Here is a 114,458-nt window from a genome sequence, read left to right as displayed (position 1 = left end):
TGGCCTTGGCATTGAGCGCGTCCGCCACGTCCGCCAGCTTGGTGCCGCCGTCGTACATGCGGTACTCGCCGTCGGACGGGGTGTCGAACTGCTCGGAGGCGTCCTGGATCAGGGTGTACTCGACGCCCATCACATCAAGGATGCGCTTCAGCTCGCGGTTGTTGCCGACGCAGAAGCCATCGAAGCCCGGAATGATGTTGATCTTGCCGTTGGCGACGCGGGTCTTGCCCTTCCAGAAGTGGTCGAGGACGCCCTTCACCGCCACGTCATAGCCATCGACGTGGCTGCCGACGAAAGCCGGGGTGTGGGCGAACGGCACGGAGAAGTCCTGCGGCACCGAGCCCTTCTGGCGCGCGGTTTCGATGAAGGCGTGCAAATCGTCGCCGATCACTTCCGCCATGCAGGTGGTGGAGACCGCCAGCATCTTCGGCTGATAGAGCTTGTAGGCGTTGGCTAGGCCGTCGATCATGTTGTTGAGGCCGCCGAACACCGCCGCGTCCTCGGTCATTGAGGTGGACACCGCCGAGCACGGCTCCTTGAAGTGACGCGACAGGTGCGAGCGATAGTAGGAGACGCAGCCCTGCGAACCATGCACGACGGACAGCGTGCCCTCGAAGCCGGCGGCAGCGAACACCGCGCCCAGCGGCTGGCAGGCCTTGGCCGGGTTGATCACCGCCGCTTCACGGGCGAGGTTCTTCTCCCGGTATTCCCAGCTCTTCAGGTATGCGGTCTGCTCGGCGACGGCGTCGGCGGAGTTCGGGCACTCGAACTGCTCGCGCTTGCGGGCGAACATCTCCTGATATTCGGGCTCGTGGAATAGCTTTGCGTGGTCGAGCACCTTTTCGGCGGACTGCGGCATGGTCGTGATCCTTGTCTCGGCGGCCGCGCCAAACGGCGGCCCGCGTCGATTGAATTACTTCGGTGTCCGGGCCGGCTGCGGGAGCGAGCGATCCCGCGCCGGCCACTGACGCCAGTTGAGGGGTCGCCGATTACTCGGCGGCCTCGAGGTATTTCTCGTCCGACTTCTTCCACGGCGGGGTGAACAGGCCCCACACCGGGTTGTTGATGGCGAGATCCATGTCGCGGGCGAAGATCGCGAAGCCGTCATAGCCGTGGTACGGGCCGGAATAGTCCCACGAGTGCATCTGGCGGAACGGAATGCCCATCTTTTGGACCGGGTACTTCTCCTTGATGCCGGAGCCGACCAGGTCGGGACGGATCTTCTCGACGAACTTCTCCAGCTCGTAGCCGGTGACGTCGTCATAGATCAGCGTGCCGGCCTTCACGTAATGCCCGGTGCGCTGGTAATCGTCGTTGTGAGCGAATTCATAGCCCGTACCGACGATCTCCATGCCGAGATCGGTGTAGGCATCGACGACGTGGCGCGGGCGCAGGCCGCCGACGTACAGCATCACCGACTTGCCTTCGAGCCGCGGCTTGAACTTGGCGAGCAGCGCGTCGACCATCGGCTGGTACTTGGCGATGACCTTTTCCGCGTTCGCCTCGATTTCGGGGCCGAACTCCTTGGCGATCTTGCGCAAGGAGGCCGCGATCTGGCTCGGGCCGAAGAAGTTGTATTCCAGCCAGTGGACGCCGTGCTTCTCCTCCATGTGCCGGCAGATGTAGTTCATCGACCGGTAGCAGTGGATGAGGTTGAGCTTGGCCTTCGGCGCGCGCTCCATCTCGGCGAGGGTGGCATCGCCCGACCACATGCCGATGACGCGGAGGCCGATCTCCTCGAGCAGACGGCGCGAGGCCCAGGCGTCGCCGCCGATGTTGTAGTCGCCGATGATGTTGACGTCGTAGGGCGTGCCCTCGAACTCGATCGGCTTCTTGTCGAACACCCAGTCGCGGATGGTGTCGTTGGCGATGTGGTGGCCGAGCGACTGCGACACGCCGCGGAAGCCCTCGCACCGCACCGGGATGATCGTCTTGTTGATTTCCTTGTTCTTCTTCTTGGCCACCGCCTCGATGTCGTCGCCGATCAGGCCAACCGGGCATTCCGACTGGATGGTGATGCCGCGGGAGAGCGGAAACATCACTTCCAGCTCGTCGATGATCTTTTCGAGCTTCTTGTCACCGCCGAACACGATGTCGCGTTCCTGGAAGTCGGAGGTGACGTGCAGGGTGACGAAGGCGTCAACGCCGGTGGTGCCGTTGTAGTAGTTGCGGCGCTGGGACCCGGAATAATGGCCGCAGCCGACCGGGCCGTGGCTGATATGGACCAGATCCTTCACCGGGCCCCACACCACGCCCTTGGAACCGGCGTAGGCGCAGCCGCGGATGGTCATCACGCCCGGAATGGACTTGATGTTCGATTTGACGTCGCATTCGCTCAGCGCGCTCTCGCCGTCGGGCGCAGCTTCGGTCGGCGACTTTGAGACCGCGAGATGCTTGCGGCGGCGCTTGGCGAACTTGTCGGGGTAGGCGGACAGCACGTCCTCGATCAGCTTCTCTTTCGAGGCGGCGTCGGTTTCTATGTCGCGGCTCATGTCATTCCCCTCTCGGGATGTCGGCAGGTGCCGGGCCGGCGGAGGCGGCCCGGCAGCGATCGCGTCAGCCGGCAGCGGCGGCCTTGGCGGCTTCCTTGGCCGCGAGTTCGGCGAGCTGCTGCTCCTCGGTCTTCATGATGCCGAAGTCGAGCAGCATCTGCTCCAGTTCGTCCATCGACACCGGGGTCGGGATGGTGCCCTTGCCGCAATTGTCGTGGATCTTCTGCGCGAGGGTGCGGTACTCCTGCGCCTGCTGGGACTGCGGGGCGTACTCGATCACGGTCTGGCGGCGCAGCTCGGCGTGCTGCACGATGTTGGCGCGCGGCACGAAGTGGATCAGCTTGGTGTTGAGCTTCTTGGCCAGGGCCTCGGACAGGTCGATCTCGCGGTCGGTCTGGCGCTCATTGCAGATGAGCCCGCCGAGCCGCACGCCGCCGGAATGGGCGTACTTCAGGATGCCCTTGGAGATGTTGTTGGCGGCGTAGAGCGCCATCATCTCGCCGGACATCACGATGTAGATTTCCTGCGCCTTGTTCTCGCGGATCGGCATGGCGAAGCCGCCGCACACCACGTCGCCGAGCACGTCGTAGGAGACGTAGTCGACGTCGTCATAGGCGCCGTTCTCCTCGAGGAAGTTGATGGCGGTGATGACGCCGCGACCGGCGCAGCCGACGCCGGGCTCAGGACCACCGGCCTCGGTGCACTTGATGCCCTTGTAGCCGATCTTCATCACGTCTTCGAGTTCGAGGTCCTCGACCGAGCCGGCCTCGGCGGCGAGGCTCAGCACCGTGTCCTGCATCTTGGTGTTGAGGATCAGGCGGGTCGAATCCGCCTTGGGATCGCAGCCGACGATCAGGATCTTCTGACCCATCTCGACCAGTGCCGCGAGGGTGTTCTGAGAAGTGGTCGACTTGCCGATGCCACCCTTGCCGTAGAACGCGATCTGTCGAAGTCCCATGGAGACCCCCGTGTCCTTCCTTGTGGCGAGCCAGCGCGTCGCCGTTGAACCTGACGGCCCGATGCCGCCTCGGCGATCCTCGTTACAAGCGCCGTGCCAACTGCGGCCAGCGATCGCGCCAGCGGGGGAAACCACGTGAAATCAACGGTTTCGCGGGCCGTTGCGACAAACGCCCGGCGAACCAAGACGCTGTCGGGTGTCCGACAAATGCGACACGGCTGTCGGGCGCAGGCGGCTGAGGTCGCGATGTCCGACACCGTACACGGCGGAACAACGACAGTGTGTCGGTGGCCCGGGCCTTGCTTGCGGCAGTGTCGCGCGTGGCCGTCACGTCACGCGGCACGGACATCAACACAGGGGACTTCTTGATGCCCAATGTCACGTTTTCATCGCCTAGCCTTCACAAGGACGTCACCATCTATGCAGTCGCCGGCGATCGCGGCACCATCCTGGCGCTCGCCCAAAAGCACAGCATCCCAATCCCGTTCGACTGTCAGAACGGCGAATGCGCGTCCTGCCTGATCGAGGTGGTGCCGCTGTCGGGCAAAGTCATGGGCATGGACCTCACCGAAAAGGAGAAGACCGTACTGAAGTCGCTCGGCAAGATCTCGGCGGAGGAGATCAAGCGCGCCGAGAACGACGACATCCCGCCGCGCTATCGTCTGGCCTGCCAGACCATCATTCGCGACGAGGATATCCTGGTGCGCTTCTCCGGCGAACCCGGCGGCGCGTAAGGCCACGCGGGTCTCGCCGACGCTCGCCCGGGATGACGAAGAGGAAAGATCGTCATCCCGGGCAAACGGCGAAGCCGCGCGGGACATGACCTCAACCTGTCGCCCCGGCCAAGCGAAGCGCGAGCCGGGGCCGTTTGCAGGAAGGGCTGTCTTTTCCTGCAGACGATCCCGGCTCGGCGCTTGGCGCCGTCCGCGATGACAAAGCACGAAGAAGCGGGAAGTTGCCCGCACCGGGGACGCCGTCCTCTCAAGCCAGCGCCGCCAGGGCATCCGCAAGCGGTGCGTCGATCAGGGCGATCGACTGCTCGGCCAGGAACGCGCGTTCGTTGCGGGTGAGGGAGGAGTCCTCGGCGACCCAGATGTGCGGTCCGGCCGAGCGTTTGGCGATCTGGCGGGCGAAGATACGCAGCATCTGGTCGTCGAACCGGCAGCCCAGGAACACAAAGCCGAGCTTCGCGCGGCGCGCCTTCACCACGGCGGGGATCGGCGTCTGGATGTCGATCTCGGTCAGAACCTCGACATAGTCGGAATCCGACACCAGCACGGTGCCGCGCGTGCCGACCGCGCCGTGCGGCTTGTAGAGCACGGTGGTGACGCCGTCGGCGGCCGCTGGGTCGATCTCGTTCCCGGCCGGGTCGAAGGCTCTCGTCCAGATGTCACCGTTCTCGCCGGCGCGGGTGATGCCCTGGATTTCGCACCAGTCGGTGCGGCCGGCCTCGATCAGCGCGGTGCGCATCGCGCTATCGTACCAGGTGTCGACCACCAGCGGCAGCGGCAGCCGTGCAAGGTACCGGTGCAGCGGCAGCGCGGCGATCTCCGGCCGAAAGATCTCGGCCATCAACGCGCTCAGTGTCTTGCGGTGGCGGCGGCTTTCGATGAATTGCGCGGTCTGCCACAGATTGTCGCGAATGCGACCCGACACCGCAACCTTGGCATTGAGCGCGTGAGAGAGCGCGAGCGGCGTGGTCGGCACCGCGCAGTCCGGCCCGAACACGCCGGCGCCGAGATAGGGTGCCAGCCGCCCATCGGCGAAGCCGGCGCGGATGTCGGCGAAGCTCGGCGGAAGCGGGATTTGGGTCATGGCTGGTCTTGTTTCCTTCTGCAGGCGATCCCGGCTCGGCGCGGGATGCTGCGCATCCGGCGCCGTCCGGGATGACGAGACTTCGCCGTCACCTCGTCGTTCCGGCGAGGCACCCAAGTGCGCAAGCTGGAACCGTCAGCAGAACCCGCGCCATTTCGGCGCCAACCGTTCGCTGGCTGCGCGAAACGTTCCGCGTCAGCCGAACTTGAACAACACGCCGTAACCGCCGCGGGGATAGCCCCACTCGATGGCACCGGACGGTTCGGCGATCACCCGGCAGGTGCCGCATTCCATGCAGCCGTCCGGCGTCACCTCGACCTGGCCCTTGGCGTTGAGCTCGTAGCAGCGCGCCGGACAGATCTTGATCAAGGCGAGCAGCTCGGGTGAGGGCTCGAGGTGCGCCTTGATCTTGACGTGCGGGCGGCCGGCATCGACCAAATAGCGGTTCTGGAACAGCTTGTCCTCGACCCGCGGCTCGTCGACTTTCGGGGGTTCCACCATGGTCGGTTCTCCGAGTTCTATGCCGTGGTCCCGGCTATGTCGGTCGCGCTGGCGGGCGCGACCCCGGTTCCCACGTTTGCTGAAAACGCTTTAGCGCCAAGCGCGCGCGAAACGGAAGGCGTCGCCGAGCAAGCCGGTGAGCGAGCGGCCGGCGATGAACGACTTCACCGTCGCCTTTTCCTTCTCGATCTTCGGCACGCCGTCGACGCGGACGTAGGTCTGCATCGCCTTCGCGATCAGCTCCGGATAGGTCAGGAAGAAGTTCCTGGACGAGGTGTGCAGCAGCGCCGGCATGTCCTTGTACTTCTTCAGATCCTTGATGACGAAGGAGTCATCCAGCATCTTCTTGTAGAGCTTGAGGTTGTCGGCGGTGAACGGATCCTTGCGCGATTTGATCTGGAAGATCGCCTCGCCGGCGATTCGCCCGGAGGTCATCGCGAGGTTGGAGCCCTCGCGGTGAACGGCGTTGTTAAGCTGGGCTGCGTCGCCCACCACCACCCAGCCGTCGCCAAAGAGCTGCGGGATGGCGTTGAAGCCGCCTTCCGGGATCAGGTGCGCGGCGTATTCCTTGACTTCGGAACCTTCGATCAGCGGCGCCACCGAGGGGTGGCGCTTGAACGCCTCAAGCAGGCCGTACGGGGTCTGGCCGGAGGTCTTGAGATCGCTGACCAGGCAGCCGAGGCCGATCGAGATGCTCTCCTTGTTGGTGTAGATGAAGCCGACGCCGGTCATGCCCTTGGAGATGGTACCGGCGGCCTCGATCACCACGCCTTCGTCACCGTTGAGGTTGAAGCGCGCCTCGATGGTCTCGCGCGGCAGGAAGTGCATCTCCTTCACCGCCAGCGCCACGTTCTCGGGCTTGGGCACCTCGCGCAGGCCGGCACGCGAGCCGAGCAGGCCGTTGACGCCCTCGGCCAGCACCACCACGTCGGCGTGGATCTCGCCGCCCTTGCGGTCGGTGCGCACGCCCATCACCTTGCCCTGCGGGTTTTGCACCAGCTCGATGGCGGTGGTCTCGCACAGCACCAGGGCGCCGGCCTTCTGGACCTCCTTGGAGAACCACTTGTCGAACTGCGCCCGCACGATGGTGTAGCGGTTCGGCTTCTCCTCGTTGAAGTCGTCGGAGCGATACTGCAGGCCGACGTGCGAGGTGTCGTTCATCATCCAGAAGCGCTGCTCGACGATGTGGCGCTCGAGCGGGGCTTCCTCGCGGAACTCCGGCACCAGCTTCTCCAGCATGTCGGCGTAGAGGATGGCGCCCTGCACGTTCTTGGAGCCGGGATATTCACCACGCTCGAGCTGCAGCACCTTCATTCCGCGCTTGGCCATGGTGAGAGCGGCGGCGTTGCCGGCCATGCCGGCGCCGACGACGATCGCGTCGAACTTTTCTTCGATCATGGCTCTTTCCTTCAGCCGGCAAGCTTGTCGCTGATGTGCGGCGACAGCCGCTTGCGGAATGCCTCGGTAAGCAGGGGCAACAGACGAATCGCATCGGCAACGATGCCGACATGGGCGAAATCGAAGATCGGCGCGTTCTTGTCGGTGTTGATCGCGACGATCAGGTCGGCGCCTTCGACCCCGACGCGATGCTGGATCGCGCCCGAAATGCCGGCGGCGATGTAGAGCTTGGGCCGGATGGTCTTGCCGGTCTGGCCGATCTGGCGGTCGGTCGCCGCCCACCCCTTTTGCACCAGGGGTCGCGAGCAGCCGTATTCGGCGCCGAGCACGTTGGCGAGTTGCTTGACCAGTTGGAAGTTCTCCGCCGAGCCGAGGCCAAGCCCGCCGGACACCACCACGTCGGCAAAGGCGAGGTTCGACTTGGCCGAGTCGCGATCGGGAATGTAGGACAGCACCTTGGTGACGATGTCGTCCTCGACCATGCCGAGCGGGTGGGTGACGATCTTGCCGATCGGCTTCTGCACCCGGTCGGGCATCGGCATCACGCGCGGACGCACCGTCGCCATCTGCGGCCGGAAGTTCAGCGTGTAGATGGTGCACAAAAGCGAGCCGCCGAAGGTCGGGCGGGTTGCGGCAAGCGAGCCGTCGGCGTCGACCTCGAGCTCGGTGCAGTCGGCGGTCAGGCCGGTCAGCAGGGTGGTCGCCACCGAGCCGGCGAGGTCGCGGCCCAGCGTGGTGGCGCCGAGCAGCAGGATCTCGGGCTTGTAGGTGTTGACGAGGTCGGTCAGCGCCTTCGAATACGGCTCGTTGCGGTAGTTCTCCAGCACCGGGTCGGTGACGGTATAGACGACATCGGCGCCGTAGCAGAACGTCTCGGCGACGGCGTGGTCGGTGGCCTCGCCGGGGCCGCCCAGCACCACGCCGGCGAGTTCGACGCCGAGCTTGTCGGCGAGGCGGCGGCCGGCGCCCATCAACTCGAACGACACCGGGTGAACGTGGCCGCGCTCCTGCTCGATGAACACCCAGACGTGCTTGTACGCCTTGAAGTGCTCGGGCAGGTCCTTCTTGGCGGCGGCGCGGCTGTTCGCCGGGGCGGGGGTGGCGGGGTTTTCTGCCATGTGACGTGCTCCCGTTCGGCGTTCAGTATCCGCGCGACAGCTCGGCCAGTTCGGCTTCGAGCTTGGGCGCGCGCTTGAAGATGGCGTTGATCAGGGCATCCGCCGGCGGCTCGCCGGCGGGGTCGACGAATTGCGCTTTCTCGGCGCGCGGGGTCGGCGCGAACACCCGCTTGACGACGGTGGGCGAGCCCCTGAGGCCGCACTTGGTAACGTCGGGAATGCCGGCGTCCTTGGCGCTCCAGCTCACCACATCGGCACGGGCGGCGCGCAGCGCATCCATCATCGAGCCGCGGCGGATCTCGTTGGTGCCCTCCAGCATGGTGATCAGGCACGGCAGCGGCGACTTCAGCACCTGCACGCCGCCTTCGGCTCTACGGTGCACCTCGATCGAGCGGCCGTCGAGATCGAGCTCGGCGACCTTGGCGACGTAGGTGAGCTGGGTGAGGCCGAGACGCTTGGCGATGCCGGGGCCGACCTGGGCGGTGTCGCCGTCGATGGTCTGCTTGCCGGTAAACACGATGTCGACCGCGCCGAACACCTCGCCGATCCTGGTGATGGCCGAGGACAGCGCGAACGAGGTCGCCAGCGTGTCAGAGCCGGCGAAGAAGCGGTCGGTGAGCAGCACTGCGCGGTCGGCGCCGAAAGTCAGCGCCTTGCGCAGCGAATCCGCCGCCATCGGCGGGCCCATGGTGAGGATGGTGACCTCGCCGCCGAACTTGTCGCGCAGCCGGAGGGCCTCCTCCACCGCGAACAGGTCGTACGGATTGATGATGGTGGGCACGCCCTGCCGCATGATGGTGTTGGTGACCGGGTGGACGCGGATCTGCGCCGAATCCGGAACCTGCTTGATGCAGACCACGATATGCATCGTGTCGCTCTCCTCATGAATTCGCTGTGAACGAAGCAAGCGGCGTACCAGTTTCGGTTGCGGCGCCGATTCTATCGATAATATAATTGGTTATCAGGATATCGCGGGCTTGGGCTTATGTTCGGCCGGGCGAATGCGACACGATGCTGTCGGGAACGCGACATCAGGCGACAGAGGGTGAAAGGGGTGGAGGAGGAGTGAAGCACTCTGTCGCGTCCGTCACCGCGGTCGTCCCCGGCGAGCACCGCGAAGCGGGGCGAGGGAAGGGGACCCAGGGACCACGACATCAAATGATAGGCTCCGCTGAGCCAGGACGGGCCGCAGTGTCGACGGTGCATTTGTCTCGATGGGCGTGGTGTTCCATGGGCCCTCTTCCCTCGCATGGCTTCGCCACGCTCGCCGAGGGCGGCAGGTCGAGGTTCACGCGCATCCCGGACGGCGTCGGTGTGCCTCCGGTAACGGCAGGGAACATTGCCTCGATCTTTGTACGAAACAGAACGCCGGCCCGAGGGCCGGCGCCGGCGACCGTCACGATAGAGGTCTGGTTCACCGCCCGGTGCGCAGATCTGCCTCAATCTTGAGCGCCGAGCGGCCGGAGAAGCGCACACGGTAGACCTGCAGGTTCTCCAGGACCCGCTGGACGTAGTTGCGGGTTTCGAAGAACGGGATCATCTCCACCCAGTCGACCGGATCGACCTTGGGATCGCGCGGGTCGCCGAACCGGCCGACCCAATCGCGCACCCGGCCGCGCCCGGCGTTGTAGCCGGCGAACGCCAGGATCATGTTGTTGTCGTAGTCTTGAACCAAGTCGCCGATCTCGGCGGCCCCGACCTGCATATTGTAGACCGGGTCGGACAATAGCCGCTTTTCGTCGAACGGCAGTCCGAACTTCCGGGTGACGTAGCGCCCGGCCTCCGGCGTCACCTGCATGTAGCCGAGCGCGTTCGCGCTCGACACCGTGCGCGGGTTGAAGGCGCTCTCCTGGCGGGCGATGGCGTAGACCACCGGGATTTCCGCGGACGGCCCGACCGGCGGGAACGCCGGCAGCCCGATCGCCGGGAACGCCGCCGCCTCGAACGGCAGGCCCTGGTTAACGGCGCCGCGGCCGACCAGCAGCATGGCACGGGCGTCCTTGCGCTGGGCGGCGAGCTCCGCCAGCGCCGCCAGCTGGTCGGGGTCGCGCATGGTCTCGCCGAGTTCGGCGTACATCGGCACGGTCAGGTCGGTGCGGTTGATGTCGTAAAGCAGCCGCAGCGACCGCCCGAGGTCGGAGGCCTGGAACGCGGCGCGTCCTTGCGGCGATGGCTGCGGCAGCCCCGGGATCGGCAGGTCGGTGAGGCCGAGCTTGGCGCGCGACAGCTGGCCGTAATAGGCGGATACGACGTGGGCGCCGCGCTCATAGGCGGCGCGGGCGCCGGCGCGGTCGCCCGCCGCCTCGGCGGCGCGGCCGAGCCAGTAGTGGCCACGGGCCTGGCTGGTCGGGTTGCCGGTGATCTGCATGATGCGGGAGAAATGGCTGCGGGCGGTGCCAGGGTCGCGCAGGAACCGCAGCGCCACCCAGCCGGCCATGAACTCCCGCTCGATCTTGTAGTTTTCCTTGTCGGGCACGGCGGCGCCGGCGGCCATGCGGTAGGCGGCGCGGGGGTCGCCTTCCTCGATCAGGCGGCGGACCAGCAGCCGGCGCTCGATCCACCACTGGTCGGTGTCGACCAGCGCGCGGGCGTCGTTCGGCGCCCGGAACACCCACTCGGCGGCAAGCTTGCCGTTTTCGTCGCGCCGGTAGAACTGGGAACGGGCATAGATGTAGTTCGGCTCGCTGCGGGCGGCGGGCGGCACCGCCTCGAGCAGCTTTGCCAGCGCCTTGTCCTTCCTGATGGCGGCAATGCGGGCCCGCGCGACCGCCACCATGTCGGGGCCGACCCGAGCGGCATTGCGCATCGCATCCTCGGCGTCCTCGGCATAGAGGAACATGTCGGTACGCGCCTTGTGGTCGGCCCGGCCGAGCAGCGGCCCGAACATCTGCAGCACGTCGTCCTCGCCGTCTCTTGAGAACGGCTCGGTGCGCCAGGCATCGCGCACCAGCGCCTGCGCATTGGCGCGGTCGCCGGCTTCCAGGAAGGTGCGGGCGAGCGCCAGCTTGCCCTTGCCGGAGGTCGGGCGCGAATTGGCGAAGAAGGCGCGGATGGTGGCGCTCGGCGCCCGGTCTTCCCACAGCGCGCCCTCGGCGCGCTTGCGGATCAGGCGCGCACCCGGCCAATAAGGATTTTCACGGACAAAGGCGGCAAAGCGATCGAAGCCGACACCGGTGGTATCGCGGCGAAGGCGCATCCACTCGACGGTCTTGCGGGCGGCCGGATCGCGCAGGCCCGCGGCGATCTGGTCGGATTCCGCACCCCGTCCGCGCTCGATCAGCGAGATCGCCTGGGCGGCGGCGGAAGCCTCGTTGCTGACGGTCGGGGAACCGAGGCCGCCGAACAGGCGGGAGGCTGCGTTAGTAACGACCAACTCATCGTCGCCGGCAACGGCAGGAACGCTCGCAAAGGCAACGATCGCGGCAGTGGCGAGGGTGGCGGCTGTTCGCATAGCTTGCTCCGGATAAGCCACCTTCCGGCGATCTCCTTTAGGAAGTGTTGACCAATTGCGGCGACGACCGGGCCTTTCCGAGGATGCCGGCGGCGACCATGACGGCGCGGTACGGCGAAACAAGGGCGCCGAAAGGCCTTCCTCCGACGTCGGATCACCATTATTTAGGACGGTTACCGGGGGCGTCAGCCCGCACGCCGACCGCGAGGGACTATTGTCATGACGGCCAAGAGCAATTTCCGCGGATCCTTCACCGCCCTCGTGACCCCGTTCAAGAACGGCAAGGTCGACGAGGCGGCGTTCCGGGCGCACGCCGCCTGGCAGGTCGACGAGGGCACCAACGGGCTGGTGCCGATGGGCACCACCGGCGAGTGCCCGACGCTCAGCCACCACGAGCACAAGCAGGTGGTGGAATGGTGCATCCAGGAGGCTGGCGGCAAGGTGCCGGTGATTGCCGGCGCCGGCTCCAACTCCACCTCCGAGGCCATTGAACTGGCCCGCCACGCCGAGCAGGCCGGCGCCGACGGGGTGCTGGTGGTGACGCCCTATTACAACAAGCCGACCCAGGAAGGGCTCTACCAGCACTTCAAGGCGGTCAACGACGCCATCGGCATCCCGATCATCATCTACAACATCCCGGCGCGCTCGGTGATCGACATGTCGGTCGACACCATGAAGCGGTTGTTCGAGTTGCCGAACATCACCGGGGTCAAGGACGCCACTGCCAACGTCGTGCGGGCGTCGTTGCAGCGTCAGGTGCTGGGCCCTGACTTCAACCAGTTGTCCGGCGAGGATGCCACGGCGCTCGGCTTCATGGCCCATGGCGGCCATGGCTGCATCTCGGTCACCTCCAACGTGGCGCCGCGGCTGTGCGCGGCGTTCCAGGCGGCGTGCCTGGCCGGCGACTACGCCAAGGCGCTGGAACTGCAGGACCGCCTGATGCCGCTCCACACCGCGCTGTTCCTGGAGACCAACCCCTCGCCGGCGAAGTATGCGCTGTCGCTGCTCGGCCGCATGTCCGACGATGTCCGCCTGCCGCTGGTGCCGACCTTCGAGCCGACGCGGCGCGCGGTGCGCGAGGCGATGTCCCACGCCGGTCTGCTCAACTAGAGCATTCTCCGCAAAAGTGGGAACCGGTTTTGCGCAAGAGAATGCGACAACTCAAAGACTTAGAGCGTCGGCTTGTTTCAATCAGATCGGCGGGCGCTCTAGCGCAACCGGCGCTCCGATCGAACATGGTGGATTATCTAAGCGTCTGAACTATCGCATTTTATTCCGAAAAACGAGTTCCCACTGTTGCGGAAAATGCTCTAAGATTGGCGTTCGGCCGGGCCGCAGGCGGCTCGGCGACACCTCGCAATCGAACAACAATCTGGAAGATCCGGGCCGGCATCGCCGGAGCCGGATCGTGCTCAAGAGGGGCGGCCCTGGCGGATCATGGTGAAGGGGAAGGATGAGAATACCGGCAAAGTGGTCGCCGACAACCGCAAGGCGCGCTACAATTTCGAGATCGGCGAGACCTTTGAAACCGGCATCGTTCTCACCGGCACAGAGGTGAAGTCGCTGCGCGGCGGCAAGGCCAGCATCGGCGAGAGCTACGCCGACGCCAAGAACGGCGAAATCTGGCTGGTCAACGCCAACATCCCCGAATACCTCGAAGCCAACCGCTTCAACCACGAGCCCAAACGGCCGCGCAAGCTGCTGCTGCACAAGCGGCAGGTGTTCAAGCTGATGAGCGCGGTCGAGCGCGAGGGCATGACGCTGGTGCCTCTCAAAGTGTATTTCAACGACAAGGGCCGCGCCAAGGTGCTGCTCGCGCTGGCCAAGGGCAAGAAGGCCCATGACAAGCGCGAAACCGCCAAGACCCGCGACTGGCAGCGTGAAAAGGGCCGCCTGCTGCGCGACAAGGGGTAACGCAACCCCGGCCGATCAGGTCGGAGCTTGGCGGTCCGGTCGCAAACCCGTTCGGATCAAGGATTTTCGGCGAGTTGAGCCGCGCGGCTAAAGCCGCGCTGCTTGCAGAGCGTGGGCAGCGCGAGTATCGGCGTCATAGACGCCCGGACCGATCGGCCCGAAATCGCCGCGCACCGCCTTTAGGGCGTAGCGTTCGGTATCGATTTCCGCCACCGTGCGAAAGCCCAGCCGCCGCAACACCGGCAGTGGCGGGCACCAGCCCTGTACCGCGTGCTGGAACAGAAAGCCGCCGACCATCAGCGGGAGCACCAGCCAGCCGGTTCGCCGCGTCACTCCCAGCGCTACGCCGGTGACGGTGAGCACGGCGGCGTTGGCTTCCAGCACCCGCTCGATGTCCCACTCACGGTCAAGCTTGGCTAGACGCTGGCCGATGCGCTCGGGGTGCGCGGCGTGGTAGCGTACGCTCCATTCGATGCGACGGGCAATGGCGCGATTGGCGCTCACGCTGGTGTGGAGCGGAACGCGGTCGGACGTGGCGGGCAGCCGTGATCTGGTCAGCATGGAAATCCTCCGACGACAGAACGCGGCGGCGATGGATCGGTTCGGTTGCAGGCAATGGTTGAGACATAGCGAGCGGAAATTGGTGCCGTGAGCCCGATACCGAACCGGGCGTTTGCGGCGCGCCGGTGCTGGCCTGCGGGAACGTAACGTGGGAAAACGTTGGAATCCTTTGCTTTATGGCAGGCGCAATTGGACTCGATTCATCAAACTTTAGCGGTAACGGCGACAATCGCGCCGCTCGCCGCGGTTGAGCTTGCGATTCTTCGCGTCCATAACTTTTCGTAAATCGGCCGGATCTCATGTTGGTCGTGCCCCCGGGTAGCGTGGTGAAACATGCGTTCTGCGTTACGTCCCGCCGATGAAGCCCAGCGTCTTGAGGCTTTGCGGCGCTATGACATTCTGGACTCTGCGCCCGAGGAGTCCTTCGATCGCCTCGTGGGCCTGGTGACGACGTTGGTCGGCGCGTCCGCGGCGGCGATCGGGTTCGTCGATGCCGAGCGCCATTGGCTCAAGGCGCGGATCGGCATTGCGCAGCAGGAGTTCCCGCGCGACGTTGCGTTCTGCGCTCACACCATTCTTGGCCTCGACCCGTTGGTGGTTGAGGACGCGGCGACCGACCCCCGTTTCTTCGATCACCCCGCGGTGTGCGGGCAGATGGGGCTGCGCTTCTACGCCGGTACGCCGATCCGCACCCATGACGGCTTCAGTATCGGCGTGCTGTGTGCGCTGGACCAGCAGCCGCGGCGCGAGCCGCTGTCCGCGGCCCAGATCGCCGGCCTGACCGAACTGGCCGCGCTGGTTGCCGACGAACTCGAACTGCGGCGCACGGTCAATCGCCTCAACGACGAACTCGCTCGCCGCGCCGAAGCCGAGGCGGCACGCGCCCTCAGTGAGCAGCGGCTGAAGGACTATCTCGACACCGCGACCGACTGGCTTTGGGAGACCGACGACCAGCACCGCTTCGTGTTCGATACCAGTTGCGGCGCTGAGCGCTGGGGCCTGCCCGAGGCGATCGGCACCACCCGGATCGAGCGTGCCGGTGGCAATCTCCGCGATCCGGTTTGGGCCGCCCATCTCGACGATCTCAAGGAACGCCGGCCGTTCCGTTCATTCCGCTACGCCATCAGGGCGGCGGACGGCTGCCTGGTCCACATGTCGGTGAGCGGCAAGCCGATCTTCGACGCCGACGGCGTCTTTCGCGGTTATCGCGGCACCGGCCAGGACGTGTCGGCGCGCGTCGAGGTGGAGACCGCGCTTCGCGACATGAACGCCCGATTGTCGCTGCTCTACACGTCCGGCGTCATCGGCGTGGTGACATGGCAAGGCAACCGGCTGGTCGAGGCCAATGACGAGTTTCTACGGATCATCGGCTACGATCGCCTCGACGTTGCGAATGGCCTGATGTGGTCGATGCTGCGGCCGGACGATCAGGCCAAGCTGGATGCCGAAGTGCTCGCCGAGATGCGCGCCAGCGGGCGCAGCCGCCTGTTCGAGACCGAGTGCCTCACCAGGACCGGCCAGCGTGTGCCGGTGTCGATGAGCGCGGTCTCGGTCGATCCCACCCAGAACCTCTGGATGGCGCTGGTGCAGGACATCAGCGAACGCAAGGCGGCCGAGGCGCAGATCCGCGATCTGGCGTTCCGCGACACCCTCACCGGGCTGCTCAATCGGCGCTCGTTCAACGACGAGCTGGGCCGGCGGCTGGCGATCTGCGACGCGCGCTGCTCGACCGGGGCGCTGCTGTTCATCGACCTCGACCACTTCAAGGACGTCAACGACACCATCGGCCATGACGCCGGCGACGCGCTGCTGCAGGAGATCGCCCGCCGCCTCCAGGCCGGCGTGCGGCGTCAGGATCTGGTGGCGCGGCTCGGCGGCGACGAGTTCGCGGTGGTGCTCGGCGAGGTGAGCAGTGCCGAGGATGTGGCGCGGAAGGCGAACAGCCTGCTCGACGCCTGCCGCCAGCCGGTGCGCCACGCCGGGCATATGCTGCACACCAGCGCCTCGATCGGCGTCACCATGTTTCCGACCGACGGGGTTGAGCCGGCGCAATTGCTGAAGAATGCCGACGTCGCGCTCTACCGTTCGAAGTCGGGCGGCCGGCGCACCGTGTCGTTCTTCAACTCGGCGATGATGGCCGAGACGGTGGCGCGCATGGAGCTGATCGCCGAGCTGCGCAAGGCCATCGAGGACCAGCAGTTCCGGCTTGCCTACCAGCCGATCGTCGATATTTCCGGCCGCCGCCGGCTGGCCGGGTTCGAGGCGCTGGTACGCTGGCAGCATCCGACCCGCGGCGTGCTAGGCCCGAGCACATTCCTCAATGTCGCCACCTCCGCCGGCCTCGACGGCGAGCTGTGCGCCTTCACCATCGGCGCCGCCACCCGGCAGATGCGGGCTTGGCTCGACGACGGGCTCGATCCCGGTTATGTCGCGGTCAATCTCTCCGCCACCGAGTTGCGCGATGCCTCGGTGCCGGCGCGGGTGGTGGCGGCGCTGGCGGCCAACCGGCTGCTGCCGCGGCACCTCGAGATCGAGATCACCGAGAACGTCGTGATTTCGCAGGATCCCAAGATCGAGTCGAACCTGGAAGCGCTGCACCGCCTCGGCGTTCGCATCGCGCTCGACGATTTCGGCACGGGCTATTCCTCGCTCGCCCACCTCAAGCGCTTTCCGGTCGATGTGCTCAAGATCGACCAGTCGTTCGTGCGCGACATGGACACCGATCCGGAAGACGCCGTGATCGCCCGCACCATCATCCGCCTTGCTCACAGTCTCGATCTGACGGTGGTGGCGGAGGGTATCGAGACAGAAGTCCAGTTCGCTCACCTGCGGCGGATGGGCTGCGACCGCGGCCAGGGCTTTCTGATCGCCAAGCCGGCGATGGCGGACCAGGCCACCGAGTGGCTGGAATCCCGGCAACGCCGCGTCCAAGGCGCGATGTAGGCCCGGCTCGGGCCTGAGCGTTGCTCACTCGAACGGTCCGGCGTGGATCAGGTTCGCCGAGTGCAGCGCTGCCTCGTTGATCTCGCCCACCGGGGCGACCGGGGCGATGCGCTCGAGCACCGCCTTGAGGCGCGCGGCGTGGTCGCGGGCGCGCTGTTCCGCCGCTGCAACGTCCAACGCGGCGAAACGCACGCTGTCGCCCGGGCGCAGCCGGCCGGCCGCGGCGAGATCCGACGACACCACCGTGGCGATCTTCGGATAGCCGCCGGTGGTCTGGCGGTCGGCCAGAAGGACGATCGGCAGGCCCGAGCCTGGCACCTGGATGGAGCCCGGTGCGATAGCATCGGACACGATGTCGAACGAACCGGCGTGGTCCAGCCTGGCGCCGGCCAGGCGCAGCCCCATGCGGTCGGCGTCGTGGGTCACGGTGTAGCGACCCGACAGGAAGGTCGCGACCGCCGCGGGGGTGAGGGCGTCGGCCTGGGGGCCAAGCACCACGTGCAGCACCTCGGGCCTGACCGGCAGCGCCGAGGCCGGCAGGGCGCGGTCCGGTTCGCGCGGCACGCTGCCGGTGGCGAGCGGCAGGCGATCGCCCGGCTGCAACGCGCGGCCGAGAAATCCGCCGAACCGGCCACGCAGGAAGGTCGAGCGGCTGCCGAGCACGGCCGGCACGTCGATGCCGCCCCGGATTGCGAGATAGGCGGTCGCTCCCGCTTGCGGCGCGGTGACCTCGATCAGATCGCCGCGCATGACCCGCACGCTGCGGCCGGGTGGAATGGTTCGGCCGCAGACCTGCAGCGCCGCGCCGACCGCCGCGACCACCGCGCTGTCGGCATCGAGTTCGAGCGCAGGTCCGGTGAGGCGGATCTCCAGCGCCGCGGCGTCCGGCGGATTGCCGGCCAACTCGTTGGCGATGGCATGGGAGTCGCGATCCAGCGCGCCGGACGGCGGCACACCGATTGCCAGGAACCCGAACCGGCCGCGGTCCTGTACCGTGGTCGCGAGACCTGGGCGATGGACGATGAGGGCGCTCACGCCATCCGCTCCGGTTCCAGCCGGAAGCGGCCGGCCGCGACGGCGTCGGCGATGGCGCCGCAGTCGTCACGGCTGATGGCGGTGAAGCGCACAGCGTCACCCGGCGCCAGCAGCGCCGGCGGGTCGGCCGCGATGTCGAACATCTTCACCGGGGTGTGGCCGATCAGGTGCCAGCCGCCGGGGCTCTCGACCGGGTAGATCGCGGTCATCGCTTGGGCGATCGCCACCGAGCCGGTCGGCAGGCGGGTGCGGGGCGTCGCCCGGCGCGGCAGCCGCAGCGCCGGGTCCAGGTCACCGAGGTAGGCAAATCCGGGTAGAAAACCGAGCATGTAGACGTGGTAGGTCGCGCCGGTGTGGCGTCGCACCACCTCGCTTTCGCTCAATCGTGACGATTTTGCTACCTCTGCGAGATCCGGCGCGCACTCTGCTGCGTAGCAAACTGGCAAGGTCCATCGCCGCGGCGGCTGCGCCGGGGCGGGATCGGACAGGGCCAGCGCCTCGATGTCGGAGATCAGGCGGGCCTGGCAGGTCGCGAGCGGGTCGTAGCAGACCAGAAACGAGCGGAAGGTCGGCACCACCTCGGTGATGCCGTCGAGGTGTTGCGCCGCAACCACGGTGGCGAAGCGCGCCACCCGGATGCCGACGGCAGCATCGATGGCGTCGCCGAGTTCCACCACCAGGGCGCTATCGCCGGCGGGCAGGAAACGCATCTGGCTTGGCTCTCCGTGAATTGACGGGGGCTGCCGGCGGCAGAGATTACCAAATTGTGAAGCTAATATTTCGAATATCCATTTAATTATGGAATTTCTCGAGTAAGGGCGAGCTTAAACATAATCCAAAGCTCGCTGCAATGGAGGGGCTTGGTGGCCGGACGGATCAATCTCAATGCCGACATCGGCGAGGGGTTTGGACTTTACGAGATCGGCAATGACGAGGCGATGATGGAGATTGTCGCCTCCGTCAACGTTGCGTGCGGCATGCATGCCGGCGATCCGACGGTGATGCATCGCGTGGTGGTCAAGGCCAAGGAGCGCGGTGTGTCGATCGGCGCCCATCCCGGTTTCAGTGATTTGGTGGGATTCGGGCGCCGCCGTATCGATATGGCGGCGGCCGATCTTGAGTACCTCATCGCCTACCAGATCGGCGCGCTGTCCGCCGTTGCGGCCTACGCCGGCCTCAAGGTGACGCATGTCAAGCCGCACGGCGCCCTTCACGCTATGGCGGCCGCCAATCCCGATTACGCCATGGCCATCGGCCGCGCCATCAGGGCGGTCGATCGCGACGCGATCTATCTGGTGACGGCGGGGTCGGAGATGGAGGCCGCGGCGCAGCGCCTGGACCTGCCGCTGGCGCGCGAAGCGTTCGTCGACCGCGTGTACGACGACGATGGCGCTCTGCAATCGCGCGCCGTCGCGGGTGCCGTGATCACCGACGCCAAGGTGGCCGCCGAGCGCTGTGTGCGACTGGTCGAAACCGGCGAGATCGTTTCGGCAGGAGGCAAGCGGATCCCGCTTCGTTTCGACTCGTTGTGCGTTCACGGCGACGAGCCGACCGCGGTTGCGGTCGCCGGCGCGTGCCGTAGCGCGCTGGAAGCCGCCGGCATCGCCGTCGTTGCGCTGCCCGACATGCTGTCCTGAGTGGACGCGATATCGCCATGGCGGCGCGCCTCTCTAGCGTTGAGGATTAGATTATGATCAAGCCGGTCGTCATCATCCCGCTCAAGTCGGCGGCTGCGGCGCTGACGCGGCTGTCCGACCGGTTCGACCTCAGGCGGCGCCGCGGCCTGCAGCGGGCCATGGCGCACGACGTGGTGGCGGCGGTACGCTCGCTCCGCCCAGTTCCCGACGTCGCCCTGCTCGCCGAAGACCCACTGTCGGCACGACGGCTGGCGGGCCGGCGCGGGCTGGTGGTGGAGGCGGCGCTCGGCGCCGGCCTCAATCTCCATCTCGCCTGCGCCATCCCCGTGCTCGGGGTCCATCGTCCGGGCGCTACCGCGCTGGTGCTGCCGGCCGACATTCCGCAGGTGCAGCCGCGCGACATCGTGCGCCTGCTCAAGGCGGTGGACGAGCACGATCTGGTGGTGGTGCCGGATCGGCACGGCCGCGATGCCAACGCGCTGGCGTTCAGGCTCGACAAGCCGCCGGCATTCGCGTTTGGCGCCGACAGTTGCCTGCATCACCTCGAAAATGCCGAACGCGCCGGCATGACCGCGCGTGTGCTCGAACTCGCGTCGTTCGCGCTCGACGTCGACACCGCCGCGGACCTTGACCTCGTGCTCGCCGGCTCGGGTGCGCCGCGCACGCGCGCGTTTGTGTGCGGCCCGAACGGTGGCGAGGAGGGCTCGGACGACGACGGCCTGGAGGCTGCGGAATAGGGGTGGGGTACCACCAACTGGCGGCCGTTCGGGCCTGATCGGCCGGATGTCGGATCAGGCTCCGAAGCGATCGCGCCACGCCGGCAGCGCGCCCTCGAACGGCAGCGCGGTGGCCGCGAACACCGCGCGGGCCGAGGCCCGCGCCAGCGCGAGCGCCGCCGCAGAACCGAGCCGGGCGAGGCCGTAGACCGGGTCGCTGAGCGCCCGCCGGCCGGTGGCGGCGGCGAACACGGTGTCGCCGTCAAGCGGGGTATGGATGGGAAAGAGCGCCCGCGCCAGCCCGTCCTGCGCCATCACCGCGAGGTGGCGCGCCTCGGACTTGGTCAGCATGGCATCGGTCGCCACCACGGCGATGGTGGTGTTGGCGCCCGGCGGCGCACCCTTCATCTTCAACCGGTTGGCGTCGGCCGGCCACGGCGCCGGCAGGCCACGCCCTCCGAACTCGCCATTCAACTCGAATGGCGCGGCCCAGAAGTGGCCGCTCGCGCCGATGGTGGCGCTGCCGACCGCGTTGACGGCAACGATGGCGCCGACGATGTCGCCGCTTTCGGTGACGGCGCTGGCGGAGCCGAGGCCGCCTTTGAGGTCGGCGGTGGTGGCACCGTAGCCGGCGCCAACGGTGCCGAGCGCGACGTCGCAGCCGGCCGCGGCCGCCGCGGCATAGCCGAGCTCGCGATAGGGCGGAAAGCGGCCCCACGCCTTGTCGCCGCCATTGATGAGGTCGAACAGCACCGCGCCGGCTACGATCGGCACCCGCGCGGCGCCGATGGCGAACCCGCGGCCCTGTTCGGCCAGCCAGGCCTGCACGCCGGCGGCAGCGTCGAGGCCGAAGGCGGAGCCGCCCGACAGCACCACCGCGTCGATGGCGGCGACAGTTTTCTCCGGCAACAGCAAGTCGGTCTCGCGGGTGCCCGGCCCGCCGCCGCGCACATCGACCGAGGCGACGGCAGGCTGATCGAAAATGACCGCGGTGACGCCGGAGGCGAGGGCGGCGTCACTGGCCTGGCCAATGCGAAGGCCGGGAACGTCGGTGATGAGGTTGCGCATGGCGGAAGTGGAAACCGCCGATGCCACGTCGTCAACCGCAACTCGCCGCGCCGTTGATGACGAATTGCGCTCAGCGCTTCCCGGTCGTTCAGCCGCGCGCCGGCGACAGCCGCAGCAAGGCGCCGTCATCCTCGTCGGTCAGCACCACCACGCGACCGTCGGCGGTTTGGCGGACGTCGCGGATGCGGTGGCCGAGCGGTATGCGCTCCTCGCCGGTTACCCGCTCGCCGTCGAACGTGACCCGCACCACGCCCTTGGCGACCAGACCGCCGATCAGCAGGCTGCCGCGCCAGCGCGGAAAGGCATCGCCGGTGTAGAACGCCATCCCGGACGGCGCGATCACCGGCGTCCATTGATGAATGGCATCGGTGAAATCCGGCCGGGTCGGCGGCTTGGGGATCGGGCTGCCATCGTAATGGGTGCCCCAGCTCACCTCCGGCCAGCCGTAATTCTTGCCGGCCTCGACCACATTGATCTCGTCGCCGCCCTTGGGGCCCATCTCGACCACCCACAGTTTGCCGCTCACCGGGTTGAGCGCGGCGGCCTGGATGTTGCGGTGGCCGACCGAATAGATTTCCGGCCTGGCGCCGCGGCGCCCGACGAACGGATTGTCGTCCGGCACTGCGCCGTCAAGCTTCAGGCGAACCACCTTGCCGAGATGACTGTCAAGATCCTGCGCCGGCTGGAATTTGAAGCGCTCGGCGAGCGCCAGGAACAGCGTGCCGTCGGGGGCGAACACGATGCGCGAGCCGAAATGGTTCGGCCCGGACACCTTGGGCTGCTGGCGGAAGATCACCTCGGTTCCGGTCAAGGCCGAGGCGTCGTCGCTGAGGCGGCCGCGGGCGAGGGCGGTCGAGGCGCCGCCCGGGCCCGGCTCGGCGAAGGTGAAATAGACCAGGCGGCTTTTGGCGAAATCGGGGGCGAGCGCGATATCCAGCAAGCCACCTTGGCCTTGGGCGAACACCTCCGGCACGCCGGCCAACGGCGGCGACAGCTTGCCGTCGGCTGTGACGAGGCGCAGCCGGCCGGGGCGCTCGGTGACAAGGAAGCGGCCATCCGGCAGTTCCGCAACGCCCCAGGGGTGTTCGAGGCCGCGGGCGATGGTCTCGACCCGCACGCGCTCGCCGCCCACCGAGAGGGTCTGGGCGGCGGCGGGGCTGCACAGCGCGGCAATGATGCCGAGCACGGCACAGAGCCGGCGGCGGCGGGCGGCGAACGCCGCGATCATTCTGGAGCCAATCCCGAACATATCCAATTGCGACCTGCCGCGTCGTTGTCAGCGCAAGACGTCAAGGCGAACCTCGGCGAGCGTCTGAGGGCCGGGCGGCTTGAGCGCCACCGCGACGATACCGGTCAACGGCGATGGCGGGGAGGGGTTCCACCGCATTCGCTCGCGCGGCAGAAGCATACCGGCACCGGTAGGGGGCGCTGCGGATGGCCGCGGTCCAGGTTCCCATGTCCGCATAAAATGCTCTAAAAGCGTGGGCCATGACCGATGTCACCTTTCCGGCCGCCTTTCTCGCTGGGCTGATCAGCTTCTTGTCGCCGTGCGTCCTGCCGCTGGTGCCGCCCTATCTCGTCTACCTCACCGGCACCACGCTCGATAAGCTGCAGGCGGAGACCGAACCGGCGGCTGTGCGTCGGGCGGTGGCCGCGGCGTTGTTGTTCGTGCTTGGCTTTTCGACGGTGTTCGTCGCGCTTGGCGCCGGGGCTTCGGTCGCCGGCACGGTGCTGCGTACGTACTCGACGGTGCTGTCGACCATTGCCGGCGTCGCCATCATCGTGATGGGGCTGCATTTCCTCGGCCTGTTCCGCATTCCGCTGCTGATGCGCGAAGCGCGGGCTGAGGTACGTCGGCCGGTGTCGCTTTGGGGCTCCTACGGCATGGGGCTGGCGTTCGCGTTCGGCTGGACGCCGTGCATCGGCCCGGTGCTGGCGACCATCCTGGCGGTGGCGGCGGCGGACGCCACGCTGCAGCGCGGCGCCAGCCTGCTCGCGGTCTATTCGGCCGGGCTCGGCGTGCCGTTCATCGCCGCGGCGCTGTTCGTCGGGCCGTTCCTCAAGACGGCGGGCCGGCTGAAGCGGCACCTCGACCTGATCGAGAAGGCGATGGGTGCGCTTTTGGTCGCAACCGGGGTCGCCTTCCTGTTCGGCTGGGTGGCTGACGCCGCCTTCCTGATTCTGGAGGCATTCCCGGCGCTAGGCCGGCTCGGCTAGGGGCCGGGAGCGCCAGCCGGATCGGGACCGGGCTTGACCTTCCACCAACGCCAGTTCGCCTCATCTGAGCAGCCCGCGACAGCGGGCGTCTCGAAGGATGAGGCGGACTTAAGAAGCTGACGTCGGCCACATGGTTCGAGACGGCTGCTTTCGCAGCCTCCTCACCATGAGGCCGAGAAAGGTCAGCCTTCAAGGCCTTGGGCATCATCCGGAAGCCGTGGCATCGCCACCCAACGAAAACGCCCGCCCTGTGAGGGGCGGGCGTCGGCGTCAGAATTGAACTGCGGCGTCGGCGCGATCAGTCGATCTCGTCGTAGCTGCCGTCGTCCTTCCACTTGTAGAACACATAGCCGACGACGTTGACGTCGCCCTTGGCGTCGAAGCCGATCTTGCCGAGCACGGTGTCCCACTCGCCGGCGCGGATGGTTTCGGCGACGGTCTGTGGATTGGTGGTGCCGGCCTTGGTGACAGCCTGCGCCCAGATCTGCACGGCGGCGTAAGTGTAGAGGGTGTAGCCCTCCGGATCGATGTTCTCGGCCTTGAACTTATCCAGCACCGCGGCGGCGGCCGGCTTCTTGCGGGCGTCGGGGCCGAACGTCATCAGCGAACCGGTGCCAGCCTTGCCGGTGATCTGCCAGAACTCCTTGGTGACCATGGCGTCACCGGAGATGAGCTGAGTCTTCATGCCCTGCTCGCGCATCTGGCGCAGGATCAGGCCGGATTCGGTATGGTACCCGCCCACATAAAGCACGTCGATGCGGGCCGCCTTCATCTTGGAGACCAAGGCGGAAAAGTCCTTGTCGCCCTTGGTGTAGGCTTCGTACAACGTCTCCTGGATGCCCATCTTGTTGAGGGCAGCCTTGGTCGAATCCGCAAGACCCTTGCCGTATGTCGACTTGTCGTGAATGACGGCGATTTTTTTCTTCGGGAAGTTCTTCTCGATATAGGCGGCGGCGACCGCACCCTGCTGGTCGTCGCGGCCGCAGACGCGGAAGGTGTTCCACAGGCCGCGCTCGGTGAACTGCGGGTTGGTCGAGGCCGGGGTGATCTGCAGCACGCCGTTCTCGGCATAGGCGTCCGAGGCCGGGATCGACGACGACGAGCAGAAGTGCCCGGTGACGAACACCACACCCTCGCCGGCGAGCTTCTCGGCGACGGCGCGAGCCTGCTTGGGATCGCAGGCGTCGTCACCCGTTTCCAGCCGGATCTGCTTGCCCAGCACGCCGCCGGCGGCGTTGAGGTCCGCAACCGCCAGTTCGGCGCCGTTCTTCATCTGCAGGCCGAAGGTGGCCTCGCCACCGGTCATCGGCCCGGCGACGGCAATGGCAATGTCATCTGCGGCGGCAGCGCCGCTGAACGCCAGACTGGCGCTCAGCGCCAGACCCGCGAAGGTAAGCGTCTTCATTCGGTTCTCCCATCTTGTCATTGAGCGGGGGCAGCCGCGCGAAACGGCCCGGCCGACGCTTCTGCCGAAACGGACGGACAGGCCAACCTAAAACCGACACCGTGGTACGCGTACGCAAACCAAATCAAGGCAAGCGGTCCGCCGTCATCGCCCAGCTCAAAGGACCGCTTCGCGTGTACAGCCAGCGATATTGCGTGGCCATCTGCCGCGCCCGCGTGGAGCGGTAACCGAGGCTGGCGATGGCGGAGAGGATGACGAGATCGACCGCAAAATAGGACAGCGACAGCAACGTGCCATGGAACAATGCAAAATGCACGAAGCGAACCGCAGCGGCAAGGATCAGCATATAGGCGAGCAACTGGACGTAGGGCCGCCAGGTTTCTGCCACCGCCCGGCCCGACAGCCAGGCCGCGCCGCCGCCGAGCGCCACGGTGACGATGGTGAAGTCGCCGGCGGAGACTTCGATCACCAGCGCCGGATCGACAACGAGCAGCACGACAATGCCCACCAGGGCGAGCAGCGGGCCGACCGACTGCACCACAAAGGATGAGCCGCCGGAAATCGGGTTGTTCGAGGCGTAGTCCATTGTGCTGTTCGTGTCTTGAGTTCGCAAAACGGGACCCGTTTGTGCCGAAATTGATCTAGCGTCGGCCGCCTTCGAGATAGGCTGCCTTGACATCCGGACGCTCCAGCAGCTCGCGCCCTGAGCCGGCCATGGTGATCTTGCCGTTGACCATGACATAGCCGCGGTGGGCGAGCTTGAGCGCGTGATAGGCGTTCTGCTCGACCAGGAACACCGTGAGGCCCCCGGCGCGGTTGAGTTCGGCGATCACCCCGAAGATCTGCTTCACGATCAACGGCGCAAGGCCCAGCGAGGGCTCGTCGAGCAGGAGGAGGCGCGGACGGCTCATCAAGGCGCGGGCGATCGCCAGCATCTGCTGCTCGCCGCCCGACAACGTGCCGCCGCGCTGATAGAGCCGTTCCTTCAGCCGCGGGAACAGCGCGAACATGCGCTCGAGGTCCTCGTCGAAATGGGCGTAGCCGTCGACCGCAGCGCCCATCTGCAGGTTTTCGTAGACCGTCATGCGCGGGAAGATGCGGCGCCCCTCCGGCGACTGGGCGATGCGCAGCATGGCGATGTCGTGGGTCGCCAGCTTGGTGATGTCGACGCCGTCGAAGCGGATGGTGCCCGAGCGCGCCCGCGGCTGGCCGAAGATCGTCATCATCAGCGTCGACTTGCCGGCGCCGTTGGCGCCGATCAGCGTGACGATTTCGCCTTCGTTGACATCGAGGTCGACGCCCTTGAGCGCCATGATCTTGCCGTAGAATGTCTCGACCCCGCGCACCGCGAGCAGCGGCTCGCGCGGGAGTTGGGCAGCGGCAACCGGGGCGGTGGTCACGTCAGTCAAGGCCCACCTCCTCGGCGACTTCGGCAACCTCGGCCTCGTCCTCGACGCCGAGATAGGCGGCGATCACCTTGGCATCGTTCTTCACCTCATCCGGCCGGCCGTCAGCGATCTTGACGCCGTAGTCGAGCACGATGACGTGGTCGGAAATCTCCATCACCACGCTCATGTCGTGTTCGATCAGGAGAATCGAGGTGCCGGTGTCGTGCCGGATCGACAACAGCAGTTCGTTGAGCGCGGCGCTCTCGCGCGGATTGAGCCCGGCGGCAGGCTCGTCGAGGCACAAAAGCACCGGGTCCGAGCACATGGCGCGGGCGATCTCCAACCGGCGTTGGTCGCCATAAGGCAGGTCGCCGGCCGGATCGTCGGCCCGCTGGACCAGGTTGACCTTTTCGAGCCAGTGCACCGCGCGTTCGACCGCAGCCTTCTCGGCATTGCGGAAGCCGGGCAGGCCGATCAGTCCGCCGACGGTGAAGCTCGAGGCGTACATCAGCGGATTGTGCTGGGCGACCAGCAGGTTCTCCAGCACCGTCATGCCCTGGAACAGGCGGATGTTCTGGAAGGTTCGGGCAACGCGGGCGTGGCGGGCGACCAGATGGTCGGGCAACCGCTCCAGCAGGAACACCGCACCGTCCGGGAACTTGGCGAAGCTGCGGTCGTGCGCGGTCACCGGCCCGAGATGGGCCTTGAGGGCTGCGGCATCGCCGTGGACCAGCGCCATGCGTCCCTCGGTCGGCCGGTAAAAGCCGGTGACGCAATTGAATACCGTGGTCTTGCCGGCGCCGTTGGGGCCGATGATGGCGGTGATCTCGCCGCGCCCGGCGCGAAACGACAAATCGTTGACCGCAACCAGACCGCCGAACCGCATCGACAGATGCTCGACCACCAGGATCGGCTCGTTGTCCCAGCTCATCTGCTCTTGAGCCGTCATCCGTGGCCCTCCTTGATGAGGTCGCCGGAGATGGTCTTCTTCTCCTTCAGCGCGATTGAAGGTTGGCGTGTCGCGATCAGCCCGCGCGGTCGCCAGATCATGATCAGCACCATCACCAAGCCGAAGATCAACATGCGGTACTGGGTGGGATCGAACGAACTGCCGAACACCGATTTGAGAAACATAAGATTGCGCAGCATCTCGACGCCGCCGACCATGGCGATGGCCGAGATCACCACGCCGAGCAGGCTGCCGGCGCCGCCCAGCACCACGATCGCCAGGATCATCGCCGATTCCATGAAGTTGAAGGATTCCGGCGAGATGAAGCCCTGGCGGGCAGCGAAGAACGAGCCGGCGAAGCCGCCGAACATCGCCCCCAGCGCAAACGCGGTGAGCTTGGTGTTGGTGGTGTTGATGCCGAGCGAGCGGCAGGCGATCTCGTCCTCGCGCAGCGCCTCCCACGCCCGGCCGATCGGCAGCCGCCGAAGCCGGGTCGAGACGAAGGCCGTGATCAAGGCCAGCCCGAAGATGACGTAATAGAAGAAGATGATGCGGTGGGTGGGGTCGAACGGAAGGCCGAAGGTGGCGGCGAAACCGTCCTTGCCCGGCGTGAACGGCAGGCCGAAGAAGGTCGGGCGCGGGATCGAGGCGATGCCGTTCGGCCCGCCCGAAAAGCTCTGCCAGTTGAGCAGCACGATGCGGATGATCTCGCCGAAGGCGAGGGTGACGATGGCGAGGTAGTCGCCGCGCAGCCGGAGCACCGGGAAGCCGAGCAGGAGGCCCCAGAATGCCGCCAGCAGGCCGGCGATCGGCAGGCAGATCCAGAACGCCCACGGCCCCAGCGCCGGCAGCGTCGCCGGGATGACCTGGGTAGAGATGATGGCGAAGGAATAGGCGCCGACGGCGTAGAAGGCGACGTAGCCGAGGTCGAGCAGGCCGGCGAGACCGACCACGATATTCAGCCCCCAACCCAGCATGATGTAGGTCAGGATCAGAATGCCGAGGTCGAGTTCGTAGCGGCCGGTGAACGGCAGGAACGGGAGCGCCAGCGCGAACATCAGCAGCGCCGGCCCGGCGGTACGTGCGAGGCCGGTGCCGATCGGGCGCAGCCGATCCAGCGCCGGCGCGAGACCGCCGTCCCGTCGCCGGCTGGACAGCAGGGTGAGCAGGAAACGCCCGGCGAACACCAGCACCACCGCCACGCCCAGCAGGTCGTAGCGGGTGGTGAGCATCAACTTGTAGTCGGGACCCTGGTCGGTGCGGAAGGCGAGCAGCGGTCCGGCCACGCCTGCCGCGATCAGGGCGGCGATCGCTGCATCCTTGAGCGCGGCGAGGAGGTCGAAGCGGGCGGCCGCGGGCGAGGAGTCGCTCGTCATCTCACACCTTCTCGACTTCCGGCTTGCCGAGAATGCCTTGCGGCATGAAGATCAGCACGATGGCGAGGATCGAGAATGCCGCGACGTCCTTGTATTCGACCGAGAAATACGCCGACCACATCGTCTCGATCAGGCCGATCAGCAGCCCGCCCAGCACCGCGCCCGGCAGCGAGCCGATGCCGCCCAGCACCGCCGCGGTGAACGCCTTGACGCCGGGCACGAAGCCGTCGGCGAAGCTCACGACGCCGTAGTACATCAGGAACATGGTGCCGGCGACGGCGGCGAGCGCTGCGCCCATCACGAAGGTGAGCGAGATGGTGCGGTCGACATTGACGCCGAGCAGGGCGGCCATCTTGCGGTCCTGCTCGCAGGCACGCTGGGCCCGGCCGAGCGGCGTTTTCTGCACCAGGTACCAAAAGCAGGTCAGGAGCACCGTGGTGACGACGATGATGATGATCTGCTTGTAGGAGATGGTCACCTGATAGCTGCCCTCCTGCATCACCACGATGATGTCGGAGAGCATCGGCGGCACCGGCTTGTTGCGCGGGCCCTGGGTGACCTGGACGAAGTTCATCAGGAAGATCGACATGCCGATTGCCGAGATCAGCGGCGCCAGCCGGAACGAGCCGCGCAGCGGCCGATAGGCCAGGCGCTCGATGGTCCAGCCTACGATCGAGGTGAACAGCATCGAGACCACCAGCACGATCAAGAGCGCCAGCGCCACCGAAGTGACGCCGAGCCAACTGGTCAGGATCAGGAACACGATAAGGGCGATGAACGCCGACACCATGAACACGTCGCCATGGGCGAAGTTCACCATGCCGATGATGCCGAACACCATGGTGTACCCGATGGCGATCAGGCCGTAGATCGAGCCCAGCGTCAGGCCGTTGATGAGCTGTTGAACGAAGACTTCCATCTGGGAGGAATCCTGCACACACCGTGCCAACCGATCGTGTCACCGTTCGGCCGCGACAACATGGCGCTGTCGCGCAATGGGCCCTGGTTTCGTCATAACGCGCCTGATTGCCTACGGCAACGCGACCGTGATGTGTTCAGCCGCCGCCGGGGCCAAAGTCCCCAGGCGCTTGCGGTTTCTGCAACTAAAATAGGCAGATGGCGATCGCGACGGCGGCTGGCCTCTTGCGCGCTGGTCATCCTCGGTGCATGGACATCAGCGTGAATCACGCACCCCACATCATCCCGGTTATCGACCGGCAAGCGTTCCGGGACGGCATGAGCCGGGTTGGAGCCGCTGTCCACATTATTACCACCGCCGGCGTTGCTGGACGGGCAGGCTTCACCGCGACCGCGGTCACTTCGGTCTCGGACGATCCGCCGACCGTCCTGGTCTGCCTCAACCGTACCGGGCGCACCGCCAGCGTGCTGACAGAGAATCAGGTGTTCTGCGTCAACACCCTGGCGGCCGCCCACCAGCCGCTGGCCGACGTGTTCGCCGGGCGCGGCGGCCTCGCCGGCGAGGAACGCTTCGGCCATGGCGAATGGGACAGTCTGGCCACCGGTGCGCCGGCATTGGTCGGAGCGCTGGTCGCATTCGATTGCCGGGTGGTCGATTTCCGGCCGGTGGCCACCCACCAGATCCTGATCGGGCAGGTCGAGGCGGTGCGGCTCGGCCCGTCGCAGCCGGCACTGCTCTATGCCGAGCGCGCCTATCGGCAGCTTTGAGCACCACGATCGTTTGACGCCTCGCCGCCGCCTCGACCGAAGCGATGCCTACTGTCGGGCGCTGCGCACCGGCGCGGCCGATGGCGGCGGCTGGCTCGATCTGCGGCGGCTGGCCGCATGCGCGCCATGCCACGCGACATCACCGGCGCGGTGGTGCTGCCGGCCCAGCCGCATCAGGTATTCCAGGCGCTCAACGACCCCGACGTGCTCAAGGCGTGCGCACCGGTCCAGCCGATGCCGGACGAGGCGGGCGCCTGACCGCCGACGCGGCTCAACCTGGACAATAGGTCGCAGTGCTGGCGCGGCGAGAGGCGGTTCCAGCGGGAGAACGGCGTGGTTTTGCCGCTTGACCCCACACCAACGACCAGTTCAAACTGCAACCAATTCGAAATTGCGCGGAAACGCTTGATTTCGCAATAATCCGCCCGACTGCGAAAACGATGCGGGCGACAGCTTCCGAACAGGAGGCGGCAAGGGAGGACCGGATGGCCACCGTCTCGATGACGGTGAACGGGAAAGCCGTCACCGCTGACATCGACCCGCGCACGCTGTTGGTGCAGTTCCTGCGCGAACAGCTTCGCCTCACCGGCAGCCATGTCGGCTGCGACACCTCGCACTGTGGCGCCTGCGTCGTCCATGTCGATGGCCGTGCGGTCAAGTCGTGCACCATGCTGGCAGCGCAGGCCGACGGTGCCCACGTCCTCACCATCGAGGGGCTCGCCGCCAACGGCGCGCTGCATCCGATGCAGCAGGCGTTTCGCGATCACCACGGCCTGCAGTGCGGCTTCTGCACCCCCGGCATGATCATGTCGGCGATCGACCTGGTGAACCGCCGCGGTCCGAACCTCGACGACAACATCATCCGCGACGAGCTCAAGGGCAATCTGTGCCGCTGTACCGGTTACCATAACGTCGTCAAGGCGGTGGGTGCCGGCGCCCGCGCCATGGCGGCGCAGCGGCAGCAGCGCGCCGCCGAGTGAGCGCGCCGCGGATGACAGATCTCGGGAGGTTCTGATGACCGTCACCAGGATCGGCGAGGCGGTGAAGCGCAAGGAAGACCACCGCTTCATCACCGGCAAGGGCCAGTATACCGACGACATCAACCGGCCCGGCCAGACCTACGCCCATTTCCTGCGCTCGCCGCACGCCCACGCTTTGGTGCGTGGCATCGACGCCACCGCGGCACGCGCGCTGCCCGGCGTCATCGCGGTGTTTACCGGCGCCGACCTCGCCGCTGATAACATTGGCGCGCTGCCGTGCGGCTGGATGATCCATTCCAAGGACGGCTCGCCGATGAAGGCGCCGGGCCACCCCTGCCTCGCCCAGGGCAAGGTGCGCTATGTCGGCGACCCGGTGGCTGTGATCATTGCCGAAACGCTGACCGATGCAAAGGACGCCGCCGCCGCCATCGAGGTCGATTACGAGGTGTTGCCGGCGGTGGTGACGGCCGCCGAGGCGCAGGCGCCCGGCGCGGCGCTGGTGTTCGACGAGGTGCCGCGCAACACCGCGTTCGAGTGGGAGATCGGCAACAAGGAGGCGACCTTGCGCGCCTTCGCCGCCGCCGCGCACGTGACGACGCTCGACATCGTCAACAACCGCCTCGTTCCCAACGCGATGGAGCCGCGCGCGGCCCTCGCCGAATGGGATTCCGGCAACGACGCCTTCACGTTGTGGACCACATCGCAGAACCCGCACGTGGCGCGGCTGGTGCTGTCGGCCTTCGTCGGCATCGCGCCGGAGCACCGCTTGCGCGTCATCGCGCCGGACGTTGGCGGCGGCTTCGGCTCCAAGATTTTCGTCTATCCCGAGGAGACGGTGGCGCTGTGGGCGTCGAAGAGGGTCGGCCGCCCGGTGAAATGGACGTGCGAGCGCATGGAGGCGTTCCAGGCCGATGCGCACGGCCGCGACCACGTCACCCATGCCGAACTCGCCTGCGACGAGCGCGGCCGCATCCTCGGGCTGCGCGTCAAGACGCTGGCCAATGTCGGCGGCTATCTCAGCCTGTTCGCTTCCAGCGTGCCGACCTATCTCTACGCCACGCTGCTGTCGGGCCAGTACGACATCCCGGCGATCTATGCCGAGGTCGACGCGGTCTACACCACCACCACGCCCGTTGACGCCTATCGCGGCGCCGGGCGGCCGGAGGCGACCTTCGTGGTCGAGCGGCTGGTGGAAGTCGCGGCGCGGCAGATGAACATCGATCCCGCGACGTTCAGGAAGCGCAACTTCATCACCAGATTCCCGCACCAGACCCCGGTGATCCTCACGTATGACGTTGGCGGCTATCGCGCCTCGCTGGACAAGGCGATGGAGATGGCCGACGTCAAGGGCTTCGGCAAGCGACGACGCGAGGCGGCCCATCGCGGCAAGCTGCGCGGGCTGGGCTACTCCGCCTATATTGAGGCGTGCGGCATCGCGCCCTCGGCCGCGGTCGGCTCGCTCGGCGCTGGGGTCGGCCTGTGGGAGTCGGCCGAAGTGCGCGTCAACCCGACCGGCACGGTCGAGGTGCTGACCGGCTCGCACAGCCACGGCCAGGGCCACGAGACCACGTTCGCGCAGTTGGTCTCAGCGCGGCTCGGCATTCCGATCGAGCAGGTGGCGGTGATCCACGGCGACACCGACAAGGTGCAGTTCGGCATGGGCACCTACGGCTCGCGGTCGGGCGCGGTCGGCATGTCGGCCTTGGCGAAGGCGCTCGACAAGGTCGAGGCCAAAGCGAAGAAGATCGCCGCTCACCTGATGGAGGCGGCCGAGGCCGATATCGAGTTCAGGGACGGCCGCTTCACCGTCGTCGGCACCGATCGCGGCGTGGCATTCGGCGAGGTGGCGCTGGCGGCCTACGTCGCCCACAAGTTCCCAACCTCGGAAATCGAGCCCGGCCTGAAGGAGGGCGCGTTCTACGACCCCACCAACTTCACCTTTCCCGCCGGCTGCCACATCTGCGAGATCGAAATCGACGAAGACACTGGCCACGCGACCGTGGTGAACTGGACGGCGGTGGACGATATCGGCACCGTCATCAATCCGATGATCGCCGAGGGCCAGATCCATGGTGGCATCGCCCAGGGCATCGGCCAGGCGCTGCTCGAGAACACCCGCTACGATTCCGCCGGCCAACTCATCACCGGCTCGTTCACCGACTACACCATGCCGCGCGCCGACGATCTGCCGGCCTTCACGGTCGGTCTGACCACCACGCCGTGTCCGTCGAACCCGCTCGGCCTCAAGGGCTGCGGCGAGGCCGGCGCCATCGCCGCGCCGGCGGCGGTGATCAACGCCGTTACCGACGCACTTGGCAGCGAAGACGTCGCCATGCCCGCGACATCCGAGGTGATCTGGCGCGCATTGCAGCGGGCGCGGACGGCGGACGCGGCGGAGTGAGCGCGAGGTTGGAACGCCACGCGTGACAGGACATTCCGCGACGGTGACGCGCGCTCCCTCTCCCCCTGCGGGAGAGGGTGGCGAGGATGAGCGAAGCGAGGCCGAGCCGGGCGAGGGGTAACTGCCACGTGCATTGTCACCCCTCACCCGCCCTCGCTGTGCTCGGGCACTCTCTCCCACAAGGGGAGAGGGAAAAGGGCGCGGAGACCATCGACGGGAGACTTGGCATGTACGGCTTCCAGTATCATCGCCCGACCAGCGTGCGGCAGGCCGCGCACCTGCTCCGCAGCGTGCCCGACCCCAAGCTGATCGCCGGCGGCCAGACCTTGCTGCCGACCATGAAGCTGCGGCTGGCGGCGCCTGAGACCATCATCGATCTCGCCAAGGTCGAAGGCCTCACCGGCATTCATCTGGAAGGCCGCTCGCTCACCATCGGCGCCATGACCCGTCACGCCGATGTCGCGGCCTCGGCCATCGTCCGCGGGGCTCTTCCAGCGCTGGCAGGTCTCGCCGGATCGATCGGCGATCCGCATGTTCGCAACCAAGGAACGCTCGGCGGCTCGGTCGCCAACAACGATCCGGCGGCGGATTATCCCGCGGCGGTGCTGGCGTTGGATGCCACCATCGTCACCAACCACCGCCGCATCAACGCCGACACATTCTTCGCCGGTCTGTTCGAGACCGTGCTGGAGCCCGACGAGATCATCACCAAGATCGTGTTCCCGGTGCCTCGCCGGGCCGGCTACGCCAAGTTTTCCAACCCGGCGTCGCGCTATGCCATCGTGGGCGTGTTCGTGGCGCGGTTCTCGACCGGCATCCGTGTCGCCGTCACCGGTGCCGGCGCGTCCGGCGTGTTCCGCCCGGCCGCCATCGAGCAGGCGCTGGCGCGGCGGTTCTCGCCGAAGTCGCTGGACGGCGTGCGTCTTTCATCCGGCAGCCTCAATGACGACATCCACGCCTCGGCAGAGTATCGCGCGCACCTCGTCAATGTGATGGCTCGTCGTGCGGTGGAGGCGGCGCAGGACTCCGGCCAAGACGCCGCGCCGGCGTGAGCGTGCCACTTCCGCTGCCAACCTCGACCGACGCCACGTTGGCGCTGCTTCGCGCCGCCGATTACCTCGCCGACCGGGCGCTGGCGACCGTGCTGTTTCTCGCGCTCAGGCTTGGCCGGCCGCTGTTTTTGGAAGGAGATGCCGGCGTTGGCAACACCGCGTTCGCCAAGGTTCCGGCACGCAAGCTTGGCCGGCGCCTGATCCGCCTGCAATGCTATGAGGGCTCGACGTCTCCAGCGCGGTCTATGAATGGAACGACGCCGCGCAGATGATCGCCATTCGCCTCGGTGAGGCGAGCGGGGCGGCCGACACGCGCGGCTTGCCGGTGTGTTCGATCCCAGACGATGGCTGCAAGCGACCTGATGAAGGCGGGAGAGATGATGCAACCCACCGACGACATCCTGGCCATCGCCGAGCGCTGGCGGGGGGAGGGGCGCGAGGTCGCGCTCGCCACCGTGGTCGAGACCTGGGGTTCGGCGCCGCGCCCGGTCGGCAGCCACCTCGTCGTCGACGGTGCCGGCGCCTTCCTCGGCTCGGTGTCGGGCGGCTGTGTCGAAGGCGAGGTGGTGACGGAGGCGCTCGACGTCATCGCCAGCGGAACGCCGCGGCTGCTTGAATTCGGCGTCACCGATGAGACGGCGTGGCGGGCCGGGCTGTCGTGCGGCGGCCGCATCAAGGTTTATGTCGAGCGGGTGCAGTGATAGCCGTTTCGTAACCCGTAACGTCGCCGCCCGCCTCACCCTTGCCAGCCCGGAGCGCGGTCTCGACGAGCGATGGCCGAATGTGGTGTGTTGGGTCGCTTGAGGGAGTGAGACGCTGGCCTCGCCAACCCGTCGCATGGGGCAGAACAGCAGGTGGTGACCGGCCATGCGACTGAGCCTGCTTGCCGATTTGAATGCCGAGCGCGCCGCTCGCCGGCTAGCAGTGCTGGTCACTGACATCGCCACCGGCGACCAGCGGCTGATCAAAGTGGCGGAGGTTGGCAGCGACCCGCTGGCGCCGCTGTTCGCCGAGGCGCTGGCGGCCGGCGAAAGCAGTCTGGTCGCGGTCGGCGGCCGGCCGCGGCTATTCTTCAATATCGTTATGCCGCCGCCGCGACTGCTCGTCACCGGCGCGGTTCATATTTCCCAGGCCCTGGTGCCGATGGCCCGGCTGCTCGGCTATGACGTCGTCATCATCGATCCGCGCGCGGCGTTCGCCACCGCCGATCGGTTTCCCAACGCCGAACTGGTTGCGGAATGGCCGGATACGGCGCTGGCGCGGCTCGGTCTCGACCGCCGCACCGCGGTGATGGCGCTGACTCACGATCCCAAGATCGACGACCCCTGCCTGATGGCGGCGCTCGCGTCCGGGGTGTTCTATGTCGGCGCGCTCGGCTCGCGGCGAACCCACGCCAAGCGGGTCGAACGCCTGAAGGCGGCAGGCTTCGGCGATGGCGACATCGCCCGCGTCCATGCCCCGATCGGGCTCGACCTCGGCGCACAGTCGCCGGCCGAGATCGCCCTGGCCATCCTGGCCGAGGTCACGGCGACGCTGCGCCGGGCCGGGCGCCGACCTGAGCGCCGCCCAGGCGCGGATGTGGCGGAGCCGGCATCGTGAAGTTGCCGGTGCTTGGCGCGCCGGGCTTTGCCCGCTCACCCAAGGAAAATGGGTTTGACTGGGTGCTGGCGCGACTGGTGGCCGGCCTCAAGGTCACGCGCGCCGACATCATGGGCTTCGGCGTCGGTGGTTTGCTGATGGAGATCGTGACCCGGCCGCAGCCGCGCACCGAGCGGCCGATCCCGGCGCCGCCGCGCGTTGCGGCGGTGGTGCTGGCGGCGGGGCGCTCAACCCGGATGGGCGGGCCGAACAAGCTGCTCGAGAACCTCGGCAGGCGGCCACTGGTGCGCCATGCGGTCGAGGCCGCGCTGGCGTCCCGCGCCGGCCCGGTGGTCGTGGTGGTCGGCCACCAGCGAGACCAGGTGGTGGCGGCGCTTGCGGGGTTGCCGGTAGCGGTGGCCGTGAACGAGGCCCATGCCGAGGGGCTGTCCAGTTCGATCCGGGCCGGCATCGCGGCGGTGCCCGATGCGGCGGAGGCGGCCGTGGTGGTGCTGGCTGACATGCCGGACGTCGACGCCGCCCTGATCAACCGCGTGGTGGCGGCGTTCGATCCCGCCCGCGGTGCGCTGGTGGTGGTGCCGGCCTGTGCGGGCCGTCGCGGCAATCCGGTGTTGTGGGCGCGGCGGTTTTTCGCCGATCTGTGCCGCCTGGAAGGCGATGTCGGCGCCCGCCATCTGATCGCAGCCCACCCGGACAGCGTGGCCGAGGTGGCGGTGGATGGGGAGGGCGCCTTACTCGACGTCGACACGCCGCAGGCACTGGACGCCGCGCGTGCCGCGCGTCAGTCGCCGCGTGGGCGCCTCACCGCAGCCGGAGGGCCACGCCAACACCCCGAGCGCTGACCGGTTCGCACTGCATTCCCACCCGCAATGGCGCCGCGTGGCGGCATTGCTCCGAGCAGAAGTGCGTGTCGTTCCAGACCCGCGCCGATTTCTTGGTCCAGACGAAGGGGCGGTGGCATGCCGCACAGGTCTTCGCTGGTAGTTCGATCTTTTTTCTCATCTCGGTTCTGTCGATTTCCAGCCCCGAACCCAGGTTGGCAGTGTCGAACGACATCGCCATCCCCGGTCGCATAAGCAGGCCTCGAATTTTGGTCCCTGTCGACCTAAACCATCGGATAATGACGTCGTGACCGCCCGTCATCTGGCGTGGTCGACCGTGCCGGGTCAATTGGCCGCCACGGTTAAGCCGGGGCTGATCCAACACGCCAATGTAAAGTATTGCGCAAGTTAGAACCAGTCGCATCAGCGGAAATGCGCTAACCCAAGCACGTACGCGAAATCCAGTTTCAATGCCGTGTTTGCGTTGCTGGCCGCCGGGAAAGCGATTTTGATCCGGCAATATGCCAGCTTTGGCGGCTGCGCGCCCGAACCGCGGTCGCGGGTATCTCGCTGGCGTGGTTAACGAAAGATGACTGGCGATGGCGCGCTGTCGGCGCAAAACTCACATGGGTGGGATATTTCCGACACCGCGGCGGACGATGCCCACGCTCGCGGCACCGCCACGCCATTGTGAACGGGCCCGTCGGTTCAGAACCGTTGCCAAGCCGACAGGTAGCCGTAACAGCCGCGGTCGCCGTCGTTCTTGCGGGCGAGGCCGCCGCCGATTCGCATTTCGAGCGCGCCAAGGGACAGCCCGGCGACGGCGGCGCCCAGCCGCAGCTCGGAGCCGGCCGCGTCGCCGATCGACGCAGCGTCGGCGCCGAGGCACAGCGATCCGATCCGGTGGCAGATGCCGGTGCGAAACGCCCACGATGACCGCGTGGTGGCGACGCCGAGCGACGCGGTGACCTGGACCGCCGGCGAGGGAGTTGCCCACAATTCCGCGCCGAGCGTGGCGCCGAGCCGGGTGCCGCGGTCGCCGGGCGCGGCGCCGGCGACATCGGGGCTGCGGGCGTCGAGGTCGGTGCCGGCGAACACCGCCGCCCGCCAGGTCGGCGCGACCCAGCCGTGCCCGACCGAGAAGGTGGCGAAACGCTTGTCGACGTTGATGTCGGCGGCCGACAGGCTCGGGTGGCCGGTGCGATAGCTGCCGCTGCCGATGACGCCGCGCAGCCGAAGCCCGGATTTGTCGAGCCCATCGGCCGCATATTCGCCGCCGATCCAGCCGGTGGTCGACCGAATGGAGGCGTCGGCGCCGGAAAACAGCAGCCATTGCGGCAGCGGCGCGGACTCCGGCCGGTCGGCGGCCGCCGCCGGCAGGGTTGCTGCCGCGCAGCACAGCATCCCGGCGGCGATCACCCGGCGCCGACCCATGCGCCCTCTCCGAACACGCTCCAACCCGTCGGCGCGACCATGACGGGTAACTCGCCACGATATTTACTGTAACGGGTGCCGGGGCGGGCGCCAGCCTTGGCCGCGTTCGGCGGTCGCGTTCCACAGAACAGTTGCTTCACAGGTGCTCAGGGGCAGTCCGGATTGAATATGACTGACTGGTCAGTCATTATTTATCGATGGCAGAACATTCGGATCGAGTTGCTCGCCCGCGGCCGGCGCCCAAAGCCGGGCGGCCGGCGGGCCGCACCGCGACGGTGGCGCCGATGGCGAATCCCGCCGCTCCCGGCGGCGCCAGGCGCCCAGCCGGGCGCGCCGAACGAAGTGCGGCGCGGCGGGCCGACATCCTCGCTGCGGCGTTGGAGGAATTCGCCGCCTGCGGCTTCGCGGCGGCGCGGCTGGACGACGTCGCCCGCCGCGCCGGCGTGGCCAAGGGCACCATCTATCTCTATTTCCAGGATAAACAGGCCCTGTTCGAGGAGCTGGTCCGCGCCATGCTGGTGCCGCACATTGCCGCGGTCGAGGCGCTGCCGGCGGAGGGGCCGGTGCGGCCGGTGGTCGAGGCGTTCCTCGCTCACATCGTGCATGACGTGCTGTCGACCCGCCTCGCCGACGTTATTCGGCTGGTGATCGCGGAGGGACCGCGCTTTCCGGCGCTCGCCGAGTTCTATTACCGCGAGGTGGTGAGCCGTGCGCTCGCCGTGCTCGACCGGCTGCTGGCGCGGGGCGTCGCCTCTGGCGAGATCGGCAACCCGGCGCTGGTGCACTTCCCGCAGTTGGTGGTGGCGCCGGTGCTGATGGGGCTGATCTGGGGCGGGATGTTCCAGCGGTTCGCGCCGCTCGACGTCGCGGCGCTGATGCGCGCCCACCTCGACATCCTGTTCGCCTCGGGGAGGGCGGCATGAGCCGTATCGCTGCCGTCGTGGTGTGTGCGCTGCTCGCCGGCTGCGGTAACGCCGACGTAACCTATCAGGGCTGGGTCGAGGCCGACATGATCTTTGTCGGGCCGGACGAGTCCGGGCGGGTCGAGACGCTGGCGGTCGAGGAGGGCGGAATCGTCAGCGTCGGCGCCGAGTTGTTCGGGATCGACACCGATCTGCAGCGGTCCGACCTCGCCTCTGCCGAGGCCCAGCAGCTCAACGCAAAGAGCGCGTTCGCCCGCGCCGAGGAATTGCTCAAGACCCGCACCGGCACCCAGCGGACCTTCGACGAGGCGCAGGCCTTGATGCGCGACGCGGCGGCGCGGGTCGATGCCGCGCGCACCCGCCTCGCCCGCCGCAAGGTGGCAAGCCCGGTCGGGGGCACGGTGCAGCAGGTCTATTTCCGCCCTGGCGAGGTGGTCGGCGCCGGCCGCCCGGTGGTGGCGCTGCTGCCGCCCGCCAATCTCAAGATCCGCTTCTTCCTGCCGCAGGGCCGGCTGCCGCTTATCGCGCTCGGCGATAAGGTGACGGTGGCGTGCGACGGCTGTGCGCCGGGCCTTTCGGCCAAGGTCAGCTTCATCTCGCGCCAGGCCGAGTTCACGCCGCCGGTGATCTACTCCCTGGAGGAGCGCGCCAAGCTGGTGTTCATGGTCGAGGCAAAGCCGGACGATCCCGCCGCGTTCCGGGTCGGCCAGCCGGTGCAGGTGCGCACGCCGGAGCCGCCCGCCGCGGCGCCGAGCCCGGCGAGGGCGCGATGACCGGGCAGGCCGCTGACGCCGATATCGCCATCGCGGTCGAGGGCCTGACCAAGGCGTTCGACGGCCACGTCGTGGTGCGCGATCTGTCGATGACGGTGAAGCGCGGCACCATCTACGGTTTTCTCGGCCCCAACGGCTCCGGCAAGACCACCACCATCCGCATGCTGTGCGGGCTGCTGACGCCGGATGCCGGCCGCGGCACCTGCCTTGGCTACGACATCCTGACCGAGGCCGACAAGATCAAGCGGCACGTCGGCTACATGACGCAGCGCTTCAGCCTCTACCAGGACCTGTCGGTGCGCGAGAACCTGGAGTTCGTGGCGCGGCTCTACGGCCTCGCCGATCCGCGCGGGGCGGCGGCCAGCATGATCAAGCGGCTGGGCTTGGAAGGGCGCGGCGAGCAGCTCGCCGGCTCGCTGTCTGGCGGCTGGAAGCAGCGCCTCGCGCTCGGCGCCTGCACGCTGCCCGAGCCGCAACTGCTGTTGCTCGACGAGCCGACCGCCGGCGTCGACCCCAAGGCGCGGCGCGAGTTCTGGAACGAGATCCATCAGCTCGCCGCCGAGGGCCTCACCGTGCTGGTCTCCACCCACTACATGGACGAGGCCGAGCGCTGCCACGAGATCGCCTACATCGCCTATGGCGACCTGCTGGTGCACGGCACCGTCGATGAGGTGATCGGAAAATCGGGCCTGACCACTTTCACCGTCAGCAGCCGAGCCGGTACCGGCAATCTGACGCAGCTCGACCGGACGCTGGCGGCGACGCCCGGCGTCGACATGGTGGCGCCGTTCGGCACCAGCCTGCACGTCTGCGGCCGCGACCGCGCGGCGCTGGAGGCGGCGATCGCGCCGCTCCGTGCCGACCCGGCCTTGGTGTGGGAGCCGTCCGAGCCGACGCTGGAGGATGTCTTCATCGATCTGATGACGCGCTCGAAGGACAATTTTCAATGAGCCTGTGCCTCTTGTCATCCCGGGCAAGCGGCGGACTGCCGAGCATCCGCCGCGCGACCCGGGATCGCATAGCAAGCAAGCACGATCCTGCCGACGATCCCGGGTCCTCGCTGCGCTCGGCCCGGGATGACGAGGCATTGAGGATTATCGTTGTTGGCGTGACGGACACTGTCCAATGACCTCGACCAACACCTCGGACCGGCGTCGCGGCGGCTTCCTGCGCCGGGTGTTCGCCATGGTGGTGAAGGAGCTGCTGCAGCTGCGCCGCGACCGCATCACGCTCGCCACCATGGTGTCGATCCCGCTGCTGCAGCTGGTGCTGTTCGGCTACGCCATCAACACCACGCCGCGCTTTCTGCCGACCGCGGTGCTGATGCAGGAATCGAGCGATGTCGGGCGCTCGATCATCGCGGCGCTGCAGACCACGCGCTATTTCAAGGTCACCCGCATCCTCTCCGACGAGGTCGAGTTCGACCGCGTGCTGGCGTCGGGCGAGGTGCTGTTTGCGGTCGAGATTCCGGCCGGGTTCGAGCGGGCGCTGCGCCGCGGCGAAACCCCGGCGCTGCTGGTCTCGGCCGATGCCACCGATCCCGTCGCCTCCGGCTCCGCGCTCGGCGTGCTCGACAAGCTGGTGACCACGGCGCTGGCCCACAGCCGCGCGGTGCCGGAGGTCTCGGCGCCGGCGTTCGAGTTTCGCCAGCATCGCCGCTACAACCCCGCCGGGCTCACCCAGCTCAACATCGTGCCGGGGCTGCTCGGCACCATCCTCACCATGACCATGCTGATCTTCACCGCGCTGTCGGTGACGCGGGAGACCGAGCGCGGCACCATGGAAAGCCTGCTGTCGCTGCCGATCTCGCCGCTGGAAATCATGCTGGGCAAGATCCTGCCCTATATCCTGATCGGCGCGTTCCAGGCCGGCCTGATCCTCACCGCCGGCGTGGCGCTGTTCGACGTGCCGATCCTCGGCAATCTGGCGCTGCTGGCGGCGCTGACCACGCTGTTCATCGCCACCAACCTCGCCATCGGCTACACCTTCTCCACCATCGCCCAGAATCAGCTTCAGGCGATGCAGATGACGATGATGTTCTTCCTGCCCAACATCCTGATGAGCGGCTTCATGTTCCCGTTCGCGGGGATGCCGCTTTGGGCGCAATGGATCGGCGAGGCGCTGCCGCTCACCCACTTCATCCGCATCGTGCGGGCGCTGATCCTGAAGGGCGCCACCTTCGCCGACCTTCAGTTGGAGGCGGCCGCGCTCGGCGGCCTGATGCTGGTGGCCATGACGATTGCGGTCACCCGCTTCCGGCGCACGCTGGATTGAGGGGGCCGCGCGTATCGCGCTTCGCGCGGGGTGATGGCGTCGAGGTCTCGATGCGCTAGGGGCGATGGCCGCATCGCCCCTAGCTGCGCGGCATCGCTCGCGCTGCCGTTGCCGGAAACGTCGCGGATCATGGGTTCGGAGTCTCAGCTTCGCTTCGCCCGGAACGACCGACGGTTTCATGTTCGGTGGATCGGAATGTCCTGCGCCACCAGCCTGCCAGAATGCAGCGCGGTGATTTTGTCGCAGAAGCGTGCCGCCATGTTGATGTCGTGAAGCACGAGAATGACGCCGATGTTCTTCTCGCGGAACAGCTCTCGGATTCCGTTGCCGGTGCCGCCCTCGGACCCTTTGCCATGCGGGGTGAATGATGCCGAACGCGATAGCGCGTTCGGGGCTGTTGCGGCGAAATGCCGAGCCGTTGGCGACATGCGGTCGAGTGCATGCAGATCGCGGACGGCGCAAACGCTGCCGGCGACCATCGCACTAGCGTCAGCCGAAACGGCGCGTATCCGCCGGCTCGGCGGCTTTCCTTCTTTCGAGCCGCTTCGTTTCAGTTCTGATTGGCGACCGGGTTGGACCGGGTGCCCGACACGGCGAGATGCGGGCCGGTGTTGGTATCGATCACCTCCGGCTTCGACGCGTCGATCGTGCCGCTCCAGCCACCGCCGAGCGCCTTGTTGAGCGCGATGTAATCGGTGGTGATGGCGACCTGGCTGGCGATGAGCGAATCTTCCGCCGAATAGAGCGAGCGCTCCGCTTCGAGCAGGTTGAGGAAGCTCTGCGAGCCGGATTGGTAGAGCGAGCGGCCGAGAGTGGCCGCTTCGCGATATTGCATTACGGAGCTGGCGAGCTTGCCGCTCTTGATGCGTTCCTGCGCCAGGGAGACGATGGCGTTCTCGACATCTTCGAGCGCGGTCAGCACCGACGACCGATAGGCGAGAAAATACTGGTCGCGCTGCGCCTCCGCGACCTCGACGGCCGCCTTGAGCTGCCCGCCGTTGAAGATCGGGACCGTCACCGTCGGGCCGAACGACCAGCTGATCGACGAGCTTTTCCCGAGGTCGCCGACCCCGGTGCCGGAGGTGGCGATGCTCCCGGTCAGGCCGACGCTCGGATAGCGCGCCGCTTCGGCCTGGCCGACCTTGGCGGTGTATTGCGCATATTGCCGCTCGGCGAGGCGCACGTCCGGACGGGTCAGCAGGATGCCGGCCGGGATGCCGGTGGGAACCGGAAGCCTGGGCCGCGGGATGGCCGCCTGTTTGCGGAGGCGATTGGTCAGTGCGGCGGGCGGCCGGCCGGTGAGGATGGAAAGCCGGTGCACCGCCTGGGCATAGGAGGCTTCGCGGTCGGGAATGTTGGCTTCGGTGCTGGCGGCCTGTCCGGCCGCATTGGCGACATCGACGGCCGACGAGGCGCCCGCCTCGAACTTGCGGCGGGTGAGGGCCGCGGTCTCCTGCTGCGAGGTCGCGGTGCGCTGGGCCAGGGCGATGCGGGCCTGATAGCCGCGCGCCTCGACATAGTTGGAGGCGACGTCGCCGATCAGGGTGAGCAGCGTCGAACGCAGCTCCTCCTCGGCGGCATCCATGCCGTAGCGCGCCGCCTCGATGGCTCGCCGGTTGGCGCCGAACAGATCGATTTCCCAGCTTGCATCGAGCCCGGCTTGGAACTGGTTGGCAGTGGTGCCCGATCCGGCGGAGGACGACGCACTCGTGCTGCGCGAGGCCGATTCGGAATTCGTGACGGTCGGAAACAGCGCGCCGACGGCTTGGCGGTGACTGGCGCGTGCCTCGCGGATCCTCGCCTTCGAGGTCGCGACGTCGAGATTGCCCGCCACGGCCTGCTGGATCAGGTCGTTCAGCAACGGATCGTTCAGCCGCCGCCACCATTCGGCGAGTTCGGGTGGCTTCGGCGGCGCGGCCCGCTTGGTGGCTCCCCATGTCGCGGGAAGGGCGAGCGAGGGCTTTTGATAGTCGGGCCCGACCACGCAGCCGGCGAGAGCGATGCTCGCCAACAGAACGGCGAGGCGCTTGAGGGCGGCGCGCCGGCGGCGGTGGCCCTTGTTGCCGTCGGGCTTGGCGAGGGTGTTCCTGCTCCGTGACGCGCTCATTGGCCGGCTCCGGCCGGGCTGGTCGAGACCGGCTCCGGCTGCTGGTCCGACCCGCCCTGCCTTGGCTTTCCCTTGAAGACGCGGCGCACCGCGACGAACAGCAACGGCACGAAGAAGATCCCAAGCACGGTCGCGGCGATCATGCCGCCCATGACGCCGATACCGATGGCGTTTTGCGCGCCCGAGCCCGCGCCGCTGGCGATGGCGAGCGGGGTGACGCCGAGGATGAAGGCGAACGACGTCATCAGGATCGGCCGCAGCCGCTGCTTGGCCGCGTCCAGCGTGGCCTCGACCACGCTCAGGCCGCCCGCCTGCCGCTCGAGCGCAAATTCCACGATAAGGATGGCGTTCTTGGCGGCAAGGCCGATGGTCGTCAGCAGACCGACCTTGAAATAGACATCGTTGGTTTGCCCGAACAGCACTGCGGCCGACAGCGCGCCGAACACTCCGACCGGCACCGACAGCATGACGGCCAAGGGGATCGACCAGCTTTCATAAAGGGCGACCAGGCAAAGGAAGACGACGAGCACCGAGATCGCGTAAAGCGCGGCCGCCTGATTGCCCGACAGCCGCTCCTGATAGGACAGCCCGGTCCATTCATGGGCATAACCGGCGGGCAGTTGCGCGACGAGCGTGTCGACCTCGGTCATGGCGGCGCCGGAACTCACGCCCGCGGCGGCTTCGCCCTGGATCTGGACGGCGGCGGCGCCGTTGTAGCGTTCGAGGCGCGGCGAGCCATAGGTCCAATGGCTGGAGGCGAAGGACGAGAACGGCACCATCGTGCCGGCGGAGTTGCGAACCTGCCACTTGCCGAGATCTTCCGGCTGCATGCGGAAATCGGCATCCGACTGGAGATAGACCGGCTTGATGCGACCGCGATCGATGAAGTCATTGACGTAGTCGCTGCCCCAGGCGGTCGACAGCGTGGTGTTGATGTCGGCCAGGCTGACGCCGAGCGCGCTCGCCTTCTCCTGGTCGATATCGATCGCGAATTGCGGCGAGTCCTCTTGTCCGTTGGGACGGGTGTTGGCGAGCAGCTTGCTCTTGGCGGAAAGGCCCAGCAGCAGGTTGCGGGTCTCGATCAGCTTGGCATGGCCGGCGCCATTGACGTCCTGCAGGTAGAAATCGAAGCCGTTGGAGTTCCCCATGCCCTGGATGGCCGGCGGCGCCAGCGCGAACACCCGTCCGTCCCGGATCTTCGAGAACGCCGCCATCGCACGTCGCGCAACGGCGTTCGCGGACAGATCGGCCGATTTCCGCTGCTCGAAGTCCTTGAGCCGCACGAACGCGATGCCGACATTCTGGCCCTGGCCGCCGAAGCCGAACCCGACCACGGTCATGACGCCCTCGACGGCATCTTTTTCGTTGTTGAGATAATGGTCGGTGACCTGCTTCAGCACCCGCTCGGTGCGGTCCTGCGTGGCGCCGACCGGCAGTTGCGCGCTGGTGATGAGGATACCCTGGTCTTCCTGTGGCAAGAACGAGCTCGGCAGGCGCAGGAACATCACGCCCATCGCGACGACGATGAGGAGGAAGACGACGAGAAAGCGCCTGCTGCGATGGATGACGGCGCTGGCGCCGCGTCGATAGCCAAGGGCGGTGCGGTCGAAGGCGCGATTGAACCAGCCGAACGGGCCCTTCGTTGCCGCGTGGTCCTTGCCTGGCTTCAGAATCGTCGCGCAGAGCGCGGGCGTGAGGATCAGCGCGACCACGACGGACAGGATCATCGCCGAGACGATCGTCACCGAAAACTGCCGATAGATGACGCCGACCGAGCCGCCGAAGAACGCCATCGGGACGAACACCGCCGACAGGACGGTGGCGATGCCGATCAGCGCGCCGGTGATCTCGCGCATCGACTTGCGCGTCGCCTCCTTCGGCGACAGGCCTTCCTCCTGCATGACGCGCTCGACATTCTCGACGACGACGATGGCGTCGTCGACGAGCAGGCCGATGGCGAGCACCATGGCGAACATGGTCAGCGTGTTGATCGAATAGCCGAACAGCGCGAGCACGCCGAACGTGCCGAGCAGGACGACGGGTACCGCGAGTGTCGGGATCAGCGTCGCGCGGATGTTCTGGAGGAACACCAGCATGACGACGAAGACGAGGACGATCGCTTCCGCCAGGGTCTTGACGACCTCTTCGATCGACAACCGAACGAAGGGCGTCGTGTCATAGGGGTAGACGACCTTCACGCCCTGCGGAAACGTGCCTTCCAGCCGCGCGATCGTGTTCTGCACCGCTTCAGCCGTGCTGATGGCGTTCGCACCGGTCGCCAGATTGACGGCGAGGCCGGCTGCCGGCATGCCGTTGTAGCTCGACGTGTTGGTATAGCTCTCGGCGCCCAGTTCGACGCGCGCCACGTCATTGAGACGCACGAGCGAACCGTCGGTCGTGCTCTTGAGGATGATGTTGCGGAACTGCTCGGGCGTCTGCAGCCGGCTCCGCGCGGTGACTGTTGCGTTGAGTTGCTGGCCGTTGCGGGCAGGCTGCGCGCCGAGCTGCCCGGCCGAGACCTGCGTGTTCTGCGCTTCGATCGCCGTGGCGATGTCGCTCGGCATCAGCGCGTATTTGGCGAGCTTGTCGGGATCGAGCCAGATGCGCATGGCATAGCTCGACCCGAAAATCTGCGTGTTGCCGACGCCGGCGACCCGCTTCAGCGTATCGTTGAGCGTGCTGTCGACATAATCGGCCAGGTCCGTCGCGTTCAGCTTGCCATCGGTCGATACGAACCCGATGACCATCAGGAAGCTGTCGGAGGACTTGGTTACGGTGATGCCCGTGCTCTGCACGATCTGGGGAAGCTGCGAGGTGACGAGCTGCAGCTTGTTCTGCACCTGCATCTGCGCCACGTCCGAGTTGGCCGCGCTGGTGAAGGTGAGCGTCAGCGACGACGACCCGGTCGAGGTCGAAGTCGCGGTCATATAGTCGAGATTGTCGATGCCGGTCATGCCCTGCTCGATGACCTTGGTCACCGAATTCTCGACGGTCTCGGCATCGGCGCCGGCGTAGGTGGCGTTGATGCGCACGGTGGTCGGCGCGATCTGCGGATATTGCGAGATCGACAGCGAGTTCAGGGCCAGAAGCCCGCCCAGCATGATTACGATGGCGATGACCCAGGCGAAGTTGGGCCGGTTGATGAAGAACTCCGACATGGCCGCCTCAGTCCTTCGCCGCGGCGGCAGGCCCGTCAGCGGACGGGCCATTCGCGCTGTTGCGGGCCGTCCTCATGTGTTCATGCGCGGGAATGGAGCCCTGCCTGCGTTCGCGCACTTCGCCGGTGGTCTCGTCGATGATGGCCTCGACGGCATCGGCGGCCTGGCCCGGACGCACGAGTTGCGAGCCTTCGACGATGATGCGGTCGTTATCGGCGACCCCGCCGCTGGTGAGCCAGCTGTTGCCGACACTCTGGCCGATGGTGAGGACACGTTCCTCGACCTTGCCGTCGCCATTGACGAAGAGCGCGGTCGGCTCGCCCTTGGTGTTGCGGGAGACGGCCCGCTGCGGCACCAGGAAGCTGTTGTCGGCCACCCCTTCCTCGATCAGGGCGCGCACATACATGCCGGGCAGCAGCAGCCGGTCGGGGTTGGGAAACTCGGCCCTGACCGAATAGGTGCCGGTCGTCTCGCTGACGGACGACTCGGCGAATTCGAGCTTGCCGGCAAGCGGGTAGATCGTGCCGTTCTCGAGCTTCAGCTTGACGCTGATATTCGCGCCCGAGATCTTGATGCGGCCGGCCGCGATCGCCTGGCGCAGATTGAGCAGGTTGGTGCTCGATTGGGTGACGTCCACGTTGATCGGGTCGATCTTGCGGATCGTCGTCAGCGCGGTCTCCTGGCTTGCCGTCACCAGGGCGCCGGGCGTCAAGGTCGATTTGTCCACCCGCCCGGAGATCGGCGCCCGGATCGTGGTGTAATCGAGATTGATCCGGGCGGTCTCGACCGTCGCCTTGGCCGAGGCGACGTCGGCCCGCGCTTGCGCGAGCGAGGCGACGGCATCGTCCAGATCCTGCTTGCTGACGGCGTTCTGCTTGATCAGGCCCTGGTAGCGCTCGACCTTTGCCTGGGCGCTCGGCACGGCGGCCTGCGCCTTCTGCAGGGCGGCCAAGGCGCTGTCGCTGGCGGCCTGATAGCTCGCCGGGTCGATCCGATACAGCGCGTCGCCTTCCTTGACCTCGCCACCCTCCTGGAACAGCCGCGTTTGGATGATGCCGCCGACCTGGGGGCGTACTTCGGCGACGAGCGAAGCGGTGGTGCGTCCCGGCAGCTCCGCAGTAATGGTGACGGATTGCGGATGCAGCGTCACCACGCTCACCTGCGGCCGTCTCGCCGCGGCCCCGCTCGGCCCGGAGCCGTCCTGGCTGTCGCAAGCGGACAGCATGCAAGCCAGGGCCAGGCCGATTGCGGGTCTGGCTCCGGCGGTCATCCAGCGCGGTACTCTCGGCAAAAGCAGGTGGCGAAGGCGGGTACAGGCGGTATAGGGGGGCACGAAAGACACATGGCCTCGCATTTACAGAACGTGGCCGTACCTATATTCAAGAGACCATGTCGGAGTCAATCGTGAAACACCGCGGCGAGGCCGCCGCCGGGCATCCCGGCGGCCAAGGGGAGCGGTGTGCCTCGGCGGCCGGCCCGACTGCGCAACAGCGCGGCCGCGGACGGCCGAAGCGGATGTCGGATGCGGAGCAGGCCGTGGCGATCGCCCGTCAGGCGCGCGATCTGTTTGTGGAAAAAGGGTATGCCCGCACGACGATGGAGGACATCGTCGCGCGCTGCCGCATCTCCAAGAGCACGCTCTACCGGCTGTTTCCCAACAAGACGGAGGTCTTCGGCGCGGTGGTCGACGACCACCGCCAGGACATGCTCGCCTTGCCGGGCGAGTATGACGACCTGGCAATCGACGAGGCGCTGGCCCGGATATTCCGGATCGAGATCGACGACGAGGCCGATCGCGAGCGGATGGCTCTGATCCGCTTCGTTGTCGTCGAGGCGCGGGAGTTCCCCGAACTGCGCGCGCTGCTGCGGGAGCGCGGCGGTGAACGATCGCGCGAGGACCTCGCCAGATGGCTGGAGATGCAGAGGATGCGCGGCCGTATCGATGTGGCCGATGCCAATGTCGCAGCCAAGGCCCTCATGGACCTGATGTTCGGGGCGGTGGCCTTGAAACTTCAAGGCTGCGATCCTGAGTGGCCGGACCGCCAGGAGCGCATCCGCTATCTTCGCAGCTGCATCGGCTTGTTCACGCGCGGAATTCTGCCTCGGTGAAGCAATCCGCTCGCCGGATGAAATCGTCCCGGTGTGGCCGACCACGGTGGCGGCGTCCCGGTGACCGCGCGCCTTGACCAGCAGGACACAGAAGCCGCTCTCGGTCTTGAGGAAGGCGGCGCCATCATGAAACCGTTTGTCGCGAACGGTTGAGAACGCGCTTCGCTGGACATGTTTCGATCCACGCCCCTGCGCGAGGGCGACACGAGCGCCCGCCAGGTGGCGGGCGGCTTCCTGTTTCGATCCACGCCCCTGGCGAGGGGCGACAGGTTCGGGCGGTCGCGGCCCGTGACGGGCTGTCGTTTCGATCCACGCCCCTGCGCGAGGGGCGACGCTCGATCACCCGAGGCGCCGGAGCGCGTGAGGTGTTTCGATCCACGCCCCTGCGCGAGGGGCGACGGTATCGTCGAGGATCCCAAGGCCGTCCGCGACCGGTTTCGATCCACGCCCCTGCGCGAGGGGCGACCGCTTGCTGTTCTTGACCCCCAAATCTCTCTCTAGGGTTTCGATCCACGCCCCTGCGCGAGGGGCGACCAAGCACCCCAGCTGCAAATGCTGGCGAGGACGACGTTTCGATCCACGCCCCTGCGCGAGGGGCGACCCGGCGCGAGAGCGGCGCCTATGTGCTGGCGCTGTTTCGATCCACGCCCCTGCGCGAGGGGCGACCCCAGGCCAGCGCGCGACGACACCATGGCGGCGGTTTCGATCCACGCCCCTGCGCGAGGGGCGACGCTGCCGCGGCGATGACGACGGCGGGCTCGACTTCGTTTCGATCCACGCCCCTGCGCGAGGGGCGACTTGCCCATTATTGTCGGGGCATGTCACGGATCGTTTCGATCCACGCCCCTGCGCGAGGGGCGACTCACGACGCCGAGGCTATCTCGATGCATGCGCGGTTTCGATCCACGCCCCTGCGCGAGGGGCGACCAGAACGCTCTTGAGCGTGCTGAGCCGGTCAGCAGTTTCGATCCACGCCCCTGCGCGAGGGGCGACCTGGCGGCCAAGCGCGGGGTGGCGATCGCAATCAAAGTTTCGATCCACGCCCCTGCGCGAGGGGCGACCCATTTGGCCAGAGCAGCCGCACCGGCTTGTACCGTTTCGATCCACGCCCCTGCGCGAGGGGCGACGGTACAGGTGACCAAGGTGTCGCAGGTCTACGCCGTTTCGATCCACGCCCCTGCGCGAGGGGCGACTTCAAGCGGAGGAGTTTGATTGGCGCGGCGAGGTTTCGATCCACGCCCCTGCGCGAGGGGCGACGCGCGGCGCTGATCGTGCGCAATTGGGAGAACGTGTTTCGATCCACGCCCCTGCGCGAGGGGCGACGGTAGTGTTATCGCACTTGGCGTGCAGTCGCTCATAGTTTCGATCCACGCCCCTGCGCGAGGGGCGACACCGTCTCCACGCCCGGCATACTTCTCGGCAGTCTGTTTCGATCCACGCCCCTGCGCGAGGGGCGACGGCCGGGGGCCACGATGTCGCGCAAATTTGAAACCGTTTCGATCCACGCCCCTGCGCGAGGGGCGACCCGACCGCCACCAGGACGACGACGAATTGACCAGGTTTCGATCCACGCCCCTGCGCGAGGGGCGACGTGGCCGAGCGGGTGACGCGTGACCGCTTCGTGCGGTTTCGATCCACGCCCCTGCGCGAGGGGCGACGATCCGCGTCATCGCCGATGGCGACAGCGACGACGTTTCGATCCACGCCCCTGCGCGAGGGGCGACGCCATGCAAGCCGCTGACCGGGCTGGCGGTCGCCGTTTCGATCCACGCCCCTGCGCGAGGGGCGACTTGGTGACGCCGACCGGGTCAGCGAGCGACACCGGTTTCGATCCACGCCCCTGCGCGAGGGGCGACGCGCGCCGGAAGGCGGCCTGGGCGCCGGCCAAGGGGTTTCGATCCACGCCCCTGCGCGAGGGGCGACCCGACCGCGCGTTGCTGCTGTTCGATTTGCCGTCGTTTCGATCCACGCCCCTGCGCGAGGGGCGACGCGTCGTGCTGCGCCATCTCGGGTGCGGTGAGGAGGTTTCGATCCACGCCCCTGCGCGAGGGGCGACGCCGACGAAATCGATCAGGCCGTGCGGCCGACGCGGTTTCGATCCACGCCCCTGCGCGAGGGGCGACGCACAAAATAGCACCCGCCGATCGGCATCATCGAGTTTCGATCCACGCCCCTGCGCGAGGGGCGACCGGAGCGCGATGCCCACTGGCGGGCGGAGATCGAGTTTCGATCCACGCCCCTGCGCGAGGGGCGACGATCGCAGGTGACCGTGTCAGCGCGTGGTAGATGTTTCGATCCACGCCCCTGCGCGAGGGGCGACATAGGCGGCGCCCTTCGCGAAGGTCTCGGAGGTGTTTCGATCCACGCCCCTGCGCGAGGGGCGACCCCTCGCCGGGGTCAACCTGACCGGCCCTATGCTGGTTTCGATCCACGCCCCTGCGCGAGGGGCGACCATCGCGGATCGGCGATGTCGAGCCGGAGCAACGAGTTTCGATCCACGCCCCTGCGCGAGGGGCGACGCATCTTCACGGGGACCGGCCCCAAGGCCCCCAAGTTTCGATCCACGCCCCTGCGCGAGGGGCGACCTGGCACCGCTTAAGGAACACGATCATGGCAATGTTTCGATCCACGCCCCTGCGCGAGGGGCGACTCGGCGAGGACGGTAAGCTCGATCTGGTCGAGATGTTTCGATCCACGCCCCTGCGCGAGGGGCGACACGACCAAAACCGCCGAGACGGCGAGGCATGGCGTTTCGATCCACGCCCCTGCGCGAGGGGCGACGAGGCCGAGGTCGCCAAGGTCGAGATCGCCGAGGTGTTTCGATCCACGCCCCTGCGCGAGGGGCGACCCTCGACCACGCGAAAAATGTCACCGCGGTTTTTGTTTCGATCCACGCCCCTGCGCGAGGGGCGACGTCGGCGAGGTCGAGCCGGACGAAGTAGTAGCCGGGGTTTCGATCCACGCCCCTGCGCGAGGGGCGACGGCTCGGCTGTGGCCCAGTCGACCGCGCCGAGTCCGTTTCGATCCACGCCCCTGCGCGAGGGGCGACCCGATACCCAGAACGAGAAATTCGGCTGGGGCATGTTTCGATCCACGCCCCTGCGCGAGGGGCGACTGTCGACCAGCACCTCGTGCTGAATGTGCTCCCGGTTTCGATCCACGCCCCTGCGCGAGGGGCGACGCTATGCCACGGTCAAGACCCACGACGCTGTTGTTTCGATCCACGCCCCTGCGCGAGGGGCGACTGGCCGTGCACCACCACCGGCGCGGCGGCAATCGGTTTCGATCCACGCCCCTGCGCGAGGGGCGACCACCGTTGCTGATGGCCTCTTTCATGTACCGGGCGTTTCGATCCACGCCCCTGCGCGAGGGGCGACGAGCTCGTCACGCAACTGCCTGGCGCGGGCGCGGTTTCGATCCACGCCCCTGCGCGAGGGGCGACCCTATCGATGACGCAACAGTCTGACGGCACCGTCGTTTCGATCCACGCCCCTGCGCGAGGGGCGACGCTTTCCGACATCGAGTGCGACATCCGCCGGCTGTTTCGATCCACGCCCCTGCGCGAGGGGCGACGGCCCTACAGATAGCGCACGAACCTGACGTTCGAAACGGTCATGGATGCGCGAACCTCGGTGCGCGAGGTCGCCCGGCGACCGCACGTGTCGCCAATTTCCATGTTTCGATAGCAATTTCAGGTTATTAGGACTGGCGCGAACGTGTCGCCGGGCGCGGTCACGCTTGTGGTTCGCGCACCGTGCCGCCGGGCCGCCGAAACCTCGACGCGCCGCTCAGACGATCAGCGGTCCGTCGAGATCAAGGTTGGGCTTGGCGCCGACATGCTCCACCCGGCGCTGCCCGTTGGCGCCAAGATGATAATAGCGCAGGCTATCATGGGCCGGGTCGATCACCGCCTCCAGCCTCGCGCGGAGCGCTGCCCACTGCGCCGGGTCGACCTCGATCTCGAACACCGAATACTGCACGCGCTGTCCATAGTCGCGGCAGGCCTTCGCCACCCGGCGCAGACGTTTTGTCCCGCCGGCATCGGACGTCCGGACGTCGTAGGTGACCAGAACCAGCATCGGCTCAAATGGCCCGGTTCGAGGCTTGAGGGGAGCATGCTGCCGTCGCAAAATCGAATGTCGCTATGTGCATCATGCTCATTTCCAGAACCAAGGCGGATAGGCGTCGAGGTCGCCGCGCAGATGACGCGCCAGAAGCTGCGCCTGCAGATGCGGCACGAGGCCGAGCGGCGCGACCTCGTCGACGAAGGCATGACGCCGCTCCTCCTTCTTGCGTTCCTGCCAGGCGGTCAGCACGGTTTTCCGCGCCGCGTCGGTGAGCAGCACCGCGCCACCGTCGCGAGTTTCGAAGTCCCGCGTCGAAAGCTGGCGGCGGTTGATCAGCGACAGCGCCAGCCGGTCGGCCAACACCGGGCGCAACTCCTCCATCAGATCGAGCGCGAAGCTCGGCCGGCCCGGCCGATCGCGATGCAGGAACCCCACTGCCGGGTCGAGCCCGTTGGCCTCGGCGGCGGCGCGGCAATCATGGGTGAGCAGCGTGTAGAGGAACGACAACAGCGCGTTGACCGCATCGAGCGGCGGCCGCCGGCTGCGTCCGCGAAAGCGCAACGCGGGGTCGGGCACGCGGATAAGATCATCGAACACCGCGAAATAGAGGTTGGCGGCCTCGCCTTCCGCGCCGCGCAGCACATCGACGCCGCCGGCCTCGAACGCCACCCGCCGCAGGATGCGCGCCAGCCGCTCGACCGCGGCCTCCACTGCCGACCGTCGTTCCGGCGCGAAATCATCGCCGTGGTCGCGCAGCGCGCGCTGCAGCACCGCGCGCTGATTGGCCACCTTGGCGGAAACGATGCTGCGCACGATCTCCTCCGGCTGTTCGGCAGCGCGGTACTGTGCGCGGCGCAGCAGCACATTGCCGCTCACCGGCCCTTCGACGCGCGCCTCGAAGCGGCCCTGGCGGTCGAGCAGCACCAGCGCGATGCCGCCGCGCGCCAGCGCGCCGATCAGGGCCGGCGAGACGTAAACCGCGCCGACCGCCACCACCGAGCCGATGCGATGGAGCGGTAGCCGCGCGCGCTCGGCGCCGTCGACCTCGGCCACCAGGTTCTCGCCGTCCTTGCGCAGGCCGGCACCCTCGGTGGTGACATAGAGCGTGTTGAGCAGCTTCTTCACGGCCCGGCCCCGAGATCATCGTCGAGCAGCGCCTCGATGGCCCGGCGGCGAAACTCGGTCGCCGAGCGCGCGGTGGCTTTCGGCCGGCACACCTCGATCAGCGAGCACGACCGGCAGCGCGCCGCCCGCCAGATGGCCGGCGGCGTGCGCCCCTCCGCCACCAGCGTGCCGAACGCCTGCGCTGTGTCCTCGGTGAGGCGCCGCAAATCCGCATCGAACAGCACGGCGGTGCGGCGCTTCGGCTCGGCGTAATAGAGCGCGCCTTCCGGCACCGGCCGGCCGGTCATCTCTTCGAGGCACAGCGCCTGGGCACAGAGCTGCACCTCGTCGGCGCGATGCAGCTTCGGCTTGCCGCGCTTGTATTCGACCGGAAAGGCGGTTTCGCCATCGCCGTCGCGGCGGAACTCGACAAGGTCGGCGACGCCGGTCAGGTTCAGCCGGGCCGAGGCGAGCGGCAGCGCGGTGACGCGGCGCACGCCCTTGGTCTTGCGCTCGCCCGCGGTGTGGGCGACATCGTGGAGAACGCGGCCCTCGGCGGTGAAACGGTTCTCCTCCCACAGGCGCTCGATGTGGATCAGTGCCGCCTGGCGCAGGCAATAGACCGCGTGCTGCAGCGCCGAGATCGCGATCGGCTCGTCCAGCGCGGCCATGCCCGCCTCCCTCAGAGAACCTCGACGATCTCGACGCCCTCCGGCAGGCCGTCACGATTGATGAGGATCTCGTAATCGGAGAAGCGCCGTGCCGGAGGCTGGTTGTCGAGGCGATCGTCGCCGAGGTCGTAGACGTCGTTCCCGGACCGGCGGCGCACCGCCACGCGCTCGAACAGCGCGTGGGCCGGCGCGTTGCCGAGCACGTTCGCGTGCTTGAACGCGATCACCTTGCGCGAGGCCATCTCGCCGCGGGCGGCCGAGCGGTCGTGCTCGAACATCGCTTTGAGCGCCTCGAACAGATGAGCGAGGTCGTCCTCGGAAAAGCCGGTGCGCTCGGCCAGCTTGGCGTTGACGAAGATGTGGGCGCGATAGAGCCCATAAGGCACGATGTACTTGCGGCCCATGGTGCGATTGTCGGTGCGCTCGTCGCCTTCGCTGCCCTTTTCGCGATCGGCCTTCTCTTTCTCATTGGTGGCGGCCATGCGGGTGATGGAGATTTCGAGCGGCAGGATCTTCTCGACCGACGACGCAAACGTCACCTGCACCGGCCCGCGCACCTGCCCGCAATTGATGCCGGTCGACATCACCGCGCCGAAGGTGCGCACGTCGAAGAAATTGTCGCACATGAAGCCGGTGAGCTTGCGGGCTTCCTCGTCGCTTTGGGGATTGAGCTTGGCACCGTCGGCCTTGCCGTTGCCGTTCCGCACCGCCTTGTAGGCTTCGCGGTGCTTTTCGTTGAGGATCGCGCCTTCCTGGACATAGATGTGCCAGCCCGGCTCCTCGCCCTTGGCGAGTTCGGTGTAGTTGCGGATCTTGCGCTTCAGCGACACGTCGCTGACGAGGCCGACATTGGTCTCGGGGTCGATGCGCGGCAGGTTGCCGGCGTCGGGGTCGCCATTGGGATTGCCGTTGACGACGTCGAACAGGAACACGATGTCGTAGCGGTTGGCGAGCGGGGTCTTGGTCAGCGCTGTCATGTGCGCGGCTCCTCGGCGGCGGGCTTTTCGGCCTTGCGATAGAATTCGTTGCGCTGGTGGTGATAGCCGAGGCCGAACAGCGCCTGGCTCTTGTCCGGCAGGCTGGCCGGGAACGGATCGACGGTGGGCGCCATCGCCTCCATGATCGCGCCGATCTGCTTTTCGAGATTGACCTTGAGCCCCGGCTTTTGCTTGCCGATCTTGGACAGGTGATTGGCCGAGCCGGACTCCAACAGGTGGAACACCTTGCGCGGCTGGGCCGAAGCGGCGCCGTAGAACTTGTCCTTGACGGTGGCGTTGATGTCGCGGCCGAGGGCATGAAGCTGCACCTGCTCATAGACCGCGAACAGGCGCCCGAGCAGATAGCCCGGATCGCCGAAGGTGGGATCGAGCGCCACGGGCACCCTCCTGTTGAAATTGCGGGTCAGCACCGATTTGAGGATGGCGACGCGCATCGCGTTGACGTCGTGGTCGGCGCGCATGCGCATGATGAGCGTCGACAGCAATGTCAGCGGGTAGGGCGCATCAAAGAGGATCGCCCGCATCCAGTCGCCGGCGAGGTTGGGCTGGATGTTCTCGGTTTTGCGCAGGACGGCGGTCTCGATCAGCATCCGCCACATCGAGGGCGCGGTCTCATTGGGGGGCGGCTCGACGCGCAGCCGCTCGACGTGCTCGAGCCAGCGCCGGCCGATCTCGCCGAAATCGTCCTCCAGAAAGAACCGCACCGACAGCCGCGCCGCGTTGGGGGCAAGGCCGAGCACGTAGAAGCGCACGCCCGACGGCAGATCAGGAATGATGTCGGCAACCGGCCGACCGTCATGAATGTTCTGAAGGACGGCGCGGACCTTCTCGCTTTCGGCGTTTTCGTCGACGTCGACGCCGGCGGCCAGCGCGGCGAAAATGTCCTCGGCGTCCGTGGCGGCCTGCTGATCCTCCGCCTCGGCCCAGAACACGGTGGAGGCATCGCCGATCTGGATGCGGTGGCGGCTGCCACGTTCGAGAAAGCGGTTGAGCGCGGTGGTGTAGGCGAACGCCGCGGCTTCCGAGACCGGGGCGTTGTCGCCCTGCTCGTGGCCGTAGGAGGTGAAGGCGTCGAGATTGAACGACACGATCGAGGCGCCGGCGGTCTGCGCGCCCCACACCCCCTTGATGGAAGGATGCAGCCGCGCCACCGGGCCGCGCTCGCCGGTGACGAGGCAGGCGGCGCCCGCCTTCTCCGCCGCACCTGCAAGCTTCGTCCACAGCGCAAGGGCTGCCGGGCGGTCGTGGAGGTAGGTGTTGTTCAGGCGTTCGCGCTCCAGCGCAAAGACGACGTTCTGGTCCTTCATCGCCTCCGGCCAGCCGAGTTCGGCAAAGCGCTCCGGTCGCCACCACTCAAGAAAGCGCAGCAGCGCGAGAAGGCCGTCGTCGGCGGTGCCGGCAAGCCACGTCTGATGGCGCTCGATGAAGGCTGCGTGCTCGTCTGCGGTGCGCTTGCCTTCGCCCGCGGTGACGCCAAGCACATAAGCCGTTTTGTCCCAGAGAAAGTTGGGCGCGATGCCCGAGGTGCGCTTGACCGGCTGTGGCACTGCCAGCGACCGCGCCACCATCTTGCGAGCCTGCATCGACCGCAGATCCGACGGAATGCCGACCGGCAGCCCGTCCGGCGCCAGGGAAATCAAAAAGCCAATCTGCTGGGTGCTGTAGCCGAACGCCGGCACCTCGTTGCGGCTGGCCATCCGCTCATAGGCGCGGACCAGCGATGCGAGCGCGCTCATCGCCGGATCTCCGGTGAGCCGGGCGGCGGCACCATTAAAACGCCATTCTCCAGCCGGGCGCGGAAGAACAGCGAGGCGCGGTCGCCGCCGTGGTCGATGTCCCACAGCATGAAGCCGAGGTCGCGGGTCTCGTCGATGGCGACCGGCGTCGGCTCGCCCGGCTCGATCAGCTCAAAGCGCGCCGGAAATTCGCGGGTGCCGAGGCAGGGCTGGTGGAAGCACTGGCCGCGGCGGGCTCTGCGGTTGAAGATGTCGAGGTGCTTGCCCTCGGTGTCGTCGGGGCCGGCTTTCCCCGTCAGCTCGAAATGCGCGGCGATAACGTATTCGACGTTTGACAGCACGGTGGCGGCGCGCTGCTGCCGGTTGTCCTCGACGACCAAGACGAGGTCCGACACATCGCCGCTTTTCATCGCCGCGCGGATCTTGTTCACCGGCACTTTGGCGCCGACCTCGTTGCGCCGGATCGACTGGAAGCGGATCGGCTCAAGGACGTGGATCTCGTCGATGATCCAGCGGATCGCCGGTTTCCAGTGGATCGCCTCCAGGATGCCGCGCGCCGCCGAAGGCGTCATCACGTCATAGGAGACCCGCTCGACCTTCATCTCCGGCCGCGTGAAGCACGCACGATCACCGGACACATTCAGACGAATTCCGTAGGACATGCCCCTCGCCCGGCTCGCCACTCATCACGAATCGGCGTGCATGGTCACACCTTTTGATTGATATCGTCTATTGTGAATAGCCACTATCAACTAGATGATGAGCAAGGCGCTCGCCTGATCCCCTTCCTCCCACACCAGGCCCTCCTCGACGGTGTAGAGGCCCTCGTTGCGCAGCACCGCGAACTGGCGCTCGGCGTCGGCGAATTCGACCTCGCCATCGTTGATCAGGCGCGCGCGGTCGCGCGGCGGCACCTGGACGAGAAACGTCTGCAGCTTGCGCGCCGCGGCGCCGGGCGTGAGCCAGCCGCCGCGCAATCCGTCGAGGGCGTGCGTGGCGTCGTCCTCGACGGCGATGATCACCGGCGCAAGGCCGCTCTCGATCAGCCGGAAATTGTCGCCCACGGTGCGGTAGGCGAATTGAAGCTGTCCCGCACTGACGGAGAAGCAGTCGAGCACGGCGCGGGTCTCCCTTGAGTCCGGGCCGCCGATGCGAAGGCGATCAAGGCCCTCGCCCTTCTGCCAATAGACTTCCTCGAAGTAGCGTTCGATCGCGTCGAGCGAAGTCAGGTCGGCGTGGTGGAGCGCGGTGCGCGCCGTGGCCTCGGCGAAGGCTTTGATCTCGGGCGGCGGCTCGGCGTCCGCCGGCTTGAACACGGTGACGATGCTGTCTTCGGGCGGGTCACGGCCCTCTCGGTTGCAGCGTCCGGCGGCCTGCAGGATCTGGTCGAGCCCGGCCTCGGCGCGCCACACGCGGGGAAAGCTGATGTCGACGCCGGCCTCGATCAGACTGGTCGCGATCACCCGGCACGGACGCTGCGCCGCCAGTTCCACCCGGACCCTGGCGAGGATGCGCCGGCGGTCGGCCGCAGTCTGGCGCGTCGTCAAATGCACGAGCCCCTCAAGCCCGGCCGCCTTCGCCGCGCGGTAGAGCGCGAGCGCGTGCTTGCGGCTGTTGACGATCACCAGCCCGCGCGCGCAGTCGGTCAATTCCGCGATGAGGTCGCGGTCGCTGCATGGCGCCAAGGCGCGGCGCAGCGTGATGCGCTTCAGTGCCTGTTGCAGACGCGCCGGCTCCGGCGCCAGCTCACGGTCCTGTTCCAGCCGGAAGCCATGTTCGAAGCGCGACGTATCGAGCGCCGGCTGTGTCGCGGTGCACAACACGATGGTGGCGCCGTAATTGCGCGCCAACTCGTCGAGCGCCACGATGGAGGGACGCAGCACGTTGAGCGGAATGGCCTGCGCCTCGTCGAGCACGATCACGGCATTGGCCAGATTGTGCAGCTTGCGGCAGCGCGACGGACGGGCGGCGAACAGGCTCTCCAGCAGCTGCACATTGGTGGTGACGATCACCGGCGCCGCCCAATCCTCCATCGCCAGCCGCATCTTGTCGCGCACGCTGCGCTCGCCATCGTCATCGATCTTCGCCTCTTCGATTGCCGAGTGATGCTCCAGCACCACCTGCTCGCCGAGCACTTGGCGGAAAATATCGGCGGTCTGGTCGATGATCGAGGTGAAGGGAATGGAATAGACGATGCGGCTGAGGCCGTGACGCTTCGCATGGTCGAGCGCAAAGCCGAGCGAGGCCAGCGTCTTGCCGCCGCCGGTCGGCACGGTGAGGGTGAAGACGCCTTTCGGCAGGCTCGCCTTGGCGCGGACATGGGCGAGGATTTCGGCGCGCAAGCTGTTGACCGGCGTTGCCTCCGCGCGCGCCGCGACGTCTGCCATGTGGGCGTCGAAACGGGCGATCAGGCCATCCACGATGTCGGGAAGCGGCGTCCACTCGCGGTCGATGCGCTCGCCGCGCGCCGCCGTATAGAACGTCTCGGTGTCGCGGTAGTCGGCGTCGACCAGGCACGAGAACACCATGCGGCCGAGAAGGGCGAGCTGGAACGCCGCCAGCCGCTTGTCATCGCCGCGAAAACCGCCTGGAAACAGCGTGCCGACCTGCGGCGCAATCTCCTGCCGCCACACCGGATCGAGTGGCGGCAGCGTCTTCTTCACCCGCTGGTCCAATGACGACGCGCTGCCGATCCGGTCCGGCAATCCGGCATGATGGCCGGCGACGCAGAACGCCGCAAGCTGCGCGGCGAGCCTGTCCTTGCCGCCAAAGGCAAGCGCCAGGATCTCGCGCGCGCCGGCGGTGGCATGGTCAGGACTGGGTCCCTGGCCCAAAATGTAGCGCAGGAACTCCGGCGCATATTTGCCAAGGTCATGGAACTGCCCGGCCAGCGCCGCGATCGGCCCGGCGCCGAATGCATCGGCCCGCTTGGCGGCCATCCCGGCCACATTGGCCAGGTGCTGGGCCAGTTCCTGCCAGCGTTCGCGGTCGGGATCGTCGGTGGAATGGGCGAAATACATGAACTGCGCTCGCTATCATCGTGATTTGAGACGAAAAACGGCAGATCATACCAACGGCCCCGGATGCTGGCGCATGGGGCCGTTGAATCTCGCGGATTTTCGTCCGTGAAATCAATGATTTCACGAAAATCCGCGATCGCAACCAACGGCTGGCTGCCGCCGCCGTCGGTATCAGTTTGCCGCCGGAATTCCGACCCGCCGGGGATGAAACCGCCGGTCGTTCGGGGCGAAGCGAAGCTGAGACTCCGAACCCATGATCCGCGACGTTTCCGGCAGCGCGAGCGATGCCGTGCTGCGAGGGGCGATGCGGACGACGGCGAGCCTCGCGGATCATGGGTCCGATCGCGCGGCTTGACCGCTTGTCCGGGACGACGGCGCGAGGTCTCCGCCGCGGCCGGGCGGCATCGGACGCCACGGCGCGGTGGAGCGTAGCGCGCACGGTTTCTGTTCAGGGCGGAGTTTCGTCGTGCGGTCGCCGAAAAACCCTTTTGATCAAGAATTTCTCGGCAACGTTGTTTCCGGAATCACGAAGCGATCATCCGGAAACCGCGTGATATGCTTGGCCAGATCGCCGTCAGGCCGCCTTCAACAGCGAGCCGAGGCTGGTGCTGGAGTTGGTCGAGCTCGACGTCGAGGTGTAGGCCGACACCGCCTGCCCGAGCAGCGCGAACAGGTCGGGCTGCTGCGATGCCGTCGCGGTGCCGGACGACGTCGGCCCGAACGCCGCGGCGAACTCGGTTTGCGACACCACGCCGTCCTCGTTGGTATCGAACCGCGAAAAGCGGGTCTCGGCGTCGTCCGCGCTCGCGGTGTCGCTGCCGGCCGGGGCGTGGGCGGCCAGGTCCGCCTTGAATTCCTCAACGCTCAGCCCGCCGCTGCCATCGGTATCGGCGGCGGCGAAGATGTCGGCGGCCGACGGCGGCTGGTTTTCCTCCTGGAGCTGCAGGAGGTCGCTTTTCGCCACCAGATTGTCGACGAACGACGAGAACTCGGCCTGCGTCACCTTGCCGTCGGCGTCGGCGTCGATGGTCGAGAACAGCGATTCCAGCGACGACGTGCCGGTGTCGTTGGTGCCGGTCGGCAGTTTTTTCTGGGTAGATTTGGAATCGCCGAGACCGAAAATTCCGCTGCCGCTCGCCTGCGTCAGCGCCTGTAGCATCGTGTTGGCTGTCATCGCCGCAATCCTTTGCTCCGGAGGCCACCAACTGCGCGTCTCCGCCAGGCAGAGACGCGCAGTTGGTGGTTCGTGACGGATTGCAGTGCAACCGGCGTGCCGGAGCCGGTCACTTCCAGCCAGCGGCCTCGCTGTCCCAGCGCTGCCCGCCGAACGCGGTGGCGAACGCGTTCAGCAGCGCGTCGGTGTCGATCTGGACGGCGCCGCCTTCGCCCTCGGAATCGTCCGAGCCGGCCAGGGCGAGGCGGGGGCCGCTGTTTTCGTCGGCGGTGGTCAGCGCGGCCGATTCCAGCCACAGGATGGCGTGCTCGCTGGTGGCGCCGGTGGTCTCCGGCGCGATCAGCATCTGCAGGTCGATGATGTCGGTGAGGGCCAGGCTGGGCGCGATCTCGCTGGTGCGCTTCAGCGTCAGCTTCAGTTCGCCGGTGACCGGGTCCCACGCCACGTCGCGGCTGGTGGCGCCGAGCACGCCGGCGGCGATCTCGCCGATGCGTCCGGCGAGGCGGTCACGGTCGAGCCCCTTGGCGTCGCGCCACGATGCCGCCGGGAACCGCACCGTCCAGTCGTTGGCGCCGGCGGCGGTCCAGCCGGCGTCGGTCACGCCGGGCAGGGTGCGCATCTTGTCCACCAGGTTGGCGGCGCGGTCGCTGGCGACCTCGAACTGCACCACCTGCTGGCCGGCGCGCAGCGCGTGGCAAGGCTCGATCAGGGTGCGGAACGTCACCCGCACGTTCTCGCCGCGCAACGTCTGCAGCAGGCCGGGCAGGGCGTCGCGCTTCACCCGCACCGCCAGCCCGATCGGCGACACCTCGCCGAACGCCTTGGGCTCGGCCTCGATGGCGATGTCGGTCGGCTGACCTTCGAGGAACTGCTCCTCGGTCTGCTCGGTGAGGTCGGCGATATCGACCTTGTCTATGGTGCCGCCGCGGGTGATGGTGCCCTCGAAGGCGAGGGTCTTGCCGGTGGCCTTGCGCACGAGCTGCACCGATATCGGCACCTTCTGCTCGGTGCTTTCGCCGCTGCCGGTCAGCCGGGCGCCGTCGGGCTTGAGGGCGATGACGAAGCGGTCCTTGCGCTCGGTGCGCGGGTTGATGGCGTGGCAGACGTCGAGCTCGGCGGCGACCAGCTTGCCGCCCTGACGGATTTCCTTGAGCACGGCGTCGGCCGACAGCGCGCCCAGCAGGTCGCCGTAGAGCGGGATGTAGCTGACCGTTTCGAGCGCCTGGGCCGGCTTGGCCGGCGCCTTGGGTGGGTCTTTGGCCTGGACGGGGAGGGTGGCCGCGGCGAGGACGAGGGCGGCGAGGCGGAAGCGCATGGCGAATCACACGGCAATGACGATGGGATGGGCGACGGCGAACAGTGCGGCGCGATCTCGGCATAACGGCGGCGGCCGCACCGTGACCGGGCGCCGCGTCACGCCGCCCGGTCGGGCCGCACCATCCACCAGATCAAGGCGCCGGCTGGGATGGTCCAGCCCAGGCCGGCCACAATGTAATAGGCCAGCTCGGTGGCCCAGTGGCCAAGGCCGATGCCGGCGTGGGCCACCACCATGGCGCCGAGCGACCATACCACCGCCAGCAGCAGCAGCAGCACCGCGCCGACGGCCTTGCGCACCCGCTGTCGCATGCCCTGTTCTCCCTAAGGTTACGCCAACGCCTGATCGAGGTCGGCGATGATGTCGGCGACGTCCTCCAGCCCGATCGACAGCCGCACGGTGTCCGGCCCGGCGCCGGCCTGGACCTTCTGGGCGTCGGTGAGCTGGCGGTGGGTGGTGGAGGCCGGGTGGATGATCAGCGAGCGGGTGTCGCCGATATTGGCGAGGTGGGAGAACAGCTCGACCTTCGACACCAGCCGGACGCCGGCGTCATAGCCGCCCTTGAGCCCGAAGGTGAACACCGCGCCGGCGCCGCGCGGCGCGTATTTCTTGGCCAGGGTGTGGTAGCGGTCGCCCTTGAGGCCGGGATAGCTGACCCAGCTGACCTGCGGGTGGGCGGAGAGGAATTCGGCCACCGCCAGGGCGTTCTCGCAGTGGCGCTGCATGCGCAGCGGCAGCGTCTCGATGCCGGTCAGCACCATGAAGGCGTTGAACGGCGACAGCGCCGGCCCGAGATCTCGGAGGCCGAGCGCGCGGCAGGCGACCGCGAAGGCGAAGTTGCCGAACGTCTCGTGCAGCACCATGCCCTGGTATTCCGGCCGCGGCTCCGACAGCATCGGGTAGCGGCCTTCCTGCGACCAGTTGAACGAGCCGCCGTCGACGATCAGCCCGGCCATCGAATTGCCGTGGCCGCCCAGGAACTTGGTGGCGGAATGCACCACCACGTCGGCGCCGAACTCGATCGGCCGGCACAGATACGGTGTCGCCAGGGTGTTGTCGACGATCAGCGGCACGCGGGCGCGCCGCGCCACCCCCGCCAGCGCCTCGATGTCGGTGATCACTCCGCCGGGATTGGCGATCGATTCGACGAAGATCGCCTTGGTCTTCACCGACACCGCGTTCTCGAACGAGGAGATGTCGTCGGGGTCGGCCCACTTCACCACCCAGCCGAAATTCTTGAAGGCGTGGTTGAACTGGTTGATCGAGCCGCCATAGAGCTTCTTGGAGGCGATGAACTCATCGCCCGGCTGCAGCAGCGTGTGCAGGGTGATCAACTGGGCGGCGTGGCCGGAGGCGACGCCGAGTGCGGCGGTGCCGCCCTCCAGCGCCGCGATGCGCTCCTCCAGCACCGCGTTGGTGGGGTTGCCGAGCCGGGTGTAGATGTTGCCGAACGCCTTGAGCCCGAACAGCGCCGCGGCGTGGTCGACGTCGTCGAACACGAACGAGGTGGTCTGATAGATCGGGGTCGCCCGCGCGCCGGTGGTGGGGTCCGGCTTGGCGCCGGCGTGGATCGCCAGGGTCGAGAAGCCGGGCGAGGAACCCGGATTATGGTCGGTCATGGAGGTCTCCTGCTCGAGCCGCGCGCGGGCGCCAAGCTTTACGACAGGGCCGGGGCGAAGGGAACCGGCTGGCGGCGGGTGCACTTCCAGCGGCCGGTGCATTGCTGTCGCCCCGAGCGGCCCGTGCTGTCGTCCCGGTCGGCACGAAGCGCCAAGCCGGGACCTCGTCGTCCCGGACAAGGGCCGAAGGCCCGCGATCCGGGACCGTTCTCAGGAAAGGGCGCCTTTTCAGGGGACCGATCCCGGGTCTCGGCTATGCCTCGCCCGGGACGACGACACATATATCAACGGCCCATTGTCAACGGCTCATCAGCCCCAGCCGCGGGATCTCGATCGCCGGGCAGCGCTCCATCACCACCTCAATGCCGACGGCCTCGGCGCGGGCGGCGGCGGCGTCGTGGCGCACGCCGAGCTGCATCCACAGCACCTTCGGCCGCACGGCAAGCGCCAGCATCTCGTCCACCACCTGCGGCGCGTATTCGGCGGCGCGGAACATGTCGACCAGGTCGATCGGCTCGGGGATGTCGGCGAGGCGGGCGTAGACGGGCTGGCCAAGCAGGGTCTGGCCGGCGAGGCCGGGATTGACCGGGTGGACGCGGAAGCCCTGCGCGAGCAGGAATTCCATCACATGATGGCTCGGCCGCGCCGGATTGGCCGAGGCGCCGAGCAGGGCGATGGTCTTGGTCTCCGTCAGGATGCGGCGGATCGCGGCGTCATCGTCGCGGCCGGGCGCGGCGGGTCCGTGCGCCGGCGCCATCACCGGTCCGCCCAGGTGGGGTTGCGCTTTTCGATGAACGCCGCGATGCCCTCCTCGGCGTCGTGCGCCAGCATGTTTTCGGTCATCACCCGCGTGGCGTAGGCATAGGCCTCGCTGAGCGACAGCTCGCGCTGGCGGTAGAACGCCTCCTTGCCGATCTTCACGGCATAGGCCGATTTCGCCGCGATCTGGTTGGCCAGCGCCAGCGCGGTCGCCAGCACCTCGTCCTTCGCCACCACCCGGTTGACCAGGCCCCAGCTTCGCGCCGTCTCGGCGTCGATCATGTCGCCGGTCAGCAGCATTTCGAGCGCGTGCTTGGCGCCGACATTGCGCGACAGCGCCACCATCGGCGTCGAGCAGAACAGGCCGATATTGACGCCGGGGGTGCAAAATTTTGCCTCGCGCGCCGCCACCGCGAGGTCGCAGCTCGCCACCAACTGGCAGCCGGCGGCGGTGGCGGTGCCTGCAACCGCGGCGATCACCGGCTGCGGCAGGTGCACGATCGCCTGCATCACCGCGGCGCAGCGGCCGAGCACGTCGACGAAATAGCCGTGGCCGCGGTCGGGACGGCCGCGCGCCGCCGTCATCTCCTTGAGGTCGTGGCCGGCCGAGAACACCGGGCCGTCCGCCGCCAGCACCACCGCGCGCACCGCGCGGTCGGATTTGATGTCGGCGAGCGCCTCCGCCAACGCCGCCAGCATCGCCTCCGACAGCGAATTGCGGCTCGCCGGGCGCGACAGCGTGAGGACCTCGATCGCGCCGTCGCGGCGGCGGGCGAGGGGCGGGGTGCAGGTCTCGGGAGTGGCAGTGGTCATGGCGAATTCCGGGTGGCCGGCGGCGTGCCGGCGCCCTTGATCGTAACGTTATTCCCCGCCGCTCCAACAGCCCCTCTTGCGGCAGCTTGCTCGCAACGCCAAGCATCGCGCATGGTGACGGCGGCGGCGAGCGCAAGCGCCACCAGCGCTGCAGCATAGAGGTCGGTGGTGGCGACGAGCCCGATCTCGCGGGCGAGGAGGCCGGCGGCGATGGCTGGCAGGCTGTGGGCAAGGTAGCTTACGACATAGAGGGCAGCGAGCAGGCCGGACCGCTCGGCTGGCGAGACTAGCGGCAGCAGGGTGCGCAGGCAGGCCAGGAAGCCGCCGCCGAAGCCGATGCCGGCGACCAGGGTGCCGCCAAAGAGGCCCGCGACCACCCCGGCGTGCAGCGAGGTCATCAGGCCGACGACCCCCAGTACCAGGGCTGCGATGGCGAGGACGGCGATCTCCATGGTCGGCCTGCTGCGCAGCCACAGCACCGCCGCGGCACCGCTTAAGCAGAGGGTGGCGACCACTGAGCCGCCGACCATTGGCGAGGTGATGCCGGTGGCAGCCCGGATCAGCGCCGGCACCAGCGACAGGAACAAGCCGCCGAGCGCCCACACCGCGATGTTGAGCGGCGTGACCCGAAGCAAGGCACGCCGCGCCTGCGCCGGTACGGCGATCGTCGGCTTGAGTGAGACAAGGGCGCCGGGGCGGCCGACCGCGGTCTCCGGCACAAACCACACCAAAATCGCTTGCACCGCGATGGCGGCGAGCAGCAGGGCATACACGAGGCGCAGCGGCAATGGGGCAAAGGCCACCAGCGCGCCCGCGCCGAGAGCGCCGAGCGCAAGCCCGATCAGCGGGGCGACGCTGTTGACCAGCGGCCCGTGGCCGCGATGCGCGTCGATCAGTGCAGCGCCGACTGCGCTCATTGCCGCACCGGTGGCGAGTCCCTGGAGGAAGCGCGCCACGATCAGCATCGGCACCGCCTGCGCGGCGACGAACAGGGCCATCGCGGCGCCTTCGAACAGCAGGGTGGCGAAGATCACTGGCCGCCGCCCGATATGGTCGGAAAGCGCACCGGCAACAAGCAGCGCGGCGAGCACGCTGACCGGATAGGTCCCGAACACGAAGGTGAGTGTCGCCGGGGAGAGGCCCCAGCTTGTTTCGTAGAGTGGGTAGAGTGGCGTCGGGGCGGCCGCGGCAGCGAGGAAGGTCGTGAGCGTTGCGGTATAGAGCGCAAGTGCGGCCGTGGACGTTTCCGCCGCAGGCGCAATGGGTGTCGACATGCGGGCCCTCCGGGCCTAAAGCTAACGTTGTGCATTAAGGAATAAACCACCATCGGCGCTAACGCAAATATTTTGCGTTAGCGCCGATGGTGGTTTCGTTGGTGGAGAGTGGGGCGTGACATGAGTGTGAGAGAGCCGGTGCGTCCCGGCGGGCGTAGTGCCAGGGTCCAGGCCTCTGTGCATGCGGCGGTGCGCGACCTTCTGGCGGAGGTCGGCCGCGCCGAACTGACCATCCCGGTGATCGCGGAGCGCGCCGGGGTGACACCTTCGACGATCTACCGCCGCTGGGGCGACTTGCAGGAGCTGCTCGGCGACGTCGCGGTCGAGCGGCTAAGGCCGGATGCCGAGCCGGCAGACACCGGTACGCTGCGCGGCGATCTCGACGCTTGGCTGGAGCAATATGCCGAGGAGATGTCGTCGGAACCGGGTCAAGCGATGATCCGCGACGTGCTGGCCTGCAACCTCGATCCCACCAAATCCTGCCGCTGTCGGGACTATCTGCGCGACCAGCTCGCGGTGATCGCCGCCCGTGCCGCCACTCGCAGCGAGGTGGCGCCCGACGTTGATGTTCTCATCGATCGCATAGTCGCGCCGGTGCTCTACCGCATTCTGTTCGATATCGAGCCGCCGACGCCAGTCTATTGCCGGCGCCTCGTCGCGGCGGCACTGGAGGCGCGCTGATCCCACGGGGCAGGGAGGATGAACCGTGGCAGAGCCGGATGGCACCTCAGAGGCGCCCCGCATGACCACCACCGAGTTCCATGCCTTCCTGGACCTCGGAATTTCCCCAGGCGTTCGAGCGCCGCCAGCATCGCCTCCGACAGGCTGTTGCGGCTCGCTGGCCGCGACAGCGTGAGGACCTCGATCGCGCCGTCGCGGGTGCGGCTGAGCGGCGGTGCGGGCGGGGCGGAGCGTTCGACATCGGCCATGGCAGGGGATCCTTGAAGCACGCCGCCGGCCCTTGTGCCCGGCGTCCAAACCGTGATTTTAAGCAGAACCCGTGGCGTGGCACGAGTCCGGGCCGGAGGAACGACGATGCAAGCGCTCGGAGTCACCGAGATCGACGAGCCCGCCCGGATGACGACGGCGGAACTCCAGGCCTTCCTGGAACTGGAGTTTCCTCAGGCGTTCGAGCGCGGCGGCGACATCCTGCTCGAAGACAGCGGCTACGGCTACGCCAAGGTCCGGCTCAGGCACGCCGACAAGCATCTGCGGCCGGGCGACACGCTGTCCGGCCCGTCGATGATGCTGCTGGCCGATACCGCGATCTATGTCGCGCTGCTGGCCGCGATCGGCCCGGTGTCGCTGGCGGTCACCATCAATTTCAACATCAACTTCCTGCGGCGGCCGACCCGCCGCGACCTCATCGCCGAATGCCGGCTGATCAAGATCGGCAAGCGCCTCGCCGTCGGCGACATCGGCATCCGCTCGGACGGGCGCGATGAGCTGGTCGCCCACGCCACCGCGACCTATTCGATACCGCCGGCGAAATGAGCACCTTATTCGCGGGTATCTAAGTACCTATTTCGCAAGTCATTATTTTCAAACGGAAATTTGCCGCATTGAAGCGTTGACCGCCGCGCTTGGCTCCTCTACAAGGCGGCCTAGTCGCGGCCCGCGCTCTGCCGGCGGCCCCGCGCCCGTTTTCAACTCGGGACTTGCCATGAAAACCTATTCGGCCAAGGCCGCCGATATCGACAAGAAGTGGGTGGTGATCGACGCCGCCGGGCTCGTTGTCGGCCGGCTCGCCACCATCATCGCGATGCACCTCAAGGGCAAGCATCTGCCGACCTACACCCCGCACATGGACTGCGGCGACAACATCATCGTCGTCAATGCCGAGAAGGTGGTGTTCACCGGTCGCAAGCTCGACCAGAAGGTCTACTACCACCACACCGGTTATCCCGGCGGCATCAAGGAACGCTCGGCCAAGTCGATCATTGCCGGCAAGTTCCCGGAGCGCATCCTGGAAAAGGCGGTCGAGCGCATGCTCGCGCGCGGCCCGCTCGGCCGCAAGCTGATGGGCAACCTGCGCGTCTACAAGGGCCCGAGCCACCCGCACGAGGCCCAGCAGCCGGTGAAGCTGGATATTGCCGCCATGAACCGCAAGAACGTGAGGAGCGCCTGACGATGGCCGAGGTTCTGCAGTCCCTCGAAGACCTCCAGGGCGTGAAGGGCAGCGTCGCCGCTGAGGCGCCGCGCTACGAGAAGAAGGTCGATGCCCAGGGCCGCGCCTATGCCACCGGCAAGCGCAAGAACGCGGTCGCCCGCGTTTGGATCAAGCCCGGCTCCGGCAAGATCGTCGTCAACGACCGCGTGCTCGATGTCTACTTCGCGCGCCCGGTGCTGCGGATGATGATCCAGCAGCCCTTCCAGGTCGCCAGCCGTGCCGACCAGTACGACGTGATGTGCACCGTCTCCGGCGGCGGCCTGTCCGGCCAGGCCGGCGCGCTGCGCCACGGCATCTCCAAGGCGCTGACCTACTTCGAGCCGGAGCTGCGCGCCGTGCTGAAGAAGGGCGGCTTCCTGACCCGCGACTCCCGCGTGGTCGAGCGCAAGAAGTACGGCCGCGCGAAAGCCCGCCGCAGCTTCCAGTTCTCGAAGCGCTGATCTGCGGCCAACCCGCACCGACGTTCAAAGGCCGGGCTCACGCCCGGCCTTTTTGCTGCGCCGTGCCGGCGGCCGGTGCGCTCTCGGTTTCGAGCGTCTCCGCAAACGTCGATAGCGGTTTTGCGGCAGAGAGCTGCGCGCCGGATTGCAGGCCAGATTGCACCGGAGCAATGCCGGGGCCTCGACGCCCGGCTGGATTCTTCACGAATCTACGCCATGTTGTGCAGACGGGAGCGCTCGGCACCTCGACAGCGCTGTGTCGCCTCGGCCGGTCCGGAGAGCATGGTCTTGCTGCGGCCTGAGCACGGCAGTTGTTCCGACACATGTCCGGGCGTCGTCATCTTGGGCGGCGCCCACGGCACCTTGGCGCTCGCCCGCAGCCTTGGCAGCCGCGGCGTGCCGGTGTTTTACGTCAGCAACGACTCGCCGCTGCCGGGATGGTCGCGCTTCGTCCGGCGCCGCTTCCGCTGGCCCGGCGCCGCCAGCGAGCGGGCGGTTGACGCTCTGCTGGAGCTGGCCCGGCGCGAAGGCTTGGCGGGCGCGCTGCTGGTTGCCGGCGGCGACGCCGAGGTTCGGCTGGTGTCGCGGGCGCTGCCGGAGCTGTCGGCGGCCTACCGGATCATGCTGCCATCGTGGGACGCGCTGAAATGGGTGTGCGACAAGCCCTTCCTCTATCGCCGCGCCCGCGAGCTCGGCCTTGCCATTCCGCAGACCTATGAGATTGCCTCGCTTGGCCATGCGGAGGCGCTGGAGCTGACGTTTCCGGTGGTGCTGAAGCCGCATATGGGCGGCGTTGGTGGCGCGTTCGTGGCGGCCAAGGTGGTGCGCGCCGACGACCGGGCGGCGTTTCTGGCCGCCTATGCGACGGCGGCCGGCGAGATCGGCGGCGACAACGTCGTGGTCCAGGAGATGATTCCGGGTGGCGGGGAGAGCCAGTTCTCCTACGCCGCGCTGTGGCGCGACGGCGAGCCGGTCGCCGAGTTCACCGCCCGCCGCGCCCGCCAGTATCCGGTGGAATTCGGCTTCACCAGCACGCTGGTGGAGGTGGTCGAGGAGCCGCAGGTGGTCGCTGCCGCTCGCGGCGTGCTCGGCTCGGTCCGCTTCAGCGGGCTGGTCGAGGTCGAGTTCAAGCGCGACCGTCGCGACGGCTCGCTCAAGCTGCTCGACGTCAATCCGCGGCCGTGGTCATGGTTCGGCCTCGCCGCTGCGGCCGGTGTCGACCTCGGCGCGATGCTGTGGGCGGCGGCCAACGGCCGCGAGGCGGCGGCGGCGGTGGCGCGGCCGGGCACCGCCTGGGTGTTTCTGGTGCGCGACGTCGTCGCGGCGTTCCAGACCATCGCGAGCGGCCGGCTGCGGGTCGCCGACTATGTCGCGTCGCTCGCCAGGGTGCGCGCGGAGGCGACCTTCGCCGTCCGCGATCCGGTGCCGGCGCTGTTCGACGTGCCGGTGACGGCGTGGCGGGTGCTGGCCCGGCGGGTGCTCCCGCGCCTTTCAACATGGTTCAAGAAAAGCCCGGTTCCGGACGTGTCGTCGCGATGAGTGCTCTTCAATCGGCCAAACGCGTCCTGAAATACCAGATCATCCGCGTCGGGCTCGAGGCGGTTGCGCTGTCCCGCCTCGGCCGGCTGATGCCGGCGGCGGCCGGCCGGGGCGTGGTGTTCACGCTCCACCACGTGCGGCCGGAAACGCCGTCCAGGTTCGACCCCAACGCCATTCTCGCGGTGACGCCGGCGTTTCTCGAACAGGCGATCGGCGTGGCGCTGACGCATGGCCTGACGGCGGTTCATCTCCACGACCTGCCGGCGCTGCTGGCCGATCCCGCCGAGACGCGCAAGTTCGTCGCCTTCACGCTCGATGACGGCTACCGCAACAATGCCGAGTTCGCCGCGCCGGTGTTCCGGAAATTCGGCGTGCCCTACACCATCTTCGTCACCTCCGGCTTCACCGCCCGCATCCGCACCATCTGGTGGGAGACCGCCGCCGCGCTGGCCGGCAACGGCCGGTCGTTCCGGTTCGATTTCGGCGCCGGCGCCGAGGTGGTGACCACCGCCACCGTGGCCGAGAGGTTTGCCGCGTTCGAGCGGTTGGCGCGCTTGGTCCAGTCGATCGACGAGGACGAGGCGGTGCGGCGCCTCGACCGGGCCGCCGCCGCCCACGGCATTGATGCCGACGCCATCGTTGCGGATCTGGTGATGGCGGAGGACGAGCTGCGCGCGCTTGCCGCCGACCCGCTGGTGCATTTCGGCGCCCATACCGTGACGCACGTCAATCTGAAGCGCGTCACCGCGGCGCGCCTAGAGGAGGAGATCGCGGACTCGACGCGCGCGGTCGAGGCGATGGTCGGCCGCCGGCCGCGGTCGTTCTCCTATCCCTATGGCTGGTCCAGCGCGGTCGGCGACCGCGAAATCGCCGCGACCGCCAGTGCCGGCTTCGCGGTGGCGGTGACCACCCAGCCCGGCGTGCTGCCGCTGGGCCCGCTCGAGCGGCCGACCGGTCTCCACCGCGTCTCGCTCAACGGCTATTACCAGAAGCCGCGTTATGTCGAGGCGCTGATCTCCGGCATTCCGTTCCGGCTGATGGCGTAGCGGCTGAGGACGCCGGGGCCGGCGGCATGGCCGGGCCAAGGCCCGGCCATGGATGGTTCGGCGAGGTTGTTTCCGATCACGGCGTGATCATCGGGAAACCGGATCAGGCCGCCCGCACCATGGCGAGGAACTTGGTGACCTCGGCCTTGAGCACGCCGGACTGCATCGCCAGCTCGCCCGCCGACGCCAGCACCTGGGTGGAGGCCGCCGACGATTCCGACGCCGCCCGCGTCACCCCGACGATGTTGCTCGACACCTCGGCGGTGCCGCTCGACGCCTGCTGGACGTTGCGGGCAATTTCGGTCGTCGCGGCACCCTGCTGCTCCACCGCGGAAGCGATGGTGGTGGCGATCTCGTTCATCTGGCGGATGATCTCGGTGATCTGGCCGATGGCGGTGGCCGATTCCGCGGTCGAGGACTGGATCTCCTCGATCTGCGCCGAGATTTCCGCGGTCGCCTTGGCGGTCTGGTCGGCCAGCGACTTGACCTCCGAGGCCACCACCGCAAAGCCGCGGCCGGCGTCGCCCGCCCGTGCCGCCTCGATGGTGGCGTTGAGGGCGAGCAGGTTGGTCTGGCCGGCGATGGTCGAAATCAGCCCGACGATGTCGCCGATCTTCTGCGCCGCCTGCGACAGCCGGGCGACCTTGCCGGCGGTGGCGTCGGCGTCCTTGGCCGCCTCGGCGGCGATGCGGGCGGATTCGTTGACCCGCCGGCCGATCTCCGACACCGACGCCGACAGCTCCTCGGCCGCCGAGGCCACGGTCTGGACGTTGGAGGTGGCTTCCTCCGACGCCGCCGCGACCGCGCTCGACTGGTGGTTGGTCTCATCGGCGGCCGCCGACATGGTCTGCGCTGCGCCCTGCAACTGGGTCGCCGCGCTCGACACCGCGCCGATGATGCCGCCGACCGCGCTCTCGAACGAGGTGGCGAGCTCGTGCATCGCCTGCTTCTTCTCGGCCTCGGCGCGGGCTTCGGCTTCCAGGCGCTCGGCGTCGAGCAGGTCCATCCGCACCAGATTGTCCTTGAACACCTGGGCGGCACGGGCGGTGTCGCCGACCTCGTCGCCGCGCCGGGTGAAGGGGATGTCGACGGTCTTGTCGCCGTTCGCCAGCCGTTCGAGCACGGCGGCGATGCGGCGAACCGGATTGCCGACGCCGACGAAGCCGAACACTGCCGCGCCGAGCATCGCCGCAACGGCGAGGGCGCCGAGGGTGAGGCCGCTGGTCTCGGCTTTGGCGATGGCGGTCTCGACGCCGTCGGTCAGGGCGACATTCTGGCGGTTGGCGGTGTCGGTGAACTCGGCGAGCAGCTTGCCAAGCTCCGCCCGCACCGGCTCGGCGCTGCCATTGGCGGAGTTGCGCGCCGCCACCGCGTCCATGGCGCTGCTCATGGCGGTGGGAAAGCGGGTGACGAGGCCGGCAAGCTTGGTGATGAGGGCGGAGGCGTTCGACACGCTGTCGCCGAGTTCCTTCAGGATCGGCGAGGAGTCCGCCACCACCCGCGCCACCTTGGCCTTCTGCTGGACGTCCTCGCTGGCGTGGAACGCCCAGATCGCCGCGCGCGCCTCGGAGGCGTGGCCGTCCAGCCGCTCGACCAGCACCAGAAGGTCGGCCGAGCGCTCCTGAACCGCCGCGCGCAGCTTGGCGATGGTTTCGTCCCAGTTCGCGCCGAGTTCGACCAGGCGCTGGCGGGCCTGCTGGCGGCGGCCTTCGGCCTGCAGCGCCTCGTTCAGGTACAAGGCGTAGGAGGCGGCGAGGTCGCGCGCCTTGGTGGCCTTGGCCTTGTCGGCGTCGTTCGAGGTCTGCGCGGCGATGACCTCGAACCGGCCGGTGAGGGCCTTGCCGGTGTCGTCGCCGGCTTTGATGGCGCGGTCGAGCGCCTCGGGCGTGGTCGCCAGCCGGGCGTCGCGGAAGGCGATGCGGGCGTCGCGCCAGTCCATCTGCGCCCGCAGCGCCGCCTCGAACATGGCGGTGTTGCCGGTGAGCGACACCGCGGCGTGGTGGATCGAGTCGGTCGCGAACCGCGACAACGCCACCAGCGCCAGCACCAGCACGATGCCGAGCCCGGCGCTGACGCTGAGCTTCTGCCCGATCTTCAGATTGAGTTTCATGACCTGTCGTGTCCCTCGCGGCGTGCGCCGTCGCCGGAGAGCCGCAAGGTACCGGCCCGGTCCGTGACGAAGGCGACAATCGTCGCTGAGGCTAGCCGACCGGACGTAACGGGAATGTGTATCGCGATGGTTAAGCGATGGTTAATCCTAACGATTTGCTCAGAGCGCGAGGAATTCGGCCAGTCGGGGACGGGTTTCGACAGTGGAGATGGCTGCCGGTTATTTCATCGCAATTTGGCTGCCTCTTAGGCAGCCTGAACGCGCCGTCGTCCCGGACAAGCGGCGAAGCCGCGCGATCGGACCCATGATCCGCGAGGCTCGCCGTCGTCCGCATTGCCCCTAGTTGCGCGGCATCGCTCGCGCTGCCGTTGCCGGAAACGTCGCGGATCATGGGTTCGGAGTCTCAGCTTCGCTTCGCCCGGAACCACCGGCGGTTTCATGTTCGGCGGGTCGATTGTTCCGGTGGCCAACTGATACGAAATCCGGCCGATCAGGCCGCGCCCTTTGGGTCAAAGCGGCGTGGCCGGCGCCGGTGCGAGCGGGCCAAATGACAATGGCCGGGACGATGCCCGGCCATTGCGAACGTCGGTAGAGAGCCGCGCGCCGGCGTCAGCTCACCCGGAAGGTGGTGTCGCGGACCAGGCCAGGCTGGACGGTGAGGTCGGCGATCGGGGTCTCGCCGGCCGTGGTGGTCTGGCCCTCGCCGATCAGCACGCGGGCGCCCGGCGGCAGGTAGACGTCGACGCGCGAGCCGAACCGGATCATGCCGAAGCGCTCGCCGGTGCCGATCTGCTCGCCTTCCTTGACCCAGCACACGATGCGTCGCGCCACCAGCCCGGCGATCTGCACCACGCCGATGATGGCGCCGCTCGGGGTCTTGACCACGATGCCGTTGCGCTCGTTGTCCTCGCTGGCCTTGTCGAGGTCGGCGTTGAGGAAGGCGCCGGGTTTGTAGGCGACACGCTCGATGCGCCCTGAGATCGGCGCTCGGTTCACGTGGCAGTTGAACACGTTCATGAAGATGGCGACGCGGGTGCGCGGTGCGTCGCCGATGTCGAGCTCGCGCGGCGGCACCGCATTGACGATGCGCTGCACCACGCCGTCGGCCGGCGCCACCAGCAGGCCCTCGCGCACTGGCGTCACCCGCTTGGGGTCGCGGAAGAAGGCAAAGCACCAGATGGTGAGGCCGAAGCCGATCCAGCCCAGGCTGGTCGACATCCAGAACAGACCGAGCGTGACGATACCGAACACCGCGACGAACGGAATACCTTCGCGATTGATGCCGGGGATGGATTTGCGCAGCGAGGCGACGACGGACATGAGCGAGGCGGGCTCCGGCAATGTGACCATGGTGCGTCTTGTTCGCGATCCGTCAAAGCACCGCAAGAGGCTTCGCAGCGGATCGAGGCATCCGGAGGGCCGGACGATCATGAAATGACCGAACGCCCCTTTCGTTGCGCACCTTCTAGCGGGATTCGGCGACGGCGGCGACCGGATCGCCGCGAACGCCCGCGACGCCGCAGGTTACATCGCAGCGGGCTGGACGCCGGGCTTGGAGATCAGCCCCTCGGCGGCGGCGTGGGCGAGGGTCTCGCGGGCGGCGGCGGCCTCCTTCTGGCGGTTCCACATGCCGGCGTAGAAGCCGCTCCTGGCCAGCAGCTCGACGTGGGTGCCGCGCTCGATGATGCGGCCCTCACTCAGCACGATGATCTCGTCGGCGGCGACCACCGTCGACAGCCGGTGGGCGATGACGATGGTGGTGCGGTTCTTGGACACCCGCTCGAGCGCCTCCTGGATTTCGCTCTCGGTGTAGCTGTCGAGTGCGGAGGTCGCCTCGTCCAGCACCAGGATCGGCGGCGCCTTCAGGATGGTGCGGGCGATGGCGACGCGCTGCTTCTCGCCGCCGGACAGCTTGAGGCCGCGCTCGCCGACCTCGGTGTCGTAGCCGTCCGGGGTCGAGCGGATGAAGTCGTCGATCTGCGCCAGCGCCGCCGCCGCCTCGATCTCGGCGTCGCTGGCCTCCCAGCGGCCGTAACGGATATTGTAACGCACGGTGTCGTTGAACAGCACGGTGTCCTGCGGAACCATGCCGATGGCGGCGCGCAGGCTGGTCTGGCTGACGGAGCGGATGTCCTGGCCGTCGATGGTGATGCGGCCGCCCGAGACGTCGTAGAACCGGAACAGCAGCCGCGACAGCGTCGACTTGCCGGCACCGGACGGGCCGACCACCGCCACGGTGCGGCCGGCCGGCACGGTGAAGTCGACGCCCTTGAGGATCGGCCGCTCCGGATCGTAGGCGAACACCACGTTCTCGAACCGCACCGTGCCCTCGCTCACCTCGAGCGCCTTGGCGTCGGGCTGGTCGACGATCTCGGCCGGCCGGTCGAGAATGCCGAACATGGTCTCGATGTCGATCACCGCCTGCTTGATCTCGCGATAGACCATGCCCATGAAGTTGAGCGGCTGGTAGAGCTGGATCATGATGGCGTTGATCATCACGAAATCGCCGACCGAGTTGCGCCCGGCTTTGATGTCCAGCGCACACAGCGCCATCATCGCCGTCAGGCCCATGGTGAAGATCACGGCCTGGCCTGAATTGAGCACGGCGAGCGAGGTATAGGTCTGGATGCTGGCGGTCTCGTAGCGCTCCATCGAGCGGTCGTAACGCTGGGTCTCGCGCCCCTCGGCGCAAAAATACTTCACCGTCTCGTAGTTGAGCAGCGAATCGACCGCCTTGGTGTTGGCCTCGGTGTCGCTCTGGTTCATCCGGGCGCGGATGGCGATGCGCCATTCGGTGGCGACGAAGGTGAACCACATGTAGAGCACCACCGTGACCAGGATGATCGCCACGTAGCGCCAGTCGAACTGCCACAGCATCACCACGAGGATCAGCATGAGCTCGATCACGGTCGGGGCGAGCTGCAGCATCACCATGCGAACGATGGTCTCGATGCCTTCGCGGCCGCGCTCCAGCACGCGGGTCAGGCCGCCGGTCTTGCGCTCGAGGTGGAAGCGCAGCGACAGCGCGTGCATATGCTGGAAGGTGATCAGCGCCAGCCGCCGCACCGCGTTCATGGCGACCTTGGCGAACAGGCCGTCGCGCCATTGCGTCAGCAGCGCCATCACGATGCGGCTGAGGCCGTACGCCAGCGTCAGCGCCAGCGGCGCCGCCAGCACCCAGGCCAGCCACGATTCGTCCTTCGGCCCGGCAGCGGTGAGCGCGTCGGTCGCCCACTTGAAGGTGAACGGCACCACCAGCGTCACCAGCTTGGCCGCGGTCAGCAGCACCAGGGCGTAGAGCACCCGGCGCTTCAGGTCGTCGCGGTCGGATGGCCAGATGTAGGGCCACAGATTGACCACGGTCGCGAGCAGCGCCCCGCGCTCCGCCGAAACGGTCGGCCGCCCGTTCGGCGGCCGATGTGGCGATTGCGGCCCCGAAGCGGGCGGCGCGGCATAGTCGGCAGGTCGCATCATCAATCCGTCAGCGCCGGTCCCGGGTCCGGCTGGTTTGCGGCGGTGGCCGCGGCGGGGAGGGAGAGCGGGCCGTCCGCAGCGCCGAGTTCGGCGAACAGATCGGCGAGGGCGGCGGCGAGATCGGCGATGGCGTCGGGGTCGAGGCCGTAGCAGGAGCGCGGCCCGTCGATTCGGCCCCGCACCAGCCCGGCTTCCTTCAGCACCTTGAGGTGCTGCGACACCGTCGATTGTGCCAGCGGCGTCAACTCGACCAACTCGCCGCACAGGCAGGTGCCGCGCTTGGCCAGCGCCCGCAGGATCGCCAGTCGAGTCGGATGGGCGAGCGCGCGCAACTGGTCGGCGCGGCGGCAATCGTCGTGCTTCAGCATGGCCGACTTGGGAGCAAGGTCCTTTGAGGGGCGCTGCCGGCGCCTTTATCGTCAAATGACGATATAGAGCCCGCGCCGCCGCGGGGCAATACGCCGTTGCCGCAGCGCTGTCCCGGCTGGCGCGCAGGGCGCAATCGGGGGTCGGGCGTCTGGCGTTCGCGAAGGGGCCGGCCTATGGTCCGGCCATGCCGCGCTTCTTTCGTTCGTTCGATTCCAAACGCCGGCAGGCGCCGCTCGACCGCCTTCGCCGCATTCCGCTTCGCCTGCTCGCGCCCAATCTGGTGACGCTGTTCACGGTTGGGCTGGGGCTCACCGCCATTCGCATGGCGGCCGACGGCCGCTTCGAGTGGGCGACCGGCGCCATCGTCGCAGCAGCGGTGCTCGACGGGGTCGACGGCCGGCTCGCCCGCTGGCTCAAGGGCACCTCGCGGTTCGGCGCCGAGCTCGACAGCCTGGCCGACTTCGTCAATTTCGGCGTGGCGCCGGCGCTGATCCTCTATTTCTGGGGGCTGCACGACCTCAAGAACGTCGGCTGGATCGCCGGCCTGCTGTTCGCCATCGCCGCGGCGCTGCGCCTTGCGCGCTTCAACGTCATGCTGGAGGATCCCAACCGGCCGGCGTGGCAGGGCGACTTCTTCATCGGCGTGCCGGCCCCGGCCGGCGCCATCGTGGTGATGCTGCCGATGTATTTCGCCTTCCTCGGCCTGCCGCACGGCATCGTGGTCCACACGCTGGCGATGGTGCTCACCGTGGCGGTCGGCATCTTGATGGTGTCGCAGGTGCCGACGCTGTCCGGCAAGAAGGCAACCGCCAAGGTCCCGCGGGAATGGGTGCTGCCGCTGCTGGTCGCGCTGGTGCTGATCGTGGCGCTGCTGGTCAGCTTCCCGTGGGAGGTGCTGATCGTGGTGACGCTCGGCTATCTCGCCATGCTGCCCTACGGCTTCAAGCTCTACCACCGGCTGGAAGCCAAGCACGGCGCCCATGCCGACGGCGCCCATTCCGATGTCGCCCATGCCGACGGCAGTCAGGCCGCCGCCGGCGCCGAGGTGCTGCCGCCGACCGCGGGCGGCGTCGAGAATGGCCGGGCGACCCGGCTGAACTGACCGCGACATCGACCCGGAACGATGTCCCGGGTCTCGCCGTGCGCGGGACGGAGCCAGGGCTTCGCCGGTGCCCAATTGGTGGCGTCAGGTTTCGTCCGCCAACCCCGCCGCCTCGAACAGCGCGGTGACGCGGGCGAAGGCGGCGAACGCGCCGGCGGTGACGCGGGCGTCCTCCTCCGGCGTCAGCGTTGCGGCGTCGAGCGCGTCGGTGAAGCGGTGCCAGTGCTTGCCGCGGCCCTCCGGGTGGCCGCGCATGTGGCGGGCGCCGAAGCTGTCGTCGAACCCGATCTTGGCGGTTTCCTTGAGCAGGAATGGCGAGCCGAGGTCGGCACCTTCGGCAACGTAGAGCCAGCCCAGCGCGGTGGGCGGGTCGATGGCGCCGGCGAACACCGGCGCCTCGGCCGCCGGCAGCGCGATGTTGAGGTCGCGGACGTCCTGCTCGGCCAGTGCCAGCCGGCGGCGCTCGGCGAGATCGGGCACCACGGCGCCAAGCGCGCCATCGCCATAGAGCGCGTCGATGTCGCGGAAGAACCCGAGCTGCATCCGCAGAAAGCGGCCGTAGCGCCCGGCATCCCGGAACGGCGCGCCTGCCATGATGCGAGCGTCGAGCGCGCGGTGAACGGCGTCGGTCTCGGCCTGCAGCCGGCGCCAGCGCGACAGGGGGGTGGGCGATGTCATGGTTCAGTTCCCTTGCGGATGCTGCCGTCATAGCCGGTGGGCGGGCGGCGGAAAACCCGGCCGGTGCCGGGCCGGGCGAGGGAACCGGCCGCCGTTGCAGAAATTGAACGCATCCATGGCCGATCCGGCGCAACCCCGCTCGGGCGCGCGGCAACTAGAAAGGACCGATGGTGCGACCATGCTCTGACCAAGCCCGCGAATTGACGCGATCGGCTGTCACGATCAACTCGGTGAAGATTTTCTCGATGCAGACGGCCGGTGCCGGGCGGCGCCCGCCGCGGAGACCTTGATGCCCCTTTTGCCGGACCATTCCGAACCGTCAGGACCCGTTCGCCGCCGCAGCGACCGCGGCAATCGTCCCGATCGCGCCCGCCCGCTCGGCACCCCGCCGGCGCACGATTTCAATCGGCCGCACGCCTATAAGCCCGAGGCCGAGCCCGAGCTGTTCGCCGGCGTGCTGCAACGCCGGTTCGGCGCCTTTCTGGTCGACGCCTGCATCATTATTGCCCCCATTGTCGCGCTGTCGCTGGTGTTCACCGTGTTCGGCGTGTTGACGTTGGGGCTCGGCTTCGTGCTGCTGTGGCTGCTCGGCCCGATCGCGGTGGGATGGGCGCTGTTTTATACCGCGATGACGCTGGGCGGGCCGTTTTCCGCCACTGTCGGCATGCGGATGAACGGGCTGGAGATGCGCACCTGGTATGGCGCCAAGGTCTATCCGCTGCTCGCCTGCGTTCATCTGATCGCGCTCTATATTTCGGTGTCGGCGCTGACGCCGCTGGTGCTGGCGGTGGGTCTGTTCAACGGCCGCCGGCGGCTGCTGCACGATTTCATCTGCGGCATGGTGATGATCAATACGGTGCCGCGCTCGATGGAACTGGTGATCCGCCGTTGAGCTGCCGTAAAGTCGCTGCGGCCGGCGGCGCGATGAAGCGTTTGACCTCGCCAAACTCTCAGGCATGCTAACGAATCTTCAGCGATGCGAAGTTCGGACGATCGCGTCGCGATCCCGGACCAGATTTCGCCGAACACCCGTGTTCGAAGGCGGGGTTTTCGGCAACCGGACGACGACGCGCCGGCCTTGATGCCGGTTTCGGATGCGTCCAATTCGCCGACGCCGTGCCGCCTGCCGCGCTTCTGGCGCAAATCGACGTCGTGTTGCGACCCTTGCTTGTGGTTCGATCGGTGAGCCTCCGTGACTCAGCAGCCCCGCGATACCCCGCAATTCTATCTGACCGCGCCGACCACCTGCCCCTATCTGCCGGGCAAGGAGGAACGCAAGGTGTTCACGCATCTGGTCGGAGACCGCGCCGCCGCGCTCAATGACATGCTGACCCACGGCGGCTTCCGCCGCTCGCAGTCGATCGCCTACCGCCCGGCCTGCGAGCTGTGCCGCGCCTGCGTGTCGGTGCGGGTGGTGGTGGACGACTTCGTGCCCACCGCCAGCCAGAAGCGGGCGATGCGCCGCAATGCCGACGTGGTGGGAGACGTGCGGGGGGCGGTGCCGACGGCGGAGCAGTATTCGCTGTTTCGCAGCTACCTCGACGCCCGCCACCCCAATGGCGGCATGGCCGACATGAGCGTGCTCGACTACGCCATGATGATCGAGGACAGCCACGTCCGCACCCGGCTGATCGAATACCGCCGCCGCGGCCCCGACACCGCCATCAATGGCCGCGGCACCGGCCAGCTGCTTGGCGTCTGCCTCACCGACGTGCTCTCCGACGGGCTGTCGATGGTCTATTCGTTCTACGATCCCGGCGAGAGCCAGCGCTCGCTCGGCGGCTTCATCATCCTCGACCACATCGCCAAGGCCCGCCGCCTCAGCCTGCCTTACGTCTATCTCGGCTATTGGGTCGATGGCTCGCGCAAGATGGACTACAAGCGCCACTTCAACCCGCAGCAGCGGCTGGGGCCGGAGGGTTGGGAGGGCGTGGAGACGGCGTGACCGCGCCGTTCCGGGCACCTGATCGGACGCAAGCAGCGCCGCGTGTTGCGCCCTGCGCGTTCTTCCTGCGGACGTCCCGGCACTGGGCGTGCGCCTTGACCGGGATGACGAAGCTCAGGTCGTCGTCCCGGGCAAGCACCGCAGGTGCGCGACCCGGGACCGTTTTCCGCAAGGGGTACCTTTTCCTGAAGACGATCCCGGAACTCGCTGACGCTCGCCCGGGATGACGATGCCCAGGTCGTCGAAACTGCTCACTCCGCCGCGATGCGGCGCGGCTTGTCCTCCGCCTCGACCGGGTGCGGGCTGTCCTTGCCCGGCCGCCGCTTCGACAGCCGGTCGAACGCCAGGAACACCACCGGCGTGATGTAGAGCGTCAAGAGCTGCGACAGGCACAGCCCGCCGACCACCGCGATGCCGAGCGGCTGGCGCAGCTCGGCGCCGGCGCCGATGCCGAGCGAGATCGGCAGCGTGCCGAACACCGCGGCGAACGTCGTCATCATGATCGGGCGAAAGCGCAGCGCCGCCGCCTCGACGATGGCGTCCTCGGCCGAGGCGCCGGCCTGCTGCCGGGTGCTGGCGAAGTCGACCAGCATGATGGCGTTCTTCTTGACGATGCCGATCAGCATCACAAGGCCGATCATCGCGATCACCGAGAGGTCCATCCCGGCGAGTTCCAGCGCGATCAGCGCGCCGATGCCGGCGGTCGGCAGGCCGGACAAAATCGTCAGCGGGTGGATGAAGCTCTCGTAGAGGATGCCGAGCACGATGTAGATGACGATGACGGCGGCGAACAGCAGCAGGCCCTGGTTGGCGAGCGCGTCCTGGAACAGCTGCGCCGTGCCCTGGAAGGTGGTCGAGATCGTCGCCGGCAGGCCGATGTCGCGCGTCACCTGCTCGATGCGGCTCACCGCGTCGCCGAGCGACACGCCGGGCTGGAGGTTGAACGAGATCGTCACCGCCGGCAGCTGGCCGAGGTGGGAGGCGGTGAGGGCAGTGGGCTGCTGGTCGAGCTTGGCCACCGCATCGAGCGGGATCGCCGCCCCGCTCGCCGTGCGCACGGTGAGGCGGCGCAGCAGTTCGCCGGGGTCGGTGTATTTGGGGTCGGCTTCCAGGATCACCTGATAGGTGTCGTCCGGCGCGTAGATGGTCGACACCTGCCGCGAGCCGTAGGCCGAATAGAACAGGTTGCGGATCTGATCGACATTGAGTCCGAGCCGGGCGGCGAGGTCGCGGTCGATGGTGACGTAGCCGGCGCGCGCCTTGATCTGCAGATCGGAATTGACGTCGAGCACGCCGGGGATCTGCCGCATGCGGCTTTCGATCTGCGGCGCGAATGCGCGCAGCGCCTTGAGGTCGGTCGATTGCAGCGTGTACTGGTACTGGCTGCGCGAGGACACCGCGCCGACCGAGATCGACTGCACCGGCTGGAAGAAGGTGTTGATGCCGGGCACCTCGGCGACCTCGCGCCGCAGCCGCTGGATCACCTGCTGGACGTCGTCCTTGCGCTCTGGCTTGTCGCGCAGGCCGATGAACAGCCGGCCGGCGTTCTGGGTGTTGGCGCCGGGGCCGGAGCCGACCGTGGACATCACCGTGACGACGTCGGGGTCCTTGCCGATGATCTCGGCCACCACCTTCTGGCGCTCCACCATCGCCTCGAACGAGGCGTCGTCCGGCCCCACCGTCGAGCCGGAGATCAGGCCGTTGTCCTCGCTGGGGAAGAACCCCTTCGGAATGTCGCGGTAGAGCTCGAAGGTGACGACGAAGGTCGCCAGCGTCACCGCCAGCATCACCAGCTTGTGGGCGATCACCTTGCGCAGCGACCACGCATAGCCGGCCGCCACCGCCTCGAAGCCGCGCTCGAAGCCGCGCAGCATGAAATTGTGCCGCGGCTCCTCGATCTGCGGCCGGAGCAGCCGCGAGCACAGCATCGGCGTCAGCGTCAGCGACACGATGCCGGAGATGATGATCGACATCGAGATGACGAGGCCGAACTCGTTGAACATCCGACCCACCACCCCGCCCATGAACAGCACCGGGATGAACACCGCCACCAGCGAAACCGTCATCGAGATGATGGTGAAGCCGACCTCGCGCGAGCCCTTCAGCGCCGCGTCGTAAGGGTTCTCGCCCTTCTCGACGTGGCGCATGATGTTCTCGAGCATGACGATGGCATCGTCGACCACGAAGCCGACCGACAGCGTCAGCGCCAGCAGCGAGATGTTGTCGATGGAATGGCCGAACAGATACATGCCGGCGAAGGTGCCGATCAGCGAGATCGGCAGCGCAATCGCCGGGATCAGCGTCGCCCGCGCGCTGCGCAGGAAGAAGTAGATGACGATGATCACCAGCACCATGGCGATGCCGAGCGTAATCTCGACGTCCTCGATGGCGGCACGGATCGGCTTGGAGCGATCCATCATCACGTCGATGCTGACGCCGGACGGCAGCTCGGCGCGGATCTGCGGCATCATCTGCTGAATGCGGTCGACCACCTCGACGGTGTTGGCGTCGGGCTGCCTCTGCACCGCCAGCACGATGGCGCGGTCGCCGTTGAACCAGCTCGCCACCTTGTCGTTCTCGATCGAGTCGATGGCGGTGCCAATGTCCTCGACCCGCACCGGCGCGCCGTTCTGCCAAGCCACCACCACCGGCATGAAGTCGGCAGCACGCATGATCGGGCCGGTCGAATCCAAAATGACGTTGCGGTTGCTCTGGGTGACCGAGCCCACCGGCGTCAGCGAATTGGCGTTGGCGAGCGCGGTCTGGACTTCGGCGAGGCTGAGGCCGCGCGCTGCCAGCTGGTCGAGGTCGGCGCGCACCCGGACCGCATATTTCTGCGAGCCGAACACCATCACCTGGGCGACGCCGGGCAGCGTCGACAGCCTGGGCACGATCGAGGATTGGGCGAAGGCGTCGACATCCGACAGCCGGGCTTGGGTCGACGACAGCGCCAGGAACAGCACCGGCGCGTCGGCCGGGTTCACCTTCCGAAAGCTTGGCGGCGTCGTCATGTCGGTCGGCAGCTTGCGCTGCGCGGTCGAGATCGCCGACTGCACGTCGAGCGCGGCGCCGTCGATGTTGCGGTTCAGGTCGAACTGCAGAACGATCGAGGTCTGGCCCAGCGTCGAGGTCGAGGCCATCGAGGTGACGCCGGCGATGGTGGAGAACTGCCGCTCCAGGATCGAGGCAACCGATGCCGCCATCGTCTCCGGGCTGGCGCCGGGCAGCGAGCCCGACACCTGGATGGTGGGAAAGTCGACGCGCGGCACCGCCGCCACCGGAAGCTGGCGGTAGGCAAACAGGCCCGCCACGACGAACGACACCATCAGCAGGATGGTCATCACCGGGCGGCGGATGCACAGCGCAGACAGCATGGGCTCAGCTTCCGTTGGCGAGGGCGGGTGCGGCGGTGGTGGCGCGCGCTGGATTGCGGTTGATCGGGGCGCCGTTGACGAGGCGGAGCTGGCCGTCGATCACCACGTCCTCGCCCGGCTCGACGCCGGAGGCGAGCACGGTGACATCGCCCTGGGTGCGCTCGACCGCGACGCGCTTGAGCTCAGCCTTGCCGTCCTTGACGACGAACACGAACGCCCCGTCCTGGCCGATTTGCACCGCCGCCGACGGCACCACGGTGGCGCCGGCCTGTTCGCCGAGGATGACCTGGACCGACGCGAACGCACCCGGCCACAGCAACTCATCGCTATTGGGCATGGTCGCCTTGACCAGCACCGTTCCGGTGGCGGGATCGACCGCGTTCTCGACGAAGGTCACGGTGCCGCGCACCGGCTTGCGCGGCGTGCTCACCTCGGCGCTGACCGGACGTTCGGCCATCGCCTGGCGCAGCGGCACCAGCGCCGACTGCGGGATCGAGAACGCCACATAGATCGGGTCGAACTGGTTGATGGTGGCGATCACGCCGGAATCGGCGGCGCGCACCACGGCGCCGACCTTGGCGGTGATCGAGCCGATCCGGCCGGACACCGGCGCGACAATCTTGGTGTAGCTGAGCGAGGCGAGCAGGCTGTCGCGCTGGGCGCGGTCGGAGGCAAGCTGCGCCTCGTTGACGCGGACCAGCGTCGCGGCGATGTCGCGCTGCACCTGGGTCGAGATCTTGCGCCGCAGCAGGTCCTCGGCGCGGTCGAGGTCGCGCTTGGCCTGTTCGAGCTGGGCCTCGTCCTTGTGGGCCTGGGCCTCGACCTGGGCAAGTTGGGCCTGCAGCACCCGGTCGTCGAGCGTGAACAGAAGCTCGCCGGCCTTGACCTTGGCGCCTTCCTCGACGTGGATCGCGGTGATCTCGCTGTCGGTGCGCGGTCGGATCAGGATCGAGGCGATCGACTGGACGGTGCCGACCGCGTCCAGCGTCCGCGGCACGTCCTTGCGCTCGACCTTGTCGGTCACCACCGGCACGCCGCGCGGTGCGGCGGCTGGTCGGGCGGCGTCGCCTTGGTGTTCGGCCAAGCTCGATAGGCCGGGGACCATCGCCACCAGCGGCTTGAGCTGTGGCCAGAACAGCCATCCGAGCCCGGCCAGCACGACCAGGGTGGCAATCGGCAGGGAGCGAAAACGCGACATGTCCGGTCCAACGTGTTCGAAAATGGCCGACGGGCGATGCGGGAGCGCACCGCTCGGCGGAGCGTTTCGGTGCGCAACGGTCCCGCACGGCCGGGATACGCTAAAATGGCTTACGCCAAATGTAGATACAGACTCTTTTACGTTTAGCCCGGCGCGCCGATCCGGCCACCTTAATTTTTAGCAAACGTTGCGACCCCGCCGTCCACCTGCACTCGGGTCCGATCAAACAATTGCGAGCGGATGGCAGTCGAACTTGGATCGCGGCGGCAGGCTCGCAACTTCGGATGTGGCAATATCTGCATGAAATGCCTCTCCGGCTGACGACTTTTCGGAGAAGGACATTCTGGGTCTCGGCAGAATGGTAGGAGCGCGGCGCAGCACGACGGTGGTGAAACAATACAATGATGGTCCAGGATCACGGCGACAGCATGTCGGCGCCCGTCCGGAGCCGGCACCCAGGGAGGCATTCGCATGAGCCAGGACGTGAATGTCGAATACGCCCGGCTGCGGGCGGCAGGCGCGGCCGGCTGGGGTGGCGCCGCCGCCACCCGCCGTCGCGACGGTTGGATGCAGACGCTGGCGTGGCTGCGGCGGCATGCGGACTTTCCGCCGCCACCGGCGCACCTCCTCGAACTCGGCTGCGGCAATGGGTTGGTGTCGGCGCTTTTCGCCGAGCAGGGCTACCGCGTCGAGGGCATCGAGCAATCCGGCGACGCCGTTGCCTGGGCGCATGCGGCGTTCGAGGCGCGTGGCCTCGCCGGCACGTTCCGCCGGGGCGACGTGCGGGCCATGCCAGCCTGTTCAGACGGCTGCTTCGACGCCGTGATCGATGGCAATTGCCTGCACTGCCTCATCGGCTGCGATCGCGCCGCCTGTCTCGCCGAGGTTCGGCGGGTGACGAAAGCGGACGGCGTGTTCGTCGTCAGCACCATGTGCGGCGAGCCGAAATCGGCGACTGCGCGTGCCCGGTTCGACCCTGCCGCGCGCTGCCTGATGGAGGACGGCAAGCCCACCCGCGCCCTGCTTGAAGCTGCCGCCATCGTGGCGGAGGTGGAGGTGGCCGGCTTCCGGGTGGTGTCGCAGCACGTTCGCCCCAATTCGTGGTGGGACCACCTGACGCTGCTAGCGGTGGTGGCGTGAGGGGGGTGTCAATGCCGAAGGTGCGGTGGCACCCTTCCGCTCCCGCCCTGGCCGAGTACCCGCGAGTCTCCGCAATAATTGCCCGCTCCGGGCCATATCTTGGGTCCGGTCGCCTTGGCGACCCCTGTCGGTCGTGGTAAGCGACCGCTTCGGCCGTACGGCGTGGCTTCGGCCCGCGCCGCGACCGGATCAACGCAACCGTGAGTCAAGAGGGGGCGTGGCCATGTCGGTTTCCGACGTCGAGCGCAGCCGGCCGCTATTCGACAGTTTCTTCACCGCCTCGCTGGCCGAGAGCGATCCCGAGATCGCCTCCACCATCGCCAAGGAGCTGACGCGGCTCCAGGACCATATCGAACTGATCGCCTCGGAGAACATCGTCTCGCGCGCCGTGCTCGAGGCCCAAGGCTCGATCATGACCAACAAGTACGCCGAGGGTTATCCCGGCCGGCGCTACTATGGCGGCTGTGAGTTCGTCGATATCGCCGAGAACATCGCGATCGACCGCGCCAAGACGCTGTTCGGCTGCGCCTTCGCCAACGTTCAGGCCAATTCCGGCAGCCAGGCCAACCAGGCGGTGTTCCTGGCGCTGCTGAAGCCCGGCGATACCTTCATGGGCCTCGACCTCTCCGCCGGCGGCCACCTGACCCACGGCAGCTCGGTCAACATGTCCGGCAAGTGGTTCAACGTGGTGCCGTACAATGTGCGCCCGGATGACCAGCGCATCGACATGGACGCGGTGGAGAAGCTCGCCCGCGAGCACAAGCCGAAGCTGATCCTGGCCGGCGGCTCGGCCTATGCCCGCCATTGGGACTTCGCCCGCTTCCGCGCCATCTGCGACGAGGTCGGCGCCTATTTCATGGTCGACATCGCCCACTTCGCCGGGCTGGTGGCGGGCGGCGCGCATCCCTCGCCGTTCCCGCACGCCCACGTCGTCACCTCGACCACCCACAAGACCCTGCGCGGCCCGCGCGGCGGCCTGATCCTCACCAACGACGAGGGGCTCGCCAAGAAGATCAACTCGGCGATCTTCCCCGGCCTTCAGGGCGGCCCGCTGATGCACGTGATCGCCGCCAAGGCGGTGGCGTTCGGCGAGGCGCTGCGGCCGGAGTTCCGCGCCTACGCTGCCCAGGTGGTGGCCAACGCCAAGGTGCTGGCCGACACCCTGCTGAAGGCCGGCTTCGCGCTGGTCACCGGCGGCACCGACAACCACCTGCTGCTGGTCGATCTGCGGCCGAAGTCGCTGACCGGCAAGGCGGCGGAAGCCGCGCTCGGGCGCGCGCACCTCACCTGCAACAAGAACGGCATCCCGTTCGACCCCGAAAAGCCGATGGTGACCTCCGGCATCCGGCTCGGCACCCCGGCTGCGACCAGCCGCGGCTTCGGCGCCCCGGAGTTCGCCCAGGTCGGCGCGTTCATCGCCGAGGCGCTCGACGGGCTGTCGAGCAACGGCGAGGCCGGCAATGCGGCGGCGGAGGCCGCGGTGGCGGCCAAGGTCGGCGAGCTGACCCGGCGCTTTCCGGTCTACGGCCAGTGATGACAAAGTCTCGCGGGATGGCATCCCGCGGGACATGATCCCACCAGAGGATCCGATGAGAGGGCGGCGCGGGTCATGAAGTGTCCCTTCTGTTCCAACCTGGACACCCAGGTGAAGGACTCGCGCCCCTCCGAGGACGGCACGGCGGTGCGGCGGCGGCGGGTGTGCCCCGACTGCGGCGCCCGCTTCACCACCTTCGAGCGGGTGCAGCTGCGCGAATTGACGGTGCTCAAGCGCTCCGGCCGGCGGGTGCCGTTCGACCGCGAGAAGCTGCGTCGCTCGATCGCGGTCGCGGTGCGCAAGCGACCGGTCGACGAGGAGAGCATCGACCGGCTGGTGTCGGAGATCGTGCGCCAGCTGGAGCGCCAGGGTGAGAGCGAGGTCGGCTCCGAGGCGATCGGCCAGCTCGTGCTGCAGCGGCTGCGTGACATCGACACCGTGGCCTATGTCCGGTTCGCCTCGGTTTACCAGAATTTCCGCGATCCCAAGGACTTCGAGAACCTGCTGGGCGAGATTGCCCACGCGACGGTCGGCGTCGAGCGGCCATGACCGCAGGCTCGGCCGCGGCGCTGGTTGCGGATGACGTTCGGCTGATGGCGGCGGCAATCGCGCTCGGCGACGCGGCGCGCGGCACCACCTGGCCCAACCCTGCGGTCGGTGCGCTGGTGGTGCGCGTCGAGGACGGCCGGCCGGTGATCGTCGGTCGCGGCTGGACTCAGGCCGGCGGCCGCCCCCACGCCGAGCCGGGGGCGCTGGCCATGGCGGGCGCGGCGGCGCGCGGCGCCACGCTCTACGTGTCGCTGGAGCCCTGCGCCCATTTCGGCAAAACCCCGCCCTGCACGGAGGCCATCATCCAGGCCGGCATCGCCCGCGTGGTGGCCGCGGTCGGCGATCCCGACCCGCGCACGGCGGGCGCCGGCTTCGCGAAACTTGAGGCGGCGGGCATCGAGGTGGTGCGCGACGTGCTGCGGGCGGAGGGCGAGCGCTCGCACGCCGGCCACATCCGCCGGGTGCGCGACGGCCGGCCGCACGTCATGCTGAAGCTCGCGGTGTCCGCCGACGGCAAGGCCGGGCTGGCCGGGCCGCACCCGGCGGCGATCACCAGCGAGGCTGCCCGCGCTCGCGTCCACATGCTGCGGGCGCTGAACGATGCCATCATGGTCGGCATCGGCACCGCGCTCGCCGACGATCCCGAACTGACCTGCCGGCTGCCCGGCCTCGCCGCGCGCTCGCCGGTGCGGGTGGTGCTCGACCCTGCGCTCAAGCTGCCGCTGTCGTCGCGTCTGGTCGCTACCGCCGGCACCGTGCCGCTGTGGCTGATCGCCGGCGCCGACGCCGACGTCGATCGCGATCGCGCGCTGACAATGGCCGGCGCCGAGGTGATGCGGGTCGGCCGCGGTGCCGACGGCCGGCTCGATCTCGCCGAGGTGTTGCGGTTGCTGGCGCTGCGCGGCATCACCCGGCTGATGGTCGAGGGCGGGCCGACGCTGGCGGCGGCGCTGCTGGGGGCCGATCTGGTCGACGAGGCGGTGGTGTTCGGCAGCAACGTCGTGCTTGGCGACGACGCGCTGCCGGCGCTCGCCGGGCTGCCGCTGACGGCGCTGACCGCCGCGCCGGCGCTGAAAACCATCGAGCGGGTGGCGGTCGGCGCCGACACCATGACGGTTTCGAGGAGGATTTGACATGTTCACCGGCATCGTCACCGATATCGGCGAGGTGGTTGCAGTTGCCGAGCGCGACAATCTGCGGCGGCTCTCGGTCGCCTGCCGCTACCCGGCCGATTCGATCGCGCTCGGCGCCTCGATCTGCCATTCCGGCATCTGCATGACGGTGATCGAGGTCGCCGAGACGGCCGGCCGCACCGTCTATGCCATCGACGCCGCCGCCGAGACGCTGAAGCTCACCACCGCCGGCGGTTGGCAGGTCGGCAGCCGCATCAACCTCGAACGCTCGCTGAAGATCGGCGACGAGCTCGGCGGCCATATCGTCACCGGCCATGTCGACGGCCTCGCCGAGATCGTCACGCGCACCGACGGCGCCGACCAGGCCACCTTCGTGCTGCGCGTGCCGCACCAGCTCGCGCGCTTCATCGCCGCCAAGGGCTCGGTGGCGCTGGACGGCACCTCGCTCACCGTCAATGAGGTGTCCGGCGATGCGTTCACCGTTCACATCATTCCGCACACCCTGGCGGTGACCACCTGGGGCACGCTGACGGCGGGCTCGCGGCTCAATCTCGAAGTCGATCTGATGGCCCGCTACGCCGCGCGCCTTGCCGAGGCGCGCTGATCCGCGTATCTCCGGGCGCAAACCCGGAACCTTCAGATGATTGTGTCTTCGTCCCGCCCGGCCGCCGAGGCCGAGCAACCCATTGCCGACGCGCGCGTCCTGCTGGTCGAGGCGCGGTTTTACGACGCGCTGGCCGACCTTCTGCTCGACGGTGCGCTGCGCCGGCTTCGCGCCGCTGGCGTGACCGTTGATTGCATCACCGTGCCCGGCTCGCTGGAAATTCCACCCGCGGTGGCGATTGCGCTCGCCACCGCGGCCGCGAACGGCACGCCCTATGATGGCGTGGTGGCGCTCGGCTGCGTCATTCGCGGCGAAACCTCGCACTACGACATTGTGGCGAGCGAATCGGCCCGCGCCTTGATGAATCTTGCGGTCAGCCGCGCGCTTCCGCTCGCCAACGGCATCCTGACCGTCGACAATGAGGCCCAGGCGTTCGAACGTGCCGACCCGCAGCGCCTCGACAAGGGCGGCCACGCCGCGAGTGCGGTGCTGACGCTGCTGCGCCTGAAGCGTCGCCTGGATGGACGGGAGTGTTTGTGATGAAGCCGCAGCAAGCGTCGTCCCGCCGCGTCGCGAGGGCCGGTGCCCGCCTCAATGCGGTGCAGGCGCTCTACCAGATGGACGTCGCCGCGACCCCGACCGCCGATGTGTTCGCGGAATTCGAAAGCCACTGGATCGGCCGCGAGGTCGAGGGCGTTGCCCATCCGGAAGCGGAGGTCGCGTTCTTCCGCGATCTGGTCGAAGGCGTGGTGCGCGAGCAGCGCCAGATCGATCCGTTGATCGACGCCACCTTGAGCGGCGGCTGGCCGCTCAAGCGGGTCGAGGCGGTGCTGCGCGCGCTGCTGCGGGCCGGCTGCTACGAACTGCTGTCCCGGCCGGATATTCCTGCGCGGGTGGTTGTGTCGCAGTATGTCGACGTTGCCAGCGCCTTCCTCGAAGGGGACGAGACCTCGATGGCCAATGCCGTGCTCGACGGATTGGCGCGCAAGCTGCGCGCCGGCGAGTTCGCCGGGGAGGGTGCCCGCTGACATGGCGACTGAGCCGAAGCCGGCCCCAGACCTTGCTGCGGAGCCGACCAGCCTTGGTCCGGCCGCCACCAAGCACGGCATGCCCCGGCTCGGGGTCGAGCGCATCGATCTTGCGTCCGCCGCGGCCAAGGCGTCGGTGACGGCCAAGTCCCCGGTGACGGCCAAGTCCCCGACCCCCGCGGCTGCACCCGAGCCGGTCGCTCCGGCAACTCCCAAGGTTTCGTTGGAAGACTCGGTTTTGCCGGCGCCTTCGGCCTCATCGCCGGCCCATGTGTCCTTGGACCCGGCGCCGGCCGAGCCCGAGCCGCCCGCTGCCAACGGTCCCGCTGCCAACGGTAAGGACGATCCCGCGGCGTTCCAGTTCGCTCTGGGCGCGTTCGACCTCGGCCCGCTCGATTTCGGCTCGGCGATGGCGCCGGTGGGCACGCCGCCGGTGCCGGCGGCCGAGCTCGAGCTTATCGCGCCGGCCCCGGCCGAACCCGCCGCCGCCGAGCCCGCCGCGTCGGACCTCACCGCGTCCGAACCCGCGACATCCGAATCCACCGCGTCTGAGTCTTTTCCGCCCGAGTCTTTTCCGCCCGAGTCTTGGCCATCCGAGTCTTGGCCATCCGAGTCTTGGCCACCCGAGCCTTGTCCGGCTGACCCGCCGCCGGCCCCGCGTCTGGCCGAGACGGTGCCGGGTGCCGGTGCGCGGGGCTACCAGCCGTTCGTGCTCGACGTGCCGCCGCCGCGGCTGGGGAAGCCGTCGGCCTCGCCCGAAGCCGGCCTGGCCGAGGATGCCGCGGCCGCCGGGCCCGAGCGGCCGTTCGCGCCGAAATGGACCGCGTTCGAGCCGGCCGATGCGAGCTGGACCGAGATCGCGGCGCCCCACCCGCCGGCCGAGCCGGCGCCGCCCCGACCGGACGCCGCCGAGATTGCGCTTGAGGCGAAGCTGCTCAACGCCGAGCTGTTCGGTCCCGAGGCCGAGGCGGCGGCGCCGGCCGCGCCGCCCGACCCCTCGCCGGCACCGGCGGCAGGGCCGCGCGAGCCGCCAGCGGCGGCCGCGCCGCCGCCGGCCAGGGTGCGGCCGCGCCCGGTGGTCCATGCCGTCCCGGCCGGCAGGCTGTCGGCCGAGGACGCGTTGATCCACCGTGTGTTTGCCCCGATCGCCACCCACGAGGGCGCGTTCGGTCTGACCGACGACGCCGCCGCGGTGGCGCCGCCGCCGGGTTGCGAACTGGTCATCACCACCGACACCCTGGTGGCGGGGGTGCATTTCTTCGCCGACGATCCCGCCGACGCCATCGCCAGGAAGGCGCTGCGGGTCAATCTGTCGGACCTTGCCGCCAAGGCCGCCGATCCGCTTGGCTTCGTCATTTCGACGGCATTTCCCGAGGGCATCAAGCCGGAGTGGCTGGACGCCTTCGCCCGCGGCCTCGGCGAGGACGCCGCAGCCTACGGGTGTCCGCTGTTCGGCGGCGATACCGTGCGCACGCCCGGTCCGCTGACCCTCACCGTCACCGCGTTCGGCTCCGTGCCGGCCGGCGGCATGGTTCGCCGCGCCGGCGCCGCGCCCGGCGACTGGGTGGTGGTCACCGGCACCATCGGCGATGCCGCGCTCGGGCTGTTGCAGCGCCGCCACCTCGTGCCGCGCGGGCTGGGCCGACTCAACCTTCGCGACAAGGCCCACCTTGCCGACCGTTACCTGTTGCCGCAGCCGCGCACCAAGCTGGTCGCGGCGCTGCGCGACCACGTTCGCGCGGCGATGGACGTGTCGGACGGCCTCGCCGGCGACCTCGCCAAGATGTGCGCGCTGTCGGGCGTCGGCGCCCGCATCGAGACCGCGCTGCTGCCGCTGTCGAGTGCCGCTGCGACCGCTTTGCTCGGCGATCCCAACCTGCTGGAGCGGATCGTGACCGGGGGCGACGACTACGAGATCCTGATGGCGGTGGCGCCGGACGAGCTGGACGCCCTCATGTCGGCGGCGGCGCGGGTCGGGGTTGCGGTCACCGCGATCGGCGAGATCACCGCCGAGCCCGGCCCTCCGGTGTTCTACGGCCCGCAGGGGCCGATGAGGCTGAAGCAGCTGAGCTTCAGCCATTTCTGACACGGACGGTTTATGCGAAATCGGGCTATTCGCGCCAAAAGTCCTGTTCGAGAACGGGATTTTCGCCGCCCAGAGCACGAAGCTTCCACCCTGCTGTCCCTTTGCGCGGCGGTGCTCAGGTGCGTCCACCGGAATCCGCGGCGTCCGCCATCATCCTTTAGTTGGATTGCCGCCTAATTTCGCGGCGACAGGACGGCCGGACCCGCCCGCTTTCACCGGTAGCGCGCTGTATTGGCGTGGTTTTGTGCGCAATCATTTGTTGCGGCGCACACTGGGGTCCGCAGTGGGCGACGACAGCGCGGCCATTGCGCGGAGTGGCTTATTTGCTAGAAAGCCGACGCTTCTCGGCGGCAGCCGCGAGAATGGTCCAGCGGGCGCGAACGTCGTCCCCGCCGTGTCGGTTGCGGCATGCGGCCCGGCCACTGACGAAACCAAGGTGGGGTGGATGACTGCTCTCGTACTCATAATCATCGGCGGCCTGCTGTCGATCGCCTACGGCATCTGGGCGACAAAGTCGCTGATGGCGGCCGACTCCGGCTCCCAGCGCATGCAGGAAATCGCGGCCGCGATCCGTGAAGGCGCAACGGCCTATCTGAAGCGCCAGTACATCACCATTGCCATCGTCGGCGTGGTGATCTTCGCGCTGGTCGCCTGGCTGCTGTCGCCGACCGTCGCGTTCGGCTTCGCCATCGGCGCGGTGCTGTCCGGCGCGGCCGGCTTCATCGGCATGAACGTGTCGGTGCGGGCCAACGTGCGCACCGCTCAGGCTGCCACCAAGTCGCTGGCGGGCGGTCTGGAACTCGCCTTCAAGGCGGGCGCGGTCACCGGCCTTCTCGTCGCCGGCCTCGCGCTGCTCGGCGTCGCGGTCTACTTCACCGTGCTGACCCAGTTCATGGGCCTTGCCGCCAATGACCGCGTCGTGGTCGACGCGCTGGTCGCGCTCGGCTTCGGCGCCTCGCTGATCTCCATCTTCGCCCGTCTCGGCGGCGGCATCTTCACCAAGGGCGCCGACGTCGGCGGTGACCTGGTCGGCAAGGTCGAGGCCGGCATTCCGGAAGACGATCCGCGCAACCCGGCCACCATCGCCGACAACGTCGGCGACAATGTCGGCGACTGCGCCGGCATGGCGGCCGACCTGTTCGAGACCTATGCGGTGACCGCGGTCGCCACCATGGTCCTGGCGGCGATCTTCTTCGCCGGCCAGCCGATCCTGGACACCATCATCATCTACCCGCTGGCAATCGGCGCGGTGTGCGTGGCGACCTCGATCGCCGGCACCTTCTTCGTCAAGCTCGGCCCCAGCCAGTCGATCATGGGCGCGCTCTACAAGGGCCTGATCGCCACCGGCGTGCTGTCGATCGCGGCGATCGCGCTGGTCAATCTGGTGCTGTTCGGCGGCTTCGGCACCGAGTTCAAGACCAATGGCGGCGTCGCCTTCACCTCCGGCGACCTGTTCGCCTGCGCGGTGCTGGGCTTCGTGGTGACGGCGCTGATCGTGGTGATCACCGAATACTACACCGGCACCGGCAAGCGCCCGGTGGTGTCGATCGCCCAGGCTTCGGTCACCGGCCACGGCACCAACATCATCCAGGGCCTTGCGGTCTCGCTCGAATCGACCGCGCTGCCGACGCTGGTGATCATCGCCGGCATTCTCTCGACCTACAGCCTGGCCGGTCTGTTCGGCATCGCGGTGGCGGTCACCGCCATGCTGTCGCTGGCCGGCATCATCGTCGCGCTCGATGCGTTCGGCCCGGTCACCGACAATGCCGGCGGCATTGCCGAGATGAGCGGCCTGCCCAAGGAAGTCCGCAAGGCCACCGACGCGCTGGACGCGGTCGGCAACACCACCAAGGCGGTCACCAAGGGCTACGCCATCGGCTCGGCCGGCCTCGGCGCGCTGGTGCTGTTTGCCGCCTATAGCGAAGACCTCAAGTTCTTCAGCGCCAACCCGACCGAATTCCCGTACTTCAAGGACGTGGTGATCGACTTCTCGCTGTCGAATCCCTACGTCGTGGTCGGCCTGTTGTTCGGCGGCCTGCTGCCGTACCTGTTCGGCGCCATGGGCATGATGGCGGTCGGCCGCGCGGCCTCCGCCATCGTCGAGGAGGTGCGCCGGCAGTTCCGCGAGAATCCGGGCATCATGGACTACAAGGTGAAGCCCGATTACGGCCGGGCTGTCGACATGCTGACCAAGGCGGCGATCAAGGAGATGATCATCCCCTCGCTGCTGCCGGTGCTGTCGCCCGTGGTGGTCTATTTCGTGATTTATTTCGTCGCCGGCGGCGGTGCCGCGGGCAAGTCGGCGGCGTTCTCGTCGGTCGGTGCACTTCTGCTTGGCGTCATCGTCACCGGCGTGTTCGTCGCCATCTCGATGACCTCGGGCGGCGGCGCGTGGGACAATGCCAAGAAGTCGTTCGAGGACGGCTTCACCGACAAGGACGGCAAGGTCCATCAGAAGGGCTCCGAGGCGCACAAGGCCTCGGTGACCGGCGACACCGTCGGCGATCCCTACAAGGACACCGCCGGCCCGGCCGTGAACCCGATGATCAAGATCACCAACATCGTCGCGCTGTTGCTGCTCGCCATCCTGGCGCACCACTGAGCCTGACGGCTGCCTGAATCGAAAGCGCCCGGCGGGAAACCGCCGGGCGCTTGTCGTTTGGCGGTCAACGCGCCGGTGGCGGCGAGCGCAATCGATCTCGCCGGGAAGGCCCTCACGCCAGTGGCTGAGGAGCGACCTTTCTCGGCCTCATGCTGAGGAGGCTGCCACCGGGTCGCGCCGCAGGCGCGCCCGATGCCAGGCTCCGCAGCCGTCTCGAAGCATGGGCCGAAGGCCGACGCCCGCTCGCCTCACCCTTCGAGACGCCCGCTGTCGCGGGCTCCTCAGGACGAGGCGAGCGGGCGTCGGTGGAAGGTCAAGCTCAAAGGCCGCGGGTATTACGAGCTCTTGTTGGCGCTCAGCACCTGGCGCAGGAACGACAGTTCCTCGCCGCCGGCCGAGGTCGAGCGGCCGATGAAGTCGAACACCTTGCCGTCCTGCAGGCCGTAATTGGCGACCCGCGTCACCCGCCGCGCCTTCGGCTCGAAATAGACCGCCAGCACGCGCTGGTCGACGATCTTGGGATCGAGGAACGCGGTCTGCTTGGTAGTCTGCGAGATGTAGTAGAACACTTCGCCGTTGAGGGTGGCGACGGTGGAGGGCGTGCCGAGTACGATCAGCACCTGCTCCTGGGTGGAGCCGATCGGCACCTGCTCCAGCGCGTTTTCCGGCATCACGTAGCCGCGCTGCATGGTCTGGGTGAAGCAGCCGCCGAGCGGCAACGCTGCCAGCGCCCCGGCGACCAACGCCCGTCGCCCGATCATGAATTCGCTCATCGCACCTCTATCCTGAACGCAAACGCCGGCCGCGGTTTCAACTACCGTGCGACGGCGTTCGTGGCAAACCGTTCGCTCGGAAGCGATGGCCCGCACGACCATCGTGCGGCTCTGTGGCGTGATCGTGGCACGCAAGCGCCAATGGTGGCGGCGTTGGGGCGCGATGCACAGCCTCAGTCGAGGTCGAGGCCGGCGAACGGGTCCTGGTCGGGATCGTCGGGCGCCGCCGGTGCAGCCCCTGGCTCGGCGGCCCCTGGCTCGGCGGTCGGCGCTGCCGTGCTCAAGCTTTCGGCCACCGTCTCGAAGGTGGCGACATCGCCGGCACTCGCGCCGGCCGCCGTCAGCGTCAGGCTCGCCCGGGCGCCGTCGGCGTCAGGCTCATCGAAGATGTAGACCACGGCCTGGCTATCGGCGTTGCGCACCATAAGCCGGGTCGCCGGCTGCCCGGCGGTGACGGTGTGGTCGACGTCCTCCACCCCCTCGCTCGGCATCGGCTGGCCGTCCGCCAGCAGCGACAGCTCGATTCGGCCGACGCCGTCCGGCCGCGTCAGGCGGACGGCGTCACGGTCGACGGTCGCGCTCCAGCCGGGCGGCGGCGCGATCGAGACCCGGCCGAGCCACACCCGCCCGGCCGGCGCCGCCGGGGCGGCTGCCGCGGATGGGGCAGGGGCGGGTGACGACGGTGGGGCCGCCTCGCTGCGACGGGGGTCGGCGGACGGCGCGCCGTCCAGCGTCACCCGCGACAGGATGTCGTCGAGCACCGCGTCGCCCTGGCCGAGGTCGCCGGCGCCCTCGAACAGCAGGTGCAGCCGCCGCTTGTCCTGGCGGCCCTTGTCCAGCGTCACCGTTATGGTGTCGCGCCCGCCGCTGCGGGTGTGGATATAGAGCGCGCTGCGGCCGGCCAGCGTGACCTTGCGGTGCGAAACGATGTCGGGATAGCCGAGCAGCGGCTCATCCGGGAACCACCACCACACCATCAGCCGGCGCTGGCCGTCCGGCGAGGCCAATTCGAGGTCCTTGCCGCCGTTGGTCCGGTTCGCCGTCCAGTCCGCCGGCACGGCGACAGTGGCGGCGTCGAGCCGGTGGCTCTGCCACTGCGCCGGGTCCGCGCTGGCGTTGGCAAGGCCGAGCAGCAGCCCGGCCGCGACCGCCAGCGCAGCCTGCCACCATGTTGTCGTGACGCGTGGGCATGGCCGGTCGGTCATGGCGCTCTTCCCCCTCTGCCGAAACCGCGAGCGCGAGGCTACGCTGACGCTGCGGCGAGCGTCAAACCGCGCCGGCGGCGGCTTGCCGCGCCGTGGGCGTTTCCCTTCGGCGCCGATGTGCGTTAGTCAGCCGCCATGTTCGGCTTGTTCAGGACAACCCGCCGCGGCGCGGCCGTGCGCCGGCTCTACGGTGCGATCGTGGCGCAGGCGCGCACGCCGCACTTCTATGCGGCGTGCGGCGTGCCGGACACCGTGGCGGGCCGGCTCGACCTGCTGATGCTGCACCTTGCGCTGTTCCTGCGCCGTCTGGCCGGCGAGCCGGACGAGATGCGGCCGCTGGGGCAGGCGGTGTTCGACGGCTTCGCGCGCGACATTGAGAACCAGTTGCGCGAATTCGGCCTCGGCGACCACACCGTGCCGAAGCAGATGCGGGCGGTGGTCGAGTCGTTCTATGGCCGGCTGAAAGCCTATGATTCGGCGCTGGAGGAAGCCGGCAACGGCGCCCTCGAGGCGGCGCTCGCCCGCAATTTGTTCGCCGGCGAGGTCGCCGACCCGGCGCGGCTGCCCCATCTGGCCAGCTATGTCCGCGCCGTCGTGGCGCACCTTGCCGCGCAGCCCGCCACGGCGTTCGCCGCCGGCGAGCTGGCGTTTCCCGATCCCGGAGGCCCCTTTGACTGATACTCCGCCCAAGACTCCACCCAAGGCTCCGTCGCAGACCCCGCCCAAAGCGCCCTGGAGCCACGTCATCGCCGTGGCGCAGTTGCCCTCGGAGTCCAAGCTGACGCTGGAGCCGGGTGCCGATACCCGCGAGGCGCTGGCCCGCCACGTCGGCGCCCTTTCGGTGCCGGCGCTCAAGGTAACGCTGACGCTGGCGGTCGACCGCAACGGCGACGTCGACGTCGAGGGCCGGCTCACCGGCCGGGTCGTTCAGCCCTGCGTGGTAACGCTGGAGCCGATCGAGGCCGAGCTCGACGAAGACGTGGCGGTGCGGTTCTCCGCTGACGCCCGCCCGCTCGAGGTCGAGCCCGGCACCGAGATCGAATTCTCCGCCGAGGAGGCCGACCCGCCCGAGCCGATCGTCGACGGCCGTTTCGACCTCGGCGCCATCCTCACCGAGTTCTTCAGCCTCAGTGTTGAGCCCTATCCGCGCAAGCCCGACGTGGCCTGGCAGTCCCCGGCCGATGATGAGGGCAACAACTCGCCGTTCGCGGCGTTGGTGAAATTGAAGCCGTCGGGGCCGTCATAATTCTGTCTCACAGTTGCCAGGACGGCGTGAAACTGTATGTTCGCGCCGTCAGGCCGTCTGCCACACTCTTTTGCTGCCAGTTCTCACTGAACCATGACCGCACCTGTCCGCATCGCGCTCGACGCAATGGGCGGAGATCACGGACCTTCGGTCGTGATTCCCGGCGCCGAGCTGTCGCTTGTTCGCCATCCGGATACGCATTTCGTGGTGTTCGGGCGCGAATCCGAAGTCCGGCCGATTCTCGACCAACATCCCAAGCTGGCAGCCGCCTCCGAATTCCACCACACCGAGGTGGCGATCCGGATGGACGACAAGCCGAGCCAGGCGCTACGCGCCGGTCGCCGCGTCTCATCGATGTGGCGGGCGATCGAGGCGGTGAAGCGCGGCGAGGCCGACGTTGCCGTTTCCGCCGGTAACACCGGCGCGCTGATGGCGATGTCCAAGATTTGCCTGCACACCATGGCGGGTATCGAGCGGCCGGCGATCGCCGGCATCTGGCCGACCACCCGCGGCGAGTCGCTGGTGCTCGACGTTGGCGCCTCGATTGGCGCCGACGCCCAGCATCTGGTCGACCTCGCGGTGATGGGCAGCGCGATGGCGCGCATCGTGTTCGACGTCGAGCGGCCCACCGTCGGCCTGCTCAATGTCGGCGTCGAGGAGATCAAGGGCGTCGAGGCGGTGCGCGATGCCGGCCAGCGGCTGCGCGGGCTCGACATGCCCGGTCTCGACTATCACGGCTTCGTCGAGGGCGACGATATCGGCCGCGGCACCGTCGACGTGGTGGTGACGGAGGGCTTCTCCGGCAACATCGCGCTGAAGACCGCGGAAGGCACCGCAAAGCAGCTCGCCGAATATCTCCGCGCCGCGTTCGGCCGGACGATATGGACGCGGCTCGGCTTCCTTCTGGCGCGCAGCGCCTTTCGCGCCCTGAAGGAAAAGATGGACCCGCGCCGCTCCAACGGCGGCGTTTTTCTCGGGTTGAACGGCGTGGTGATCAAGAGCCACGGCGGCACCGACAAGCTCGGTTTCGCGTCCGCCGTCGATATCGGTTACGACATGGTGCGTTACGGCCTCCTTAGCCGTATCAGCGACGACCTGTCCCGTTACCAGCGCGGAATGCCGTCTCCTCCCACCGTTCCGGCGGAGGCAGCCGCATCGTGATCATGCGTTCCGTGGTGCTCGGGGTCGGCGGCTATCTGCCCGAGCGTGTCTTGACCAACGCCGAGCTGGCGGCGACGGTCGACACCTCCGACGAGTGGATCCAGCAGCGCACCGGCATTCGGCAGCGCCACATCGCCGCCAAGGGCGAGGTGACGTCCGATCTCGGCATCGCCGCGGCCAAGGCCGCGCTCGCCGACGCCAAGATCGACGCCCACGGCATCGACCTGATCGTGGTTGCCACCGCGACGCCGGACAACACCTTCCCGGCAACGGCGGTGACCATCCAGGCGGCGCTCGGCATCACCCGCGGCGCGGCGTTCGACCTGCAGGCGGTGTGCTCCGGCTTCATCTTCGCGCTCGCCACCGCCGACGCGATGCTGGCCAGCGGCCGCTTCCACCGCGCGCTGGTGATCGGCGCCGAGACCTTCTCGCGCATCCTCGACTGGACCGACCGCACCACCTGCGTGCTGTTCGGCGATGGCGCCGGCGCCGTGGTGCTGGAGCGCCAGGAGCAGCCCGGCACCCGCGAGGACCGCGGCATCATCACCGCGCACCTGCGCTCCGACGGCCGCCACAAGTCGAAGCTCTATGTCGACGGCGGTCCGTCCTCGACCCAGACCGTGGGCCACGTGCGCATGGAAGGGCGGGAGGTGTTCCGCCACGCCGTCGGCATGATCACCGACGTCATCGAGGACGCCTTCCTCGCCACCGGCTACGGCCCCGGCGACATCGACTGGTTCATCCCCCACCAGGCCAACCGCCGCATCATCGACGCCTCGGCCCAGAAGCTCGGTATCGCGCCGAACAAGGTGATCACCACCGTCGATCGCCACGGCAACACCTCGGCGGCCTCGATCCCGCTGGCGCTGTCGGTGGCGGCCGGAGAGGGCCGCCTGAAGCCTGGCGACCTGCTTCTTCTTGAGGCGATGGGCGGCGGGTTCACCTGGGGATCGGTGTTGTTGCGGTGGTGATTTCGTTCGAGCTTCCGGTTGACCCCCGGCCCTTGTCTGATTAACGTTCAAAATCAGAGGGATACTCGGCCCGATTCCGAGTTCGGGGGCTTGATATGGCGGGTCGGACTATCACGCGTGCGGATTTGAGCGAGGCGGTCTACCAGAAAGTCGGCCTGTCGCGGACCGAATCGACGGCACTGGTGGAGTTGGTCCTGAAGGAAATTTCCGACTGTCTGGCGCGCGGCGAGACGGTGAAGCTGTCCTCGTTCGGTTCCTTCGTCGTCCGCCACAAGGGCCAGCGGGTCGGCCGCAACCCCAAGACCGGCGTCGAAGTGCCGATTCCGCCGCGCCAGGTGATGGTGTTCAAGCCCTCCAACATCCTCAAGAGCCGCATCAACGGCGGAACCGGAAACGGTGTCGAGGACGACGAGTGACGGGGCCGGCCGCGCGTCGGTGGTGACGGCCGTTCCGGGATTCGCCTTGTGGGGCAACACCTTGGAAGCGGAGCCGGATTCACTTTCCCAGCGCCGCCGCGCGCGCCTTGCCCACCCCGGCGCCGGCTGCGCGCAAGGCCGCCGCGACCGGCGAGAGCGGGAAATGTCCCGGCTGAACAGGCAGTTCGCCCCGAAACCGGAATCGGGATCACAACAAGCGCAAAATCCGTATGATGGACTGTCTGCGGCGAGCGGCAGGTCGATGATTCCCTCGAACCGCGTGACGAGGGGGTGACGTGGACAAGGAACCGGGCGCCTTCCGAACCATCAGCGAGGTGGCCGACGACCTCGACCTGCCGCAGCACGTGCTGCGGTTCTGGGAAACGCGCTTTTCGCAGATCAAGCCGCTCAAGCGCGGCGGCGGCCGGCGCTATTACCGTCCCGACGACGTCGAGTTGCTGCGCGGCATCCGCCACCTGCTTTACGGCGAGGGCTACACCATCCGCGGCGTCCAGCGCATCCTCAAGGAGGAGGGGGTGCGCTTCGTGCAGACGGTGTGGCGGGAGCCGGCGCCCGCGGCGGAGCCGGACCCCGCCCTGTCCGAACCTCGCGTGATGACCCCGATCGCGGACGACGCGCCGCCGCGGCACGAGCCGGCGGTGGGACAAGCGCCACGGCCGGCCGCCGAGCCGGCCCACGGCCGCGCCGGACTGCTTGGCCTGTTGCCCAAGCTCAGCCGCGACAGCGAGCCGCCGGCGCTGCCCAGGGTCGTCGAGGTGCCGATCCCGTCCCGAAAGGAGCCGGAGCCGGACGACGCCGCTTCGCCGCCGTTCCACCGCCCGGACGATGGGGCGGAGGCGCCGGCCGCCCGGCCGCCTTTCGAACCGGCGTTGCCGCGCCCGGCCGCCGAGCCGGCGCCACATGTCCTGCCGCTGAACGCGCAGCCCGAGGCCGCGCCCGGCCAGCGCCGGCTGGCGCGCGACACCGTGCGCCGTCTCCAGACCACGCTGCGCGAATTGCAGGAGTGCCGCCGTATCCTCGACGATGCGCTCGTCGCCGGGCGCGAGCCGTGAAACCGGCATCGACCCGATAGGCGCGCAACACTCTGCGGCGCAGGTCCGCTGTCGCGGCCGCGTGGGCGTCTCGCCAATGACCGCCGGCACCGCAGCGAGTGCAGGAGAAGCCGGCGAGCGCCGTGTTGGCGGCGGTGGACACGGCTTTGCGGTTGCCGAACAATGGGTTCGCGCGACGTCGGGTGGTTGGGCCGCGAAATGACCCTGCGGAAACAGCATCAAGGGTGTGGCTTGTTGGCGGGCGCCTCTTGCACCGGGGCGCCTGGCAGCGTAGAGCTGTCGCCCTTCGGAGCGTAGCGCAGCCCGGTTAGCGCACCAGTCTGGGGGACTGGGGGTCCCGAGTTCAAATCTCGGCGCTCCGACCATTAAATTCAACAGGTTAGCCGAGTTCCCCCTTCTCTCGTTGGCTATCTGTTGGAAGCTTGTTGGGACACATCTGGATACCGCCGGTTCGCGGCCTGTTTCTGAACAGAGGTCGTGGTGGCGTCTTCGCTCCACCGCACCCCTTTGCCGGCGTTCAGGGCCGATCGAACACGACGTTGGCAACGCGTCGCGCAACCGCGCCATACGATGCTTTCGAGCAAAATCCATAACTGCGCATCATCTCGCCCACGGCGTCGACCAGATCGGGTCGTGCCGGATCAAGCTCGATGATTGCGCTGCGCAGGCGCGGATCACGGAAGAATGCCGGCCCACCCTCGACAATGTCTTTCTCGATTCCGTCGACATCGATCTTGATGTGAGACGGGAAGGGGAGCTGCGACTTTGCAAGATCGTCGAGACTGAACGACACCATGCCTTGGCGGAACGCCGGTTGGAACTCAGCTCCGAACGAATCCGTCGTGGTGCCGAATGCCGAGAGGGCGCCGCCGAAATCGGTGGTGATCATGTTCAGGGTGTCGATGCCAGGGTGGCGCGCCACCGCCAAGCAGAGTGCGCGCACGCGTCCGTCAAGCGCGTTCAGTTCGATGTTTCGGTTCAGCAGGTAATAATTCGCCGCCGACGGCTCGAAGGCGATGACCTCGGCACCTCTGGCGACGGCGGCGTACAGCGTGAACACACCGACGTTCGCGCCGATATCCCAAAGCACGGCGCCATCCGGGATGCTGTTGAGCCAATTGACAGTATCAGGCTCGCGCAATGCGGTCTTCTTCGCGCGATTGAATGTTTTCTTGTTGCGAGCGACCATCCTGAAATTGCAGGCACCGATGGTGCAGTCGACGGTCGCCTCAAACGGCCGCTGGGTCACCCGGTTTGCCACGGACTCAAGAAACCCAGCAATGCGCCCGGACATCCGATCGCCGGTGGCTCGGATGAGACGCCCGGTGCCGCGAACGAGTAATGAGGGCGTGGCCATGGCTTCTCCTATTCTCGACCATCCGCAGATTGCCACCACAGCTTGATCTTCACAACGATGCTGCAACCTCGTCGGGTAGATTTCTGATGAGGACCGTGGCCGTCAGGCTGGGCGCCCGGTCGCGGTCGAACCGTACGCGCTGCGCGCCACGGCGCCGTGCCGTCCGACGTCAAAGGCAGGCCGCTGCGGCGGAGACCTCGCGCCGTCGTCCCGGACAAGCGGCCAAGCCGCGCGATCCGGGACCCATGATCCGCGAAGCTTGCCGTCGTCCGCATCGCCCCTAGCTGCGCGGCATCGCTCGTGCTGCCGTTGCCGGAAACGGCGCGGATCATGGGTTCGGAGTCTCAGCTTCGCTTCGCCCGGAACGACCGGCGGTTTCATCCCCGGCGGGTCGGATCCGGGGGCCGGCTCACACCAACGGCCCCGGATGCTGACGCATGGCGCCGTTGAAACCGGCAGATTTTCGTCCCTGAAATCAATGACTTCAGGAAATTCTGCGATCGGAACCAACGGCCGGCTGCTGCTGCCGTTGGTCTAAGCCTATTCAAGTAAAAAATACGGTTCCCAGGAATTTTTGTCGTTATTCGGAAACTGAAGGTCGGAACCGGGGCAGATTTCAAACTCCGGTTCGCCGACCATTGAAGGCAATGGACCGTCAACGCTCCGCTGCCGTCCGGTTGGAGATCTGTCGACCGGGCGTCGGAGCGCCGCGAGTGCCGTAAAGTTGTGGCCACCGCCGAGCTGGGCGCATTGGCGCCATTTTTTATTCGCTACGGGGTACTTGCGCGTCAGCGTCCGGACCGTTCGCCGTCAGCGCCGCTCGATTGCACCGGGGGAGGATGATGACGAAACGTCAAATGGAACGATGCCGGACAGTGGGTTCCTCGCGCGCCCGCCCGAGCCGGCGCGTCGCCGGCCGGGCGTCTCCGACCCCGCCGGCATGTTTGCGTTACTGCTTCAAGGTAACCGCTACCGCCGCCTCGTTCCGGCGCAGGAAGGGCAGGGTGAACGGGCCATCGTAATAGAGCGCGAACGGCACGCCGGCCTGCTGCCATTTCGACCGCGCCAACTGCCCGGCAAGTTCGGCCTGACGGGCGGCGAGTTCCTTGCCCATGCCGAGGCCGGAGAAGCGGAGGACGGCGACGGTTTCTTCCGGCACGGTGACGATCTTGACCCGGTCATTGTCGGGCTTCGGCGCGGTTTCCCGCCGCACGGTGGCCGGCAGGAAGAAGCGCAGCCGGCCGACGCCGCCGTCCTGCACCGTTTCCACCGGCGTGGTCATGGCGATGCGCTGCGGCTCGCGCATCTCCACCGGCACCGTCATCGCGATCTTGTTGTCGTCAGGCGTGCCGCCATTGGCGCCGGCGATGTAGTTGAACAGCAGCATGAAGGCGTCGTTGCCACGCGCCCCGGCATGCTGCGGATATTCGACCTCGGCGGCGAGCCGCGGCGGGTATTTGCGGATCTCGACGTCGCCGATGCGGTCGACCACCATATAAGGTGGCTCCTCGTAAAGGCGCACGCCGAAGGCGCCGACGGCGGTTTCAAGCACGAGCGCGGCATAGTAGGTCAGGTTGTTAAGCATCGGCGAACCCCCTCGGTATGATGTGCGCCAAGCGGTGGCGCCGATTGACGCCATGTTTGCTCCGTCCCGCGGCACGCGGGGTCCGCGCTGGCGCAGACGTCTTTAGGTTGATACGCAATCGCGCGTAGATGGATTGGAGCGTCCGATCACGGCTGCGTGAACGCAGTTGAGGTGACGGCACCGAAACAGAGGAACACCGCATGCGCATCCGTTGCCTCGGACCCGAACTGACCGTTTCCGCCATCGGTCTTGGCTGCATGGGCATGAGCCACGCCTATGGCGGCCAGGACGAGGCGGCGTCGATTGCCACCCTGCGCCGTGCCATCGACATCGGCGTCACCTTCCTCGACACCGCCGAGGTATATGGGCCGTTCGCCAATGAGGCGCTGATCGGCAAGGCCATCGCCGGCCTGCGCGATCGGGTCACCATCGCCACCAAGTTCGGCTTCAAGATCGCGCCCGAAGGCGCCCCCGGCATCGACCGCATGATCGGCCTCGACGGCCGGCCCGAAAACGCCCGGCAGGTCGCGGACGCCAGCCTGAAGCGGCTCGGCATCGAGGCGATCGATCTTTATTATCTTCATCGCGTCGACCCCAACGTGGCGGTCGAGGAGAGCGTCGGCGCCATGGGCGAGCTCGTGCGTGCCGGCAAGGTGCGCTTTATCGGCCTGTCGGAGGCCGACCCCGCCACCATCCGCCGCGCCCACAAGGAATTTCCGATCACCGCGCTGCAAAGCGAGTATTCGCTGTGGACGCGCGGCGTCGAGGCCGAGATCCTGCCGACCGTCCGCGAGCTCAACATCGGCTTCGTGCCGTTCTCGCCGCTGGGCCGCGGCTTCCTCGCCGGCAGCGTCAATCGTCCCGAGGACCTCGCCGACACCGATTTCCGCCGCCGCCTGCCGCGCTTCCAGGCCGAGGCGCTGGCCGCCAATGCCCGTTTCCTGGAGACGCTGGAGCGCATCGCGCAGACTCACGGCATCACCAAGGCCCAGTTGGCGCTGGCCTGGGTGCTGGCGAAGGGCGACGACATCGTGCCGATCCCCGGCACCCGCCGCATCGACCGGCTGGAGGAGAACGCGGCGAGCGTCGAGGTGGCGCTGTCGCCGCGCGACATCGCCGACATCGAGGCGGCGATCCCGCCCGAGGAGGTGGTCGGCGACCGCTACGGTGCGGTCCCGGATCGCTTCGGCAAAGTGTCGGCCTTCGTACCCAAGAGCTGACGTATGCTTGGCGCGTCCGCGCGTTTGATCGGGGTCGGCGCGCAACCAAGCGCGCTACCGGTCGGGCGCGCCGCCGTGCTGCCGGCGTCGCAGCGGTGCCGTCTCCGCTGGATTTCCCCGGACGACCCCTTCCCGTTGCTGCCATGCTCGCGTAGCGTTGAGCCCAAAGGGCCGCGGTTATGCTGTCGGCGTCAATGGGAGGGGGCGATGGGTTCAACCGCACGGAGAGCGGGCGGGCGGCTCGGCTGTGCCGCGGTCGTGGTCCTCGGCGGCTTGGCCGCCGGCTGCGCCAATCTCGGCGAGGGCGAGTTGCATGGACCGGGTGGGCCGGCGGTGCCGCCGCCGTTTCCGCAGGACATGCTGATCGGCAATTGGGGCATCGCGTCCTACCGCCAGGAGAAGGATCGCAAGCGCACCGAGGTGCAGGCGCGCGCCCAGTGCAAGCTGCCCTACACCATTACCAAGGGGCCGACCGACGGCATCATGATGCACGTCGCCGACGACCCCCAGCTCCACGAGCTGAAGCTGAAGGGTGCGCCGGGTGGCAAGGCCTTTATCGGCTTCGAGGGGCCGCCGGGCGACCCGCAGGACCGCGAGGTGCTGTCGTTTTCCGATGGCGTGATCACCATGCGCTTCGTCGACCCCGACGCTTTTGCGCGCTACGGCATCTTCGTCTTCGTCCGCTGCTCGGGCTGACGCCGCAGGGCCAGACCGGCACCGCCCGGCGGCGCCATTAGAGGGACACTCATGAAACCTGCTTGGAAGGCCGGCCTCGGCCTGATCCTGATCGCGGCGCTGGTCGGGGCGTGGCCGTCGCGGCCGGGCGGCGCCCAGCCGATTCCGCTGGCGCCCGGCGGCATGCTCGACATCGGCGATGAGCCTGGCCGGGTCTCGACCGAGGAGACAGTGATCGCGGAGGGGCCCTACGCCCGCCAGATGGTGTTCTTCCGCTCGAACGAGACGCCGGGCACCGTCGTCATCCACACCGCCGAGCGCTTTCTCTACGTCGTCCAACCCAACAACCGCGCGCTGCGCTACGGCATCGGGGTCGGGCGCGAGGGGTTCCAGTGGTCGGGCCTGGTCAAGATTTCGCGCAAGGCGGAATGGCCGGACTGGACGCCGCCGCCGGAGATGATCGCCCGCCAGCCCTACCTGCCGCGCTTCATGGCCGGCGGCCCGGGCAATCCGATGGGCGCGCGCGCGCTCTATCTCGGCTCGACCGAGTTCCGCATCCACGGCACCAACCAGCCCGAGACCATCGGCAGCGCGGTGTCGTCCGGCTGCTTCCGGCTCGCCAATGGCGACGTGATCGATCTTTTCGACCGGGTGCCGGTCGGCACCAAGGTCATCATCCGCCAGGGCGCCAACATCTGAGGTCGGCCCATCGCGCTGAGGAGCGAACCCATGTGGAGAGAATCCATGTTAGGCACGACCCGTCATTTCGGGGGATTTCTGCTGGCGCTGGCGGCGCTGGCGCTGCCGACCGCGCTCAGCGCCGGCACGCTGGAAAACGTACGCCAGCGCGGCACCTTGGTGTGCGGCGTCGGCCAGAACCTGGTCGGCTTCTCGCAGCGGGACGAAGCCGGCCGGTGGTCGGGCTTCGACGTCGACTTCTGCCGGGCGGTGGCGGCGGCCGTGCTGGGTGACGCGGATAAGGTCAGCTTCGTGTCGCTGTCCGCCACCGAGCGGTTTGACGCGCTGCGGGCGGGCAAGGTCGATCTGTTGTCGCGCAACTCGACCTGGACGCTGGAGCGCGAAGGCGGACTCGGGCTGCTGTTTGCCGCCATCACCTATCACGACGGCCAGGGCTTCCTGGTGATACGCAAGCCGGCGGAGACCTCCGCGCTCGAACTCGGCGACAGCAAGGTCTGCGTCCAGACCGGCACCACCAGCCAGGCCAACCTCGCCGATTTCTTCCGTGCCAACTCGATGAGCTATTCCGAGGTCCCGGTGGCAACGCAGGATGAGGCGGCGAAAGCGCTCATCGAGGGCCGCTGCGACGTCATGACCACCGACCACTCCGCGCTCTACGCGCTGCGGCTCGATCTGCCGAACCGCGCTGGCGTCACCATCCTGCCCGACGTCATCTCCAAGGAGTCGCTGGGGCCGGTGACCCGTGCCGACGACGTCGCCTGGTTCAACGTGGCGAAATGGGTCCATTTCGCGCTGGTCAATGCCGAGGAGCTCGGGGTGACGTCGCAGAACGCCGACGCGGCGCTGACGTCCAGCAGGCCGGCGGTGCGCCGGCTGGTCGGCGCCGAGGGCGGGCTCGGCAAGGTGCTCGGCCTCGACGACGCCTGGGCGCTGCGAGCGGTGAAGGCGGCCGGCAACTACGGCGAAATCTACGAGCGCAATGTCGGCCTCAAGTCGCGCCTCGGCATTCCGCGCGGGCTGAACCAACTGTGGTCGATGGGCGGTATCCTCTACGCGCCGCCGCTGCAGTGATGGCGCAGGCCGCGCCGCATCCGCGCGGCAGTTGGCTGATCCCCTCGACCCTGGCGGTCGAGGACGAGGCGGTCGTGCTGGCGCGCGCCGCCGAGCGGGACGTGGTGTTCCTGGGCGAGAGCCACGACGATGCTTTGGTGCATCGTTGGCAGTTGCGCGTCGCTGCGGCGTTGCGCCGGTCGCGGCCGGACGTTGCGCTCGGCTTCGAGATGTTCCCGCGTCAGGTGCAGCCGGTGCTCGACCGCTGGGTGGCCGGCGAATTCAACGCCGAGCAGTTCCTTGCGGCGGTCGATTGGCCGACGGTGTGGGGCTTCGACGCCGCGCTTTACCTGCCGCTGTTCGAGTTCTGCCGGGACCACCATCTGCCGATGGTCGCGCTCAACTGCCGCCGCGAGCTGGTGGGCGCGGTCGGCCGCGCCGGCTGGGACGCGGTGCCGCCCGAGCACCGCGACGGCCTGACGCCGCCGGCCCCGGTGAGCGCGGCCTACCGCCGCTATCTGTTCGCCGCCACCAAGGGCGGCGCGATGGGCGGACGCCCCGGCGCGGCCTCGCCAATCGATCCGGCGTTCGACCGCGTCGTGCGGGCGCAAGCCTGCTGGGACCGTGCCTTCGCCTGCAACATCGCCGCGTTCCAATCGCGGTTCGCGCGCCCGCCGCTTGTCGTCGGCATCGTCGGCCGCGGCCACGTCGAATATGGCTTCGGCGTGCCGCACCAGCTCGCGGACCTCGGCCTCACCCGCACCGCCGTGCTGCTGCCGACGCGGGATGCCGAGCATGACCCGTCGGCGATCGCCGGCGTGGCCGACGCGCTGTTCCGGCTGGAGGAGGGGTAGACGCTTCAGTCAAAAGCCAGCACCCCGCTGGTTTCACGCCCGAGGCTGTAAACTTGGTTCGTCATGCCCGCACTCGTTGCGGGCATCCACGTCTTAAAACCATTTTAAATCAAAGGTTTGGCTGGCCGGGCCAAGCCCGGCCATGACGGCGGTAGTGTCAAAGGCCGCTGATGTTACGGGCACACCGCCCACAGCGCCGCGCCGAGCAGCGCGGTCGCCGGCAGCGTGACCACCCAGGCCACCACGATGTCGGAGGCGACGCTCCACCGCACCGCCGAGGCACGCCGCGCCGCGCCGACGCCGATAATGGCGCCGGTGATGGTGTGGGTGGTCGATACCGGCACGCCGAGCCATGTCGCCATGAACAGGGTGATGGCGCCGCCGGTCTCGGCGCAGAAGCCCTGCATCGGGCTGATGCGGGTGATCTTGGAGCCCATGGTGTGGACGATGCGCCAGCCGCCGAACAGCGTGCCGAGCGCCATTGCTGCCTGGCACGACAGCACCACCCACAGCGGCACGTGGAACTCGCTGCCGAGGTAACCTTGCGAGAACAGCAGCACGGCGATGATGCCCATGGTCTTCTGGGCGTCGTTGCCGCCGTGGCCGAGCGAATAGAGCGAGGCCGACACGAATTGCAGCGAGCGGAACAGGTGGTCGACCGCGTAAGGCGTCGAGCGCACCGCCAGCCACGACACCACCAGCACCAACAGCAACGCGAGCAGGAAGCCGACCAGCGGCGACAGCACGATGGCGGCGATGGTCTTGCCGAGGCCGGACCACACCGCCACGCCGAAGCCGCCCTTCGCCACGCCGGCGCCGACCAGCCCGCCGACCAGCGCGTGCGAGCTCGACGACGGGATGCCGAGCCACCAGGTGACCAGGTTCCACAGGATCGCGGCCATCACCGCGCCGAAGATGACGCGAGCGTCGACGATGGCGGGGTCGATGATGCCGGTGCCGAGGGTGTTGGCGACGTGCAGGCCGAACACGGTGAAGGCGATGAAGTTGAAGAACGCCGCCCACGCCACCGCATAATGCGGGCGCAGCACGCGGGTCGACACGATGGTCGCGATCGAGTTCGCCGCGTCGTGCAGGCCGTTGAGAAAATCGAACAGCAGCGCGATGGCGATCAGCGCGATCAGCGCCGTGAAGGGAAGGGCAGCGTCCATGACCACTCTAGGGCATTTTCCGCTTGAGGCATGTTCCGCACGTGCAAACGCCGCGTTGTGAACGGGCATGCGTC

The 114,458-nt window shown here is 67.9% G+C and carries 99 protein-coding genes, 1 tRNA gene, 3 pseudogenes and 1 CRISPR repeat array (1 of these 104 only partly in view); of the genes and pseudogenes, 51 read left to right on the top strand and 52 right to left on the bottom strand.

From position 1 onward, the window contains the following. The 3 genes from nifK to nifH all read right to left on the bottom strand — a co-directional run. Positions 1-859 carry the 5' portion of a nitrogenase molybdenum-iron protein subunit beta gene (nifK, locus tag BVIR_RS11030; protein ID WP_055037709.1) on the bottom strand. Its footprint begins 677 nt before the window's first position, so only the first 859 of its 1,536 coding nucleotides appear in the window; the start codon lies at positions 857-859; its stop codon lies off the left edge, out of view. Positions 860-989: 130 nt separating this feature from the next. Further along, the gene (gene nifD / locus BVIR_RS11025; protein ID WP_055037708.1) at positions 990-2,492 is read right to left on the bottom strand and encodes a nitrogenase molybdenum-iron protein alpha chain; all 1,503 of its coding nucleotides are present in this window, start codon (positions 2,490-2,492) and stop codon (positions 990-992) included. Between the two features lie 64 nt (positions 2,493-2,556). Beyond that, positions 2,557-3,450, bottom strand: a complete 894-nt coding sequence (nifH, locus tag BVIR_RS11020) for a nitrogenase iron protein (RefSeq protein ID WP_055037707.1) — start codon at positions 3,448-3,450, stop codon at positions 2,557-2,559. Between the two features lie 368 nt (positions 3,451-3,818). Here nifH and BVIR_RS11015 point away from each other — a divergent pair, with 368 nt between their 5' ends. After that, positions 3,819-4,184, top strand: a complete 366-nt coding sequence (locus tag BVIR_RS11015; protein ID WP_055037706.1) for a 2Fe-2S iron-sulfur cluster-binding protein — start codon at positions 3,819-3,821, stop codon at positions 4,182-4,184. A 247-nt stretch (positions 4,185-4,431) separates the two neighbouring features. Here the strand turns inward: BVIR_RS11015 and BVIR_RS11010 are convergent, their stop codons facing one another. The 6 genes from BVIR_RS11010 to BVIR_RS10985 all read right to left on the bottom strand — a co-directional run bounded on the left by BVIR_RS11010 (position 4,432) and on the right by BVIR_RS10985 (position 11,733). Beyond that, on the bottom strand, positions 4,432-5,265 hold the full coding sequence (locus BVIR_RS11010) for an SIR2 family NAD-dependent protein deacylase (RefSeq protein ID WP_055037705.1): 834 nt from the start codon (positions 5,263-5,265) through the stop codon (positions 4,432-4,434). Positions 5,266-5,460: 195 nt separating this feature from the next. Then, positions 5,461-5,766, bottom strand: coding sequence for a ferredoxin family protein (locus BVIR_RS11005; protein WP_055037704.1), 306 nt, complete (start codon positions 5,764-5,766; stop codon positions 5,461-5,463). Positions 5,767-5,856: 90 nt separating this feature from the next. Further along, entirely contained in the window at positions 5,857-7,164 is a 1,308-nt protein-coding gene (locus BVIR_RS11000; RefSeq protein ID WP_055037703.1) for an FAD-dependent oxidoreductase, read from the bottom strand. An 11-nt stretch (positions 7,165-7,175) separates the two neighbouring features. Next, positions 7,176-8,282 carry an electron transfer flavoprotein subunit alpha/FixB family protein gene (locus tag BVIR_RS10995; RefSeq protein WP_055037702.1) on the bottom strand — a complete coding sequence of 369 codons (1,107 nt, stop codon included), beginning with the start codon at positions 8,280-8,282 and terminating at the stop codon, positions 7,176-7,178. A gap of 22 nt (positions 8,283-8,304) precedes the next feature. Then, positions 8,305-9,150 carry an electron transfer flavoprotein subunit beta/FixA family protein gene (locus BVIR_RS10990; protein ID WP_055037701.1) on the bottom strand — a complete coding sequence of 282 codons (846 nt, stop codon included), beginning with the start codon at positions 9,148-9,150 and terminating at the stop codon, positions 8,305-8,307. 546 nt (positions 9,151-9,696) lie between these two features. Further along, positions 9,697-11,733: a lytic transglycosylase domain-containing protein gene (locus BVIR_RS10985; RefSeq protein WP_055037700.1), complete on the bottom strand. Its 2,037-nt coding sequence runs from the start codon at positions 11,731-11,733 to the stop codon at positions 9,697-9,699. Positions 11,734-11,952: 219 nt separating this feature from the next. Here BVIR_RS10985 and dapA point away from each other — a divergent pair, with 219 nt between their 5' ends. Both dapA and smpB read left to right on the top strand, forming a co-directional pair. Next, on the top strand, positions 11,953-12,843 hold the full coding sequence (gene dapA / locus BVIR_RS10980; RefSeq protein ID WP_055037699.1) for a 4-hydroxy-tetrahydrodipicolinate synthase: 891 nt from the start codon (positions 11,953-11,955) through the stop codon (positions 12,841-12,843). A gap of 327 nt (positions 12,844-13,170) precedes the next feature. Beyond that, positions 13,171-13,647: an SsrA-binding protein SmpB gene (gene smpB / locus BVIR_RS10975; protein WP_055037698.1), complete on the top strand. Its 477-nt coding sequence runs from the start codon at positions 13,171-13,173 to the stop codon at positions 13,645-13,647. An 87-nt stretch (positions 13,648-13,734) separates the two neighbouring features. Here the strand turns inward: smpB and BVIR_RS10970 are convergent, their stop codons facing one another. Beyond that, a complete protein-coding gene (locus BVIR_RS10970) occupies positions 13,735-14,208 on the bottom strand; it encodes a YgaP family membrane protein (RefSeq protein WP_055037697.1) in 474 nt (157 codons plus the stop codon). A 333-nt stretch (positions 14,209-14,541) separates the two neighbouring features. Between BVIR_RS10970 and BVIR_RS10965 the strand changes: the two genes are divergently transcribed. Then, entirely contained in the window at positions 14,542-17,151 is a 2,610-nt protein-coding gene (locus BVIR_RS10965; protein ID WP_082417015.1) for a sensor domain-containing phosphodiesterase, read from the top strand. A gap of 24 nt (positions 17,152-17,175) precedes the next feature. Here BVIR_RS10965 and BVIR_RS10960 read toward each other — a convergent pair whose 3' ends face one another. Further along, on the bottom strand, positions 17,176-18,186 hold the full coding sequence (locus BVIR_RS10960) for a 5-oxoprolinase subunit C family protein (protein ID WP_055037695.1): 1,011 nt from the start codon (positions 18,184-18,186) through the stop codon (positions 17,176-17,178). Beyond that, on the bottom strand, positions 18,183-18,896 hold the full coding sequence (gene pxpB, locus BVIR_RS10955) for a 5-oxoprolinase subunit PxpB (protein ID WP_055037694.1): 714 nt from the start codon (positions 18,894-18,896) through the stop codon (positions 18,183-18,185). The genes BVIR_RS10960 and pxpB overlap by 4 nt, the downstream gene beginning before the upstream one ends. Positions 18,897-19,049: 153 nt before the next feature. Between pxpB and BVIR_RS10950 the strand changes: the two genes are divergently transcribed. Together BVIR_RS10950 and cofC are read left to right on the top strand one after the other, a co-directional pair. Continuing rightward, the gene (locus BVIR_RS10950) at positions 19,050-19,823 is read left to right on the top strand and encodes a LamB/YcsF family protein (RefSeq protein ID WP_055038835.1); all 774 of its coding nucleotides are present in this window, start codon (positions 19,050-19,052) and stop codon (positions 19,821-19,823) included. Positions 19,824-19,876: 53 nt separating this feature from the next. Then, positions 19,877-20,560, top strand: coding sequence for a 2-phospho-L-lactate guanylyltransferase (cofC, locus tag BVIR_RS10945; protein ID WP_055037693.1), 684 nt, complete (start codon positions 19,877-19,879; stop codon positions 20,558-20,560). A gap of 54 nt (positions 20,561-20,614) precedes the next feature. On the opposite strand, the gene BVIR_RS10940 is transcribed toward cofC, so the two are convergent. Then, a complete protein-coding gene (locus tag BVIR_RS10940) occupies positions 20,615-21,607 on the bottom strand; it encodes a P1 family peptidase (protein WP_055037692.1) in 993 nt (330 codons plus the stop codon). A gap of 88 nt (positions 21,608-21,695) precedes the next feature. After that, positions 21,696-22,835 (bottom strand): PQQ-dependent sugar dehydrogenase, encoded by a 1,140-nt coding sequence (locus tag BVIR_RS10935; RefSeq protein WP_055037691.1) that lies wholly within the window; start codon positions 22,833-22,835, stop codon positions 21,696-21,698. Between the two features lie 260 nt (positions 22,836-23,095). On the opposite strand from BVIR_RS10935, the gene BVIR_RS10930 reads away from it, so the two are divergent. Then, complete coding sequence (locus tag BVIR_RS10930; RefSeq protein ID WP_055037690.1) at positions 23,096-23,824, top strand: cytochrome c biogenesis CcdA family protein; 729 nt, start codon at positions 23,096-23,098, stop codon at positions 23,822-23,824. A 298-nt stretch (positions 23,825-24,122) separates the two neighbouring features. Here BVIR_RS10930 and BVIR_RS10925 read toward each other — a convergent pair whose 3' ends face one another. From BVIR_RS10925 to BVIR_RS10900, 6 genes are all read right to left on the bottom strand, one after another. Then, positions 24,123-25,229, bottom strand: coding sequence for a branched-chain amino acid ABC transporter substrate-binding protein (locus tag BVIR_RS10925; RefSeq protein WP_055037689.1), 1,107 nt, complete (start codon positions 25,227-25,229; stop codon positions 24,123-24,125). Positions 25,230-25,353: 124 nt separating this feature from the next. Then, positions 25,354-25,815 (bottom strand): DUF6867 family protein, encoded by a 462-nt coding sequence (locus tag BVIR_RS10920; RefSeq protein WP_055037688.1) that lies wholly within the window; start codon positions 25,813-25,815, stop codon positions 25,354-25,356. 55 nt (positions 25,816-25,870) lie between these two features. Continuing rightward, positions 25,871-26,542 carry an ABC transporter ATP-binding protein gene (locus BVIR_RS10915; protein ID WP_082417388.1) on the bottom strand — a complete coding sequence of 224 codons (672 nt, stop codon included), beginning with the start codon at positions 26,540-26,542 and terminating at the stop codon, positions 25,871-25,873. Positions 26,543-26,630: 88 nt separating this feature from the next. Next, positions 26,631-27,566 carry an ABC transporter ATP-binding protein gene (locus BVIR_RS10910; RefSeq protein ID WP_055037686.1) on the bottom strand — a complete coding sequence of 312 codons (936 nt, stop codon included), beginning with the start codon at positions 27,564-27,566 and terminating at the stop codon, positions 26,631-26,633. Beyond that, positions 27,563-28,942: a high-affinity branched-chain amino acid ABC transporter permease LivM gene (gene livM, locus BVIR_RS10905; protein WP_055037685.1), complete on the bottom strand. Its 1,380-nt coding sequence runs from the start codon at positions 28,940-28,942 to the stop codon at positions 27,563-27,565. Before livM ends, BVIR_RS10910 begins: the two co-directional genes overlap by 4 nt. Position 28,943: 1 nt before the next feature. After that, the gene (locus tag BVIR_RS10900; RefSeq protein WP_055037684.1) at positions 28,944-29,861 is read right to left on the bottom strand and encodes a branched-chain amino acid ABC transporter permease; all 918 of its coding nucleotides are present in this window, start codon (positions 29,859-29,861) and stop codon (positions 28,944-28,946) included. A gap of 197 nt (positions 29,862-30,058) precedes the next feature. Here BVIR_RS10900 and BVIR_RS10895 point away from each other — a divergent pair, with 197 nt between their 5' ends. The 9 genes and pseudogenes from BVIR_RS10895 to BVIR_RS10860 all read left to right on the top strand — a co-directional run. Further along, the gene (locus BVIR_RS10895) at positions 30,059-30,628 is read left to right on the top strand and encodes a flavin reductase (RefSeq protein ID WP_236823596.1); all 570 of its coding nucleotides are present in this window, start codon (positions 30,059-30,061) and stop codon (positions 30,626-30,628) included. Between the two features lie 117 nt (positions 30,629-30,745). Next, entirely contained in the window at positions 30,746-30,886 is a 141-nt protein-coding gene (locus BVIR_RS16885; RefSeq protein ID WP_156331040.1) for an SRPBCC family protein, read from the top strand. A 227-nt stretch (positions 30,887-31,113) separates the two neighbouring features. Beyond that, positions 31,114-31,608, top strand: coding sequence for a (2Fe-2S)-binding protein (locus BVIR_RS10890; protein WP_055037682.1), 495 nt, complete (start codon positions 31,114-31,116; stop codon positions 31,606-31,608). Positions 31,609-31,642: 34 nt separating this feature from the next. Next, positions 31,643-34,009, top strand: coding sequence for a xanthine dehydrogenase family protein molybdopterin-binding subunit (locus tag BVIR_RS10885; RefSeq protein WP_055037681.1), 2,367 nt, complete (start codon positions 31,643-31,645; stop codon positions 34,007-34,009). 227 nt (positions 34,010-34,236) lie between these two features. Then, on the top strand, positions 34,237-35,061 hold the full coding sequence (locus BVIR_RS10880; RefSeq protein ID WP_055037680.1) for an FAD binding domain-containing protein: 825 nt from the start codon (positions 34,237-34,239) through the stop codon (positions 35,059-35,061). Further along, positions 35,058-35,371: pseudogene (locus BVIR_RS10875) on the top strand (AAA family ATPase); the annotation flags it as partial. The gene BVIR_RS10880 and the pseudogene BVIR_RS10875, both read left to right, overlap by 4 nt. 67 nt (positions 35,372-35,438) lie before the next feature. Beyond that, on the top strand, positions 35,439-35,762 hold the full coding sequence (locus BVIR_RS10870; RefSeq protein WP_055038834.1) for an XdhC family protein: 324 nt from the start codon (positions 35,439-35,441) through the stop codon (positions 35,760-35,762). A 166-nt stretch (positions 35,763-35,928) separates the two neighbouring features. Next, positions 35,929-36,660: an XdhC family protein gene (locus BVIR_RS10865; RefSeq protein WP_055037678.1), complete on the top strand. Its 732-nt coding sequence runs from the start codon at positions 35,929-35,931 to the stop codon at positions 36,658-36,660. Positions 36,661-36,662: 2 nt separating this feature from the next. Next, positions 36,663-37,433 (top strand): annotated as a pseudogene (locus BVIR_RS10860) (nucleotidyltransferase family protein); the annotation flags it as partial. A gap of 28 nt (positions 37,434-37,461) precedes the next feature. Here BVIR_RS10860 and BVIR_RS16465 read toward each other — a convergent pair. Then, complete coding sequence (locus BVIR_RS16465; RefSeq protein WP_335338117.1) at positions 37,462-37,716, bottom strand: DUF2256 domain-containing protein; 255 nt, start codon at positions 37,714-37,716, stop codon at positions 37,462-37,464. A 473-nt stretch (positions 37,717-38,189) separates the two neighbouring features. Beyond that, positions 38,190-38,915 (bottom strand): cellulose biosynthesis protein BcsS, encoded by a 726-nt coding sequence (bcsS, locus tag BVIR_RS10850; protein ID WP_055037675.1) that lies wholly within the window; start codon positions 38,913-38,915, stop codon positions 38,190-38,192. A 284-nt stretch (positions 38,916-39,199) separates the two neighbouring features. Between bcsS and BVIR_RS17345 the strand changes: the two genes are divergently transcribed. The 4 genes from BVIR_RS17345 to BVIR_RS10830 all read left to right on the top strand — a co-directional run bounded on the left by BVIR_RS17345 (position 39,200) and on the right by BVIR_RS10830 (position 42,885). Continuing rightward, positions 39,200-39,838 (top strand): TetR/AcrR family transcriptional regulator, encoded by a 639-nt coding sequence (locus BVIR_RS17345; RefSeq protein WP_060832986.1) that lies wholly within the window; start codon positions 39,200-39,202, stop codon positions 39,836-39,838. Next, positions 39,835-40,611, top strand: a complete 777-nt coding sequence (locus BVIR_RS10840; RefSeq protein ID WP_055037673.1) for an HlyD family secretion protein — start codon at positions 39,835-39,837, stop codon at positions 40,609-40,611. The genes BVIR_RS17345 and BVIR_RS10840 overlap by 4 nt, the downstream gene beginning before the upstream one ends. Continuing rightward, positions 40,608-41,561 (top strand): ABC transporter ATP-binding protein, encoded by a 954-nt coding sequence (locus BVIR_RS10835; protein WP_055037672.1) that lies wholly within the window; start codon positions 40,608-40,610, stop codon positions 41,559-41,561. The genes BVIR_RS10840 and BVIR_RS10835 overlap by 4 nt, the downstream gene beginning before the upstream one ends. A 175-nt stretch (positions 41,562-41,736) precedes the next feature. Then, a complete protein-coding gene (locus BVIR_RS10830) occupies positions 41,737-42,885 on the top strand; it encodes an ABC transporter permease (protein ID WP_055037671.1) in 1,149 nt (382 codons plus the stop codon). Between the two features lie 191 nt (positions 42,886-43,076). Here the strand turns inward: BVIR_RS10830 and BVIR_RS17240 are convergent. The 4 genes and pseudogenes from BVIR_RS17240 to BVIR_RS10810 all read right to left on the bottom strand — a co-directional run. Beyond that, positions 43,077-43,205, bottom strand: a pseudogene (locus BVIR_RS17240) (Fe3+-hydroxamate ABC transporter ATP-binding protein FhuC); the annotation flags it as partial. Between the two features lie 230 nt (positions 43,206-43,435). Next, complete coding sequence (locus BVIR_RS10820) at positions 43,436-44,992, bottom strand: efflux transporter outer membrane subunit (protein WP_082417007.1); 1,557 nt, start codon at positions 44,990-44,992, stop codon at positions 43,436-43,438. After that, positions 44,989-48,150 (bottom strand): efflux RND transporter permease subunit, encoded by a 3,162-nt coding sequence (locus BVIR_RS10815; RefSeq protein ID WP_055038832.1) that lies wholly within the window; start codon positions 48,148-48,150, stop codon positions 44,989-44,991. Before BVIR_RS10815 ends, BVIR_RS10820 begins: the two co-directional genes overlap by 4 nt. Before the next feature lie 7 nt (positions 48,151-48,157). Beyond that, positions 48,158-49,420 carry an efflux RND transporter periplasmic adaptor subunit gene (locus BVIR_RS10810; protein WP_055037669.1) on the bottom strand — a complete coding sequence of 421 codons (1,263 nt, stop codon included), beginning with the start codon at positions 49,418-49,420 and terminating at the stop codon, positions 48,158-48,160. A gap of 134 nt (positions 49,421-49,554) precedes the next feature. Between BVIR_RS10810 and BVIR_RS10805 the strand changes: the two genes are divergently transcribed. Beyond that, positions 49,555-50,259, top strand: coding sequence for a TetR/AcrR family transcriptional regulator (locus tag BVIR_RS10805; protein ID WP_055038831.1), 705 nt, complete (start codon positions 49,555-49,557; stop codon positions 50,257-50,259). A gap of 301 nt (positions 50,260-50,560) precedes the next feature. Then, positions 50,561-53,832: direct repeats of the CRISPR family, unit length 32 nt; unit sequence GTTTCGATCCACGCCCCTGCGCGAGGGGCGAC. Positions 53,833-54,047: 215 nt separating this feature from the next. On the opposite strand, the gene cas2 is transcribed toward BVIR_RS10805, so the two are convergent. From cas2 to BVIR_RS10735, 14 genes are all read right to left on the bottom strand, one after another. Continuing rightward, the gene (gene cas2, locus BVIR_RS10800; protein WP_055037668.1) at positions 54,048-54,338 is read right to left on the bottom strand and encodes a CRISPR-associated endonuclease Cas2; all 291 of its coding nucleotides are present in this window, start codon (positions 54,336-54,338) and stop codon (positions 54,048-54,050) included. Positions 54,339-54,416: 78 nt separating this feature from the next. Next, positions 54,417-55,451: a type I-C CRISPR-associated endonuclease Cas1c gene (gene cas1c, locus BVIR_RS10795; protein ID WP_055037667.1), complete on the bottom strand. Its 1,035-nt coding sequence runs from the start codon at positions 55,449-55,451 to the stop codon at positions 54,417-54,419. Beyond that, the gene (gene cas4 / locus BVIR_RS10790) at positions 55,448-56,101 is read right to left on the bottom strand and encodes a CRISPR-associated protein Cas4 (protein ID WP_055037666.1); all 654 of its coding nucleotides are present in this window, start codon (positions 56,099-56,101) and stop codon (positions 55,448-55,450) included. The genes cas1c and cas4 overlap by 4 nt, the downstream gene beginning before the upstream one ends. Positions 56,102-56,112: 11 nt before the next feature. Continuing rightward, entirely contained in the window at positions 56,113-57,078 is a 966-nt protein-coding gene (gene cas7c, locus BVIR_RS10785; RefSeq protein ID WP_055037665.1) for a type I-C CRISPR-associated protein Cas7/Csd2, read from the bottom strand. Then, on the bottom strand, positions 57,075-58,835 hold the full coding sequence (cas8c, locus tag BVIR_RS10780; RefSeq protein ID WP_055037664.1) for a type I-C CRISPR-associated protein Cas8c/Csd1: 1,761 nt from the start codon (positions 58,833-58,835) through the stop codon (positions 57,075-57,077). The genes cas7c and cas8c overlap by 4 nt, the downstream gene beginning before the upstream one ends. Beyond that, positions 58,832-59,473, bottom strand: a complete 642-nt coding sequence (gene cas5c, locus BVIR_RS10775) for a type I-C CRISPR-associated protein Cas5c (RefSeq protein ID WP_268271667.1) — start codon at positions 59,471-59,473, stop codon at positions 58,832-58,834. The genes cas8c and cas5c overlap by 4 nt, the downstream gene beginning before the upstream one ends. Before the next feature lie 114 nt (positions 59,474-59,587). Further along, positions 59,588-61,855: a CRISPR-associated helicase/endonuclease Cas3 gene (locus BVIR_RS10770; RefSeq protein ID WP_055037662.1), complete on the bottom strand. Its 2,268-nt coding sequence runs from the start codon at positions 61,853-61,855 to the stop codon at positions 59,588-59,590. Positions 61,856-62,429: 574 nt separating this feature from the next. Then, positions 62,430-63,029 carry an EF-hand domain-containing protein gene (locus BVIR_RS10765; protein WP_055037661.1) on the bottom strand — a complete coding sequence of 200 codons (600 nt, stop codon included), beginning with the start codon at positions 63,027-63,029 and terminating at the stop codon, positions 62,430-62,432. 109 nt (positions 63,030-63,138) lie between these two features. Next, on the bottom strand, positions 63,139-64,344 hold the full coding sequence (locus BVIR_RS10760; RefSeq protein ID WP_055037660.1) for a hypothetical protein: 1,206 nt from the start codon (positions 64,342-64,344) through the stop codon (positions 63,139-63,141). Positions 64,345-64,442: 98 nt separating this feature from the next. Further along, a complete protein-coding gene (locus BVIR_RS10755) occupies positions 64,443-64,655 on the bottom strand; it encodes a DUF2842 domain-containing protein (protein WP_055037659.1) in 213 nt (70 codons plus the stop codon). A gap of 18 nt (positions 64,656-64,673) precedes the next feature. Next, positions 64,674-65,963, bottom strand: a complete 1,290-nt coding sequence (locus BVIR_RS10750; protein WP_055037658.1) for an O-acetylhomoserine aminocarboxypropyltransferase — start codon at positions 65,961-65,963, stop codon at positions 64,674-64,676. Between the two features lie 298 nt (positions 65,964-66,261). Then, a complete protein-coding gene (locus tag BVIR_RS10745; protein ID WP_055037657.1) occupies positions 66,262-66,720 on the bottom strand; it encodes a CoA-binding protein in 459 nt (152 codons plus the stop codon). Next, complete coding sequence (locus BVIR_RS10740; RefSeq protein ID WP_055037656.1) at positions 66,720-67,535, bottom strand: enoyl-CoA hydratase; 816 nt, start codon at positions 67,533-67,535, stop codon at positions 66,720-66,722. Before BVIR_RS10740 ends, BVIR_RS10745 begins: the two co-directional genes overlap by 1 nt. Continuing rightward, on the bottom strand, positions 67,532-68,809 hold the full coding sequence (locus BVIR_RS10735; RefSeq protein WP_082417005.1) for an MFS transporter: 1,278 nt from the start codon (positions 68,807-68,809) through the stop codon (positions 67,532-67,534). Before BVIR_RS10735 ends, BVIR_RS10740 begins: the two co-directional genes overlap by 4 nt. A gap of 120 nt (positions 68,810-68,929) precedes the next feature. Between BVIR_RS10735 and BVIR_RS10730 the strand changes: the two genes are divergently transcribed. From BVIR_RS10730 to BVIR_RS10705, 6 genes are all read left to right on the top strand, one after another. After that, the gene (locus BVIR_RS10730; protein ID WP_055037655.1) at positions 68,930-69,490 is read left to right on the top strand and encodes a TetR/AcrR family transcriptional regulator; all 561 of its coding nucleotides are present in this window, start codon (positions 68,930-68,932) and stop codon (positions 69,488-69,490) included. Positions 69,491-69,844: 354 nt separating this feature from the next. Next, positions 69,845-70,303, top strand: a complete 459-nt coding sequence (locus tag BVIR_RS10725; RefSeq protein WP_055037654.1) for a PaaI family thioesterase — start codon at positions 69,845-69,847, stop codon at positions 70,301-70,303. A gap of 169 nt (positions 70,304-70,472) precedes the next feature. After that, complete coding sequence (gene rplM, locus BVIR_RS10720; RefSeq protein ID WP_055037653.1) at positions 70,473-70,937, top strand: 50S ribosomal protein L13; 465 nt, start codon at positions 70,473-70,475, stop codon at positions 70,935-70,937. 2 nt (positions 70,938-70,939) lie between these two features. Then, on the top strand, positions 70,940-71,419 hold the full coding sequence (rpsI, locus tag BVIR_RS10715; protein WP_055037652.1) for a 30S ribosomal protein S9: 480 nt from the start codon (positions 70,940-70,942) through the stop codon (positions 71,417-71,419). Between the two features lie 288 nt (positions 71,420-71,707). Next, entirely contained in the window at positions 71,708-72,958 is a 1,251-nt protein-coding gene (locus BVIR_RS10710) for a carboxylate--amine ligase (RefSeq protein ID WP_236823595.1), read from the top strand. Then, positions 72,955-74,004 (top strand): polysaccharide deacetylase family protein, encoded by a 1,050-nt coding sequence (locus BVIR_RS10705; protein ID WP_055037650.1) that lies wholly within the window; start codon positions 72,955-72,957, stop codon positions 74,002-74,004. Before BVIR_RS10710 ends, BVIR_RS10705 begins: the two co-directional genes overlap by 4 nt. A gap of 103 nt (positions 74,005-74,107) precedes the next feature. Here BVIR_RS10705 and BVIR_RS10700 read toward each other — a convergent pair whose 3' ends face one another. The 4 genes from BVIR_RS10700 to BVIR_RS10685 form a co-directional block, all read right to left on the bottom strand. Continuing rightward, a complete protein-coding gene (locus tag BVIR_RS10700) occupies positions 74,108-76,114 on the bottom strand; it encodes a methyl-accepting chemotaxis protein (protein WP_055037649.1) in 2,007 nt (668 codons plus the stop codon). Positions 76,115-76,723: 609 nt separating this feature from the next. Beyond that, positions 76,724-77,434 carry a phosphatidylserine decarboxylase gene (locus tag BVIR_RS10695; RefSeq protein ID WP_055038830.1) on the bottom strand — a complete coding sequence of 237 codons (711 nt, stop codon included), beginning with the start codon at positions 77,432-77,434 and terminating at the stop codon, positions 76,724-76,726. 204 nt (positions 77,435-77,638) lie between these two features. Continuing rightward, positions 77,639-79,588 (bottom strand): ABCB family ABC transporter ATP-binding protein/permease, encoded by a 1,950-nt coding sequence (locus BVIR_RS10690; RefSeq protein ID WP_236823594.1) that lies wholly within the window; start codon positions 79,586-79,588, stop codon positions 77,639-77,641. Beyond that, on the bottom strand, positions 79,588-79,956 hold the full coding sequence (locus BVIR_RS10685) for an ArsR/SmtB family transcription factor (RefSeq protein WP_082417003.1): 369 nt from the start codon (positions 79,954-79,956) through the stop codon (positions 79,588-79,590). The genes BVIR_RS10690 and BVIR_RS10685 overlap by 1 nt, the downstream gene beginning before the upstream one ends. Before the next feature lie 185 nt (positions 79,957-80,141). On the opposite strand from BVIR_RS10685, the gene pssA reads away from it, so the two are divergent. Next, entirely contained in the window at positions 80,142-81,059 is a 918-nt protein-coding gene (pssA, locus tag BVIR_RS10680) for a CDP-diacylglycerol--serine O-phosphatidyltransferase (protein WP_055037647.1), read from the top strand. Positions 81,060-81,143: 84 nt separating this feature from the next. On the opposite strand, the gene BVIR_RS10675 is transcribed toward pssA, so the two are convergent. Next, the gene (locus tag BVIR_RS10675) at positions 81,144-81,737 is read right to left on the bottom strand and encodes a biliverdin-producing heme oxygenase (RefSeq protein ID WP_055037646.1); all 594 of its coding nucleotides are present in this window, start codon (positions 81,735-81,737) and stop codon (positions 81,144-81,146) included. Between the two features lie 289 nt (positions 81,738-82,026). On the opposite strand from BVIR_RS10675, the gene BVIR_RS10670 reads away from it, so the two are divergent. After that, positions 82,027-82,629 carry an RDD family protein gene (locus tag BVIR_RS10670; RefSeq protein WP_082417001.1) on the top strand — a complete coding sequence of 201 codons (603 nt, stop codon included), beginning with the start codon at positions 82,027-82,029 and terminating at the stop codon, positions 82,627-82,629. Positions 82,630-82,929: 300 nt separating this feature from the next. Continuing rightward, positions 82,930-83,682: an arginyltransferase gene (locus tag BVIR_RS10665; RefSeq protein WP_055037645.1), complete on the top strand. Its 753-nt coding sequence runs from the start codon at positions 82,930-82,932 to the stop codon at positions 83,680-83,682. A gap of 251 nt (positions 83,683-83,933) precedes the next feature. Here BVIR_RS10665 and BVIR_RS10660 read toward each other — a convergent pair whose 3' ends face one another. Together BVIR_RS10660 and BVIR_RS10655 are read right to left on the bottom strand one after the other, a co-directional pair. Further along, positions 83,934-87,056, bottom strand: a complete 3,123-nt coding sequence (locus tag BVIR_RS10660; protein ID WP_055037644.1) for an efflux RND transporter permease subunit — start codon at positions 87,054-87,056, stop codon at positions 83,934-83,936. Between the two features lie 4 nt (positions 87,057-87,060). Then, on the bottom strand, positions 87,061-88,254 hold the full coding sequence (locus BVIR_RS10655) for an efflux RND transporter periplasmic adaptor subunit (protein ID WP_055037643.1): 1,194 nt from the start codon (positions 88,252-88,254) through the stop codon (positions 87,061-87,063). Positions 88,255-88,725: 471 nt separating this feature from the next. Here BVIR_RS10655 and BVIR_RS10650 point away from each other — a divergent pair, with 471 nt between their 5' ends. The 9 genes from BVIR_RS10650 to BVIR_RS10610 all read left to right on the top strand — a co-directional run bounded on the left by BVIR_RS10650 (position 88,726) and on the right by BVIR_RS10610 (position 98,930). Next, entirely contained in the window at positions 88,726-89,394 is a 669-nt protein-coding gene (locus BVIR_RS10650) for a class I SAM-dependent methyltransferase (RefSeq protein WP_055037642.1), read from the top strand. 223 nt (positions 89,395-89,617) lie between these two features. Beyond that, positions 89,618-90,928, top strand: a complete 1,311-nt coding sequence (gene glyA, locus BVIR_RS10645) for a serine hydroxymethyltransferase (protein WP_055037641.1) — start codon at positions 89,618-89,620, stop codon at positions 90,926-90,928. 75 nt (positions 90,929-91,003) lie between these two features. After that, positions 91,004-91,477 (top strand): transcriptional regulator NrdR, encoded by a 474-nt coding sequence (gene nrdR, locus BVIR_RS10640; RefSeq protein ID WP_055037640.1) that lies wholly within the window; start codon positions 91,004-91,006, stop codon positions 91,475-91,477. After that, entirely contained in the window at positions 91,474-92,610 is a 1,137-nt protein-coding gene (ribD, locus tag BVIR_RS10635; protein WP_055037639.1) for a bifunctional diaminohydroxyphosphoribosylaminopyrimidine deaminase/5-amino-6-(5-phosphoribosylamino)uracil reductase RibD, read from the top strand. Before nrdR ends, ribD begins: the two co-directional genes overlap by 4 nt. Position 92,611: 1 nt before the next feature. Beyond that, a complete protein-coding gene (locus BVIR_RS10630) occupies positions 92,612-93,214 on the top strand; it encodes a riboflavin synthase (RefSeq protein ID WP_055037638.1) in 603 nt (200 codons plus the stop codon). 36 nt (positions 93,215-93,250) lie between these two features. Next, complete coding sequence (gene ribH / locus BVIR_RS10625; protein WP_055037637.1) at positions 93,251-93,754, top strand: 6,7-dimethyl-8-ribityllumazine synthase; 504 nt, start codon at positions 93,251-93,253, stop codon at positions 93,752-93,754. After that, positions 93,754-94,242 carry a transcription antitermination factor NusB gene (nusB, locus tag BVIR_RS10620; protein ID WP_055037636.1) on the top strand — a complete coding sequence of 163 codons (489 nt, stop codon included), beginning with the start codon at positions 93,754-93,756 and terminating at the stop codon, positions 94,240-94,242. Before ribH ends, nusB begins: the two co-directional genes overlap by 1 nt. A 1-nt stretch (position 94,243) precedes the next feature. Next, positions 94,244-96,328: a thiamine-phosphate kinase gene (gene thiL, locus BVIR_RS17385; protein ID WP_335338116.1), complete on the top strand. Its 2,085-nt coding sequence runs from the start codon at positions 94,244-94,246 to the stop codon at positions 96,326-96,328. A gap of 445 nt (positions 96,329-96,773) precedes the next feature. Further along, positions 96,774-98,930 carry a sodium-translocating pyrophosphatase gene (locus BVIR_RS10610; RefSeq protein WP_055038827.1) on the top strand — a complete coding sequence of 719 codons (2,157 nt, stop codon included), beginning with the start codon at positions 96,774-96,776 and terminating at the stop codon, positions 98,928-98,930. Between the two features lie 335 nt (positions 98,931-99,265). On the opposite strand, the gene BVIR_RS10605 is transcribed toward BVIR_RS10610, so the two are convergent. Together BVIR_RS10605 and BVIR_RS10600 are read right to left on the bottom strand one after the other, a co-directional pair. Then, complete coding sequence (locus BVIR_RS10605; RefSeq protein WP_055037635.1) at positions 99,266-99,703, bottom strand: outer membrane protein assembly factor BamE; 438 nt, start codon at positions 99,701-99,703, stop codon at positions 99,266-99,268. Between the two features lie 173 nt (positions 99,704-99,876). Continuing rightward, entirely contained in the window at positions 99,877-100,908 is a 1,032-nt protein-coding gene (locus BVIR_RS10600; RefSeq protein WP_055037634.1) for a hypothetical protein, read from the bottom strand. Between the two features lie 135 nt (positions 100,909-101,043). Here BVIR_RS10600 and BVIR_RS10595 point away from each other — a divergent pair, with 135 nt between their 5' ends. The 7 genes from BVIR_RS10595 to BVIR_RS10565 all read left to right on the top strand — a co-directional run bounded on the left by BVIR_RS10595 (position 101,044) and on the right by BVIR_RS10565 (position 106,140). Then, a complete protein-coding gene (locus BVIR_RS10595) occupies positions 101,044-101,586 on the top strand; it encodes a ubiquinol-cytochrome C chaperone family protein (protein ID WP_055037633.1) in 543 nt (180 codons plus the stop codon). Next, complete coding sequence (locus BVIR_RS10590) at positions 101,579-102,154, top strand: YceD family protein (RefSeq protein ID WP_169788601.1); 576 nt, start codon at positions 101,579-101,581, stop codon at positions 102,152-102,154. The genes BVIR_RS10595 and BVIR_RS10590 overlap by 8 nt, the downstream gene beginning before the upstream one ends. A gap of 93 nt (positions 102,155-102,247) precedes the next feature. Then, complete coding sequence (plsX, locus tag BVIR_RS10585) at positions 102,248-103,315, top strand: phosphate acyltransferase PlsX (RefSeq protein WP_082416997.1); 1,068 nt, start codon at positions 102,248-102,250, stop codon at positions 103,313-103,315. Continuing rightward, a complete protein-coding gene (locus BVIR_RS10580) occupies positions 103,309-104,286 on the top strand; it encodes a beta-ketoacyl-ACP synthase III (RefSeq protein ID WP_082416995.1) in 978 nt (325 codons plus the stop codon). The genes plsX and BVIR_RS10580 overlap by 7 nt, the downstream gene beginning before the upstream one ends. Before the next feature lie 95 nt (positions 104,287-104,381). After that, entirely contained in the window at positions 104,382-104,702 is a 321-nt protein-coding gene (locus BVIR_RS10575; protein WP_055037630.1) for an integration host factor subunit alpha, read from the top strand. A gap of 296 nt (positions 104,703-104,998) precedes the next feature. Beyond that, positions 104,999-105,775, top strand: coding sequence for a MerR family transcriptional regulator (locus BVIR_RS17420; RefSeq protein WP_082416993.1), 777 nt, complete (start codon positions 104,999-105,001; stop codon positions 105,773-105,775). Positions 105,776-106,062: 287 nt separating this feature from the next. Beyond that, positions 106,063-106,140: transfer RNA gene (locus BVIR_RS10565), tRNA-Pro, on the top strand. Between the two features lie 152 nt (positions 106,141-106,292). Here the strand turns inward: BVIR_RS10565 and BVIR_RS10560 are convergent. Continuing rightward, positions 106,293-107,132: an FkbM family methyltransferase gene (locus BVIR_RS10560; protein ID WP_082416992.1), complete on the bottom strand. Its 840-nt coding sequence runs from the start codon at positions 107,130-107,132 to the stop codon at positions 106,293-106,295. A gap of 949 nt (positions 107,133-108,081) precedes the next feature. After that, positions 108,082-108,717, bottom strand: a complete 636-nt coding sequence (locus tag BVIR_RS10555; protein WP_055037628.1) for an SOUL family heme-binding protein — start codon at positions 108,715-108,717, stop codon at positions 108,082-108,084. Positions 108,718-108,917: 200 nt separating this feature from the next. Between BVIR_RS10555 and BVIR_RS10550 the strand changes: the two genes are divergently transcribed. The 5 genes from BVIR_RS10550 to BVIR_RS10530 all read left to right on the top strand — a co-directional run bounded on the left by BVIR_RS10550 (position 108,918) and on the right by BVIR_RS10530 (position 113,215). Then, positions 108,918-109,937: an aldo/keto reductase gene (locus BVIR_RS10550; protein ID WP_055037627.1), complete on the top strand. Its 1,020-nt coding sequence runs from the start codon at positions 108,918-108,920 to the stop codon at positions 109,935-109,937. A 207-nt stretch (positions 109,938-110,144) separates the two neighbouring features. Then, positions 110,145-110,633, top strand: a complete 489-nt coding sequence (locus BVIR_RS10545; RefSeq protein ID WP_082416991.1) for a hypothetical protein — start codon at positions 110,145-110,147, stop codon at positions 110,631-110,633. 51 nt (positions 110,634-110,684) lie between these two features. Continuing rightward, complete coding sequence (locus BVIR_RS10540) at positions 110,685-111,311, top strand: L,D-transpeptidase (RefSeq protein WP_082416989.1); 627 nt, start codon at positions 110,685-110,687, stop codon at positions 111,309-111,311. 45 nt (positions 111,312-111,356) lie between these two features. Continuing rightward, positions 111,357-112,382 carry an amino acid ABC transporter substrate-binding protein gene (locus tag BVIR_RS10535; protein WP_055037626.1) on the top strand — a complete coding sequence of 342 codons (1,026 nt, stop codon included), beginning with the start codon at positions 111,357-111,359 and terminating at the stop codon, positions 112,380-112,382. Next, positions 112,382-113,215 carry a ChaN family lipoprotein gene (locus BVIR_RS10530; protein WP_055037625.1) on the top strand — a complete coding sequence of 278 codons (834 nt, stop codon included), beginning with the start codon at positions 112,382-112,384 and terminating at the stop codon, positions 113,213-113,215. The genes BVIR_RS10535 and BVIR_RS10530 overlap by 1 nt, the downstream gene beginning before the upstream one ends. 173 nt (positions 113,216-113,388) lie before the next feature. Here BVIR_RS10530 and BVIR_RS10525 read toward each other — a convergent pair whose 3' ends face one another. Then, positions 113,389-114,384, bottom strand: coding sequence for an inorganic phosphate transporter (locus BVIR_RS10525; protein ID WP_055037624.1), 996 nt, complete (start codon positions 114,382-114,384; stop codon positions 113,389-113,391). Positions 114,385-114,458 lie beyond the last annotated feature (74 nt).

Origin of the sequence: Blastochloris viridis, from assembly GCF_001402875.1 — a bacterium.
Lineage (GTDB): Bacteria > Pseudomonadota > Alphaproteobacteria > Rhizobiales > Xanthobacteraceae > Blastochloris > Blastochloris viridis.
This window is presented reverse-complemented; position numbering and strand designations above follow the sequence as displayed.

Coding starts and splice junctions, on each gene's coding strand:
- BVIR_RS10935 (WP_055037691.1), bottom strand. CDS start 22,835: ATGATCGCGGCGTTCGCCGCCCGCCGCCGCCGGCTCTGTGCCGTGCTC.
- BVIR_RS10885 (WP_055037681.1), top strand. CDS start 31,643: ATGACCGTCACCAGGATCGGCGAGGCGGTGAAGCGCAAGGAAGACCAC.
- BVIR_RS10890 (WP_055037682.1), top strand. CDS start 31,114: ATGGCCACCGTCTCGATGACGGTGAACGGGAAAGCCGTCACCGCTGAC.
- cas2 (WP_055037668.1), bottom strand. CDS start 54,338: ATGCTGGTTCTGGTCACCTACGACGTCCGGACGTCCGATGCCGGCGGG.
- BVIR_RS10745 (WP_055037657.1), bottom strand. CDS start 66,720: ATGGCGCCGGCGCACGGACCCGCCGCGCCCGGCCGCGACGATGACGCC.
- BVIR_RS10920 (WP_055037688.1), bottom strand. CDS start 25,815: ATGGACTACGCCTCGAACAACCCGATTTCCGGCGGCTCATCCTTTGTG.
- BVIR_RS10770 (WP_055037662.1), bottom strand. CDS start 61,855: ATGTATTTCGCCCATTCCACCGACGATCCCGACCGCGAACGCTGGCAG.
- BVIR_RS16465 (WP_335338117.1), bottom strand. CDS start 37,716: ATGTCGTTCGACACTGCCAACCTGGGTTCGGGGCTGGAAATCGACAGA.
- BVIR_RS10765 (WP_055037661.1), bottom strand. CDS start 63,029: ATGACAGCCAACACGATGCTACAGGCGCTGACGCAGGCGAGCGGCAGC.
- glyA (WP_055037641.1), top strand. CDS start 89,618: ATGTCGGTTTCCGACGTCGAGCGCAGCCGGCCGCTATTCGACAGTTTC.
- BVIR_RS10880 (WP_055037680.1), top strand. CDS start 34,237: ATGTACGGCTTCCAGTATCATCGCCCGACCAGCGTGCGGCAGGCCGCG.
- BVIR_RS10600 (WP_055037634.1), bottom strand. CDS start 100,908: ATGACCGACCGGCCATGCCCACGCGTCACGACAACATGGTGGCAGGCT.
- BVIR_RS10940 (WP_055037692.1), bottom strand. CDS start 21,607: ATGCGCAACCTCATCACCGACGTTCCCGGCCTTCGCATTGGCCAGGCC.
- BVIR_RS10810 (WP_055037669.1), bottom strand. CDS start 49,420: ATGACCGCCGGAGCCAGACCCGCAATCGGCCTGGCCCTGGCTTGCATG.
- BVIR_RS10760 (WP_055037660.1), bottom strand. CDS start 64,344: ATGCGCTTCCGCCTCGCCGCCCTCGTCCTCGCCGCGGCCACCCTCCCC.
- BVIR_RS10675 (WP_055037646.1), bottom strand. CDS start 81,737: ATGACATCGCCCACCCCCCTGTCGCGCTGGCGCCGGCTGCAGGCCGAG.
- BVIR_RS10815 (WP_055038832.1), bottom strand. CDS start 48,150: ATGTCGGAGTTCTTCATCAACCGGCCCAACTTCGCCTGGGTCATCGCC.
- BVIR_RS10820 (WP_082417007.1), bottom strand. CDS start 44,992: ATGAGCGCGTCACGGAGCAGGAACACCCTCGCCAAGCCCGACGGCAAC.
- rpsI (WP_055037652.1), top strand. CDS start 70,940: ATGGCCGAGGTTCTGCAGTCCCTCGAAGACCTCCAGGGCGTGAAGGGC.
- BVIR_RS11000 (WP_055037703.1), bottom strand. CDS start 7,164: ATGATCGAAGAAAAGTTCGACGCGATCGTCGTCGGCGCCGGCATGGCC.
- ribH (WP_055037637.1), top strand. CDS start 93,251: ATGATTGTGTCTTCGTCCCGCCCGGCCGCCGAGGCCGAGCAACCCATT.
- BVIR_RS10560 (WP_082416992.1), bottom strand. CDS start 107,132: ATGGCCACGCCCTCATTACTCGTTCGCGGCACCGGGCGTCTCATCCGA.
- BVIR_RS10610 (WP_055038827.1), top strand. CDS start 96,774: ATGACTGCTCTCGTACTCATAATCATCGGCGGCCTGCTGTCGATCGCC.
- BVIR_RS10525 (WP_055037624.1), bottom strand. CDS start 114,384: ATGGACGCTGCCCTTCCCTTCACGGCGCTGATCGCGCTGATCGCCATC.
- BVIR_RS10895 (WP_236823596.1), top strand. CDS start 30,059: ATGGCGATCGCGACGGCGGCTGGCCTCTTGCGCGCTGGTCATCCTCGG.
- BVIR_RS10930 (WP_055037690.1), top strand. CDS start 23,096: ATGACCGATGTCACCTTTCCGGCCGCCTTTCTCGCTGGGCTGATCAGC.
- BVIR_RS10835 (WP_055037672.1), top strand. CDS start 40,608: ATGACCGGGCAGGCCGCTGACGCCGATATCGCCATCGCGGTCGAGGGC.
- BVIR_RS17345 (WP_060832986.1), top strand. CDS start 39,200: ATGGCGAATCCCGCCGCTCCCGGCGGCGCCAGGCGCCCAGCCGGGCGC.
- BVIR_RS10730 (WP_055037655.1), top strand. CDS start 68,930: ATGAGTGTGAGAGAGCCGGTGCGTCCCGGCGGGCGTAGTGCCAGGGTC.
- BVIR_RS10700 (WP_055037649.1), bottom strand. CDS start 76,114: ATGAAACTCAATCTGAAGATCGGGCAGAAGCTCAGCGTCAGCGCCGGG.
- BVIR_RS10550 (WP_055037627.1), top strand. CDS start 108,918: ATGCGCATCCGTTGCCTCGGACCCGAACTGACCGTTTCCGCCATCGGT.
- cas8c (WP_055037664.1), bottom strand. CDS start 58,835: ATGAGCGCGCTCGCATCGCTGGTCCGCGCCTATGAGCGGATGGCCAGC.
- BVIR_RS16885 (WP_156331040.1), top strand. CDS start 30,746: ATGCGCGCCATGCCACGCGACATCACCGGCGCGGTGGTGCTGCCGGCC.
- BVIR_RS10690 (WP_236823594.1), bottom strand. CDS start 79,588: ATGATGCGACCTGCCGACTATGCCGCGCCGCCCGCTTCGGGGCCGCAA.
- BVIR_RS10555 (WP_055037628.1), bottom strand. CDS start 108,717: ATGCTTAACAACCTGACCTACTATGCCGCGCTCGTGCTTGAAACCGCC.
- BVIR_RS10540 (WP_082416989.1), top strand. CDS start 110,685: ATGAAACCTGCTTGGAAGGCCGGCCTCGGCCTGATCCTGATCGCGGCG.
- pxpB (WP_055037694.1), bottom strand. CDS start 18,896: ATGCGTTTCCTGCCCGCCGGCGATAGCGCCCTGGTGGTGGAACTCGGC.
- BVIR_RS10840 (WP_055037673.1), top strand. CDS start 39,835: ATGAGCCGTATCGCTGCCGTCGTGGTGTGTGCGCTGCTCGCCGGCTGC.
- BVIR_RS10535 (WP_055037626.1), top strand. CDS start 111,357: ATGTTAGGCACGACCCGTCATTTCGGGGGATTTCTGCTGGCGCTGGCG.
- BVIR_RS10755 (WP_055037659.1), bottom strand. CDS start 64,655: ATGCGACAGCGGGTGCGCAAGGCCGTCGGCGCGGTGCTGCTGCTGCTG.
- BVIR_RS10900 (WP_055037684.1), bottom strand. CDS start 29,861: ATGGAAGTCTTCGTTCAACAGCTCATCAACGGCCTGACGCTGGGCTCG.
- BVIR_RS10670 (WP_082417001.1), top strand. CDS start 82,027: ATGCCCCTTTTGCCGGACCATTCCGAACCGTCAGGACCCGTTCGCCGC.
- cas4 (WP_055037666.1), bottom strand. CDS start 56,101: ATGGCCGCGCTGGACGAGCCGATCGCGATCTCGGCGCTGCAGCACGCG.
- BVIR_RS10595 (WP_055037633.1), top strand. CDS start 101,044: ATGTTCGGCTTGTTCAGGACAACCCGCCGCGGCGCGGCCGTGCGCCGG.
- nifH (WP_055037707.1), bottom strand. CDS start 3,450: ATGGGACTTCGACAGATCGCGTTCTACGGCAAGGGTGGCATCGGCAAG.
- BVIR_RS10660 (WP_055037644.1), bottom strand. CDS start 87,056: ATGCTGTCTGCGCTGTGCATCCGCCGCCCGGTGATGACCATCCTGCTG.
- BVIR_RS10605 (WP_055037635.1), bottom strand. CDS start 99,703: ATGAGCGAATTCATGATCGGGCGACGGGCGTTGGTCGCCGGGGCGCTG.
- BVIR_RS10740 (WP_055037656.1), bottom strand. CDS start 67,535: ATGACCACTGCCACTCCCGAGACCTGCACCCCGCCCCTCGCCCGCCGC.
- BVIR_RS10650 (WP_055037642.1), top strand. CDS start 88,726: ATGAGCCAGGACGTGAATGTCGAATACGCCCGGCTGCGGGCGGCAGGC.
- ribD (WP_055037639.1), top strand. CDS start 91,474: ATGACCGCAGGCTCGGCCGCGGCGCTGGTTGCGGATGACGTTCGGCTG.
- smpB (WP_055037698.1), top strand. CDS start 13,171: ATGGTGAAGGGGAAGGATGAGAATACCGGCAAAGTGGTCGCCGACAAC.
- BVIR_RS10750 (WP_055037658.1), bottom strand. CDS start 65,963: ATGACCGACCATAATCCGGGTTCCTCGCCCGGCTTCTCGACCCTGGCG.
- BVIR_RS10970 (WP_055037697.1), bottom strand. CDS start 14,208: ATGCTGACCAGATCACGGCTGCCCGCCACGTCCGACCGCGTTCCGCTC.
- dapA (WP_055037699.1), top strand. CDS start 11,953: ATGACGGCCAAGAGCAATTTCCGCGGATCCTTCACCGCCCTCGTGACC.
- BVIR_RS10630 (WP_055037638.1), top strand. CDS start 92,612: ATGTTCACCGGCATCGTCACCGATATCGGCGAGGTGGTTGCAGTTGCC.
- BVIR_RS10865 (WP_055037678.1), top strand. CDS start 35,929: ATGCGACTGAGCCTGCTTGCCGATTTGAATGCCGAGCGCGCCGCTCGC.
- BVIR_RS11005 (WP_055037704.1), bottom strand. CDS start 5,766: ATGGTGGAACCCCCGAAAGTCGACGAGCCGCGGGTCGAGGACAAGCTG.
- BVIR_RS10725 (WP_055037654.1), top strand. CDS start 69,845: ATGCAAGCGCTCGGAGTCACCGAGATCGACGAGCCCGCCCGGATGACG.
- nusB (WP_055037636.1), top strand. CDS start 93,754: ATGAAGCCGCAGCAAGCGTCGTCCCGCCGCGTCGCGAGGGCCGGTGCC.
- plsX (WP_082416997.1), top strand. CDS start 102,248: ATGACCGCACCTGTCCGCATCGCGCTCGACGCAATGGGCGGAGATCAC.
- livM (WP_055037685.1), bottom strand. CDS start 28,942: ATGACGAGCGACTCCTCGCCCGCGGCCGCCCGCTTCGACCTCCTCGCC.
- BVIR_RS11015 (WP_055037706.1), top strand. CDS start 3,819: ATGCCCAATGTCACGTTTTCATCGCCTAGCCTTCACAAGGACGTCACC.
- BVIR_RS10870 (WP_055038834.1), top strand. CDS start 35,439: ATGATGCAACCCACCGACGACATCCTGGCCATCGCCGAGCGCTGGCGG.
- BVIR_RS10685 (WP_082417003.1), bottom strand. CDS start 79,956: ATGCTGAAGCACGACGATTGCCGCCGCGCCGACCAGTTGCGCGCGCTC.
- BVIR_RS10925 (WP_055037689.1), bottom strand. CDS start 25,229: ATGAAGACGCTTACCTTCGCGGGTCTGGCGCTGAGCGCCAGTCTGGCG.
- BVIR_RS10915 (WP_082417388.1), bottom strand. CDS start 26,542: ATGGCGCTCAAGGGCGTCGACCTCGATGTCAACGAAGGCGAAATCGTC.
- BVIR_RS10910 (WP_055037686.1), bottom strand. CDS start 27,566: ATGACGGCTCAAGAGCAGATGAGCTGGGACAACGAGCCGATCCTGGTG.
- cas7c (WP_055037665.1), bottom strand. CDS start 57,078: ATGACAGCGCTGACCAAGACCCCGCTCGCCAACCGCTACGACATCGTG.
- BVIR_RS10735 (WP_082417005.1), bottom strand. CDS start 68,809: ATGTCGACACCCATTGCGCCTGCGGCGGAAACGTCCACGGCCGCACTT.
- BVIR_RS10705 (WP_055037650.1), top strand. CDS start 72,955: ATGAGTGCTCTTCAATCGGCCAAACGCGTCCTGAAATACCAGATCATC.
- cofC (WP_055037693.1), top strand. CDS start 19,877: ATGATCAAGCCGGTCGTCATCATCCCGCTCAAGTCGGCGGCTGCGGCG.
- BVIR_RS10830 (WP_055037671.1), top strand. CDS start 41,737: ATGACCTCGACCAACACCTCGGACCGGCGTCGCGGCGGCTTCCTGCGC.
- thiL (WP_335338116.1), top strand. CDS start 94,244: ATGGCGACTGAGCCGAAGCCGGCCCCAGACCTTGCTGCGGAGCCGACC.
- rplM (WP_055037653.1), top strand. CDS start 70,473: ATGAAAACCTATTCGGCCAAGGCCGCCGATATCGACAAGAAGTGGGTG.
- BVIR_RS10545 (WP_082416991.1), top strand. CDS start 110,145: ATGGGTTCAACCGCACGGAGAGCGGGCGGGCGGCTCGGCTGTGCCGCG.
- nifD (WP_055037708.1), bottom strand. CDS start 2,492: ATGAGCCGCGACATAGAAACCGACGCCGCCTCGAAAGAGAAGCTGATC.
- BVIR_RS10655 (WP_055037643.1), bottom strand. CDS start 88,254: ATGTCGCGTTTTCGCTCCCTGCCGATTGCCACCCTGGTCGTGCTGGCC.
- BVIR_RS10985 (WP_055037700.1), bottom strand. CDS start 11,733: ATGCGAACAGCCGCCACCCTCGCCACTGCCGCGATCGTTGCCTTTGCG.
- BVIR_RS10575 (WP_055037630.1), top strand. CDS start 104,382: ATGGCGGGTCGGACTATCACGCGTGCGGATTTGAGCGAGGCGGTCTAC.
- nrdR (WP_055037640.1), top strand. CDS start 91,004: ATGAAGTGTCCCTTCTGTTCCAACCTGGACACCCAGGTGAAGGACTCG.
- BVIR_RS10695 (WP_055038830.1), bottom strand. CDS start 77,434: ATGTCCGTCGTCGCCTCGCTGCGCAAATCCATCCCCGGCATCAATCGC.
- BVIR_RS11010 (WP_055037705.1), bottom strand. CDS start 5,265: ATGACCCAAATCCCGCTTCCGCCGAGCTTCGCCGACATCCGCGCCGGC.
- BVIR_RS10990 (WP_055037701.1), bottom strand. CDS start 9,150: ATGCATATCGTGGTCTGCATCAAGCAGGTTCCGGATTCGGCGCAGATC.
- pssA (WP_055037647.1), top strand. CDS start 80,142: ATGCCGCGCTTCTTTCGTTCGTTCGATTCCAAACGCCGGCAGGCGCCG.
- bcsS (WP_055037675.1), bottom strand. CDS start 38,915: ATGGGTCGGCGCCGGGTGATCGCCGCCGGGATGCTGTGCTGCGCGGCA.
- BVIR_RS10530 (WP_055037625.1), top strand. CDS start 112,382: ATGGCGCAGGCCGCGCCGCATCCGCGCGGCAGTTGGCTGATCCCCTCG.
- BVIR_RS10995 (WP_055037702.1), bottom strand. CDS start 8,282: ATGGCAGAAAACCCCGCCACCCCCGCCCCGGCGAACAGCCGCGCCGCC.
- BVIR_RS10965 (WP_082417015.1), top strand. CDS start 14,542: ATGCGTTCTGCGTTACGTCCCGCCGATGAAGCCCAGCGTCTTGAGGCT.